This is a genomic window from Propionivibrio sp. (assembly GCF_047602565.1).
Classification (GTDB): Bacteria; Pseudomonadota; Gammaproteobacteria; order Burkholderiales; family Rhodocyclaceae; genus Propionivibrio.
Genome location: NZ_JASGGX010000001.1, coordinates 3,136,979 through 3,248,967 on the forward strand (window position 1 = coordinate 3,136,979; position 111,989 = coordinate 3,248,967).

109 protein-coding genes, 5 tRNA genes, 1 other RNA gene and 5 pseudogenes (2 of these 120 running past the window's edge) are annotated in these 111,989 nt (G+C 64.7%); 88 read left to right on the forward strand and 32 right to left on the reverse strand.

What is annotated here, in order from left to right; translation table 11 throughout:
* Both QM701_RS14785 and QM701_RS14790 read left to right on the forward strand, forming a co-directional pair.
* Positions 1–685 carry the 3' portion of an aspartate carbamoyltransferase catalytic subunit gene (locus QM701_RS14785; protein WP_415167800.1) on the forward strand. The gene continues 275 nt to the left of window position 1, outside the view, so 685 of the gene's 960 nt are visible here — the last part of the coding sequence; its start codon lies off the left edge, out of view; its stop codon occupies positions 683–685.
* A 4-nt stretch (positions 686–689) separates the two neighbouring features.
* Complete coding sequence (locus QM701_RS14790) at positions 690–1,946, forward strand: dihydroorotase (RefSeq protein ID WP_415167801.1); 1,257 nt, start codon at positions 690–692, stop codon at positions 1,944–1,946.
* A 21-nt stretch (positions 1,947–1,967) separates the two neighbouring features.
* Here the strand turns inward: QM701_RS14790 and QM701_RS14795 are convergent, their stop codons facing one another.
* Genes QM701_RS14795 through QM701_RS14810 form a run of 4 tightly spaced genes read right to left on the reverse strand, consistent with a single transcriptional unit; the run spans position 1,968 to position 4,311 of the window.
* Positions 1,968–2,264, reverse strand: a complete 297-nt coding sequence (locus QM701_RS14795; protein ID WP_415167802.1) for a DUF167 domain-containing protein — start codon at positions 2,262–2,264, stop codon at positions 1,968–1,970.
* 2 nt (positions 2,265–2,266) lie between these two features.
* On the reverse strand, positions 2,267–2,809 hold the full coding sequence (locus QM701_RS14800; RefSeq protein ID WP_415167803.1) for a YggT family protein: 543 nt from the start codon (positions 2,807–2,809) through the stop codon (positions 2,267–2,269).
* A 3-nt stretch (positions 2,810–2,812) separates the two neighbouring features.
* Positions 2,813–3,625 (reverse strand): pyrroline-5-carboxylate reductase, encoded by an 813-nt coding sequence (gene proC, locus QM701_RS14805; protein ID WP_415167804.1) that lies wholly within the window; start codon positions 3,623–3,625, stop codon positions 2,813–2,815.
* Complete coding sequence (locus QM701_RS14810) at positions 3,622–4,311, reverse strand: YggS family pyridoxal phosphate-dependent enzyme (RefSeq protein ID WP_415167805.1); 690 nt, start codon at positions 4,309–4,311, stop codon at positions 3,622–3,624. The genes proC and QM701_RS14810 overlap by 4 nt, the downstream gene beginning before the upstream one ends.
* Before the next feature lie 65 nt (positions 4,312–4,376).
* On the opposite strand from QM701_RS14810, the gene QM701_RS14815 reads away from it, so the two are divergent.
* The 7 genes and pseudogenes from QM701_RS14815 (at position 4,377) to QM701_RS14845 (ending at position 11,301) form a co-directional block, all read left to right on the forward strand.
* Positions 4,377–5,423, forward strand: a complete 1,047-nt coding sequence (locus QM701_RS14815) for a type IV pilus twitching motility protein PilT (RefSeq protein ID WP_415167806.1) — start codon at positions 4,377–4,379, stop codon at positions 5,421–5,423.
* Positions 5,424–5,442: 19 nt separating this feature from the next.
* Entirely contained in the window at positions 5,443–6,579 is a 1,137-nt protein-coding gene (locus QM701_RS14820) for a PilT/PilU family type 4a pilus ATPase (protein WP_415167807.1), read from the forward strand.
* A gap of 231 nt (positions 6,580–6,810) precedes the next feature.
* On the forward strand, positions 6,811–7,404 hold the full coding sequence (locus QM701_RS14825) for a 2-oxoacid:acceptor oxidoreductase family protein (RefSeq protein WP_415167808.1): 594 nt from the start codon (positions 6,811–6,813) through the stop codon (positions 7,402–7,404).
* Positions 7,397–7,603 (forward strand): annotated as a pseudogene (gene porA / locus QM701_RS14830) (pyruvate ferredoxin oxidoreductase); the annotation flags it as partial. The gene QM701_RS14825 and the pseudogene porA, both read left to right, overlap by 8 nt.
* Before the next feature lie 100 nt (positions 7,604–7,703).
* Positions 7,704–8,654, forward strand: a complete 951-nt coding sequence (locus tag QM701_RS14835) for a transketolase C-terminal domain-containing protein (RefSeq protein ID WP_415167809.1) — start codon at positions 7,704–7,706, stop codon at positions 8,652–8,654.
* Positions 8,655–8,664: 10 nt separating this feature from the next.
* Complete coding sequence (locus QM701_RS14840) at positions 8,665–9,678, forward strand: thiamine pyrophosphate-dependent enzyme (RefSeq protein WP_415167810.1); 1,014 nt, start codon at positions 8,665–8,667, stop codon at positions 9,676–9,678.
* Positions 9,679–9,690: 12 nt separating this feature from the next.
* The gene (locus QM701_RS14845) at positions 9,691–11,301 is read left to right on the forward strand and encodes an NAD(P)-binding protein (protein WP_415167811.1); all 1,611 of its coding nucleotides are present in this window, start codon (positions 9,691–9,693) and stop codon (positions 11,299–11,301) included.
* A 51-nt stretch (positions 11,302–11,352) separates the two neighbouring features.
* Here QM701_RS14845 and QM701_RS14850 read toward each other — a convergent pair whose 3' ends face one another.
* From QM701_RS14850 to QM701_RS14870, 5 genes are read right to left on the reverse strand one after another with little or no spacing between them, the layout of a single operon-like run.
* A complete protein-coding gene (locus QM701_RS14850) occupies positions 11,353–12,150 on the reverse strand; it encodes an ABC transporter permease (RefSeq protein ID WP_415167812.1) in 798 nt (265 codons plus the stop codon).
* Positions 12,151–12,152: 2 nt separating this feature from the next.
* Entirely contained in the window at positions 12,153–13,079 is a 927-nt protein-coding gene (locus QM701_RS14855) for an ATP-binding cassette domain-containing protein (protein ID WP_415167813.1), read from the reverse strand.
* Positions 13,067–13,705: an alpha/beta hydrolase gene (locus tag QM701_RS14860; protein ID WP_415167814.1), complete on the reverse strand. Its 639-nt coding sequence runs from the start codon at positions 13,703–13,705 to the stop codon at positions 13,067–13,069. The genes QM701_RS14855 and QM701_RS14860 overlap by 13 nt, the downstream gene beginning before the upstream one ends.
* A 4-nt stretch (positions 13,706–13,709) precedes the next feature.
* Complete coding sequence (locus QM701_RS14865) at positions 13,710–14,018, reverse strand: (2Fe-2S) ferredoxin domain-containing protein (RefSeq protein WP_415167815.1); 309 nt, start codon at positions 14,016–14,018, stop codon at positions 13,710–13,712.
* Positions 14,019–14,066: 48 nt separating this feature from the next.
* Complete coding sequence (locus QM701_RS14870; protein WP_415167816.1) at positions 14,067–15,161, reverse strand: VanZ family protein; 1,095 nt, start codon at positions 15,159–15,161, stop codon at positions 14,067–14,069.
* A gap of 351 nt (positions 15,162–15,512) precedes the next feature.
* Here QM701_RS14870 and QM701_RS14875 point away from each other — a divergent pair, with 351 nt between their 5' ends.
* Positions 15,513–16,214 carry a transglycosylase SLT domain-containing protein gene (locus tag QM701_RS14875; protein ID WP_415167817.1) on the forward strand — a complete coding sequence of 234 codons (702 nt, stop codon included), beginning with the start codon at positions 15,513–15,515 and terminating at the stop codon, positions 16,212–16,214.
* 89 nt (positions 16,215–16,303) lie between these two features.
* Here QM701_RS14875 and fusA (QM701_RS14880) read toward each other — a convergent pair whose 3' ends face one another.
* Positions 16,304–18,361, reverse strand: a complete 2,058-nt coding sequence (gene fusA, locus QM701_RS14880; RefSeq protein ID WP_415167818.1) for an elongation factor G — start codon at positions 18,359–18,361, stop codon at positions 16,304–16,306.
* A 248-nt stretch (positions 18,362–18,609) separates the two neighbouring features.
* On the opposite strand from fusA (QM701_RS14880), the gene QM701_RS14885 reads away from it, so the two are divergent.
* The 3 genes from QM701_RS14885 (at position 18,610) to QM701_RS14895 (ending at position 22,347) form a co-directional block, all read left to right on the forward strand.
* Positions 18,610–18,966 carry a thioredoxin family protein gene (locus tag QM701_RS14885; protein WP_415167819.1) on the forward strand — a complete coding sequence of 119 codons (357 nt, stop codon included), beginning with the start codon at positions 18,610–18,612 and terminating at the stop codon, positions 18,964–18,966.
* Positions 18,967–19,036: 70 nt separating this feature from the next.
* Positions 19,037–21,592, forward strand: a complete 2,556-nt coding sequence (locus QM701_RS14890) for an ATP-binding protein (protein WP_415169406.1) — start codon at positions 19,037–19,039, stop codon at positions 21,590–21,592.
* A 101-nt stretch (positions 21,593–21,693) separates the two neighbouring features.
* Positions 21,694–22,347: a response regulator transcription factor gene (locus tag QM701_RS14895; protein WP_415167820.1), complete on the forward strand. Its 654-nt coding sequence runs from the start codon at positions 21,694–21,696 to the stop codon at positions 22,345–22,347.
* A 6-nt stretch (positions 22,348–22,353) separates the two neighbouring features.
* Here the strand turns inward: QM701_RS14895 and QM701_RS14900 are convergent, their stop codons facing one another.
* Entirely contained in the window at positions 22,354–23,130 is a 777-nt protein-coding gene (locus QM701_RS14900) for a class I SAM-dependent methyltransferase (protein WP_415167821.1), read from the reverse strand.
* 180 nt (positions 23,131–23,310) lie between these two features.
* Here QM701_RS14900 and QM701_RS14905 point away from each other — a divergent pair.
* The 46 genes and pseudogenes from QM701_RS14905 (at position 23,311) to rplQ (ending at position 55,765) form a co-directional block, all read left to right on the forward strand.
* A tRNA-Tyr gene (locus QM701_RS14905) sits at positions 23,311–23,395 on the forward strand.
* Positions 23,396–23,446: 51 nt separating this feature from the next.
* Positions 23,447–23,520 (forward strand) — tRNA-Gly (locus QM701_RS14910).
* Between the two features lie 36 nt (positions 23,521–23,556).
* Positions 23,557–23,631: transfer RNA gene (locus QM701_RS14915), tRNA-Thr, on the forward strand.
* 56 nt (positions 23,632–23,687) lie between these two features.
* Complete coding sequence (gene tuf, locus QM701_RS14920; protein ID WP_415167822.1) at positions 23,688–24,878, forward strand: elongation factor Tu; 1,191 nt, start codon at positions 23,688–23,690, stop codon at positions 24,876–24,878.
* A gap of 51 nt (positions 24,879–24,929) precedes the next feature.
* Positions 24,930–25,005: transfer RNA gene (locus QM701_RS14925), tRNA-Trp, on the forward strand.
* 23 nt (positions 25,006–25,028) lie between these two features.
* Entirely contained in the window at positions 25,029–25,382 is a 354-nt protein-coding gene (gene secE, locus QM701_RS14930) for a preprotein translocase subunit SecE (RefSeq protein WP_415167823.1), read from the forward strand.
* A complete protein-coding gene (nusG, locus tag QM701_RS14935) occupies positions 25,379–25,912 on the forward strand; it encodes a transcription termination/antitermination protein NusG (RefSeq protein ID WP_415167824.1) in 534 nt (177 codons plus the stop codon). The genes secE and nusG overlap by 4 nt, the downstream gene beginning before the upstream one ends.
* Before the next feature lie 122 nt (positions 25,913–26,034).
* Complete coding sequence (gene rplK / locus QM701_RS14940; RefSeq protein ID WP_415167825.1) at positions 26,035–26,466, forward strand: 50S ribosomal protein L11; 432 nt, start codon at positions 26,035–26,037, stop codon at positions 26,464–26,466.
* A gap of 1 nt (position 26,467) precedes the next feature.
* A complete protein-coding gene (rplA, locus tag QM701_RS14945; protein WP_415167826.1) occupies positions 26,468–27,157 on the forward strand; it encodes a 50S ribosomal protein L1 in 690 nt (229 codons plus the stop codon).
* Positions 27,158–27,429: 272 nt separating this feature from the next.
* On the forward strand, positions 27,430–27,927 hold the full coding sequence (gene rplJ / locus QM701_RS14950; RefSeq protein ID WP_415167827.1) for a 50S ribosomal protein L10: 498 nt from the start codon (positions 27,430–27,432) through the stop codon (positions 27,925–27,927).
* A gap of 64 nt (positions 27,928–27,991) precedes the next feature.
* Positions 27,992–28,369: a 50S ribosomal protein L7/L12 gene (gene rplL / locus QM701_RS14955; RefSeq protein WP_415167828.1), complete on the forward strand. Its 378-nt coding sequence runs from the start codon at positions 27,992–27,994 to the stop codon at positions 28,367–28,369.
* 248 nt (positions 28,370–28,617) lie between these two features.
* Positions 28,618–32,902 (forward strand): annotated as a pseudogene (gene rpoB / locus QM701_RS14960) (DNA-directed RNA polymerase subunit beta).
* Positions 32,903–32,985: 83 nt separating this feature from the next.
* Positions 32,986–37,207: pseudogene (rpoC, locus tag QM701_RS14965) on the forward strand (DNA-directed RNA polymerase subunit beta').
* Positions 37,208–37,369: 162 nt separating this feature from the next.
* Complete coding sequence (gene rpsL, locus QM701_RS14970) at positions 37,370–37,747, forward strand: 30S ribosomal protein S12 (RefSeq protein WP_415167829.1); 378 nt, start codon at positions 37,370–37,372, stop codon at positions 37,745–37,747.
* 96 nt (positions 37,748–37,843) lie between these two features.
* Positions 37,844–38,314, forward strand: coding sequence for a 30S ribosomal protein S7 (gene rpsG / locus QM701_RS14975; protein WP_415167830.1), 471 nt, complete (start codon positions 37,844–37,846; stop codon positions 38,312–38,314).
* 66 nt (positions 38,315–38,380) lie between these two features.
* Positions 38,381–40,475: pseudogene (gene fusA, locus QM701_RS14980) on the forward strand (elongation factor G).
* A gap of 22 nt (positions 40,476–40,497) precedes the next feature.
* Positions 40,498–41,688 (forward strand): elongation factor Tu, encoded by a 1,191-nt coding sequence (gene tuf / locus QM701_RS14985; protein ID WP_415167822.1) that lies wholly within the window; start codon positions 40,498–40,500, stop codon positions 41,686–41,688.
* Positions 41,689–41,743: 55 nt separating this feature from the next.
* Positions 41,744–42,055: a 30S ribosomal protein S10 gene (rpsJ, locus tag QM701_RS14990; RefSeq protein ID WP_091940319.1), complete on the forward strand. Its 312-nt coding sequence runs from the start codon at positions 41,744–41,746 to the stop codon at positions 42,053–42,055.
* Positions 42,056–42,165: 110 nt separating this feature from the next.
* A complete protein-coding gene (rplC, locus tag QM701_RS14995; RefSeq protein ID WP_415167831.1) occupies positions 42,166–42,810 on the forward strand; it encodes a 50S ribosomal protein L3 in 645 nt (214 codons plus the stop codon).
* Positions 42,810–43,430: a 50S ribosomal protein L4 gene (gene rplD / locus QM701_RS15000; RefSeq protein WP_415167832.1), complete on the forward strand. Its 621-nt coding sequence runs from the start codon at positions 42,810–42,812 to the stop codon at positions 43,428–43,430. The genes rplC and rplD overlap by 1 nt, the downstream gene beginning before the upstream one ends.
* Positions 43,427–43,729, forward strand: a complete 303-nt coding sequence (gene rplW, locus QM701_RS15005) for a 50S ribosomal protein L23 (protein WP_415167833.1) — start codon at positions 43,427–43,429, stop codon at positions 43,727–43,729. Before rplD ends, rplW begins: the two co-directional genes overlap by 4 nt.
* Positions 43,729–44,556: a 50S ribosomal protein L2 gene (rplB, locus tag QM701_RS15010; RefSeq protein WP_415167834.1), complete on the forward strand. Its 828-nt coding sequence runs from the start codon at positions 43,729–43,731 to the stop codon at positions 44,554–44,556. The genes rplW and rplB overlap by 1 nt, the downstream gene beginning before the upstream one ends.
* 13 nt (positions 44,557–44,569) lie before the next feature.
* Entirely contained in the window at positions 44,570–44,845 is a 276-nt protein-coding gene (gene rpsS, locus QM701_RS15015) for a 30S ribosomal protein S19 (protein WP_415167835.1), read from the forward strand.
* A 10-nt stretch (positions 44,846–44,855) separates the two neighbouring features.
* On the forward strand, positions 44,856–45,185 hold the full coding sequence (gene rplV, locus QM701_RS15020; RefSeq protein ID WP_415167836.1) for a 50S ribosomal protein L22: 330 nt from the start codon (positions 44,856–44,858) through the stop codon (positions 45,183–45,185).
* A 9-nt stretch (positions 45,186–45,194) separates the two neighbouring features.
* On the forward strand, positions 45,195–46,058 hold the full coding sequence (rpsC, locus tag QM701_RS15025) for a 30S ribosomal protein S3 (protein ID WP_415167837.1): 864 nt from the start codon (positions 45,195–45,197) through the stop codon (positions 46,056–46,058).
* Complete coding sequence (rplP, locus tag QM701_RS15030; RefSeq protein WP_415167838.1) at positions 46,042–46,455, forward strand: 50S ribosomal protein L16; 414 nt, start codon at positions 46,042–46,044, stop codon at positions 46,453–46,455. Before rpsC ends, rplP begins: the two co-directional genes overlap by 17 nt.
* Before the next feature lie 6 nt (positions 46,456–46,461).
* Entirely contained in the window at positions 46,462–46,656 is a 195-nt protein-coding gene (rpmC, locus tag QM701_RS15035) for a 50S ribosomal protein L29 (RefSeq protein ID WP_415167839.1), read from the forward strand.
* Positions 46,653–46,916, forward strand: a complete 264-nt coding sequence (gene rpsQ / locus QM701_RS15040; RefSeq protein ID WP_415167840.1) for a 30S ribosomal protein S17 — start codon at positions 46,653–46,655, stop codon at positions 46,914–46,916. Before rpmC ends, rpsQ begins: the two co-directional genes overlap by 4 nt.
* A 128-nt stretch (positions 46,917–47,044) precedes the next feature.
* On the forward strand, positions 47,045–47,413 hold the full coding sequence (rplN, locus tag QM701_RS15045; RefSeq protein WP_415167841.1) for a 50S ribosomal protein L14: 369 nt from the start codon (positions 47,045–47,047) through the stop codon (positions 47,411–47,413).
* 9 nt (positions 47,414–47,422) lie between these two features.
* Positions 47,423–47,740, forward strand: a complete 318-nt coding sequence (gene rplX / locus QM701_RS15050; RefSeq protein WP_415167842.1) for a 50S ribosomal protein L24 — start codon at positions 47,423–47,425, stop codon at positions 47,738–47,740.
* Positions 47,741–47,749: 9 nt separating this feature from the next.
* The gene (gene rplE / locus QM701_RS15055; protein WP_415167843.1) at positions 47,750–48,289 is read left to right on the forward strand and encodes a 50S ribosomal protein L5; all 540 of its coding nucleotides are present in this window, start codon (positions 47,750–47,752) and stop codon (positions 48,287–48,289) included.
* 7 nt (positions 48,290–48,296) lie between these two features.
* Positions 48,297–48,602, forward strand: coding sequence for a 30S ribosomal protein S14 (gene rpsN / locus QM701_RS15060; RefSeq protein ID WP_415167844.1), 306 nt, complete (start codon positions 48,297–48,299; stop codon positions 48,600–48,602).
* A 15-nt stretch (positions 48,603–48,617) separates the two neighbouring features.
* Positions 48,618–49,013, forward strand: a complete 396-nt coding sequence (gene rpsH, locus QM701_RS15065; protein WP_415167845.1) for a 30S ribosomal protein S8 — start codon at positions 48,618–48,620, stop codon at positions 49,011–49,013.
* Positions 49,014–49,022: 9 nt separating this feature from the next.
* Positions 49,023–49,553 (forward strand): 50S ribosomal protein L6, encoded by a 531-nt coding sequence (rplF, locus tag QM701_RS15070; RefSeq protein WP_415167846.1) that lies wholly within the window; start codon positions 49,023–49,025, stop codon positions 49,551–49,553.
* A 12-nt stretch (positions 49,554–49,565) separates the two neighbouring features.
* On the forward strand, positions 49,566–49,919 hold the full coding sequence (gene rplR / locus QM701_RS15075; RefSeq protein ID WP_415169407.1) for a 50S ribosomal protein L18: 354 nt from the start codon (positions 49,566–49,568) through the stop codon (positions 49,917–49,919).
* Positions 49,920–49,950: 31 nt separating this feature from the next.
* On the forward strand, positions 49,951–50,475 hold the full coding sequence (gene rpsE, locus QM701_RS15080; protein WP_415167847.1) for a 30S ribosomal protein S5: 525 nt from the start codon (positions 49,951–49,953) through the stop codon (positions 50,473–50,475).
* A gap of 3 nt (positions 50,476–50,478) precedes the next feature.
* Positions 50,479–50,661: a 50S ribosomal protein L30 gene (gene rpmD, locus QM701_RS15085; RefSeq protein ID WP_415167848.1), complete on the forward strand. Its 183-nt coding sequence runs from the start codon at positions 50,479–50,481 to the stop codon at positions 50,659–50,661.
* 1 nt (position 50,662) lies between these two features.
* Positions 50,663–51,097, forward strand: coding sequence for a 50S ribosomal protein L15 (rplO, locus tag QM701_RS15090; protein ID WP_415167849.1), 435 nt, complete (start codon positions 50,663–50,665; stop codon positions 51,095–51,097).
* 86 nt (positions 51,098–51,183) lie between these two features.
* On the forward strand, positions 51,184–52,443 hold the full coding sequence (secY, locus tag QM701_RS15095) for a preprotein translocase subunit SecY (protein WP_415169408.1): 1,260 nt from the start codon (positions 51,184–51,186) through the stop codon (positions 52,441–52,443).
* Position 52,444: 1 nt separating this feature from the next.
* Entirely contained in the window at positions 52,445–52,663 is a 219-nt protein-coding gene (gene infA / locus QM701_RS15100; protein ID WP_415167850.1) for a translation initiation factor IF-1, read from the forward strand.
* 71 nt (positions 52,664–52,734) lie between these two features.
* Positions 52,735–52,848, forward strand: coding sequence for a 50S ribosomal protein L36 (gene rpmJ, locus QM701_RS15105; RefSeq protein WP_186409481.1), 114 nt, complete (start codon positions 52,735–52,737; stop codon positions 52,846–52,848).
* Positions 52,849–52,914: 66 nt separating this feature from the next.
* Positions 52,915–53,277, forward strand: a complete 363-nt coding sequence (gene rpsM, locus QM701_RS15110) for a 30S ribosomal protein S13 (protein WP_415167851.1) — start codon at positions 52,915–52,917, stop codon at positions 53,275–53,277.
* A 12-nt stretch (positions 53,278–53,289) separates the two neighbouring features.
* Positions 53,290–53,679, forward strand: coding sequence for a 30S ribosomal protein S11 (gene rpsK, locus QM701_RS15115; protein WP_415167852.1), 390 nt, complete (start codon positions 53,290–53,292; stop codon positions 53,677–53,679).
* Positions 53,680–53,691: 12 nt separating this feature from the next.
* Entirely contained in the window at positions 53,692–54,321 is a 630-nt protein-coding gene (rpsD, locus tag QM701_RS15120) for a 30S ribosomal protein S4 (protein ID WP_415167853.1), read from the forward strand.
* A gap of 41 nt (positions 54,322–54,362) precedes the next feature.
* Positions 54,363–55,337 (forward strand): DNA-directed RNA polymerase subunit alpha, encoded by a 975-nt coding sequence (locus QM701_RS15125; protein ID WP_415167854.1) that lies wholly within the window; start codon positions 54,363–54,365, stop codon positions 55,335–55,337.
* 29 nt (positions 55,338–55,366) lie between these two features.
* Positions 55,367–55,765: a 50S ribosomal protein L17 gene (rplQ, locus tag QM701_RS15130; protein ID WP_415167855.1), complete on the forward strand. Its 399-nt coding sequence runs from the start codon at positions 55,367–55,369 to the stop codon at positions 55,763–55,765.
* 107 nt (positions 55,766–55,872) lie between these two features.
* Here rplQ and QM701_RS15135 read toward each other — a convergent pair whose 3' ends face one another.
* Positions 55,873–57,717 (reverse strand): ABCB family ABC transporter ATP-binding protein/permease, encoded by a 1,845-nt coding sequence (locus QM701_RS15135; RefSeq protein WP_415167856.1) that lies wholly within the window; start codon positions 57,715–57,717, stop codon positions 55,873–55,875.
* Between the two features lie 145 nt (positions 57,718–57,862).
* On the opposite strand from QM701_RS15135, the gene QM701_RS15140 reads away from it, so the two are divergent.
* Together QM701_RS15140 and QM701_RS15145 are read left to right on the forward strand one after the other, a co-directional pair.
* Entirely contained in the window at positions 57,863–58,444 is a 582-nt protein-coding gene (locus QM701_RS15140) for a DUF2802 domain-containing protein (RefSeq protein WP_415167857.1), read from the forward strand.
* A 27-nt stretch (positions 58,445–58,471) separates the two neighbouring features.
* Positions 58,472–59,209 carry an SPOR domain-containing protein gene (locus QM701_RS15145; RefSeq protein WP_415167858.1) on the forward strand — a complete coding sequence of 246 codons (738 nt, stop codon included), beginning with the start codon at positions 58,472–58,474 and terminating at the stop codon, positions 59,207–59,209.
* Between the two features lie 4 nt (positions 59,210–59,213).
* Here the strand turns inward: QM701_RS15145 and QM701_RS15150 are convergent, their stop codons facing one another.
* Positions 59,214–59,567 (reverse strand): tetratricopeptide repeat protein, encoded by a 354-nt coding sequence (locus QM701_RS15150; RefSeq protein WP_415167859.1) that lies wholly within the window; start codon positions 59,565–59,567, stop codon positions 59,214–59,216.
* A gap of 48 nt (positions 59,568–59,615) precedes the next feature.
* Between QM701_RS15150 and QM701_RS15155 the strand changes: the two genes are divergently transcribed.
* From QM701_RS15155 to ubiA, 5 genes are all read left to right on the forward strand, one after another.
* The gene (locus QM701_RS15155; RefSeq protein WP_415167860.1) at positions 59,616–59,999 is read left to right on the forward strand and encodes a RidA family protein; all 384 of its coding nucleotides are present in this window, start codon (positions 59,616–59,618) and stop codon (positions 59,997–59,999) included.
* A gap of 9 nt (positions 60,000–60,008) precedes the next feature.
* A complete protein-coding gene (gene recG, locus QM701_RS15160) occupies positions 60,009–62,066 on the forward strand; it encodes an ATP-dependent DNA helicase RecG (RefSeq protein ID WP_415167861.1) in 2,058 nt (685 codons plus the stop codon).
* A gap of 359 nt (positions 62,067–62,425) precedes the next feature.
* Positions 62,426–63,079 (forward strand): hypothetical protein, encoded by a 654-nt coding sequence (locus tag QM701_RS15165; protein WP_415167862.1) that lies wholly within the window; start codon positions 62,426–62,428, stop codon positions 63,077–63,079.
* 32 nt (positions 63,080–63,111) lie between these two features.
* Positions 63,112–64,143, forward strand: a complete 1,032-nt coding sequence (locus tag QM701_RS15170) for a S1C family serine protease (RefSeq protein WP_415167863.1) — start codon at positions 63,112–63,114, stop codon at positions 64,141–64,143.
* A 101-nt stretch (positions 64,144–64,244) separates the two neighbouring features.
* On the forward strand, positions 64,245–65,132 hold the full coding sequence (ubiA, locus tag QM701_RS15175; RefSeq protein ID WP_415167864.1) for a 4-hydroxybenzoate octaprenyltransferase: 888 nt from the start codon (positions 64,245–64,247) through the stop codon (positions 65,130–65,132).
* A 60-nt stretch (positions 65,133–65,192) separates the two neighbouring features.
* Here ubiA and QM701_RS15180 read toward each other — a convergent pair whose 3' ends face one another.
* On the reverse strand, positions 65,193–65,687 hold the full coding sequence (locus QM701_RS15180; RefSeq protein WP_415167865.1) for a Dps family protein: 495 nt from the start codon (positions 65,685–65,687) through the stop codon (positions 65,193–65,195).
* A 175-nt stretch (positions 65,688–65,862) separates the two neighbouring features.
* On the opposite strand from QM701_RS15180, the gene ubiD reads away from it, so the two are divergent.
* Together ubiD and QM701_RS15190 are read left to right on the forward strand one after the other, a co-directional pair.
* The gene (gene ubiD, locus QM701_RS15185; RefSeq protein WP_415167866.1) at positions 65,863–67,341 is read left to right on the forward strand and encodes a 4-hydroxy-3-polyprenylbenzoate decarboxylase; all 1,479 of its coding nucleotides are present in this window, start codon (positions 65,863–65,865) and stop codon (positions 67,339–67,341) included.
* Between the two features lie 132 nt (positions 67,342–67,473).
* Positions 67,474–72,213, forward strand: coding sequence for an EAL domain-containing protein (locus tag QM701_RS15190; RefSeq protein WP_415167867.1), 4,740 nt, complete (start codon positions 67,474–67,476; stop codon positions 72,211–72,213).
* Here the strand turns inward: QM701_RS15190 and dacB are convergent, their stop codons facing one another.
* A complete protein-coding gene (gene dacB / locus QM701_RS15195; protein ID WP_415167868.1) occupies positions 72,214–73,665 on the reverse strand; it encodes a D-alanyl-D-alanine carboxypeptidase/D-alanyl-D-alanine-endopeptidase in 1,452 nt (483 codons plus the stop codon).
* Between the two features lie 71 nt (positions 73,666–73,736).
* On the opposite strand from dacB, the gene QM701_RS15200 reads away from it, so the two are divergent.
* A complete protein-coding gene (locus tag QM701_RS15200) occupies positions 73,737–74,309 on the forward strand; it encodes a PilZ domain-containing protein (RefSeq protein ID WP_415167869.1) in 573 nt (190 codons plus the stop codon).
* Positions 74,310–74,320: 11 nt separating this feature from the next.
* Here QM701_RS15200 and QM701_RS15205 read toward each other — a convergent pair whose 3' ends face one another.
* Entirely contained in the window at positions 74,321–74,596 is a 276-nt protein-coding gene (locus QM701_RS15205; RefSeq protein ID WP_415167870.1) for a hypothetical protein, read from the reverse strand.
* Between the two features lie 111 nt (positions 74,597–74,707).
* Here QM701_RS15205 and QM701_RS15210 point away from each other — a divergent pair, with 111 nt between their 5' ends.
* Both QM701_RS15210 and QM701_RS15215 read left to right on the forward strand, forming a co-directional pair.
* Positions 74,708–75,040, forward strand: coding sequence for a DUF134 domain-containing protein (locus QM701_RS15210; protein WP_415167871.1), 333 nt, complete (start codon positions 74,708–74,710; stop codon positions 75,038–75,040).
* Positions 75,041–75,057: 17 nt separating this feature from the next.
* Positions 75,058–75,876, forward strand: coding sequence for a NifB/NifX family molybdenum-iron cluster-binding protein (locus QM701_RS15215; protein ID WP_415167872.1), 819 nt, complete (start codon positions 75,058–75,060; stop codon positions 75,874–75,876).
* A gap of 25 nt (positions 75,877–75,901) precedes the next feature.
* Here QM701_RS15215 and ssrA read toward each other — a convergent pair.
* Positions 75,902–76,232: a transfer-messenger RNA gene (gene ssrA, locus QM701_RS15220) on the reverse strand.
* A 166-nt stretch (positions 76,233–76,398) separates the two neighbouring features.
* Between ssrA and groES the strand changes: the two genes are divergently transcribed.
* From groES to QM701_RS15235, 3 genes are all read left to right on the forward strand, one after another.
* Positions 76,399–76,689, forward strand: a complete 291-nt coding sequence (groES, locus tag QM701_RS15225) for a co-chaperone GroES (protein WP_415167873.1) — start codon at positions 76,399–76,401, stop codon at positions 76,687–76,689.
* A gap of 73 nt (positions 76,690–76,762) precedes the next feature.
* On the forward strand, positions 76,763–78,412 hold the full coding sequence (groL, locus tag QM701_RS15230; RefSeq protein ID WP_415167874.1) for a chaperonin GroEL: 1,650 nt from the start codon (positions 76,763–76,765) through the stop codon (positions 78,410–78,412).
* Between the two features lie 182 nt (positions 78,413–78,594).
* A tRNA-Phe gene (locus tag QM701_RS15235) sits at positions 78,595–78,670 on the forward strand.
* 45 nt (positions 78,671–78,715) lie between these two features.
* On the opposite strand, the gene QM701_RS15240 is transcribed toward QM701_RS15235, so the two are convergent.
* The 3 genes from QM701_RS15240 to QM701_RS15250 are packed head-to-tail and all read right to left on the reverse strand — an operon-like array spanning position 78,716 to position 82,191.
* Positions 78,716–80,140: an MFS transporter gene (locus QM701_RS15240; RefSeq protein ID WP_415167875.1), complete on the reverse strand. Its 1,425-nt coding sequence runs from the start codon at positions 80,138–80,140 to the stop codon at positions 78,716–78,718.
* A gap of 15 nt (positions 80,141–80,155) precedes the next feature.
* A complete protein-coding gene (locus QM701_RS15245; protein ID WP_415167876.1) occupies positions 80,156–81,295 on the reverse strand; it encodes an iron-containing alcohol dehydrogenase in 1,140 nt (379 codons plus the stop codon).
* Between the two features lie 17 nt (positions 81,296–81,312).
* Positions 81,313–82,191, reverse strand: coding sequence for an AEC family transporter (locus tag QM701_RS15250; RefSeq protein ID WP_415167877.1), 879 nt, complete (start codon positions 82,189–82,191; stop codon positions 81,313–81,315).
* A gap of 191 nt (positions 82,192–82,382) precedes the next feature.
* Between QM701_RS15250 and QM701_RS15255 the strand changes: the two genes are divergently transcribed.
* Complete coding sequence (locus QM701_RS15255; protein WP_415167878.1) at positions 82,383–83,453, forward strand: Gfo/Idh/MocA family protein; 1,071 nt, start codon at positions 82,383–82,385, stop codon at positions 83,451–83,453.
* Here the strand turns inward: QM701_RS15255 and pyrF are convergent.
* A complete protein-coding gene (gene pyrF / locus QM701_RS15260; RefSeq protein ID WP_415167879.1) occupies positions 83,437–84,252 on the reverse strand; it encodes an orotidine-5'-phosphate decarboxylase in 816 nt (271 codons plus the stop codon). The two genes, QM701_RS15255 and pyrF, sit on opposite strands and share 17 nt — an antisense overlap.
* A 159-nt stretch (positions 84,253–84,411) precedes the next feature.
* Between pyrF and QM701_RS15265 the strand changes: the two genes are divergently transcribed.
* The 8 genes from QM701_RS15265 to QM701_RS15300 all read left to right on the forward strand — a co-directional run bounded on the left by QM701_RS15265 (position 84,412) and on the right by QM701_RS15300 (position 94,962).
* Positions 84,412–88,821, forward strand: a complete 4,410-nt coding sequence (locus QM701_RS15265) for an MG2 domain-containing protein (RefSeq protein WP_415167880.1) — start codon at positions 84,412–84,414, stop codon at positions 88,819–88,821.
* Complete coding sequence (locus QM701_RS15270) at positions 88,731–89,525, forward strand: hypothetical protein (RefSeq protein ID WP_415167881.1); 795 nt, start codon at positions 88,731–88,733, stop codon at positions 89,523–89,525. The genes QM701_RS15265 and QM701_RS15270 overlap by 91 nt, the downstream gene beginning before the upstream one ends.
* Before the next feature lie 92 nt (positions 89,526–89,617).
* Positions 89,618–90,136 (forward strand): hypothetical protein, encoded by a 519-nt coding sequence (locus QM701_RS15275; RefSeq protein ID WP_415167882.1) that lies wholly within the window; start codon positions 89,618–89,620, stop codon positions 90,134–90,136.
* Complete coding sequence (locus tag QM701_RS15280; protein WP_415167883.1) at positions 90,129–90,797, forward strand: PspA/IM30 family protein; 669 nt, start codon at positions 90,129–90,131, stop codon at positions 90,795–90,797. Before QM701_RS15275 ends, QM701_RS15280 begins: the two co-directional genes overlap by 8 nt.
* 116 nt (positions 90,798–90,913) lie before the next feature.
* Positions 90,914–91,609, forward strand: coding sequence for an OB-fold-containig protein (locus QM701_RS15285; protein ID WP_415167884.1), 696 nt, complete (start codon positions 90,914–90,916; stop codon positions 91,607–91,609).
* A gap of 21 nt (positions 91,610–91,630) precedes the next feature.
* Positions 91,631–93,283, forward strand: a complete 1,653-nt coding sequence (locus QM701_RS15290) for a flotillin family protein (RefSeq protein WP_415167885.1) — start codon at positions 91,631–91,633, stop codon at positions 93,281–93,283.
* Positions 93,284–93,375: 92 nt separating this feature from the next.
* Entirely contained in the window at positions 93,376–93,615 is a 240-nt protein-coding gene (locus QM701_RS15295; RefSeq protein WP_415167886.1) for a hypothetical protein, read from the forward strand.
* Between the two features lie 102 nt (positions 93,616–93,717).
* Positions 93,718–94,962, forward strand: coding sequence for an anion transporter (locus QM701_RS15300; protein ID WP_415167887.1), 1,245 nt, complete (start codon positions 93,718–93,720; stop codon positions 94,960–94,962).
* A gap of 24 nt (positions 94,963–94,986) precedes the next feature.
* On the opposite strand, the gene QM701_RS15305 is transcribed toward QM701_RS15300, so the two are convergent.
* From QM701_RS15305 to QM701_RS15330, 6 genes are all read right to left on the reverse strand, one after another.
* A complete protein-coding gene (locus tag QM701_RS15305) occupies positions 94,987–95,364 on the reverse strand; it encodes a Rid family detoxifying hydrolase (RefSeq protein WP_415167888.1) in 378 nt (125 codons plus the stop codon).
* 80 nt (positions 95,365–95,444) lie between these two features.
* Entirely contained in the window at positions 95,445–96,734 is a 1,290-nt protein-coding gene (locus tag QM701_RS15310; protein WP_415167889.1) for an MFS transporter, read from the reverse strand.
* 21 nt (positions 96,735–96,755) lie between these two features.
* A complete protein-coding gene (locus QM701_RS15315) occupies positions 96,756–98,393 on the reverse strand; it encodes an N-acyl-D-amino-acid deacylase family protein (RefSeq protein ID WP_415167890.1) in 1,638 nt (545 codons plus the stop codon).
* Between the two features lie 35 nt (positions 98,394–98,428).
* Complete coding sequence (locus QM701_RS15320) at positions 98,429–99,610, reverse strand: YgeY family selenium metabolism-linked hydrolase (protein ID WP_415167891.1); 1,182 nt, start codon at positions 99,608–99,610, stop codon at positions 98,429–98,431.
* A gap of 40 nt (positions 99,611–99,650) precedes the next feature.
* Entirely contained in the window at positions 99,651–100,901 is a 1,251-nt protein-coding gene (gene dpaL / locus QM701_RS15325) for a diaminopropionate ammonia-lyase (RefSeq protein WP_415167892.1), read from the reverse strand.
* Positions 100,902–101,153 (reverse strand): hypothetical protein, encoded by a 252-nt coding sequence (locus QM701_RS15330; protein ID WP_415167893.1) that lies wholly within the window; start codon positions 101,151–101,153, stop codon positions 100,902–100,904. It lies immediately after the preceding gene.
* Positions 101,154–101,268: 115 nt separating this feature from the next.
* Between QM701_RS15330 and QM701_RS15335 the strand changes: the two genes are divergently transcribed.
* Positions 101,269–103,083, forward strand: coding sequence for a sigma-54 interaction domain-containing protein (locus QM701_RS15335; RefSeq protein ID WP_415167894.1), 1,815 nt, complete (start codon positions 101,269–101,271; stop codon positions 103,081–103,083).
* A 117-nt stretch (positions 103,084–103,200) separates the two neighbouring features.
* Here QM701_RS15335 and QM701_RS15340 read toward each other — a convergent pair whose 3' ends face one another.
* Positions 103,201–103,725, reverse strand: a complete 525-nt coding sequence (locus tag QM701_RS15340) for a methylglyoxal synthase (RefSeq protein WP_415167895.1) — start codon at positions 103,723–103,725, stop codon at positions 103,201–103,203.
* 167 nt (positions 103,726–103,892) lie between these two features.
* On the opposite strand from QM701_RS15340, the gene pbpC reads away from it, so the two are divergent.
* The 4 genes and pseudogenes from pbpC (at position 103,893) to QM701_RS15360 (ending at position 108,610) form a co-directional block, all read left to right on the forward strand.
* On the forward strand, positions 103,893–106,220 hold the full coding sequence (gene pbpC, locus QM701_RS15345; RefSeq protein ID WP_415167896.1) for a penicillin-binding protein 1C: 2,328 nt from the start codon (positions 103,893–103,895) through the stop codon (positions 106,218–106,220).
* Positions 106,221–106,363: 143 nt separating this feature from the next.
* Complete coding sequence (locus QM701_RS15350; RefSeq protein WP_415167897.1) at positions 106,364–106,561, forward strand: hypothetical protein; 198 nt, start codon at positions 106,364–106,366, stop codon at positions 106,559–106,561.
* Positions 106,549–107,542: pseudogene (locus QM701_RS15355) on the forward strand (virulence RhuM family protein). The gene QM701_RS15350 and the pseudogene QM701_RS15355 overlap by 13 nt, the downstream one beginning before the upstream one ends.
* A 129-nt stretch (positions 107,543–107,671) precedes the next feature.
* Positions 107,672–108,610 carry a DUF5655 domain-containing protein gene (locus tag QM701_RS15360; RefSeq protein ID WP_415167898.1) on the forward strand — a complete coding sequence of 313 codons (939 nt, stop codon included), beginning with the start codon at positions 107,672–107,674 and terminating at the stop codon, positions 108,608–108,610.
* Between the two features lie 113 nt (positions 108,611–108,723).
* Here QM701_RS15360 and QM701_RS15365 read toward each other — a convergent pair whose 3' ends face one another.
* From QM701_RS15365 to QM701_RS15380, 4 genes are all read right to left on the reverse strand, one after another.
* Positions 108,724–110,523 (reverse strand): glutamine--tRNA ligase/YqeY domain fusion protein, encoded by a 1,800-nt coding sequence (locus QM701_RS15365; protein ID WP_415167899.1) that lies wholly within the window; start codon positions 110,521–110,523, stop codon positions 108,724–108,726.
* 83 nt (positions 110,524–110,606) lie between these two features.
* The gene (locus QM701_RS15370; protein WP_415167900.1) at positions 110,607–110,924 is read right to left on the reverse strand and encodes an MliC family protein; all 318 of its coding nucleotides are present in this window, start codon (positions 110,922–110,924) and stop codon (positions 110,607–110,609) included.
* A 21-nt stretch (positions 110,925–110,945) separates the two neighbouring features.
* On the reverse strand, positions 110,946–111,617 hold the full coding sequence (locus tag QM701_RS15375; RefSeq protein WP_415167901.1) for an HAD family hydrolase: 672 nt from the start codon (positions 111,615–111,617) through the stop codon (positions 110,946–110,948).
* An 18-nt stretch (positions 111,618–111,635) separates the two neighbouring features.
* Positions 111,636–111,989, reverse strand: partial view of a DUF1648 domain-containing protein gene (locus QM701_RS15380; RefSeq protein ID WP_415167902.1) — the 3' portion only. It continues 144 nt past the right edge of the window; 354 of the gene's 498 nt are visible here — the last part of the coding sequence; its start codon lies beyond the right edge, outside the window — the gene reads right to left on this strand; its stop codon occupies positions 111,636–111,638.

Here is a 111,989-nt window from a genome sequence, read left to right on the forward strand (position 1 = left end):
CAAGGGGGAAACGCTGCTCGACACCATCGACAACCTGGTGTCGATGCACGCCGACATGTTCGTGGTGCGCCACGCTTCCTCCGGCGCGCCCTACCTGATCGCCGAGCACCTGCGCCGCACCGGCCGCGAGGACGTGCACGTGGTCAACGCCGGCGACGGGCGCCATGCGCATCCGACGCAGGGCCTGCTCGACATGTACACCATCCGCCATTTCAAGCAGGATTTTTCCGGGCTGACGGTGGCCATCGTGGGCGACATCCTGCATTCGCGCGTGGCCCGTTCCGATATCCACGCGCTGACCACGCTGGGCGCCGGCGAAATACGCGCGGTCGGGCCGCAGACGCTGCTGCCGTCGGCGATCGCGCGGATGGGCGTGCGCGTGTGCAACGATCTGCGCGAGGGCATCCGGGGCTGCGACGTGGTGATCATGCTGCGTCTGCAGAACGAGCGCATGAGCGGCGCCCTGCTGCCTTCGGCGGGCGAATATTTCAAATGCTACGGACTGACGCCCGAGGTGCTGGCGCTGGCCAGGCCGGACGCCATCGTGATGCATCCGGGGCCGATGAATCGCGGCGTCGAGATCGATTCCGTGGTGGCGGACGGTCCGCAGGCGGTCATCCTGTCGCAGGTGACCTTCGGCATCGCCGTACGCATGGCGGTCATGAGCATTTTGGCGGGGAACTGAAGCGATGCAGGCAGAGCACATTCATATCAGGAACGGCCGGCTGATCGACCCGAAGAACGGCATCGACCGGCAGGCCGACGTATTCGTCGCGGACGGCATGGTTTGCGCAGTCGGCCGGGCGCCGGCCGGCTTCGACGCCACGCGGGTGATCGACGCGACCGACCGCATCGTCTGTCCCGGGCTGGTCGACCTGTCGGCGCGCCTGCCGGCGCTCGACTCGGAACTGGTCGCCGCGGTGGCCGGCGGGATCACCGCGCTGGCGTGTCCGCCGGATACCCGGCCGCCGCTCGACGAACCCGAGCTGGTGGAACGGCTGGTCAGGCACAGCGAATCGATCGGGCTGGCCCGCGTCTTCCCGATCGGCGCGTTGACCCAGCAGCTGGCGGGCGAGAAGCTGGCCGAGATGGCCGGCCTGTCGCGCGCGGGCTGCATCGCCTTCTCGCAGGCCACCCGGCCGGTCTTCGATACGCAGGTGCTGCTGCGCGCCATGCAGTACGCCGCCACCTTCGGCTATGCCATCCGCCTCCAGCCCCAGGACCATTACCTGGCGCGCGACGGCGTGGCGCACGACGGCGAGGTCGCCTCCCGGCTCGGTCTGGCGGGCATTCCGGTGTGCGCCGAGACGGTCGCCATCTCGACCGCCCTGCACGTGGCCGCCGAGACCGGCGTGCGCCTGCACCTGTCCAAGCTCTCGTCGGCGGCCGGCGTCGCCCTGGTCCGCGAAGCGAAGCTGCGCGGCGTGAAGGTGAGCTGCGACGTGGCGATCCACCACCTGCACCTCTCCGAGGACGACATCGGTTATTTCGACAGCCTCGCCCGCTTCGACCCGCCGCTGCGCGCCGGCTCGGACCGCGCCGCCCTGCGCGCCGCGGTGGCCGAGGGCATTGCTACGGTGTGCTCCGACCACACGCCGGTCGGCGACGACGGCAAGCAGCTGCCGTTCGGCGAAGCCCTGCCCGGCGCCGTCGGCCTGGAACTGCTGCTGCCCCTGGTCCTGCGCTGGGCGCAGGAAGACCGGGTGCCGCTGGCCACGGCGCTGGCCCGCGTGACCTGCGATCCGGCTGCCATCCTGGGCATCGAGGCCGGCTCGCTCGAAGCCGGGCGGCGCGCCGACATCTGCGTCTTCGACCCGGCCGAGCCCTGGTGCGTCCGCGCCGAAACGCTGCGCAGCCGCGAGAAGAACACGCCCTTCCTGGGCCGGGACATGACCGGGCGGGTGTGCGCCACGCTGGTCGGCGGGCGCGTGGTGTTCGCGGCGTAGCGCCGGGAAGACGGACGGGGCTTAAGGCAGCAACCGCCGTTCCGCGTCGGGCGGCAGGGCGTTGACTTCCAGGATCTTGCGCCGGGAGGTCTGTCCGGCGGCGAGGCGGACCACGGCTTTCGGCAGGCCCAGCCGGTCGGCCACGAATTCGATCAGCGCGGCGTTGGCCTTGCCGTCGACCGGCGGCGCCGCCAGCCGTATCTTCAGCGCGTCGCCGTGCGGCCCGGCCACTTCCGTCCTGCGGGCGCCGGGCTGGACGTGCAGGACGAGCGTGCCGCCCGCGGCGCGGCGATGCAGCCAGACGGCCGGGACGGCCATCGTCAGACGAAGATCAGGATGATCTGCGCCAGCAGGATGGCGATCAGCGGCGTCAGGTCGATGCCGGAAATCGGCGGCACGATCCGCCGCAGCGGCCGCAGCACCGGCGCGGTCATCTGGCCGACCAGCCGGTTCAGCGGGGCGTGCGGGTTGAACCAGGAGAGCATCGCCTGCGCGACCAGCAGCACCACGTAGAGGTAGACGCTCAGGCGCACCAGCACGAACAGCGCGCCGCTGGCGATGCGCAGCGCCGTGGCCGGGCTGGCCAGCTCATGGAGCGAGGAGAGCCCGATCACCAGCGCCATCAGCACGGCCTGCAGCAGGTAGGCGGCGAGCAGGCTGGCCGTGTCGAAGCCGCGGACCGGCGGCACGATCCTGCGCAGCGGCAGCACCATCCAGTCGGTCAGGTGCAGGACGAAGCCGCCGATCGGGTTGTCGAACGGCGCCCGGCTCACCTGCATGAAGAAGCGCATCAGCGCCAGGGTGGCGAAGAAGGTGCAGAAGGCATTGGCGATGAGCAGGATCACCTGGACGAGCGCGGCCATCGCTCAGTCCTTGCCGAGCAGTTCGCCCAACTCGGCGCCCCGCGCCCGGGCGGCCTTGACGCCGGCGACGACGGCCTCCTTCAGGCCGCGCTCGGCCATCTCACGCAGCGCCGCCTCGGTGGTGCCGCCCTTCGAGGTGACGCGTTCGCGCAGCACGCTGGCCGGCTCCTCGGACATCGACGCCAGCTTGGCGGCGCCGAGCACCGTTTCGATCGACAGCTGGCGCACCTGCTTGGGCGAGAAGCCGAGCTCGACGGCGGCCTGCTGCAGCGCCTCGATGAACAGGAAGACGTAGGCCGGGCCGCTGCCGGAAATCGCCGTCAGGGCGTCGATCTGCGTTTCCTCGTTCACCCACACCGTGCTGCCCACGGCATGCATGATGCGCTCGGCGCCGAGCCGTTCCGCCTCGGAGACGCCGGGCAGCGCGTACAGCCCGGTCACCCCGGCGCTGATCAGCGCCGGCGTGTTGGGCATGGCGCGGATCAGCCGGTCGTGGCCGCCCAGCCAGCGCGCCAGATCCGACAGCCGCAGTCCGGCGGCGACGCTGATGACCAGCTGCTGCTTGAGAAAAGGCTGCAGCGAGAGGCACGCGGCGCGCATCTGCTGCGGCTTCACCGCGAGCACCACGGCGTCGCACTGGAGCGCCTCTGTGTCGGGCGCGGCGAAGCAGCGGATGCCGAAGACGCGCTCCAGGCGGGCGCGGTGCTCCGGGCCGAGTTCGATGGCGGCAATCGTGCTGGCCGGGAAACCGTTGTTCAGCAGGCCGCCGATCAGGGCGTTGGCCATGTTGCCGCCGCCGACGAATGTAATCTTCATGATCTGTTTCTTTCACCAAAAATGGCCGTTCCCACGCGGACCAGCGTGGCGCCCTCCGCGATGGCGGCCTCGATATCGTTCGACATGCCCATGGAAAGCGTATCCAGGGCCAGCCCTTCACGAACCAGTTGCTCGAACAGCTGGCGCAGGCGGCGGAACGGCTCGCGCTGGCCGGCGAAATCGGCGGCCGGAGCGGGAATCGCCATCAGGCCGCGCAAGGCGAGCCGCGGCAACTGCGCGATGCGTTGCGCCAGCGCCGGCGCCTCCTGCGGCGCGACGCCGCTTTTCGTATCCTCGCCGCTGATGTTGACCTGCAGGCACACCTGCAGCGGCGGCAGGGTTTCCGGCCGCTGCTGCGCAAGCCTTTCCGCGATCTTCAGCCGGTCGACCGAATGCACCCAGTCGAACGTTTCGGCCACCTGCCGCGTCTTGTTGCCCTGCAGCGGACCGATGAAATGCCATTCGAGGTCCGGCCGGGCGACTTCACGAATCTTGTCGATGCCCTCCTGCACGTAGTTTTCCCCGAACGCCCGCTGCCCCGCCATGGCCGCCTCGCGCACGCTGGACGCCGGCCAGGTTTTGCTGACCGCCAGCAGGCCGACCGTTTCCGGCGCGCGGCCGCATGCCCGCGCGGCAGTCTCGATGCGCGCGTGAACGGCTTGCAGGTTGGCGGAAATTGTTGTCATAATGAATTTCGTCCGGGGGTTGGGCAGTATAGCACTCCCCCAATTACCGCCAAGAATGGGTCAAGATGGATATCACAGAACTGCTTGCCTTCAGCGTCAAGAACAAAGCCTCGGACCTGCATCTTTCCTCCGGGCTGCCGCCGATGATCCGCGTGCACGGCGACGTCCGCCGCATCAACCTGCCGGCGATGGAGCACAAGGACGTGCACGCCATGGTGTACGACATCATGAACGACGCGCAGCGCAAGAACTACGAGGAAACGCTGGAGTGCGACTTCTCGTTCGAGATTCCCAACCTGGCGCGTTTCCGGGTCAATGCCTTCGTGCAGCACCGCGGCGCCGGCGCGGTGTTCCGGACCATCCCGTCCAAGGTGCTGACGCTCGAAGACCTCAACTGCCCGAGGATCTTCAAGGAAATCGCTGAATATCCGCGCGGCATCGTGCTGGTGACCGGTCCCACCGGCTCGGGCAAGTCGACGACGCTGGCGGCGATGATCAATCACGTCAATGAAAACGAGCATGCGCACATCCTGACCGTCGAGGACCCGATCGAATTCGTGCACGAGTCGAAAAAGTGCCTGATCAACCAGCGCGAAGTCGGCCCGCATACGCTGTCCTTCGCCAACGCCCTGCGCTCGGCGCTGCGCGAGGACCCGGACGTCATCCTGGTCGGCGAAATGCGCGACCTGGAAACGATCCGCTTGGCATTGACGGCGGCGGAAACCGGCCACCTGGTGTTCGGCACCCTGCATACCTCGAGCGCGGCGAAGACCATCGACCGCGTGGTGGACGTCTTCCCCGCGGCCGAGAAGGAAATGGTCCGCTCGATGCTTTCCGAATCGCTGCGCGCGGTCATCTCGCAGACGCTGCTGAAGACCAAGGACGGCATGGGCCGGGTGGCGGCGCACGAGATCATGATCGGCACGGCCGCGATCCGCAACCTCATCCGCGAGAACAAGGTGGCGCAGATGTATTCGGTGATCCAGACCAGCGCCCAGCTCGGCATGCAGACGCTCGACCAGAGCCTGCTCGAACTCGTTCGCCGCAACATCGTCTCGGCGGCCGAAGCCCGCGTGCGGGCGGCCAACAAGGATTCCTTCCCCGGCGCCTGAGCCTTAAAAAAGGAAAATCATGGAACGCGACCAGGCTTTGAAATTCATGCACGACCTGCTGCGCCTGATGACGCAGAAGAACGGCTCCGACCTGTTCATCACCGCCAATTTCCCGCCCGCGATCAAGGTTGACGGCCGGGTGATGCCGGTGTCGAATCAGGTGCTGACCGCGCAGCACACCGCGGAACTGGCGCGTTCGATCATGAACGACCGGCAGGCGGCCGAATTCGAGGCGACCAAGGAATGCAACTTCGCCATCTCGCCGTCGGGGATCGGCCGTTTCCGGGTCAACGCGCTGATCCAGCAGGGGCGCGTGGCCGTGGTGTGCCGCACGATCAACCTGGCCATCCCCACGCTCGACGAACTCGGGCTGCCGACCGTGCTCAAGGACATCGCCATGACCAAGCGCGGCCTGGTGATCTTCGTCGGCGGCACCGGCACCGGCAAGACCACCTCGCTGGCCGCGCTGGTCGACCAGCGCAACAGGAACAGCCACGGGCACATCATCACCGTCGAGGACCCGATCGAGTTCATCCATGAGCACAAGGGCTGCATCGTCACGCAGCGCGAGATCGGCGTCGATACCGATTCGTGGGAGGCGGCGCTCAAGAACACCCTGCGGCAGGCGCCCGACGTGATCCTGATGGGCGAGATCCGCGACCGCGAAACGATGGACTACGGGATCGCCTTCGCCGAGACCGGGCACCTGTGCCTGGCCACCCTGCACGCCAACAGCACCAACCAGGCGATCGACCGGGTCATCAACTTCTTCCCGGAAGAGCGCCGCCAGCAGCTGCTGATGGACCTTTCGCTGAACCTGCGCGCGCTGGTTTCCCAGCGGCTGTTGCCCAAGAAGGACGGCAAGGGGCGCGTGGCGGCGGTCGAGATCATGCTCAATTCGCCGCTGATTTCCGACCTGATCTTCAAGGGCGAGGTGCAGGAGATCAAGGAAGTCATGAAGCGCTCGCGCGAGCTCGGTATGCAGACCTTCGACCAGGCGTTGTTCGACCTCTACGAATCCGGCCGGATCACCTACGAGGACGCCCTGCGCAACGCCGACTCGATCAACGACCTGCGCCTGCAGATCAAGCTGCACAGCAAGGAATCGAAGGACCGCGACCTGAACTCGGGCATCGGCCACCTCGAAGTCATCTGACGCCTCCCGTTCCAACGCCTGATCGCCCCGCTCGTCGGGGCGATTTTTTTTTCGTCTGGCGTTTGCCCCGAATACCCAAGGAGTTTTGTCAGATTTTATTTAACGAAATATCGTTTCGCAATTCGGAATAACGGTTGTACAATTAGTTCCTAACCATCATGGTTTAGTTCCATTAACTCATTAAGTTTTTTGCAGGTGGGTAACTTCGAGAAACAACTGAGCGGAGAGCGTATGTTCGAAGTACGTATTCACGGCCGGGGAGGCCAAGGGGTGGTGACGGCGGCGGAAATGCTGTCGATCGCCGCGTTCCAGGAAGGGCATCACGCGCAGGCCTTTCCCAGTTTCGGTTCGGAACGGACGGGGGCGCCGGTGGTGGCCTTCTGCCGCATCGCGGACCGCGAAATCCGGCTGCGCGAGCCGATCATGAGTCCGGACGCCGTGATCATCCAGGACCCGACGCTGCTGCGCCAGATCGACGTGTTCGGCGGCCTGAAGGAAAACGGGTTCATCCTGATCAACACTAAGCACTCGTTCGAGGAATTGGGCATCGCCGAATTCGTCCGCGACTGGCCGGCCGATCGCCTGTGCGCGTTGCCGGCGACCGATCTCGGCCTCAAGCACGTCGGCCGCCCGGTGCCGAACGTGCCGCTGCTGGCCGGTTTTGCCGCGCTGTCCGGCAAGCTCAGGCTGGAATCGGTGTGCAAGGCGATCGAAGCCAAGTTTTCGGGCAAGGTCGCGCAAGGCAACGTCGCCGCGGCGACGGAGGCTTTCAACCTGGTCCTGGCGCATGCCGGGAAGGCCGACAAGGAGGTCGCCCATGCTTAAGCAAATCGAAGGCTCGCACGCCGTCGCCGAGGCGGTGGCGCTCTGCCGGCCGGAAGTGATCTGCGCCTACCCGATTTCCCCGCAGACCCACATCGTCGAAGGCATCGGCGAGATGGTCAAGGCGGGCGAGGTGCAGAACTGCGAATTCATCAACGTCGAATCCGAATTCGCCGCCATGAGCGTGGCGATCGGCGCCTCGGCAGCCGGCGCGCGGACCTACACGGCGACGGCCTCCCAAGGGCTGCTGTTCATGGTCGAGGCGGTTCTACAACGCCTCCGGCCTCGGCCTGCCGATCGTGATGACCGTGGCCAATCGGGCGCTCGGCGCGCCGATCAACATCTGGAACGACCATTCCGATTCGATCTCGCAGCGCGACAGCGGCTGGATTCAGCTGTTCGCCGAGAACAACCAGGAAGCGCTCGACCTGCACATCCAGGCGTTCAAGCTGGCCGAAGAGCTGAGCCTGCCGGTGATGGTGTGCATGGACGGCTTCATCCTGACGCACGCCTACGAGCGCGTGGACATGCCGACGCAGGAGCAGGTGGACGCCTTCCTGCCGCCCTACGAGCCGCGCCAGGTGCTCGATCCGGCCGATCCGGTGTCGATCGGCGCGATGGTCGGCCCGGAGGCCTTCACCGAAGTGCGCTACCTCGAACACGAGAAGCAGATGCGCGCGCTCGGGCTGATCCCCGAGATCGCCGAACAGTTCAAGGCCGGTTTCGGCCGCGATTCCGGCGGCCTGGTGCGGGGCTATTGCCTCGAAGATGCGGAGACCGTCGTCGTGGCCATGGGCTCCGTGCTCGGCACGATCAAGGACACCGTTGACGAGATGCGCGAGCAGGGCATCAAGATCGGCGTGCTCGGCGTCATTTCCTTCCGCCCGTTCCCGCTGGAGGCGGTGCGCGCCGCGCTGCAGGGCGCCAAGCGCGTGGTCGTCCTGGAGAAGACCTTCGCGGTCGGCATCGGCGGCATCCTGGCGACCGACGTGCGCACGGCGATGGACGGCGTCGAGATCAGTGACTACACGGTGGTGGCCGGCCTCGGCGGCCGCCCGATCACCAAGCAGTCCCTGCACGCCTACTTCGCCAAGGCGGTGCGCGACGACGTGCCGGCGCTGTCCTTCCTCGACCTCGACTGGAACATCGTCAACAAGCAGTTGGAGCGCGAACGCCAGAAGCGCCGGTCCGGGCCGGTGGCCGAGAACATCCTGCGCGACGTCGGCAGCAGCCATGTCGTCCAACACAGTTGAGGAGGCGAGCATGAGTTTCCAACCCGTCAAGTTTTACCAGACCGGCACCTTCACCGTCGGCAACCGCCTGCTCACACCCGACCAGCGCAGCGTGCAGGCCAACATGGAGCGCACCAACTCCCTGAATTCGGGGCACCGCGCCTGCCAGGGCTGCGGCGAGGCGCTCGGCGCGCGTTACGCGATCGACGCGGCGATGCATGCCACCAACAAGCAACTGGTCGCGGTCAACGCCACCGGCTGCCTGGAAGTCTTCTCGACGCCGTATCCCGAGACCTCCTGGCAGATTCCCTGGATTCACTCGCTGTTCGGCAATGCCGGCGCGGTGGCCACGGGCGTTTCCGCGGCGCTGAAAGTCAAGCGCCAGAAGGGCCTGGCCGGCGACGTGCGCGTGGTGGCGCAGGGCGGCGACGGCGGCACCACCGACATCGGCTTCGGCTGTCTGTCCGGGATGTTCGAGCGCAACGACGACGTGCTCTACATCTGCTACGACAACGGCGGCTACATGAACACGGGCATCCAGCGCAGCTCGGCGACGCCGCCGGCGGCGCGCACGGCGACGACCATGCCGGTCGGCCCGGAGCCGGGTAACCCGTTCGGCCAGGGCAAGTTCGTCCCGGCCATCGCCATGGCGCACGAGATCCCCTACGTGGCGACCGCCACGGTCGCCGACCTGCGCGACCTGGAATACAAGGTGCGCAAGGCGATGACCTTCCGCGGCGCGCGCTACATCCACATCCTGGTGCCGTGCCCGCTCGGCTGGGGCACGCCGTCGCACGACACCCTGCGCATGTCGCGGCTGGCCAAGGAAACCGGGCTGTTCCCGGTGTTCGAGGCGGAAAACGGCGAGCTCACCAACTCGACCAAGATCCGCCGGCTGCTGCCGGTCGAGGAGTACCTGCGGCCGCAGAAGCGCTTCGCCCACCTGTTCGGCAGGACGCCGGCGATCGACACCATTGCCCGTCTGCAAGCGATTGCCGACAAGAATGTCCGTAAATACGATCTGCTCGTGAAGGAGGCGAACTGATGAACAAGCCGTTTGCAATCACCCTCGACCCGGGTTCGTCGCTCGCCAACCGTACCGGCAGCTGGCGCACCGAGCGGCCGGTCTACGTCGAACCGCCTGCCGCCGTGCAACAACCAGTGCCCGGCCGGCGAGGACATCCAGGGCTGGCTGTTCCACGCCGAATCGGGCAACTACGAGAAGGCCTGGCAGCACCTGACCAGGGACAACCCTTTCCCGGCGATCATGGGGCGCGTCTGTTACCACACCTGCGAAGGCGCCTGCAACCGCGCCAACCTGGACGCGGCGGTCGGCATCAATTCGGTCGAGCGCTTCCTCGGCGACGAGGCGATCAAGCGCAAGTGGAAGCTGGTGCCGCCCACCGCCGAATCCGGCAAGCACGTGCTGATCGTCGGCGGCGGTCCGTCAGGCATGTCGGCGGCGTACCATCTGCGCCGCCTCGGCCACCAGGTGACCGTGTATGAGGCCGGCCCGCTGCTCGGCGGCATGATGCGCTTCGGCATTCCGAAGTACCGCCTGCCGCGCGACGTGCTCGATGCCGAGATGCAGCGCGTGGTCGAGCTGGGCGTCGAGGTCAAGCTCAACAGCAAGGTCGACAACATCCTCGAAACCATGCGGGCCGGCGGCTTCGACGCCGCCTTCCTGGCAGTCGGCGCGCACATCGGCAAGCGCACCAACATTCCGGCCGGGGCGGTTTCCAAGATCGTCGACGCGGTGTCCGTGCTGCACAGCATGGAAGGCGAGGAGAAGCCGATGCTCGGCCGCCGCGTGGTCGTTACGGCGGCGGCAACACCGCCATCGACGTGGCGCGCACGGCCAAGCGCATGGGCGCCGAGCCGATCATCGTCTGACCGCCGCACCCGCGACAAGATGCCGGCGCACGACTTCGAGGTCGAGGAGGCGCTGCAGGAAGGCGTGATGATCAAGTGGCTGTTGACCATCAAGCAGGCCGGCGACGCCTCGATCACCGTGGAGAAGATGGAGCTCGACGCCAACGGCTTCCCGCAGCCGACCGGCGAGGTCGAGACGCTGGAGGCCGATTCGGTGGTCCTGGCGCTCGGCCAGGACGTCGATCTGTCGCTGCTCGAAGGCGTTCCCGGACTGGAAGTCGCGGACGGCGTGGTCAAGGTTGACGCCAACATGATGACCGGCCATGCCGGCATCTTCGCCGGCGGCGACATGGTGCCGGCCGACCGCAACATCACCGTCGGCGTCGGCCACGGCAAGAAGGCGGCGCGCAACATCGACGCCTGGCTGCGCGGATCGGCCTACGTCGCGCCGCCCAAGCCGCAGATTGCCACCTTCGAACGGCTCAACACCTGGTACTACTCCGACGCGCCGAAGACCGTGCGGCCGATGCTCGACATCATCCGCCGGCAATCGACCTTCGAGGAAGTGCAGGGCGGGCTCGACGAGACCAACGCGCTGTTCGAGGCGCGCCGCTGCCTGTCCTGCGGCAACTGCTTCGAGTGCGACAACTGCTACGGCGTCTGCCCGGACAACGCGGTGATCAAGCTCGGGCCGGGCCAGGGCTTCCAGTTCAACTACGACTACTGCAAGGGCTGCGGCCTGTGCGTGTCGGAGTGCCCGTGCGGCGCGATCAACATGGAGCCGGAAAACAACTGACCGGCATCCTCGGTCCCAGACGGGGCGACGGCGCGAGCCGTCGCCCCGTCGTCATTTGAGCAGGCGCCGCCGGGTCAGCACCGTGGCGGCGTAGAAGGCGACGGCGGTGATGGCCAGCAGCGCGGCTACGTGCCCGGCGATGTTGGCGGGCGTCTCGCCCAGCAGCAGCGGGCGGACGAGCTGGACCGCGTGGGTCAGCGGCAGCCACGAGGCGACGGCGTGCAGGGCCGCGGGCAGCCGGTCGGCCGGGAAGAAGACGCCGGAGACCAGCGTCATCGGCGTGATGAACAGCGTGAAGTAGTACATGAAGAAGTCGTACGACGGCGCCAGCGAGCAGATGACCAGGCCCAGCGCGGCGAAGGCGAGGCCGGTCAGGAAGATCACCGGCACGGTCCACAGCGCGAGCGGCGACGAACTCAGCCCGAGCGCGCCGATGACCAGCAGGATGGCCAGCCCGGACAGCAGGCTCTTGCTGGCGGCCCAGACCAGCTCGCCGGTCAGCACGTGGTCGAGCGTCAGCGGCGTGTTGAGGATGGCGTCCCAGGTCTTCTGCACGTGCATGCGCGAAAAGCCCGAATAAAGCGCCTCGAACGTCGCCGCGTTCATCGTGCTGGCGACCACCGTGCCGGCGGCGAGGAAGGTGACGTAGCTCACGCCGCCGACCTCGGGCAGCAGGCCGCCGAGGCCGTAGCCCAGGCCGAGCATGTAGATCAGCGGATCGGCCAGGTTGCCGAGCACCGATGGCAGCGCCAGCTTGCGCCAGACCAGGAAGTTGCGCCGCCAGACGGGAATCCAGCTCAGTCCCGGCCGGGGCAGGAGGAAAAGTCGCGGTGAGGTGGTTGCGGGCATGTTCAGTCTCTCAGTTCGCGTCCGGTCAGCTTGATGAAGACGTCTTCCAGCGTGGCCGGGCGGTGCAGGTAGCGCAGGGCCGGCGCGTCGGCCAGCGCGGCGAGCAGCGGCGCGGGGTCGTGGCAGTAGAAGAAGGCCGTCTCGCCGGCGATCTCGACGCGCTCGCCCAGCGTTTTGCGCGCCTGCGCCCAGCGCGCGGCGGTGTCGCCGAAGACTTCCACCACCTGCGGCTCGATGTGCGTGGCGATCAGTTCGCGCGGGCCGCCCTCGGCGATCAGCCGGCCGCGGTCGAGCACCGCCAGCCGGTCGCAAAGACGTTCGGCCTCGTCCATGAAATGCGTGGTCAGGATCAGTGTCTTGCCGCGCGCGGTGAGCTGCTTGAGGCGCTCCCAGATCAAGTGGCGCGCCTGCGGGTCGAGGCCGGTGGTCGGCTCGTCGAGAAAGACCACGTCCGGATCGTTGACCAGCGCGCGCGCCAGCGTCAGGCGCCGCTTCATGCCGCCGGAAAGCGTCTGGATGCGCGCGTTCTCCTTGCCTTCGAGCCCGGCGAACTCCAGCAGCGCGGGGATGCGGCCGCGTATCGCGGCGTTGCCGAGCCCGAAATAGCGGCCATAGACCATCAGGTTCTCGCTGACCGTGAAGTCCGGGTCCAGGTTGTCGAACTGCGGCACGATGCCGGTTTTCTCCCGCGCCTGCTGCGCGCCGTCCGGCACCGTCGAACCGCACAGGCGGATGAGGCCCGCGTCGGGCGCGGTCAGCCCGAGGCAGCAGCGCAGGGTGGTGGTCTTGCCCGCGCCGTTCGGGCCGAGCAGGCCGAAGCAGGTGCCGCGCCCGACGCTGAAATCGATGCCGGCGACGACCTCATGGCCGTCGTAGGATTTGCGCAAGCCGGCAACGGTCAGCGCGTCGAGCGTGGTCAACATGTCCATGCGCATAGGATGATGTCGCGGATGATGTGCAGCCGCCGGTGAAAGAAATGATCCGCGCCGGGAATGACGACGACCGGCAGTTCGAGCGGTTCGGCCCAGGCCAGCACGTTGGCCAGCGGCACGGTCGTATCCGCCGAGCCGTGGATGACCAGCGTGTCCCTGGCGACCGCGCGCGTGGCGTACTGCCGGGCGCCCTCGACGTGGCCGGCGGCGATGCCGACCAGCACCAGCCGCTGCGCCGGCTGGCCGGATTCGGCCAGCGCGTCGGCGACGCGCGTCTGTACGTAGGCGCCGAACGAGAAGCCGGCCAGGACTATCGGCAATTCGCCGAAAATCCGCCGCGCCTCGTCGAGCACGATCAGCATGTCCTCGGTCTCGCCGCGGCCCTCGTCATGCTGCCCACCGCTCTCGCCGACGCCCCTGAAGTTCGGCCGCACGGCGGCGTAGCCCAGCCGGACGAAGGTGCTGGCCAGCGTATGCACGACCTTGTTCGTATTGCTGCCGCCGAACAGCGGATGCGGATGGCAGACGAGCGCGATGCCGCGCGGCTCGGCGGGCGATTCGATCCGGGTCTCGATGATTCCCGCCGGGCCGGCGAGGTGCAAAAGCTGCTCTGCAGGCTTCATGGATTCAGATCTTCAGGCGTTCGACGACGCGGCCGTTGATCAGATGCTCCTGGATGATCTCCTCGACGTCCTCGGTATCGACGTACTGATACCAGACCGCCTCCGGGTAAACGACCAGCACCGGCCCCTCGTCGCAGCGGTCCATGCAGCCCGCCTTGTTGATGCGCACCTTGCCCTTGCCCTTCAGTTTCAGCTCGGCGATCCGCTCCTTGGCGTAGGTCTGCGCGGCGACCGCGCCGTGGTTGTTGCAGCAGGTCTCTCCCTCGGGGCGCTGGTTGCAGCAGAAAAACACGTGATGTTTGTAATAGCTCATGTCGGTTCGTTCCGTGTGGTCAGATGATCGAAGGCTTGCGCCGCCCCGTTAAGGGCGCCGGCCAAGCAGGATGAGGTAGGAAAGCGCCAGAAAGGGCCAGAAGCTCGCGGCCAGGCGAGTGAGACCGTTGAAGTTCAGAAAATGTCCCTGCCGCCACGCGGCCAGCGCGGCGACCGAGTAAGGATTGAGCGGCGCCAGGTTGACCAGGACGGTGCCGGCCATCAGCGCCATGCCGGCCAGGGCGATGCGCAGCGTGGCCGGCAGCAGCAGCGCGAGCGCCAGCGCCGCGCCGCCCACCAGCAGTCCCAGGCCGGCGCCGGGCGTCAGCCAGGCCAGCGCGCTTTGCGGCCCGACCAGCACCGCCGCCGCCAGCGTCCTGATCAGCAGGGCGGCGGCGAAAAACCAGGCGAGCGCGCGTGGCGCCGGGCGCCTCCCGGCGAAGACCATGTTCATGATCAGGCCGGCGGCGAGGGTGTTGCACACGATGATGCCGGTTTCCAGGGCGAAGAATGAAGGCGCGTCATACCGGAGCGCCGGCGGAATGTCGAAGATGTGGCGCAGATCGCCGGCGCCGAACAGCAGCGTTTCCGGCGAAAGCTGGGTGAGCAGCCACAGTCCGGTCAGCACCACGCCGTACTCGGCATGCGGCATGGGCGCCAGGAGGCGCTGTTGCGCGCGCAGCACGCGGGCGAAGAAGCGTTGGCCGCAGCACAGCGAGACCATCGCTCCCAGGCCGGCGCCGAGGCTGTTGCACAGCAGGTTGACGTTGGACGGCACCCGGGAGGGAAGATAGGACTGGATGCTTTCGATCGTGAAGCTCAACGCCGCGCCGGATACGAAAGCCAGCAGCGCGGCGCACGGCCGGCACGGGCGGTCGCCGAAGCTCTGCGCCAGCAGGAAGCCGAACGGCACGTACGCGGCGACGTTGATCGACAGGTCGAACAGCGTCCAGTAGCGCGGCCAGGCGGCTTCCAGGAAGACGAACGGCGAAATGCCCGAGGCGCGCCATCCCGAGAACGGATGCAGGCTGGCATAGACGATCAGCGCCAGATACGCGGCCGCCAGGTAGCGCGGCAACAGCGGAAGCTGGGCGGAATCGCCGTCGACGTGCGACGGTGCCGTTTTGGGAGTGCCGGTATGCATCGCCTGAACGAGGTTGCGGATGCCTTGATTTTACCTTCCCGCGCGGGCGATGGCGGGGGCGAACCGGGAGGGCGGGGCGCCGGGTCCGTTTCCTGGCGGTTGACAAAACCCGGATCGATGACTACAGTCCGAACTCCTCCATGCCTCGGATGCATGGAGATGTATCGCGCTGGATGTACCGCGTTTTTGTCAACTCCATAACTGACACCCTGGTTCAGTTACTGTAGCAGTTCTGCCCTGCGGCATTTCACTCTTCCGCCGCGCAATAGGGCATTGCACCCGCCTATAACCGTTTGTCGCACGGCAAGTCCCGTCTCTGTTTGCGCGACGACAACAGTGAAAGGAGAGAGCATGTCTGTATCCGTTACGCTCCAGAAGTCGATGGCTCGCAGCTTGGATGCCGTCTCCAGTATTACGCAGCACGTCGCGATGATTGCCGGATTGTTGCTTCTCCTTGGCATCGTCGGATTCGTTTTCAAAGGATCGGCAAGTCCGGACTGGAAGAATTCCCTTCCGGTCATGGCCATCGTGGCGGAGCAGTCCGTCCCCGCGGCCACGGACTCCGAAGTGTCGGCGGATGCCGACGCGCCGTCGCTCAAGCCGCATCTCATGGGCGCGCTCGAGTACGTGAAACGCCGCTACCGGGTGTCGCCCGAAGCGGTATTGCCGGTGTTCGAAGTGGCCGAGCTGATCGGCCGCGAACGGCGTATCGATCCATTGTTGATCCTGGCGATCATTGGGGTCGAATCCGGGTTCAATCCCTTCGCCGAAAGCGCGATGGGCGCGCGCGGCCTGATGCAGGTCATCCCGCGCTTCCACATGGACAAGGTCCCGGAAGGCATGGGCAGCCGCCAGTTGTTCGACCCGGCCGTCAACATCCGGGTCGGCGTCCATGTGCTCGAAGAGGCGATCCGCCGGCGCGGCGGGCTCACCGCCGGGCTGCAGTCCTACGCGGGATCGTCCGATGCCGAGGGCAGCTACGCGAGCAAGGTGCTGGCCGAAAAGGCGCGCCTCGAAAAAGCCGCGCGCCGCAACGCGGAAACCAACGCCTGAACGGTTTTCCTTTTTCGGCCCGCTCGGCGGTTTCTTCCCGGGCAACGCCGGCCCGCCACGGAAGCGTTCCGTGACGGGACCCGAAGGCGTCAGTCGTCGTCCAGACCGACGGCCTTTTTCTGCGAGGCGAGCTGCTGCTGCGTGGCCGCCGGGACCGGGGCGTAGTGCGAGAAGGCGATGCTGTAGGAGCCTTGCCCGCCGGTGAGCGACTTCAGCCGGCCCTGGTAGTCGTCCAGCTCGGCCAGCGGCACTTTGCCGCTGATGGCCATCACGCCGGTGCCGCGCGGCTGCGTGCCGGTGAGCTGGCCGCGCTTGCTCGACAGGTCGCCGGAAAGATCGCCGACCGCCGCCTCGGGCGCCAGCACCTCGATGTTGACCACCGGTTCCAGGATGATCGGCGTGGCGGCCTGGATCGCCTGGATAGTGGCTTTCCGTCCGGCCGTGAAAAAGGCGATGTCCTTGCTGTTGACCGAGTGCGATTTCCCGTCATGGACGATGACCCGGATGTCGTGCACCGGGAAGCCGCCGACGACGCCGTCCTCCAGCGCCTGGCGCACGCCTTTTTCGACCGAGGCCATGAAGACGCCCGGAATGACGCCGCCCTTGACGATGTTGACGAATTCGAAGCCCGCGCCCCGTTCCAGCGGTTCGACGCGCAGCATGACCTCGCCGAACTGCCCGGCGCCGCCGCTCTGCTTCTTGTGCCGGCAATGGCCTTCGGCCTTCTTGGTGATCGTTTCGCGATAGGCGATCTGCGGCGGCTTGGTGTGCAACTCGATCTTGTATTGCTGGGACATGCGCGCCAGCTTGGCGCGCAGATGCATTTCGCCGAGCCCGCGGATGACGGTTTCGTTGGTCGTCGGATGGCGCTCGACCTTGAAGCACGGGTCTTCGATTTCCAGCTTGTGCAGCACGTCGAACAGGCGCTGCTCGTCGGCCTTGCGCTGCGTCTCGACGGCGAGCCCCTGCATCGGCTCGGGGAATTCGAGCGGTTTCAGGTGGATGCGGTCCTCGTCATGGGAGTCGTGCAGCACGCCATCGAACTCGATCTCGTCGATCTTGGCGATGGCGCCGATCTCGCCGGGAAACAGCGCGTTGACCTCGAGGTAGTCCTTGCCCTGCAGGCGATAGAGGTGCCCGACCTTGAAGGCGCGTTTGGCGTCGCCGACGAACAGCTGGGTTTCCTTGCGGATCGTTCCCTGGTGCACGCGGAAGATGCCGAGCTTGCCGACGAACGGGTCGCTGACGATCTTGAAGACATGGGCCAGGACGTGTTTTTCCGTGTCGGGGACCGCATCGAAAGGTGCGCTTGCCGGGTCGTCGAGTGACCCCTTGTAGAACGGCGGCGGGTTGCCTTCCGCCGGGTTCGGGGCCAGCTTGGCCAGCGTGTCGAGCAGTTGGGGGATGCCCGCGCCGGTTTTCGCCGAGACGAACAGGATGGGAATCAGGTGCCCGGCGCGCAGCGCCTTTTCGAAGGGCGCGTGCAATTCATCGAGGTTCGGGTCGGCGCCGTCGTCCAGGTACTTGGCCAGGAGGTCCTCGTCCTCCTCGACGATCTGGTCGATCAGCGCGCGATGCGCGGCGGCCACCGATTCGAAGTCGCTGTCGCCGTCGTCATGGCCGAGCACTTCCACGACGTCCTGGCTGTGGTGCGCGGGCAGGTCCAGCAGCATGCATTCGGGGCCGAAGCGTTCGCGGATCTCGCCGACCAGCTTGGGCAGGTCGATGTTCTCCGCGTCGATCTTGTTGACCACGATCATCCGGCACAGATTGCGCGCGGCGGCGAAACGCATCATGCGCTCCGTGGACAGTTCGATGCCCGTCTGCGCGTTGATCACCACCAGCGCCGTATCGACCGCGGCGAGCGCTCCGATGGCTTGTCCGGTGAAGTCGGGATAGCCGGGGGTGTCGATGAGGTGGATGCGCGCATCGAGCCAATTGAAACTGGCGATCGCGGAGTTCACCGAATGTCCCAGTTCCTTTTCCAGCGGATCGAAGTCGCAGACCGTGTTGCCCTTTTCCACCGACCCCTTGCTGCTGATCGCGCCGGCCGCGGCGAGCAACGTCTCGGCAAGAGTCGTCTTGCCGGCGGCGCCGTGGCCGACGAGCGCTACAGTACGAAGGTTGACCGTGTTGTTCTGACCCATGTTTTCCCCCAATGATCACGAAACGCTCGTCCCGGGGCGAAAATCCGGCAACGCCCCCCGTCGAGCTACCGATTACGCAAGAACCAACACTAAACACTGCGTTTTCATTCTACCCCTTATGTCCGGTTAGCCAAGCACCGGTGGCCAGAGGCGGCTTGCGCTAATATGTCGGTCGTTTGTGCTGATTGCTTGCCGCTATGTGTTCGTCCGATGCAGGAGGCGTGGGCCTTCATTTTGATGATTTCGCCGTGGTATGCCTTTGCGCCGAGTGGTGCGGGACCTGCCGGGAATACCGCGGCGAGTTCGAGCGGCTGGCCGATCGCTTCCCCGGCGTCAGATTTCTCTGGCGGGATATCGAGGACGACGCCGAGAGCCTGGGCGATCTGGAGGTCGAGAATTTCCCGACGATCCTGGTGCGCCGCCGGGAATGGGTGCTTTTTTTCGGCACGATGCTGCCGCAGGTCGGGCATCTGAGCAGGTTGATCGAGACGTTTCTGGAGCAGACGGTCGAGCAGAGCCGGAATTACGTCGCGTCCAACCCCGAGCGGAACGCCTGGCAGACGGACCCGGATCTGGCGGAGCTGGGGCGCGGCCCGCGCGATTGAGCGGAACGAACACCGGGTCTCGATGTTTCGGGGCGATGGCCCCGCACTTCGCAGGAGCGTTTGGTTGGCAATGGAAAGCCGGGCAAAAATCATAGGGCTGCGCAGCAGGGCGCCGGCGGTGGTGCTGGCCGCGGTGCTGTCGCTGATCTTTTTTCTCCTGTGCTATCTGTTGCTGTCGGGCTACCGGGATCAGATCCGCAAGGCCGAGGTCGGCACGCGCAACATCGCCACCTTGCTGCAGACCCAGCTTTACGAGACGCTGCGGCGCACCGATGCCGATCTTTCGGCGCTGGCCGCCGAGTTCCCCGAGGAGGCGCTCGATGCGGCGGCGGCGCCCCGTTTCCAGCAGGATATCGGCCGGCGCCTGTCCGGCCGGCTGATCAATGCCGAGCGCATGTACGGCCTCTACGTGGCCGATGCGGCGGGAACCATCCTGTATTCCTCGACGGGCATTCCCGCGTCCGGATTGAACGTGTCGGAGCGGGCCTATTTCGCGAAACTGCGCGCCGATCCAGACGCCGGCCTGGTTTTTTCCGACGTGCTCCGGAGCGGAGCGACGAACCGGGACGTGCTGGTCGTGGCGCGGGCGATCCGCAACGGCGGCGGCAGGTTTCTTGGTGCGGTGCTCAGTCCGCTCGACCTCGTGTCGCTCAAGAATCAGCTTGCGGCGCTGGACGTCGGGAAAAGCGGCTACGTGGCCATGCGCCGGCGCGACGATCACGCGCTGATCGCCCGCTGGCCGGACGCCGGCGCGGAGGCGGGCCGGCCAGGCTTCGGCCCGGACCATCCCTTCGTCAGGGCGCTGGCCGCGGGGAGCACCGAAGCCACGGTGGCGGATGGCGGCAGCGATGAACCGGAGTTGAAGAACCACATCGCCAGTTTCAAGGCGCTGCCGAACTACCCGTTCTATTTCGTCGTCGGGTTCGATCGCCGCGCGGTGCTGGCCGGCTGGTATGCGCAGGCCGCGCTGGTCGGCCTCTCGGTGCTCGTGGTGATCGCCATGCTCGGCGGGCTGCTGCGGCGCCTCGGGCGCATGCGCGAACGCGAAGTCGTCATTCTGTCGGATCTCGCCCAAAGCGAGTCGAAATTCAGCGAACTGGTGCAGATGCTTCCCGTCGGCGTTGCCCGTTTCGATCTGGCGGGGCAGTGCGTTTTCGTGAACGACCGGAACGAGCTGATTACCGGCAGGAGCCGCGATGCGCTGCTCGGGGACGACTGGGCGGGGATGATCCATCCGGACGATCGGCGGAAGATCGGCGCGTTGTGGCGCGGCAAGGCCGAGGATTCGGCCGTTCGCGTCGGCGAGTACCGGCTGGTCAGGCCCGGCGGCGAAATCGTGCACGTCATGGGCGAGGCCAAGGCCGAAAAAAACGCGGCCGGCGTCGTCGTCGGCCATATCGTCGCGCAGACCGACATTTCCTTGCTGAAGAAGGCGGAAAGCGAACTGATCCTCGCCAAGCAGCAGGCGGAGCAGGCGAACCAGGCGAAAACCCGCTTCCTGACGACGGCCAGCCACGACCTGAGGCAGCCGATCCAGGCCATCAACCTGTTCAAGGATGCCCTGTGCAGGACGGAGTTGGACGAGGAGCAAAAGACCATCGCGCGCTTCCTCTCGCTTTCGGTCGATGCCTTGAGCGGGCTGCTTTATTCGCTGCTGGACATCTCGAAACTGGACGCGGGGCTGGTGCGGCCGCAGATCAGGAAAGTCGAGGTGGAAAGCGTGTTCGAGGCCGTGGACGACGAATTCTCCTCGCTGGCGAAGCAGCGGAACCTGCGCTTCAAGTTCTTCTATCCGTTCAACGGGCCGGTGCTGGAGACCGATCCCGGCCTGCTGCTCAGCGTGCTGCGCAATCTCATCGACAACGCCTTCAAGTACACCCACGTCGGCGGCGTGCTGATCGGCTTCCGCCGGCGCGGCGCGCTGGGCGTCATCCAGGTCTGGGACACCGGCATCGGGATCGATGCCGTGTTCGGGGATCGGCTGTTCGACGAATGTTTCCAGATCGGCAATGCGGCGGGCGACCGCGCCAAGGGCCTGGGCATCGGCCTGTCGATCGCCCGGCGGACGGCCCGGCTGCTCGGCGGCGACGTCACCTATCGTTCGCGCCTCGGCCACGGTTCGGTGTTCGAAATCACCGTGCCGGTCTGCGCGCCGTCGAGCGGGGACGCGCCGTCCGACTTCGAGCTCGACGAACCGTCGTCCTCGGAGGTCGACTATGCCCGCTTCAAAGGCTGGGATGTGGTGGTCGTGGAAGACGACCCGGTCGTGGCCAAGTCGATCGAAATATCGCTGCAGGCGGTCGGCGTGTCCGTGGAGTGCTTCGCCAGCGCTGAGGACGCGCTGCAGGCGCCGTCGCTGCCCGACGCCGACTTCTACATATCGGATTTCGTTCTGCCGGGGATCAATGGGATCGAATTTCTCGATGCGATCCAGCAGCGCTCGGAAATCCCGATAAACGCCATTCTGATGACCGGAGAAATATCGTCGGCGCGCATGAAATCGGCCAATCGATCCGGCTGGCGGGTGGTCGTCAAGCCCGCCGGGCTGGTCAACCTGCTGTCCATCATGGCCGAGGAGGCGGGGCTCGCCGGTGCGGCCCGCCCCGCGCCGGCAGGCATCGGATGAACCGATTATTATTCGTGCGAAGACATGGTTTCGCTTATAGTAATGCCGTGCCGGCGGCAGACGCCCACAGCCTGGTTCCCAAGAAAAATGAACGTGCTCAGATGGCAAAACTGTTGGTCATTGAAGATCATGCGCTCGTCCGGGAAGGGCTCGTCCAGACGTTGAGACAGCTCGATGCGATGGAAGTCTCCGAAGTCGCCGACTTCCAGGGCGCGAATGTTTTGCTGGAGCGCGGCGAAATCTTCGACCTGGCGCTGCTCGATCTCGGCTTGCCGGGCGTGGACGGAGTAACGTGCCTGAAGTCCTTCCGACAGCGCTATCCGTCGATGCCCGTGGTGATCCTGTCGGCCTACGATGACGCGCATACCGTCAACCGGGCGATGCGCTGCGGCGCGGCCGGCTTCGTCTCCAAGGCGTCCTCCAGCGACCGCCTGCTCGCCGTCCTGCGCGAAGTGCTTTCCGGCAACGTACAGTCGCCGGATGCATCGCAAAAGAAGAAGGTCTTCGTCGCCTCCCCGCATCTGCCGATGGGAAAGGGCAAGACCGACCCGGCGGATTTCGGGCTGACCGACCGCCAGGTGGAAGTGCTCAGCCTGATGGTCAGGGGGAAGTCGAACCGGGACATCGCCGGCCTGCTTGGCCTGTCCGAAGGCACGGTCAAGATTCATCTATCGACGATTTTCAAGCGGCTCGGCGTCTCCAGCCGAACCCAGGCCATGATCGTCGTCGCGCGGCGGGGCATTCGCCTCGACTGAGCCGGCCTACAACCGGTAGCAATAGAGCCGCGTTTTCCGCGCATCATCGACGTCAATCTCGGCGGTAGCCTCGACGTCGGGAACCCGGAAGCTGTTGCTGATGAGCCAGGCGCCCGGACGCATTTCCCGCGTCGCCTTGAGCCACAGCCGGCGCATGGGTTCCGGCGAAAGAAAGGCATACGCGACGTCGTATTCGGCCAGCGGCACGTCCCACAGGCTGCCCAGGACCCAGCGGCAGTTCGGCAGCCGCGCCGTGCGCAAGCAGCCGATCGCCCAGGGAAGGTACGAGTTTTCGACGCCGGCGACCTGCGCGTCCTCGCGCAGCCGGGCGAGCGCGCAGGCCACGCCGCCCGTGCCCGCCCCGAGATCGACGATCTTGCGGGCAGGCGTGCCGGCGAGCCACCCGGTCAGCGCCCGCGCGGTCTCGGGGCTGGACAGATACAGCGGCACCCGGCTGGTCAGCGCGCCCCGATAGACCAGGAACATCAATACGAACGCCGCCAGATACCATCCCGGGGCGAGGCCGAGCGCGGAGAAAAGGACGACGGCGGGCGCGAACAGCGCGTGCATGAGCCGCCACCACCAGTATTGGCGGGTCAGGCAGGCGAGCAGGAAAGCCAGCGCCCCGATCAGCAGCGACGTCTCGAGCCAGGGCAGCGGTTGCTGGCGCATGAGGCAATAAGGCCAGGCCACGCTGAGCACGATGAAGGCCGCCGCGCCCTGCAGCGCCAGTTGCCGCAGATGGGGCGAATTCAATGGGGAAGCGGGCGAATCATCGTCCATGCTTGGCGCGGGTGGAAGTCGTGTGCGGGGGGCTTATTCTGCCCGATAAAGGCACGCATGCCGTGCGTGAAAACGGCAAAAAGCAGATGCCTCGGCATGATTTCTGCTATTATACCGGCCTGAGCGCAACGACTGGTTGACGCATGTTGTTCGTTATGCCAGAATTAGCGGTTCCGAGTTGGAGGGATACCCAAGCGGTCAACGGGATCAGACTGTAAATCTGACGGCTCTGCCTTCGAAGGTTCGAATCCTTCTCCCTCCACCAAGAAGTTGTTGCTGTAGCGGTCGTGATCTTCAACGCTGCGGGTGCGGTTTAGCGGGTGTAGCTCAATGGTAGAGCTGAAGCCTTCCAAGCTTAAGACGAGGGTTCGATTCCCTTCACCCGCTCCACGTTGCGGTACGACGGTTTTGAGTCGCAGGCACGATGCCCATGTAGCTCAGTGGTAGAGCACTCCCTTGGTAAGGGAGAGGCCGGCAGTTCAATCCTGCCCATGGGCACCACCGATTCGAGTAGTTGCATCACGGGATTTTTAACTTCTAACGTTTGAGGTACCGGCATGGCTAAGGCAAAATTTGAGCGTACGAAGCCGCACGTAAACGTCGGCACGATTGGTCACGTGGACCATGGGAAGACGACCCTGACGGCGGCGATCACGACGATCCTGTCGAAGAAGTTTGGGGGCGAGGCGAAGGCCTACGACCAGATTGACGCGGCGCCGGAAGAGAAGGCCCGGGGCATCACGATCAACACGGCGCACGTGGAGTACGAGACGGCGACGCGGCACTACGCGCACGTGGATTGCCCGGGACACGCCGACTACGTGAAGAACATGATTACGGGTGCGGCGCAGATGGACGGCGCGATCCTGGTGGTGTCGGCGGCGGACGGCCCGATGCCGCAGACGCGGGAACACATCCTGCTGGCGCGCCAGGTGGGTGTGCCGTACATCATCGTGTACATGAACAAGTGCGACATGGTGGATGACGCCGAACTGCTCGAGCTGGTCGAAATGGAAGTGCGCGAACTGCTGTCGAAGTACGAATTCCCGGGCGACGACATTCCGATCGTCAAGGGCTCGGCGCTGAAGGCGCTGAACGGCGACACGGACGAACTGGGCGAAGGCTCGATCCTGGCCTTGGCGGACGCGCTGGACAGCTACATTCCGACGCCGGAGCGGGCGGTGGACAAGCCGTTCCTGCTGCCGATCGAAGACGTGTTCTCGATCTCGGGGCGCGGCACCGTGGTGACCGGGCGTGTTGAGCGGGGCATCGTCAAGGTGGGCGAAGAAATCGAGATTGTCGGCATCAAGCCCACCGTCAAGACCACCTGTACGGGGGTTGAAATGTTCCGCAAGCTGCTCGACCAGGGGCAGGCGGGTGACAACGTCGGCGTGCTGCTGCGCGGCACCAAGCGCGAAGAAGTCGAACGCGGACAAGTGCTGGCCAGGCCGGGCTCGATCACCCCGCACACCCACTTCACGGGCGAAGTGTACGTTCTGTCGAAGGACGAAGGCGGGCGTCACACGCCGTTCTTCAACAACTACCGTCCGCAGTTCTATTTCCGGACGACGGACGTGACGGGCGCGATCACCCTGCCGGAAGGCACGGAGATGGTGATGCCTGGGGACAACGTGCAGATGACGGTGAAGCTGATCTGCCCGATCGCCATGGAAGAGGGGCTGCGTTTCGCCATCCGTGAAGGCGGCCGCACCGTCGGCGCCGGCGTCGTCGCCAAAATTATCGAGTAACACATTGACAGACGGCGTTCCCGGAGTCGGGGGCGCCGGAGTCTCTGCTGCAGGGGTATAGCTCAACTGGCAGAGCGTCGGTCTCCAAAACCGAAGGTTGGGGGTTCGATTCCCTCTGCCCCTGCCACCATCATATTTCTGGCTGACGAAATGGCCGATAAAATCAAATTTGCGCTGGCGTTGCTGTTGCTGGTCGCTGGAGTGGTCGGCTTCTATCTTCTCGCCGAACAGGCGATGATTCTGCGGGTGCTGGCGGTGATCGCCGGCGTGGGCCTCTGTGCCGCGGTCGCCTGGCAGACCGATCCGGGCCGCCAGTTCTTCGGCTTTGCCAAGGAGGCGACGGCCGAAGCGAAGAAGGTCGTCTGGCCGACCCAGAAGGAAACCTTGCAGACGACCGGCCTGGTGTTTGCTTTCGTCATCATCATGGCGGCCTTTCTCTGGCTCACGGACAAGGGCCTGGAGTGGGTGCTGTACGACCTGATTCTGGGATGGAGAAAGTCATGAGCAAGCGCTGGTATGTCGTGCATGCCTATTCGGGTTTCGAGAAGAGCGTGCAGCGCGCGCTCCAGGAACGTATCCAGCGTCATGGCATGCAGGATTCGTTCGGCCGCGTGCTGGTGCCGGTCGAGGAAGTCGTCGAACTGAAGCAGGGCCAGAAAAGCATTTCCGAGCGCAAGTTCTTCCCCGGCTATGTGCTGGTGGAAATGGAAATGAACGACGAGTCGTGGCACCTCGTCAAAAGTACCCCGAAAGTGACGGGGTTCGTCGGCGGCACCGCCAACAAGCCGACGCCGATTTCCGAGAAGGAAGTCGAGAAGATCATGCAGCAAATGCTCGACGGCGTGGAGAAGCCGCGCCCGAAAGTGTTGTTCGAGCCGGGCGAAGTCGTGCGGGTCAAGGAAGGTCCGTTCACCGATTTCCATGGGTCCGTCGAACACGTCAATTACGAAAAGAACCGGCTGCGCGTATCGGTCACGATTTTTGGCCGCGCGACGCCCGTCGAACTGGAGTTCGGCCAGGTCGAAAAGGCCTGACCGGGATGGATTGCGGCGGGCCGGTTTGCTCGGCTTGCCTGATGGAGCGGCTTCGGGCCGCATTTGTTGTTTGGGGAGCGTCGTGGACCGGCGCGTTCGTACCCGTTTAAAGGAGTAAAACCGTGGCAAAGAAAATTGTCGGCTTCATCAAGCTGCAAGTGCCGGCGGGCAAGGCCAATCCCTCGCCCCCGATCGGACCAGCGCTCGGCCAGCGCGGTCTCAACATCATGGAGTTCTGCAAGGCCTTCAACGCCCAGACGCAGAGCCTGGAACCCGGCCTGCCGATTCCCGTGGTGATCACCGCCTACGCGGACAAGAGCTTCACCTTCATCATGAAGACGCCGCCGGCGACCATCCTGATCAAGAAGGCGGCCGGCGTCCAGAAGGGCAGCCAGCGTCCCCACACGGACAAGGTGGGCAAGCTGACGCGCGCCCAGTGCGAGGCCATCGCCACGCAGAAGATGCCGGACCTGACGGCGGCGGACATGGATGCGGCCGTACGCACGATCGCCGGCAGCGCCCGTTCGATGGGCATCACCGTGGAGGGCCTCTGACATGGCAGCTTTGACCAAACGGCAGAAGGCGGCGCAGGGCAAGGTCGACCGCAACAAGAATTACCCGGTCGCGGAGGCGCTCAAGCTGACCAAGGAATTCGCCACGGCGAAATTCAATGAATCGATCGACGTGGCGGTCAGCCTCGGCATCGATGCGCGCAAGTCGGACCAGCTGGTACGCGGCTCGGTCGTGCTGCCCGCGGGTACCGGCAAGACCGTCCGTGTCGCCGTTTTCGCCCAGGGCGAGAAGGCCGAGGCGGCCAAGGCCGCCGGCGCGGACATCGTCGGCTTCGACGATCTGGCTGCCGAGATCAAGGGCGGCACCATCAATTTCGACGTGGTGATCGCCACGCCCGATTCGATGCGCGTGGTCGGCCAGCTGGGCCAGATCCTCGGTCCGCGCGGGCTGATGCCGAACCCGAAGGTCGGCACGGTGACCATGGACGTCGCCGGCGCGGTGAAGAACGCCAAGGCCGGCCAGGTGCAGTATCGGACGGACAAGGGTGGCATCGTGCATTCGACGATCGGCCGCGCGTCCTTTGAAGTCGAACAACTGGAGCAGAACCTCAAGGCGCTGATCGATGCCTTGACCAAGGCGAAGCCGGCCAGTTCGAAGGGGCAGTACCTGCGCAAGATCGCCGTCTCCAGCACCATGGGGCCGGGCGTGCGGGTGGATTCCGCCTCGTTGTGACAGTTAGCGGAGCCGCCGGCCAATGGCCTGAAGGCGGCTCCGGAAGTGCTTTGGGCTGCTGGGGCAGGTTGCCGGCAGATCGTCAAAGACCGCAGGTGCCGTGCAGTGCAGTTCGACCAGCGGCTTAAGTGATTTCAGCCTGCGCAGACGGTGAGCCCGAACAGGATTTTCGGCGATCGCCAGGCGACGCCGATGCTCTTGAGAAAGGTCGCCGTGGGTGCGGCATGCCTGAATGGGCGTGCCGTGTGATGGACGAGATGGAGAAAGGACCCATGGGTCTCAATCTTGATGACAAAAAAGCCGTAGTGGCCGAAGTTTCGGCGCGAGTGGCTGGTGCACAGACGATCGTCGTGGCCGAGTACAAGGGGATCGGCGTGGCTCAGCTCACCAAGCTCCGGGCTCAGGCGCGCAAGTCCGGCGTGTATCTGCGCGTGCTGAAGAATACGCTGGTGCGCCGTGCCGTTTCCGGCAGTCCGTTCGAAGGCCTGGCCGAGCACATGTCGGGCCCGTTGATTTATGGCATCTCCGAGGACCCGGTGGCCGCCGCGAAGGTATTGAACGACTTCGCGAAGACCAACGACAAAATGGTCCTGAAGGCGGGCTGCTACGCCGGCAAGGTGATGGACAAGGCGGGCGTGCAGTCGCTGGCGGCGATTCCGAGCCGCGAGGAACTGCTGGCCAAGCTGCTGGGCGTGATGAAGGCGCCGGTGAGCGGGTTTGCCGTTGCGCTGGGCGCGCTGGCCAAGCAGCGCGAAGAAGCCGCTGCCTGAGGCCGTCGCTGACGGTCGAGCTTATCCAATTCTGAAAATATTCCGACTCTAGGAGCAACCAATCATGGCGATTACCAAAGAAGACATCCTTGAAGCCGTTGGCAGCATGACGGTGATGGACCTGAACGACCTGGTCAAGGCGTTCGAAGAGAAGTTCGGCGTTTCCGCCGCGGCCATGGCCGTGGCCGGTCCGGCAGGCGGTGCCGCCGCCGCGGCGCCCGTCGAGGAGCAGACCGAGTTCACGGTCATGCTGCTGGGCGCCGGCGAGAAGAAGGTCGAAGTCATCAAGGTCGTTCGCGCGGCCACCGGCCTCGGTCTGAAGGAAGCCAAGGACCTCGTTGACGGCGCCCCGAAGCCCGTCAAGGAAGCGATTGCCAAGGCCGATGCCGAAGCCCTCAAGAAGCAGCTCGAGGATGCTGGTGCCAAGGTCGAGGTCAAGTAATCCTGCTTTTGCGCGCGGGCTGGCAGCTTTCGGGCTGCCAGCCTTTTGTGCTTTCCGGAAACCGTAGATTTTGCTCCGTCACATAGGCGACTTCATCGATCTGTAACACGTAGCGCATAAACGCAAATGCGCATGGCGGAGAATCGCGCTCTGCCGTTCGTTTTTTCGTTTGTCCGTTGCAATCGCTCCGGGTGGCCGGACCGGCGCGAAATTGCTAGAGGATTGTGCTTTCTGAGCTCGGAGCGACCATGACCTACTCCTATACCGAGAAAAAACGTATCCGCAAAAGCTTCGCCAAGCGCGCCAGCGTGCTTGACGTTCCGTTCTTGCTGGCGACGCAGCTGGAATCCTTCACCTCGTTCCTGCAGGCGGCGGTGCCTCCGGCGCAGCGCAAGAACCACGGGTTGCAGGCGGCGTTTACCTCGATTTTCCCGATCGTCAGCCACAGCGGCAATGCGCGCCTGGAGTTCGTCAGCTACGCGCTCGCCGAACCGGCGTTCGACGTCAAGGAATGCCAGCAGCGCGGCCTGACCTTCGCCTCGGCCCTGCGCGCCAAGGTGCGCCTGGTGATCCTCGACCGCGAGTCGCCGGATACCATCAAGGAAGTCAAGGAGCAGGAAGTTCTACATGGGCGAGATTCCGCTCATGACCACCACCGGTTCGTTCGTGATCAACGGGACGGAGCGCGTCATCGTGTCGCAGCTGCACCGTTCGCCGGGGGTGTTCTTCGAGCACGACCGCGGCAAGACGCACAGCTCGGGCAAGCTGCTGTTCTCGGCGCGCGTGATTCCCTATCGCGGTTCATGGCTGGACTTCGAGTTCGACCCGAAGGATATCCTGTTCTTCCGCGTCGACCGCCGGCGCAAGATGCCGGTCACGACGCTGCTCAAGGCCATCGGCCTGACGCCCGAGCAGATTCTCCGCGAGTTCTTCGATTTCGACACCTTTGAAATCAGCAAGAAGGGCATCGAGTTCCATCTCGTGCCCGAGCGCCTGCGCGGCGAGGTGGCGCGTTTCGACTTCACCGACGCCAGCGGCAAGGTGATCGTGGCCAAGGACAAGCGGATCACCGCCAAGCACATCCGCGAGCTCGACGCCGCCGGAGTCAGGAAGATCTCGGTGCTCGAAGACTTCGTCGTCGGCCGCATCGTGGCGCAGAACGTCGTGGACAAGAGCACCGGCGAGATCATCGCCAACGCCAACGACGAAATCACCGAGGCGCTGCTGGCCAAGCTGATCGAGGCCGGCATCGATACCTTGCAGACCCTGTACATCAACGACCTGGACCGCGGCGGCTTCATTTCCCAGACCCTGCGCACGGACGAGACCGCGTCCAAGCAGGCCGCGCGCGTCGCTATCTACCGGATGATGCGTCCGGGCGAGCCGCCGACCGAGGAGGCCGTCGAAATCCTGTTCAACGGGCTGTTCTACTCGGACGAGCGTTACGACCTGTCGGCCGTCGGCCGGATGAAGTTCAACCGCCGGGTGGCGCGCAAGGACGTGGTCGAGTACAAGGTCATGGTCAAGCACGTACCGGCCAAGCGCGACGCCATCGTGGGCACCATCGTCGAGGTCGCCGGCGGCACCCCGGAAGCGGTCGATCTGCTGTTGGGCGAGTTGACCTACGGCGTGCGCGCCGTCGCGGAGAACCTGACCGAAGCGGAAGCCGACGCGCTGCTGGAAAAGCTCAAGGGCCTCGGCGTCGTCGGCGAGGTGCGCGAACAGCTGACGCTCTCGCCCCGGGACATCGTCGAAGTCATCAAGATCCTCGTCGACCTGCGCAACGGCCGCGGCGACATCGACGACATCGACCACCTGGGCAACCGGCGCGTGCGTTCCGTCGGGGAGCTGGCCGAGAACCAGTTCCGCGCCGGGCTGGTGCGCGTCGAGCGTGCGGTCAAGGAGCGCCTGTCGCAGGCCGAGTCGGACAACCTGATGCCGCACGACCTGATCAACGCCAAGCCGATCAGCGCCGCGGTCAAGGAATTCTTCGGGTCGAGCCAGCTTTCGCAGTTCATGGACCAGACCAACCCGCTGTCGGAAATCACCCACAAGCGCCGCGTTTCCGCGCTCGGCCCGGGCGGCCTGACCCGCGAGCGCGCCGGCTTCGAGGTGCGCGACGTGCATCCGACGCACTACGGCCGTGTCTGCCCGATCGAAACGCCGGAAGGCCCGAACATCGGCCTGATCAACTCGCTGGCCCTCTATGCCCGCACCAACGAGTACGGCTTCCTGGAAACCGCCTACCGCAAGGTCGTCGACGGCAAGGTGACCGACCAGATCGAATACCTGTCGGCCATCGAGGAAGGCAACTACATCGTCGCCCAGGCCAACGCCGCGCTGGGCGCGGACGGCGAACTGCTCGACGAGCTGGTGACCTGCCGCGAAAAGGGCGAAACCATCCTGGCCGAGCCGCAGCGCGTGCATTACATGGACGTGGCGCCGGGCCAGATCGTGTCGGTGGCGGCCTCGCTGATCCCGTTCCTGGAGCACGACGACGCGAACCGCGCGCTGATGGGCGCCAACATGCAGCGCCAGGCCGTGCCCTGCCTGCGTCCGGAGAAGCCCGTGGTGGGCACCGGCATCGAGCGGACGGTCGCCGTCGACTCGGGCACCGCGGTGCAGGCGTTGCGCGGCGGCAAGGTCGACTACGTCGACGCCTCGCGCATCGTGGTCCGGGTCAACGATGAAGAGACGGTGCCGGGCGAAGTCGGCGTCGACATCTACAACCTGGTCAAGTACACCCGTTCGAACCAGAATACCAACATCAACCAGCGGCCGCTGGTCGGCGTCGGCGACATCATCGCCAAGGGCGACGTGGTGGCCGACGGCGCGTTGACCGACAAGGGCGAACTGGCGCTCGGCCAGAACATGCTGATCGCCTTCATGCCCTGGAACGGCTACAACTTCGAGGACTCGATCCTGATCTCCGAGCGGGTCGTGGCCGAGGACCGCTTCACCTCGATCCACATCGAGGAACTGACCGTCGTCGCGCGCGACACCAAGCTCGGGCCGGAGGAAATCACTCGCGACATCGCCTCGCTGGGCGAGGCGCAGCTGTCGCGGCTCGACGAGTCGGGCATCGTCTACATCGGCGCCGAGGTCGACGCCGGCGACGTGCTGGTCGGCAAGGTGACGCCGAAGGGCGAAACCCAACTCACCCCGGAGGAAAAGCTGCTGCGCGCGATTTTCGGCGAGAAGGCTTCCGACGTGAAGGACACCTCGCTGCGCGTGCCGTCGGGCATCGCCGGGACCGTCATCGACGTGCAGGTGTTTACCCGCGAAGGCATCGAGCGCGACAAGCGCGCCCAGTCGATCATCGACGACCACCTGCGCGGCTACAAGCTCGATCTGGCCGACCAGCTGCGCATCGTCGAGCGCGATGCCTTCGCCCGGGTCGAACGGCTGATCGTGGGCAAGAGCGCCAACGGCGGTCCGAAGCGCCTGGCCAAGGGCGCCGAGATCACCCGCGACTACCTCGACGGGATCGATCCGCACCACTGGTTCGACATCCGCATGGCCGACGAGGACGTGGCGCAACAGCTCGAATCCCTGCGCGAGGGCCTGGAGCAGACGCGCAAGGACTTCGACGTGGCCTTCGAGGAAAAGCGCAAGAAGCTGACGCAGGGCGACGAACTGCCGCCGGGCGTGCAGAAGATGGTCAAGGTGTACGTCGCGGTCAAGCGCCGCCTGCAGTCGGGCGACAAGATGGCCGGCCGCCACGGCAACAAGGGCGTCGTCTCGCGCATCGTCCCGGTCGAGGACATGCCGTACATGGCCGACGGCCGGCCGGTCGACATCGTGCTCAACCCGCTGGGCGTGCCGTCGCGGATGAACGTCGGCCAGGTGCTGGAAGTGCACCTCGGGCTGGCGGCCAAGGGCCTCGGCTTCAAGATCGGCGACATGCTGCGCCGCCAGGCCAGCGTCAAGGAACTGCGCGAATTCCTGGGCAAGGTCTACAACACCAACGGCCGGCCGGAAGACCTCGATGAACTCAGCGACCGGGAAATTGCCGAAATGTCGGGCAACCTGGAGGCGGGCGTGCCGTTCGCCACGCCGGTGTTCGACGGCGCCAAGGAAGAGGAGATCAAGGAGATGCTCCGCCTGGCGGGCATGCCCGAATCCGGCCAGATGACCCTGTTCGACGGCCGCACCGGCGAGTCCTTCGAGCGTCAGGTGACGGTGGGCTACATGCACATGCTGAAACTGCACCACCTGGTCGACGACAAGATGCACGCACGCTCGACCGGACCGTACTCGCTGGTGACGCAGCAGCCGCTGGGCGGCAAGGCGCAGTTCGGCGGACAGCGTTTCGGCGAAATGGAAGTGTGGGCGCTCGAAGCCTACGGCGCCTCCTACGTCCTGCAGGAAATGCTGACGGTCAAGTCCGACGACGTGAACGGCCGGACCAAGGTGTACGAAAACATCGTCAAGGGCGACCACAAGATCGACGCCGGCATGCCGGAGTCGTTCAACGTGCTGGTCAAGGAAATCCGCTCGCTGGCGATCGACATCGATCTCGAACGGTATTGAGCGCGAACGGTCATCGGTACAGTAGTCCCGGGCGACTGGCCGGGACTTGAGGAAATTGGGTTCTCCCCGAACGGAGCGTAAGAATGAAAGCATTGCTTGATTTGTTTAAACAGGTAACGCAGGAAGAGCAGTTCGATGCGATTACCATCGGCTTGGCCTCGCCGGACAAGATCCGTTCGTGGTCCTACGGCGAAGTCAAGAAGCCGGAAACAATCAACTACCGCACCTTCAAGCCGGAGCGCGACGGCCTGTTCTGCGCCAAGATCTTCGGGCCGATCAAGGATTACGAGTGCCTGTGCGGAAAGTACAAGCGCCTCAAGCACCGCGGCGTGATCTGCGAAAAGTGCGGCGTCGAGGTGACGCTCTCCAAGGTGCGCCGCGAGCGCATGGCGCACATCGAACTCGCCTCGCCGGTGGCGCATATCTGGTTCCTCAAGAGCCTGCCGAGCCGTCTCGGCATGGTCCTCGACATGACCCTGCGCGACATCGAGCGCGTGCTCTATTTCGAAGCCTTCGTCGTCTGCGATCCCGGCATGACGCCGCTGACCCGCGCGCAGCTGCTGACCGAGGACGACTACCTGGCCAAGGTCGAGGAGTACGGCGACGACTTCCAGGCGGCGATGGGCGCGGAAGGCATCCGCGAACTGCTGCGCTCGATCGATCTTAATTCCGAGGTCGACCTGCTGCGTTCGGAGCTGGAAACCACCTCGTCGGAAACCAAGAGCAAGAAATTCTCGAAGCGCCTGAAGATCCTCGAAGGCTTCCAGAAGTCGGGCATCAAGCCCGAGTGGATGATCCTCGAAGTGCTGCCGGTCCTGCCGCCGGACCTGCGTCCGCTGGTGCCGCTCGACGGCGGCCGGTTCGCCACCTCGGACCTGAACGACCTGTACCGCCGCGTGATCAACCGCAACAACCGCCTGAAGCGCCTGCTCGAACTCAAGGCGCCGGAAATCATCGTGCGCAACGAAAAGCGCATGCTGCAGGAAGCGGTCGAACTCGCTGCTCGACAACGGCCGGCGCGGCAAGGCCATGACCGGCGCCAACAAGCGCCCGCTCAAGTCGCTGGCCGACATGATCAAGGGCAAGGGCGGCCGTTTCCGCCAGAACCTGCTGGGCAAGCGCGTCAACTACTCCGGCCGCTCGGTCATCGTCGTCGGTCCGCAGCTCAAGCTGCACCAGTGCGGCCTGCCCAAGCTGATGGCGCTCGAACTGTTCAAGCCCTTCATCTTCAACCGCTTGGAAATCATGGGCCTGGCGACCACCATCAAGCAGGCCAAGAAGATGGTCGAAATGCAGGAGCCGGTGGTCTGGGACATTCTCGAGGAAGTCATCCGCGAGCACCCGATCATGCTCAACCGGGCGCCGACGCTGCACCGCCTCGGCATCCAGGCCTTCGAGCCGACGCTGATCGAAGGCAAGGCCATCCAACTGCATCCGCTGGTCTGCGCCGCCTTCAACGCCGACTTCGACGGCGACCAGATGGCCGTGCACGTGCCGCTGTCCCTGGAAGCGCAGATGGAAGCGCGCACCCTGATGCTGGCCTCGAACAACGTACTCTCCCCGGCCAACGGTGAGCCGATCATCGTGCCCTCGCAGGACATCGTGCTGGGCCTGTATTACGCCACGCGCGAGCGCATCAACGGCAAGGGCGAGGGGATGGCGTTCACCGACCTGGCCGAGATCAGCCGCGCCCTGCACGCCGGCGAGCTCGAACTGCACGCCAAGATCTCGGTGCGCATCCGTGAATACGTGAAGAACGGCGATGGCGGCTGGGACGAAAAGCTGACGCGCTACGAAACCACCGCCGGGCGCGCCCTGCTGTCGGAGATCCTGCCGAAGGGGCTGCCGTTCAGCGTGCTCGACAAGCCGCTCAAGAAGAAGGAGATTTCCAAGCTGATCAACGCCTCCTTCCGCCGTTGCGGGCTGAAGGAGACGGTGGTCTTCGCCGACAAGCTGATGCAGAACGGCTACCGGCTGGCGACGCGGGCCGGCATTTCCATCTGCTCGGACGACATGCTGGTGCCGGGGCAGAAGAGCGAAATCATCGCCGCCGCGGAAAAAGAGGTCAAAGAGATCGAGGGCCAATACACCAACGGCCTGGTGACCAACGGCGAGCGCTACAACAAGGTCGTCAACATCTGGGGCCGCACGGGCGACCAGGTGGCCAAGGTGATGATGGAGCAGCTCGGCCACGAGGAAGTCGTCAACCGCCACGGCAACAAGGTCAAGCAGGAGTCGTTCAACTCCATCTACATGATGGCCGACTCCGGCGCCCGCGGCTCGGCGGCCCAGATCCGCCAGCTGGCCGGCATGCGCGGCCTGATGGCGAAGCCGGACGGCTCGATCATCGAAACGCCGATCACCACCAACTTCCGCGAAGGCCTGAACGTTCTCCAGTACTTCATCTCCACCCACGGCGCGCGCAAGGGCCTGGCAGACACGGCGCTGAAGACCGCCAACTCGGGCTACCTGACCCGGCGCCTGGTCGACGTCACCCAGGACCTCGTCGTCACCGAGGAGGATTGCGGCACGTCGAACGGCGTGACCATGAAAGCGCTGATCGAGGGCGGTGAGGTGATCGAGCCGCTGCGCGAGCGCATCCTCGGCCGCGTCTGCGTGCACGACGTGATCCATCCCGAAACCGACGAGACGGTGATCGAAGCCGGTACCCTGATCAACGAAGACCTGTGCGATCTCATCGATCAGCTCGGCATCGACGAAGTGAAGGTGCGCACCCCGCTGACCTGCGATACCCGCTACGGTCTGTGCGCCAAGTGCTACGGCCGCGACCTCGGCCGCGGTTCCCTGGTCAACGTCGGCGAGGCCGTGGGCGTCATCGCGGCGCAGTCGATCGGCGAGCCGGGCACCCAGCTCACCATGCGTACCTTCCACGTCGGCGGCGCCGCCTCGCGCGCCGCCGTGGCCAGCCACGTCGAGACCAAGAGCGCCGGCATCGTGCGCTTCACCGCTTCGATGCGCTACGTGACCAGCGCCAAGGGCGAGAAGATCGTCATCACCCGTTCCGGCGAAGTCGTCATCACCGACGACAACGGCCGCGAGCGCGAAAAGCACAAGGTTCCCTACGGCTCGACGCTGCAGGTCACCGACGGCCAGCAGGTCAAGGCCGGCACCAAGCTGGCGACCTGGGACCCGCACACCCGCCCGATCATCGCCGAGTACTCCGGCAAGGTGAAGTTCGAGAACGTCGAGGAAGGCGTGACCGTCGCCAAGCAGATCGATGAAGTCACCGGCCTGTTGACGCTGGTCGTGATCGATCCGAAGCGCGGCGGCAAGGCGCAGACCAAGGGCCTGCGGCCGCAGGTCAGGCTGTTCGACGCCAACGGCGACGAAGTGCGCATGCACGGCAGCGACCATCCGGTGACCATCACCTTCCAGGTCGGCGCGATCATCACCGTGCTCGACGGGCAGGACATTTCGGTCGGCGACGTGCTCGCGCGTTTGCCGCAGGAATCGGCCAAAACCCGCGACATCACCGGCGGTCTGCCGCGCGTCGCCGAGCTGTTCGAGGCGCGCACCCCGAAGGATGCCGGCATGCTGGCCGAATTCACCGGCACGGTTTCCTTCGGCAAGGACACCAAGGGCAAGCAGCGCCTGGTGATCACCGACCTCGAAGGGATCGCCCACGAGTACCTGATTCCGAAGGACAAGCACGTGCTGGTGCACGACGGACAGGTGGTCAACAAGGGCGAGATGATCGTCGACGGCGCGCCCGACCCGCACGACATCCTGCGCCTGCAGGGCGTCGAGGCGCTGGCGGTTTACATCACGGACGAAGTCCAGGACGTGTACCGCCTGCAGGGCGTGAAGATCAACGACAAGCACATCGAGGTCATCGTCCGCCAGATGCTGCGCCGCGTTACCGTGCTCGATCCGGGCGACACCAAGTTCATTCGCGGCGAACAGGTCGAAAAAGCGCACCTGCTCGACGAGAACGACCGGGCCAACGCGGACGGCAAGCTGCCGGCGACCTACGAGCCGATCCTGCTCGGCATCACCAAGGCGTCGCTGTCCACCGACTCGTTCATCTCGGCGGCGTCGTTCCAGGAAACCACCCGCGTGTTGACCGAGGCGGCGATCATGGGCAAGCGCGACGAACTGCGCGGGCTCAAGGAGAACGTCATCGTCGGACGCCTGATTCCCGCGGGCACCGGCCTGGCGTACCACCGCATGCGCAAGGACAACACCGCGGGTGTCGATCTGGCGCCCGATCACGAGATCAGCGGCGAATCTCCCGCGGCCGTGGAAGCGTCCGCGGGCAATGGCGAAGGAGACGCCGCCGGTTGACTTGGACGTTGTTTGACCATAGAATCGCCGGTCTTTGTCAGCGTGCGCTAATCATTGCGCACGCTTGTTATAAAAAATTCGCCAAGGCGGCTGCAGGTGGCCTTGGTTTTTGTGCAGAGGCCGCCCCGAAGGCGGAAACTGCAGGAGTTTAGGGATAGAAATATGCCAACCATCAACCAGCTGGTCCGTAAGCCCCGTGAAGCGGTGCGCGCCAAGAGCAAGGTGCCCGCTCTGGAAAACTGCCCGCAGAAGCGCGGCGTCTGCACGCGCGTCTATACCACGACGCCGAAAAAACCGAACTCGGCCCTGCGCAAAGTGTGCAAGGTGCGCCTGACCAACAGCTTCGAGGTCATTTCGTACATCGGCGGCGAAGGCCACAACCTCCAGGAACACTCGGTGGTGCTGATTCGCGGCGGCCGGGTGAAGGACTTGCCGGGCGTCCGCTACCACACCGTGCGCGGTTCGCTCGATACGCAGGGCGTCAAGGACCGCAAGCAGGGTCGTTCGAAGTACGGCACGAAGCGCCCGAAGGCGGCTTGATCGCCGCTTGAGTAAGTGACTGCCTGATGGGCGGTCGAGTGGGACCGGCGCGGCCGGGTCCCTCAACTGAATCGTTATTTGAAAGGTTGTTCATCCATGCCACGTCGTCGCGAAGTTCCCAAGCGCGATATTCTGCCGGACCCCAAGTTCGGAAATATCGAAGTGTCCAAGTTCATCAACACCATCATGATGAGCGGCAAGAAATCCGTTGCCGAGCGCATCGTGTATGGCGCGTTCGATATCATCTCCGCCAAGGACGGCAAGGACCCGCTCGAGGTTTTCGGGCTGGCGATGAATAACGTCAAGCCGCTCGTCGAAGTGAAGAGCCGCCGCGTCGGCGGCGCCAACTACCAGGTTCCGGTCGAGGTTCGTCCGAGCCGCCGCATGGCGCTGGCCATGCGCTGGCTGCGCGAATCGGCGCGCAAGCGTTCGGAGAAGTCGATGGACCAGCGCCTGGCCGCGGAAATGCTCGACGCGGCGGAGAATCGCGGCGGCGCGGTCAAGAAGCGCGATGAAGTCCATCGCATGGCGGACGCCAACAAGGCGTTCGCGCACTTCCGGTTCTAGTGTTTTTCAATGGCCGGCGACGGATGTCGTCGCCGGTAAACGTTCTTTATCAATGAAGGCTTAAACGTGGCACGCAAAACTCCCATCGAGCGCTACCGCAATATCGGCATCAGCGCGCACATCGACGCCGGCAAGACCACCACGACCGAGCGTATCCTCTTCTACACCGGCGTCAATCACAAAATCGGTGAAGTCCATGACGGCGCTGCCACCATGGACTGGATGGAGCAGGAGCAGGAGCGCGGCATCACCATCACCTCGGCGGCGACGACCTGCTTCTGGAAGGGCATGGACATGCAATTCCAGGAGCACCGCTTCAACATCATCGATACCCCGGGACACGTTCAACTTCACCATCGAAGTCGAACGTTCGATGCGCGTGCTCGATGGCGCCTGCATGGTCTATTGCGCGGTCGGCGGCGTGCAGCCGCAGTCGGAAACCGTGTGGCGGCAGGCCAACAAGTATGGCGTGCCGCGTCTCGCCTTCGTGAACAAGATGGACCGTCAGGGCGCCGACTTCTTCAAGGTCGTCGACCAGATGCAGACGCGCCTGAAGGGCAACCCCGTGCCCATCGTCATTCCCATCGGCCGGGAAGAGCATTTCGCGGGCGTCGTTGACCTGATCAAGATGAAAGCCATCGTCTGGGACGAGGCTTCGCAGGGGATGAAGTTCGAGTACCGGGACATCCCGGCGGACCTGCAGCCCGTCGCCGACGAGTGGCGGGCCAAGATGCTCGAATCGGCGGCCGAGGCCAACGAAGAGCTGATGGACAAATACCTCGAGTCGGGTGACCTGAGCGAGGCGGACATCATCAAGGGACTGCGCGCGCGCACCATCGCCTGTGAAATCCAGCCGATGCTGTGCGGGACGGCCTTCAAGAACAAGGGCGTGCAGCGGATGCTGGACGCGGTCATCGAACTGCTGCCGTCGCCGGTCGATATCCCGGCGGTGGAGGGTGAAAACGAACGGGGCGGCGCCGAGACGCGCGAGGCTTCCGATTCCGCCAAGTTCTCCGCGCTCGCCTTCAAGCTGATGACCGACCCGTACGTCGGCCAGCTGACCTTCATCCGTGTGTACTCCGGCGTGCTGCAATCGGGCGACACCATCTACAACCCGGTCAAGGGCCGCAAGGAGCGGATCGGCCGTCTGCTGCAGATGCATGCCAACAACCGCGAGGAAATCAAGGAAGTTCTCGCGGGCGACATCGCCGCATGCGTCGGCCTGAAGGAAGTGACGACCGGGGAAACGCTGTGCGACCCCGCGTCGGTGATCACCCTCGAACGCATGGAATTCCCCGAGCCGGTCATCCACATCGCGGTCGAACCCAAGACCAAGAGCGACCAGGAAAAAATGGGCATCGCCCTGGGCCGTCTGGCGCAGGAAGACCCGTCGTTCCGCGTGCGCAGTGACGAGGAGTCCGGCCAGACCATCATTTCCGGCATGGGCGAACTGCACCTCGAAATCATCGTCGACCGCATGAAGCGCGAGTTCGGCGTGGACGCCAACGTGGGCGCGCCGCAGGTCGCCTATCGCGAGTGCATCAAGAAATCCGTCGAGCAGGAAGGCAAGTTCGTCAAGCAGTCCGGCGGCCGCGGCCAGTACGGCGACGTGTGGATCAGGCTCGAACCGAACGAGGCCGGCAAGGGCTACGAATTCGTTGACGCGATCAAGGGCGGCACGGTGCCGCGCGAATACATCCCGGCGGTGGACAAGGGCCTGCAGGATGCGATCAAGAGCGGCGTCCTGGCCGGCTTCCCGGTGGTTGACATCAAGTTCACCCTCTTCGACGGTTCGTATCACGACGTCGACTCCAACGAAAACGCCTTCCGCATGGCCGCGTCGATGGCGTTCAAGGAAGGGATGAAGAAGGCGTCGCCGACGCTGCTCGAGCCGATGATGTCGGTCGAGGTCGAGACCCCCGAAGAGTACATGGGCAACATCATGGGCGACCTGTCGGGCCGTCGCGGCATCGTTCTCGGCATGGAAGACCTGCCGGGCGGCATCAAGGCCATCAAGGCCGAAGTGCCGCTGGCCGAGATGTTCGGCTACTCCACCACCGTGCGCTCGTTGTCCCAGGGGCGGGCGACCTACTCGATGGAATTCAAGCACTATGTCGAGGCGCCGAAAAACGTCGCCGAGGCCGTTATCAACAAGAAGTGACACTGGTTTCGAGGATATCTAAATGGCTAAGGCAAAATTTGAGCGTACGAAGCCGCACGTAAACGTCGGCACGATTGGTCACGTGGACCATGGGAAGACGACCCTGACGGCGGCGATCACGACGATCCTGTCGAAGAAGTTTGGGGGCGAGGCGAAGGCCTACGACCAGATTGACGCGGCGCCGGAAGAGAAGGCCCGGGGCATCACGATCAACACGGCGCACGTGGAGTACGAGACGGCGACGCGGCACTACGCGCACGTGGATTGCCCGGGACACGCCGACTACGTGAAGAACATGATTACGGGTGCGGCGCAGATGGACGGCGCGATCCTGGTGGTGTCGGCGGCGGACGGCCCGATGCCGCAGACGCGGGAACACATCCTGCTGGCGCGCCAGGTGGGTGTGCCGTACATCATCGTGTACATGAACAAGTGCGACATGGTGGATGACGCCGAACTGCTCGAGCTGGTCGAAATGGAAGTGCGCGAACTGCTGTCGAAGTACGAATTCCCGGGCGACGACATTCCGATCGTCAAGGGCTCGGCGCTGAAGGCGCTGAACGGCGACACGGACGAACTGGGCGAAGGCTCGATCCTGGCCTTGGCGGACGCGCTGGACAGCTACATTCCGACGCCGGAGCGGGCGGTGGACAAGCCGTTCCTGCTGCCGATCGAAGACGTGTTCTCGATCTCGGGGCGCGGCACCGTGGTGACCGGGCGTGTTGAGCGGGGCATCGTCAAGGTGGGCGAAGAAATCGAGATTGTCGGCATCAAGCCCACCGTCAAGACCACCTGTACGGGGGTTGAAATGTTCCGCAAGCTGCTCGACCAGGGGCAGGCGGGTGACAACGTCGGCGTGCTGCTGCGCGGCACCAAGCGCGAAGAAGTCGAACGCGGACAAGTGCTGGCCAGGCCGGGCTCGATCACCCCGCACACCCACTTCACGGGCGAAGTGTACGTTCTGTCGAAGGACGAAGGCGGGCGTCACACGCCGTTCTTCAACAACTACCGTCCGCAGTTCTATTTCCGGACGACGGACGTGACGGGCGCGATCACCCTGCCGGAAGGCACGGAGATGGTGATGCCTGGGGACAACGTGCAGATGACGGTGAAGCTGATCTGCCCGATCGCCATGGAAGAGGGGCTGCGTTTCGCCATCCGTGAAGGCGGCCGCACCGTCGGCGCCGGCGTCGTCGCCAAAATTATCGAGTAATGACTGATTGCCGGGCGAGCACTGTCTCGCCCGGTTGCTCTTTGGAAACTACAAAATGCAAAACCAGAAAATCCGCATCCGGCTCAAAGCATTCGATTATCGCCTCATCGACCAGTCCGCCCTGGAAATCGTCGAAACGGCCAAACGCACCGGCGCCGTCGTGCGCGGGCCCGTGCCCCTGCCGACGCGCATCCAGCGTTTCGACGTGTTGCGTTCCCCGCACGTCAACAAGACCTCGCGCGATCAGTTCGAGATCCGCACCCATCTTCGCCTGATGGACATCATCGACCCGACGGACAAGACCGTCGATGCGCTGATGAAGCTGGATCTTCCGGCCGGCGTCGACGTGGAAATTAAGTTGCAGTAAGCGTTTCAAAACGGCTATAATCGCCGACTTTCACCGGGTGGCATCGGACGATGCCGCTCATTTTGTTTTGTGCTCGCCGGCCAATCGTAGCCGGCAAGAGGAGAATAACCATGAGTCTAGGCCTTGTCGGGCGCAAGGTCGGCATGACGCGCATTTTCACCGAGGATGGCTTGTCCGTGCCGGTGACTGTGCTCGACGTGTCGAACAACCGCGTCGCCCAGATCAAAACGCCTGAAAGCGACGGCTACACGGCCGTCCAGGTCTCTTTCGGCAAGCGCCGTGCTTCCCGCGTCAACAAAGCCATGGCGGGACATCTCGCCAAGGCGGGCGTCGAAGCCGGTGTGCTGCTCAAGGAATTTCCCGTTACCCCGGAGGATCTGTCCAGCCTGAAGGCGGGCGACCAGATCAGCGTCTCGATCTTCTCTGTCGGCCAGAAGGTCGACGTGACCGGACAGACGATCGGCAAGGGATTCGCGGGCGGCATCAAGCGTCATCACTTCAGCTCCCAGCGCGCTTCCCACGGCAACTCCGTTTCGCACAATGCGCCGGGGTCCATCGGGATGAACCAGGACCCGGGGCGCGTGTTCCCCGGCAAGCGCATGGCCGGCCATCTCGGCGACGTGAAGCGCACGCAGCAGAATCTCGAAGTCATTCGTGTTGACGTCGAGCGTCAGCTGTTGTTGGTCAAGGGCGCGGTCCCCGGCTCCAAGGGGTCGGATCTGGTCGTGCGCCCGGCTGTCAAGGCGGGGGCATAATGGAACTCAAGCTGATCAATGAGCAGGGCCAGGAGGCCAGTCGCCTGCAGGCGTCGGACGTGCTGTTCGGACGCGAATACAACGAGGCGCTGATCCATCAGGTGGTGGTGGCCTATCAGGCCAACGCGCGCAGCGGCAACCGCGCGCAGAAGGATCGCGGCCAAGTCTCGCACACGACGGCCAAGCCTTTCCGCCAGAAGGGCACCGGCCGCGCGCGCGCCGGTATGTCGTCCTCACCGCTGTGGCGTGGCGGCGGTCGTATCTTCCCGAATTCGCCCGATGAGAATTTCAGCCAGAAGCTGAACAAGAAAATGTACCGCGCGGGCATCGCCTCGATTCTGTCGCAGCTGGTGCGCGAGGATCGCCTCGCGGTGGTCGACAGCATCGCCGTCGATGCGCCGAAGACCAAGCTGTTCGCCCAGAAGATCAAGGGCATGGGCTACGACAACGTGCTGGTGATCACCGACAGCCTCGACGAGAACGTCTTCCTGGCTTCCCGGAATCTGCCGAACGTGCTGGTCCTCGAAGTCAACGAAACCGATCCCGTGTCCTTGATCCGCTTCCCCAAGGTGCTGATGACCAAGAACGCGGTCGCCAAGTTTGAGGAGATTCTGGGATGAATCAACAGCGTTTGATGCAAGTGTTGCTTGCGCCTCAGATTTCTGAGAAGGCGACCTATGTCGCGGACAAGAACGAGCAGGTGATTTTCCGGGTGGCGTCGGATGCGACCAAGCCGGAAGTGAAGGCTGCCGTGGAATTGCTGTTCAAGGTTTCCGTCGAGTCGGTGCAGATTGCCAACGTCAAAGGCAAGCAGAAGCGGGTCGGGCGCCATATGGGCAGCCGCAAGGGCTGGAAAAAGGCGTACGTATGTCTGAAGCCGGGGCAGGAAATCAATTTCGTTGATGGAGGAGCTGCGTAATGGCACTCGTCAAAGTCAAACCGACTTCGCCCGGTCGCCGTGCCGTCGTCAAGGTCGTCAATCCCGATTTGCACAAAGGCGCTCCTTACGCCAAGCTGCTCGAGTCCCAGGCCAAAAAGGCCGGGCGCAACAACAACGGTCATGTGACCACCCGCCATCAGGGCGGCGGCCACAAGCAGCATTACCGTCTGATCGACTTCAAGCGCAACAAGGACGGCGTGCCGGCCAAGGTCGAGCGGATCGAATACGATCCGAACCGCACCGCGAACATCGCGCTGCTGTGCTATGCCGACGGCGAGCGCCGCTACGTCATCGCGCCGAAAGGAATGAGTGTCGGTCAGCAGGTGCTCAGCGGCTCCGAGGCGCCGATCAAGTCGGGCAACACGCTGCCGATCCGCAACATCCCGGTCGGTACCACCATCCATTGCGTTGAAATGATCCCTGGCAAGGGGGCGCAGCTGGCGCGTTCGGCGGGAACGTCCGCGCAGCTGCTGGCGCGCGAGGGCGTCTATGCGCAGCTCCGCTTGCGCTCGGGTGAAATCCGCCGCGTCCATGTCGAATGCCGCGCCACCATCGGCGAGGTCGGCAACGAAGAGCACAGCCTGCGTTCCATTGGCAAGGCCGGGGCGAATCGCTGGCGCGGGATTCGTCCCACGGTGCGCGGCGTGGTCATGAACCCGGTCGACCACCCCCACGGCGGCGGCGAAGGCAGGACTGCGGCCGGTATGCATCCGGTCAGCCCATGGGGTGTCAAGACCAAGGGATACCGCACTCGCAGCAACAAGCGCACGACCTCCATGATTGTGCAGCGCCGTCATAAACGCTAAGGGATAGAGAACTATGGGACGTTCCATTAAAAAGGGCCCGTTTGTCGATGCCCATCTGCTCAAGAAGGTCGAGGTCGTGCGTGCGACGAGTGACAAGCGCCCGATCAAGACCTGGTCGCGTCGCTCCACGGTACTTCCGGATTTTGTCGGGCTGACTATCGCCGTGCATAACGGCAAACAGCACATTCCCGTGTATGTCACGGAAAACATGGTCGGCCACAAGCTGGGAGAATTCTCCCTGACCCGCACTTTCAAGGGTCACACCGCCGGCAAGAAGGCGAAGAAGTAAAGGAATGGATATGGAAACACGTGCTATTTTGCGCGGCGTGCGGCTCTCGGACCAAAAAGGTCGCTTGATCGCCGACCAGATCCGCGGCCTGCCGGTTGACAAGGCGCTCAACATCTTGACCTTCAGTCCAAAAAAAGGGGCGGGAATCGTCAAGAAGGTGCTTGAGTCGGCCATCGCCAATGCGGAACACAACGACGGCGCCGATATCGACGAGCTCAAGGTCAAGAGCATCTACGTGGAGAAGGGCATGGTGCTCAAGCGCTTCACCGCCCGGGCCAAGGGGCGCGGCAACAGGATCGTCAAGCCGACCTGCCATATTTTCTTGACCGTCGGAAATTAAGGAAAAACAATGGGACAGAAAATACATCCGACTGGTTTTCGCCTGGCAGTGACCCGTGACTGGTCGTCGCGGTGGTACGCGAACAGCAAGAATTTCTCCACGATGCTGAACGAGGACGTGCAGGTCCGCGACTATCTCAAGGAAAAGCTCAAGCACGCCTCCGTGGGCCGCGTCCTGATCGAGCGCCCCGCCAAGAACGCGCGGGTGACGGTATTCTCGGCGCGTCCCGGCGTGGTGATCGGCAAGAAAGGCGAGGAAATCGACCAGCTGCGTTCCGCGCTGCAAAGGATCATGCGGGTGCCGGTGCATGTCAGCATCGAAGAAATCCGCAAGCCCGAGCTCGACGCGCAGCTGATCGCCGATTCCATCACCCAGCAGCTTGAGAAGCGCATCATGTTCCGCCGCGCCATGAAGCGCGCGATGCAGAACGCCATGCGCCTCGGCGCGCAGGGCATCAAGATCATGAGCTCCGGGCGCCTGAACGGGGCCGAGATCGCGCGGCGCGAATGGTATCGCGAAGGTCGCGTGCCGTTGCATACCTTGCGTGCCGACATCGACTACGCGACCTCCGAGGCGCTGACCACCTACGGCATCATCGGCGTCAAGGTGTGGGTCTTCAAGGGTGAAGTGCTGAACCGGGACGAACAGCCCGAAGTGGCGTCGCCCGAGACGACGGGTGCGGAAGATCCGGCACGCAAGCCGCGGCGTGTAGCCCGGCCGGCCGGAGAAGGTGACAAGGTCAGGCGCGTTGCCGGCAACAAGCCCAAGGGTGAAGGACCCGCCGAGGGCGCGAGCGCCGAATCCCCAGCCGAAGCCAAGGCACCGGCGAAACGAGTAAGAAAGGCAGGAACGACTGATGCTGCAACCAACTAGAAGGAAATACCGTAAGGAGCAGAAAGGCCGGAACACCGGTCTGGCGACTCGCGGCACGAAGGTGAGTTTCGGAGAATTCGGCCTGAAGGCGACTGGACGGGGGCGTCTGACCGCGCGCCAGATCGAAGCTGCGCGGCGCGCGATGACGCGCCACATCAAGCGGGGCGGACGGATCTGGATTCGCATTTTCCCAGACAAGCCCATTTCGAAGAAGCCCGCGGAAGTGCGGATGGGCAACGGCAAGGGCAATCCGGAGTATTACGTCGCGGAAATCCAGCCCGGCAAGGTGCTGTATGAAATGGACGGCGTCGGCGAAGTCCTGGCGCGGGAAGCGTTTGCGCTCGCCGCGGCCAAGCTGCCGATCGCGACGACTTTTGTGACCCGCATCGTAGGGTGATCGAACATGAAAGCCAGTGAACTCAGAACGAAAAGTGTCGACGAGCTGAACAAGGAGCTGCTCGAGCTCCTGAAGGCCCAGTTCGGCCTGCGTATGCAGAAAGCCACGCAGCAATTGAGCAACCAGAGCCAGATCGGCAAGGTTCGTCGCGATATTGCTCGCGTGCGTACCCTCCTCCGTGAAAAGGCGGCACAGCAATGAGCGAAGAAAAAAGCAAGCGTACCCTGATCGGGCGTGTGGTCAGCGACAAGATGGACAAGACCGTCACGGTCCTGGTCGAACGTCGCGTCAAGCATCCCATTTACGACAAGATTATCGTGCGTTCCAAGAAGTACCACGCGCATAACGACGGCAATCAGGCCAAGGCGGGCGATCTGGTGGAAATCCAGGAGGCGCGTCCGATGTCGAAGACGAAGTCCTGGGCCGTGATCAAGCTGCTCGAAAAGGCTGTGGCCATCTGACGGCCTTGTAGTTTACGCCAAAGAGGGTATAATGCCCTCTTTTTCGCGCCCGGTTGTTTTCGCCGTGCGATTCTGCCCGTAACGGGTTCCAAGACTGACCGCGTTGGCGGGATAAGTTGGAGACTTAAATGATTCAGATGCAAACGGTTCTGGACGTGGCCGACAATACCGGCGCGCGTTCAGTGATGTGTATCAAGGTGCTTGGCGGCTCCAAGCGTCGTTACGCGAGCGTTGGCGACATCATCAAGGTAAGCATCAAGGACGCAGCCCCGCGCGGGCGCGTCAAGAAAGGTGATGTCTACAACGCCGTCGTCGTGAGGACGGCCAAGGGTGTGCGGCGTCCTGACGGTTCGCTGGTCAGATTCGACGGCAATGCGGCGGTGCTCCTGAACAACAAGCTGGAGCCGATCGGAACGCGCATTTTCGGGCCGGTGACGCGTGAGTTGCGTAGCGAGCGGTTCATGAAGATCGTTTCGCTCGCGCCGGAAGTTCTCTAAGAGGCGGTCATGGAAAAAATTCGCAAGGGCGATGAGGTGATCGTCATCGCCGGTAAGGACAAAGGCAAGCGCGGGGCGGTGGTTCGCCGCGTCGGGGCTGAGCATGTGGTGGTCGAAGGCATCAACCGCGTGAAGAAGCATGTCAAGCCGAATCCGGTGAAAGGTGTGGTAGGTGGCGTCGTGGACAAGGACATGCCGCTCCACGTGTCCAACGTTTCCCTGTACAACCCGGCGACCAAGAAGGCCGACCGGGTTGGCTTCAAGCTGCTTGAGGACGGCAAGAAAGTGCGCGTCTTCAAGTCGAATGGCGAAGTGGTCGGGGCATAAGGAACGGATATGGCACGTTTGCTGGATTACTACAAAAAGACCGTGGCGCCGGAGCTGGCCCAGAAGTTCGGGTACAAGTCGGTGATGGAGATTCCGCGTATCACCAAGATCACCCTGAACATGGGTGTCGGCGAGGCGGTGGCGGACAAGAAGGTGTTGGAAAACGCCGTGGCCGACATGACCAAGATCGCCGGCCAGAAGCCGGTGGTCACCAAGTCGCGCAAGTCGATTGCCGGCTTCAAGATTCGTACCGGTTACCCGATCGGGTGCATGGTCACCCTGCGCGGGCCGAGGATGTTCGAGTTCCTGGATCGGCTGGTGACGGTCGCCCTGCCGCGGGTACGTGACTTTCGCGGTATTTCCGGGAAAGGCTTCGATGGCCGTGGCAACTACAACATGGGCGTCAAGGAGCAGATCATTTTCCCCGAGATCGAGTACGACAAGATCGACGCGTTGCGTGGCATGAACATCAGTGTCACCACCACCGCCAAGACTGACGAAGAGGCGCGCGCGCTGCTTGCTGCCTTTAAATTCCCGTTCAAGAACTGAGGCTCAAATGGCGAAACTTGCATTGATCAACCGTGAAGAAAAGCGGCGCAAGATGGTCGAGAAATATGCTGCAAAGCGCGCTGAGCTGGTGGCGGTCATCGACGATGTCAACCGGTCGGAAGAAGAGCGTTTCGAGGCTCGGCAAAAGTTTCAGACGTTGCCGAGAAATGCCAGCCCGGTGCGGCTGCGCAACCGTTGCCAGTTGACCGGGCGTCCGCGTGGCGTTTTCCGCAAGTTCGGCCTGGGCCGCAGCAAATTGCGCGATTTCGTCATGCGTGGCGAAGTCCCTGGCATGACCAAGGCCAGCTGGTAAGCAGGAGAATACGATATGAGTATGAGCGATCCGATCAGCGATATGCTGACCCGCATCCGCAATGCGCAGTTGGCCAACAAGGCGACGGTGGTCATGCCGTCCTCCAAGGTCAAGGTAGCCATCGTCAAGGTGCTGAAGGACGAGGGGTTCGTCGAGGATTTTGCGGTGCGCGAGAACGACGGCAAGCCGTCTCTTGAAATCGGCCTGAAGTATTACGCCGGGCGTCCGGTCATCGAGAGAATCGACCGGGTGTCCTCGCCGGGTTTGCGCGTCTATCGCGGCGCGAACGAAATTCCGCGAGTGATGAATGGCCTTGGAGTGGCGATCGTGTCCACTCCGAAGGGTGTTATGACCGATCGCAAGGCGCGCGCCAGTAACGTGGGTGGCGAAGTGCTCTGCATCGTCGCGTAAGGGGAAGACATGTCCCGCGTAGCGAAAAATCCGATTGTGTTGCCGCAGGGCGTAGACGTTGTCCTCGGCAGCGATATCACCGTCAAGGGGCCGCTGGGTTCCATCAAGTTCGACGGGAATCCGTCGGTGCGTGTCGAGAAGGAAGGGCAGTCCCTGGTGTGCAAGGCCGTCAACGGCGCGGTCAACGCCAATGCCCTGTCGGGCACGGTGCGCGCCATTCTGGCCAACATGGTCACCGGCGTCAGCAAGGGCTTCGAGCGCAAGCTGAATCTGGTCGGCGTCGGCTACCGCGCCCAGGCGCAAGGCGATACCCTCAATCTGACGCTCGGCTTTTCCCATCCGGTGGCGCACAAGATGCCGGCGGGAATCAAGTGCGAAACGCCGACTCAGACCGAGATCCTGATCAAGGGTGTGGACAAGCAGCTGGTCGGGCAGGTCGCCGCCGAGGTTCGCGGATATCGTCCGCCGGAGCCGTACAAGGGCAAGGGCGTGCGTTATGCCGACGAGGTGATTGTTCTCAAGGAAACGAAGAAGAAATAAGGTGCATAAATGATTGACAAGAAACAGGCGCGGTTGCGCAGAGCCCGCAAAACCCGGGCCAAGATTGCCGAACTGAAGTCAGTGCGCTTGTCGGTGCATCGCACCAACTGCCACATCTACGCTCAAGTCATTTCGTCTTGCGGTTCGAAGGTGCTGGCGGCGGCTTCGTCCCTGGAAAAGGACGTGCGCAAGGATCTGGCCAACGGCGGCGACGTCGGAGCCGCGGCGCTGATCGGCAAGCTGATCGCCGAGCGCGCGCTCAAGGCCGGCATCGAGCAGGTGGCGTTCGACCGCGGCGGCTTCCAGTACCACGGGCGCATCAAGGCGCTGGCGGAAGCGGCGCGTGAAGCCGGTCTGAAGTTCTGATCGCTCCGGAAAAAGGATTGGAGTAAGAGTTATGGCAAAACCGCAAGGCAAGAAGAACCAGCAGGCCGAGAAGCCCGATGATGGTTTCCGCGAGAAGATGATTTCCATCAACCGCGTGACCAAGGTCGTCAAGGGCGGACGCATTCTGGGTTTCGCGGCGCTTACCGTCGTCGGTGACGGTGACGGCCGGGTCGGCATGGGCAAGGGCAAGTCGCGCGAAGTGCCCGTCGCCGTGCAGAAGGCGATGGAAGAGGCGCGTCGCAAGATGGTCAGGGTCAGCCTCAAGAACGGGACCTTGCACCACACCGTCGTCGGACGCCACGGCGCATCGAGCGTGATGATGCAGCCGGCGCCCGAGGGTACCGGCGTGATCGCCGGCGGTGCCATGCGCGCCGTGTTCGACGTGATGGGGGTGACCAACGTCGTGGCCAAGGCGCACGGGTCGACCAATCCTTACAACATCGTCCGCGCCACCATCAATGGTCTCGTGGCCATGAACACGCCCGCGGAAATCGCGGCCAAGCGTGGCAAGACGATCGAAGAGATCCTGGGGTAAGCAATGGCTGACAAGAAAGTTAAGGTTACGCTCGTCAAGAGCCTGATCGGCACGAAGCAGTCGCATCGCGCGACTGTTCGCGGGTTGGGATTGCGACGCCTGAACAGCACGGCCGAGTTGCAGGACACGCCGGCGGTGCGCGGAATGATCAACAAGGTGGCCTACCTTGTGAAGTGCGAGGGCTAAGATGAAACTCAACGCTATTCAGCCCGCCGAAGGGGCGAAGAAGGCACGGCGCCGCGTCGGGCGCGGTATCGGTTCCGGCCTCGGTAAGACTGCCGGGCGGGGGCACAAGGGGCAGAAGTCCCGCGCCGGCGGTTTCCACAAGGTGGGTTTCGAGGGCGGCCAGATGCCGCTGCAGCGCCGTTTGCCGAAGCGCGGCTTCGTCTCGCTGACCAACGCGCGCAATGTCGAGGTACGTCTGTCCGAAATCAACGATCTGCCGGTTGACGAGATCGATCTGCTGACGCTGATTCAGGCCAACCTGGTGTCGCCGCGTGTGCTGTCGGCCAAAGTGGTGCTTTCCGGGCAGATCAATCGCAAGGTCGTGCTCAAGGGCGTCGGCGCCACCAAGGGGGCCAAGGCGGCCATCGAGGCCGCCGGCGGCAGCGTCGGCAACTGATCAGAGAGTAATGGTGGCGTTTCTTGGCGACTAATTCCGGACAAGTTGGCAAAGGCGGGAAGTACGGCGATCTGAAGCGCCGGCTGATGTTCCTGCTCGGCGCGCTGATCGTGTACCGCATCGGTTCGCATATCCCGGTCCCCGGCATCGATCCGGCGGCGCTGGCGGAGTTCTTCAACCGCAATCAGGGCGGCATCCTGGGCATGTTCAACATGTTCTCGGGCGGCGCCCTGAAGCGCTTCACCATTTTCGCGCTGGGCATCATGCCCTACATCTCATCCTCCATCATCATGCAGCTGATGACGCACGCCAGCCCGCAGCTGGAAGCGCTGAAGAAGGAGGGCGAGGCCGGGCGGCGCAAGATCACGCAGTACACCCGCTACGGCACCGTGGTCCTGGCGGTCTTCCAGGGGATCGGCATCGCTATCGGCGTCGAGTCGCAGGGTCTGGTGCCCGAGCCGGGGCTCCTGTTCCGCTTCGTCACGGTGACCACGTTGCTGACCGGCACGATGTTCCTGATGTGGCTGGGTGAGCAGATCACCGAGCGCGGCCTGGGCAACGGCATTTCGATCATCATCTTTTCCGGGATCGCCGCCGGCCTGCCGAGCTCGATCGGCGGCTTGTTGGAACTGGTGCGCACCGGGGCGATGCATCCGCTTTCGGCGATCTTCATCACCCTGCTGGTGGCCGTGGTCACCGCCGGCGTCGTTTTCGTCGAGCGCGGACAACGCAAGATCCTGGTGAATTACGCCAAGCGGCAGATCGGCAACAAGATCTACGGCGGGCAGAGTTCGCATCTGCCGCTCAAACTGAACATGTCGGGCGTGATTCCGCCGATTTTCGCTTCGTCGATCATCCTGTTCCCGGCGACGATCGCGGGCTGGTTCGGGGCGGGCGATTCGATGCGCTGGCTCAAGGACGTCGCGGCGGTGCTGTCGCCGGGGCAGCCGATCTACGTGATGCTGTACGCCGCGGCCATCATCTTTTTCTGCTTCTTCTACACCGCGCTGGTCTTCAACTCGAAGGAGACGGCGGACAACCTGAAGAAGAGCGGCGCGTTCGTGCCGGGGATTCGTCCGGGAGAACAGACGGCGCGCTACATCGACAAGATACTCATGCGCCTGACCCTGATCGGCGCGGCGTATATCACGCTGGTTTGTCTGGTGCCGGAGTTCCTGATTCTCAAGTGGAACGTCCCGTTCTATTTCGGTGGCACGTCACTGCTGATCATCGTCGTCGTGACCATGGATTTCATGACCCAGGTACAGGCCTATGCGATGTCCCACCAGTACGAGGGGCTGCTGAAGAAGGCGAATTTCAAGGGGTCCGGATTTTCGGCGAAATAGGATGGCAAAGGAAGACTTGATTGAAATGCAGGGGGAGGTCATCGAGAACCTGCCCAATGCGACGTTCAGGGTGAAATTGGAAAACGGTCATATCGTGCATGGATTCATCTCGGGGAAAATGCGGATGCACTACATCCGGATTCTGCCGGGAGACAAGGTTACAGTCCAACTCACGCCGTATGACCTGAGCCGCGCGCGCATCGTTTTTCGCGCCAAATAAGAATCTCTACGCAGTGGATGAAATTGACAAAAGGCTGGCTGCGCCCGATGTCGAAAAATTAGGAGTGAAACATGAAAGTGCTGGCATCTGTTAAACGCATCTGCCGCAATTGCAAGATTATTCGGCGCCACGGCATCGTGCGCGTGATCTGTACTGATCCGCGTCACAAGCAGCGGCAGGGTTGATCCCGGTTTCCGACGAGAATCCGGTGATTACTGTTCATTTACGTTTCGCATAATTGGGGTGAATCGATGGCCCGCATCGCAGGGGTAAATATACCCAACCACCAGCATGCCGAGATCGCGCTGACCGCGATCTACGGCATTGGCCGCAGCCGCGCACAAAAGATTTGTGATGCTGCCGGAGTCGTACGTACGACCAAAGTGAAGGACCTGACGGAAGCCGAAATGGATCGTTTGCGCGACCATGTCGGCAAGTTCACCGTCGAAGGCGATCTTCGCCGTGAAGTGACCATGAGCATCAAGCGTCTGATGGATCTCGGCTGCTATCGCGGGTTGCGTCATCGCAAGGGACTGCCGGTACGCGGTCAACGCACGCGCACGAACGCCCGCACCCGCAAGGGACCGCGCAAGGCCATCGCCGGCAAGAAATAATAGGAACTGATCATGGCCAAGACCGCAACGAAAGTTCGCAAGAAAGTCAAGAAGAACGTCGCCGAGGGTGTCGCACACATCCACGCCTCGTTCAACAACACCATCATCACGATCACCGACCGGCAAGGCAACGCGCTGTCGTGGGCGACCTCCGGCGGCGCCGGTTTCAAGGGCTCGCGCAAGAGCACGCCGTTCGCCGCGCAGGTAGCCGCCGAGGCCGCCGGCAAGGCCGCCCAGGAGTGCGGGGTCAAGAACCTCGAGGTGCGCATCAAGGGGCCCGGCCCCGGCCGCGAATCGTCGGTTCGCGCGCTGAATGCGCTCGGGATGAAAATCACGTCGATCACCGACGTGACCCCGATTCCTCACAATGGCTGCCGTCCGCCCAAGAAGCGCCGGATTTAAGGAGATAAACAAGTGGCTCGTAATCTCGATCCGAAATGCCGTCAGTGCCGCCGGGAAGGCGAAAAGCTGTTTCTCAAGGGAGAGAAGTGCTTCTCCGACAAGTGCGCCATCGAACGGCGCTCGTATGCGCCGGGACAGCACGGACAGAAGTCCGGACAGCGCCTGTCCGACTACGGCGTGCATCTGCGCGAGAAGCAGAAGATCCGCCGCATCTACGGCGTGCTCGAAGGGCAGTTCCGCAAGGTTTACAAGGAGGCCGAGCGCCGCAAGGGCGTGACCGGCGAGAACCTGCTGCAGCTGCTCGAATCGCGTCTGGACACCGTCGCCTTCCGCATGGGCTTCGCGGCCTCGCGTTCCGAATCGCGCCAGGTGGTCCGCCACAACGGCGTCCTGGTCAACGGCCGGCGGGTGAACATTCCGTCCTATCAGGTCCGGCCGGGTGACGTGATCGAAGTCACCGAGAAGGTCAGGAACCAGCTGCGCATCAAGGCGGCGCTGGAAGCCGCCGAGTCGCGCGGTTTCCCGGAGTGGGTGGAAGTTAACGTCAAGGAAGCCAAGGGTACGTACAAGGCGCGTCCGGAGCGTAGCGAATTGCCGTCGTCGATCAACGAAAGCCTCGTGATCGAACTGTACTCGAAGTAATCGCGGCGCTCGCTTGACTGAAACCAGGCAAAGGACAAGACATGCATAGCAGTGGACTATTGAAACCGCGCATTATTGACGTACAGAGTTTGTCCCCGGTGCACGCGAAAGTGGTCATGGAACCGTTCGAGCGCGGCTACGGGCACACGCTGGGTAACGCCTTGCGGCGCATCCTGCTTTCTTCGATGCCGGGGTACGCTGCCACCGAAGTCAGCATCGACGGTGTTTTGCACGAGTACTCGACGATCGACGGCGTGCAGGAAGACGTCGTCAACATCCTCCTGAACCTGAAGGGCGTCGTTTTCAAGCTGCACAATCGCGAAGAGGCGGTTCTTCAGCTGAGCAAGGAAGGCGAGGGGGTGGTCCGCGCCGGCGATATCGTGGTCACGCACGACGTCGAGATCATCAACCCCGAGCACGTGATCGCGCACCTTTCGAGCGGCGGCAAGCTGTCGCTCGAACTCAAGGTCGAGCGCAACCGCGGCTATATCCCGGGCAACCTGCGCCAGATCGCCGACGGCGGCAAGAGCATCGGCAAGCTGGTGCTCGACGCTTCGTTCAGCCCGGTGCGCCGGGTCAGCTATTTCGTCGAAAGCGCGCGCGTCGAACAGCGCACCGACCTCGACAAGCTGATCATGGAGATCGAGACCAACGGCGTCATCGAACCCGAGGAGGCGATTCGCAACGCGGCACGCATTCTCATGGAGCAGCTGTCGGTGTTCGCCGATCTGGAAGGGACCGCGCTGCCGGTCGAGCATCAGAAGTCGGTTCAGGTCGATCCGCTGCTGCTGCGGCCCGTGGATGACCTGGAGTTGACGGTGCGTTCCGCCAACTGCCTCAAGGCGGAAAACATCTACTACATTGGCGATCTGATCCAGCGTACGGAAAACGAGTTGCTCAAAACGCCGAACCTGGGACGCAAGTCGCTTAACGAAATCAAGGAAGTGTTGGCCGCGCGCGGCTTGACACTGGGCATGAAGCTCGAGAATTGGCCGCCGGCCGGACTCGACAAGTAAGGCTCGGGAACGAAGAGGAAGGAATAGATATGCGTCACCGTTTGGGTCTTCGGAAACTGAACCGGACCAGTTCGCACCGGCTGGCTATGCTGCGCAACATGACCGTTTCGCTGCTCCGCCACGAGACGATCAAGACCACCCTGCCGAAAGCCAAGGAGCTGCGCCGGGTCGTCGAGCCGATCATCACCCTGGGTAAGAAGCCGAGCCTGGCCAATCGCCGTCTGGCGTTCGACCGTTTGCGCGATCGCGAGATCGTCGTCAAGCTGTTCGACGAGATCGGACCGCGTTACGCCTCCCGGAATGGCGGCTACCTGCGCATCCTGAAGTGCGGCTTCCGCGACGGCGACAACGCGCCGATGGCGTTCGTCGAACTGCTCGATCAGCCGGAAGTGGTGGAAACTGCGGCTGAAGAGGAAAAAGCCGCCTGACAGGCGCGCTTGCCGGCATGAAAAAAACCAGGCTTCGGCCTGGTTTTTTATTGCCGCATACGGTCGCGGAACCGTATCCGCGCTCGGTGCGCGGAAAGCGACACCGATTAGTCGAGGCTCTCGGCCAGGTTGTCAACGTCGCCGTACACGTCGTCCTCCTGTTGCTGCAACGCCCACATCTGGGCATAGCGCCCGGCCGCATCGATCAGCTCCGCATGCGTGCCGCGCTCGATGATCCGGCCGCCTTCCATGACCAGGATCTGGTCCGCGTTCATCACGGTGGACAGGCGATGCGCGATCACCAGCGTCGTGCGTCCGCGCGCCGCGTCGTCGATACTGGCCTGGATGGCCTTTTCCGTTTTCGAATCCAGCGCGGACGTGGCCTCGTCGAAGATCAGCAGCGGCGGGTCTTTGAGCAGGGCGCGGGCGATGGCGACCCGCTGCTTTTCGCCTCCCGACAACTTCAGGCCCCGCTCGCCGACGTGCGTGTCGTAGCCGTCCGGCAGGAAGGCGATGAACTCGCCGAGCTGGGCCGCCGCGGCGGCGGCCATGATCTCCTCGCGGGTCGCGTCGGGGCGGCCGTAGCGGATGTTGTGCAGGATCGTGTCGTTGAACAGCACGGTGTCCTGCGGCACGATGGCGATCGCGGCGCGCAGGCTGGCCTGCGTCAGGCGCCGCACGTCGTGCCCGTTGATCAGCACCGCGCCGCGCGTGGCGTCGTAGAAGCGATACAGCAGGCGGGCCAGGGTCGATTTCCCCGATCCCGATTCGCCCACGACGGCCACCGTTTTCCCCGCCGGAATGGTGAAGCCGACGTCGAAGAGGATCTGGCGCTTGGGGTCGTAGAAGAAGTCGACGGCGTCGAAGCGAACCTCGATCGCAGCCGCCGCCAGCACTCGCGCGTCGGGCGCGTCGGCGATTTCGCGGTGTTCGCCGAGCAGGCCGAACATGCGTTCGATGTCGGCCAGCGCCTGGCGGATTTCGCGATAGACCATGCCGAGGAAGTTGAGCGGCATGTAAAGCTGGATCAGGAAGGCGTTGACCAGGACCAGGTCGCCGATGCTCATCCGCCCGTCCGCCACGCCCGCCGCGGCGCGCCACATCATGGCCGTGACGCCGGTGGCGATGATGATCTGCTGGCCGAGGTTGAGCCAGGACAGCGATATCTGGCTTTTCGTGGCGGCGTCCTCCCATTGGCGCAGGTGCGCGTCGTAGCGCCGTGCCTCGTAGTCCTCGTTGTTGAAGTACTTGACGGTCTCGTAGTTGAGCAGGCTGTCGATGGCCTGGGCGTTGGCCGCCGAGTCGGTCTCGTTGACCCGGCGCCGGATGTCGATCCGCCAGTTGCTGATCGCAACGGTATAAACGATGTAGATGGCGAGCGACGCGGCGGTGATCGACACGAAGCCGCCGTCGTACTGGACGAACAGGATGCCGATCACCAGTCCGATCTCGACGAGCGTCGGCAGGATCGAGTACAGCGTGTAGGTGATCAGGCTCGACACCGAACGGCTGCCGCGCTCGATGTCGCGCGACAGGCCGCCGGTCTGCCGTTCGAGATGGAAACGCAGCGAGAGCGAATGCAGGTGGCGGAAGACCTCGAGCGAAATGCGCCGCACCGCTTCCTGCGTGACGCGCGCGAAAAGAATCTCGCGCAATTCGGTAAATAGCGAGTTGCCGAAGCGCAGCGCCCCGTACAACAGCAGCAACAGCACGGGCAGGCCGACGGCGGCGGTCTGCTTCGACAGGCCGTCGATCATTGCCTTGAAGACGATCGGCACGCTCACCGTGGCCAGCTTGGCCGCGACGAGGCAGACGAAGGAAAAAAGCACCCGCCAGCGATGTTCCAGAAGATAGGGCACAAGCTGCCGCAGCGTCTGCCAAGCATGGATGCGGGCCGATTCCGGAGCGGGTTCGACGGCGTAGGCGGATGGCGGGCGTGAGGAGCGGCGCATGAGGGGACGGGATGAGCGGGACCCTCGATTCTAACGTACCGGCGCGCCCCAGGCGGCCGAGGACGGCCATCTCCGGCACGCGCGCGGGCCGGTCTGGCATAATGCCGGTGCTGATGGCGCTCCGTTGGAACACGACAGGACATCGATGGACTCTGAGTTTCTGGCCTACCTGAGTTGGCGCGAAGTGCTGGTGGCGATCGTCGTGCTGCTGGTGCTTTACATCCTGTTCACCTTCCTGCGCATGAGCCGCCTGCGGAACGGCGCGCGGCGCGCGCAAGACATGTCGCCGGGCGCGATCCGGGATGCGCTGCAGTCCTACGCCGCGGTGCAGGACCCCGATGCGCCGGCGCCTCCGGCCGAGGCCGCCGGGCCAGCCGCCCCCGCCGAACCGCCGGCGCCCGCGCGCGAGCCGGCGTTCGCCTGGAACGAACCGCCGTCCGAAAACCCGGAGCGGCGCCGGATCGAAGTGCTGGAGCAGGATCTCGCGCAGCTGTGCCGGGAGATCGGCGGCCTGCGCGCCGAGGTGCAGGCCCTGCGCGAGGAGCAGCGGCAGGAAATAAGCAAGGTCCAGGTCGCGCAGAACGCATCGCCGTTCTACAGCGACGCGATGCAGCTGGCCACGCAGGGGCGCGACGCCGCGGACATTTCCGCGCTGTGCGGCATCTCGCGCGCGGAAGCCGATCTGGTCGTCGCCCTGGCGAGAAACAAGGGCCAGGCGCTCGATTGAGCGGCGGGCCGTCTTCAGGGAGATTGCATGACGTCGAACGAAAGCCCGGCCTCCGTGCCCATGGAGCCGGACGATTCCGCGCAGATCAAGCGCAAGCTGGCGTGGCGCATGGGCATTGCCGGCCTGATGATCGTCGCGCTGCTCGGCGGGCTAGCGCTCTTCGATCGCCTGGCCGCCGGCCCGGACGAAACGGAACCGGCGCCGCCGCGCTTCACCGAACCTGTGCCGGTGCCCAAGAAATCCGCGACGCAGGCGCTCGGCACGGTCGTGCCAGCGCCCGGCGAAGAAACGGAAAAACCGGGCGCGAGCGTGCCGGAATCGACCGAGGCCCCGACGGGCCGCTCGGCCGCGCTGCCTCCAGCACGGGAAGGCGCGGCGAATCCCGCTGCCGGCCACGTGAGGCAGGCCGCGCATGCCGCGCCGTCCGCCGGGCGAGGCGAGCAGCGGGGAGGTCAGGCGACGGCTGCCGGAACGCCAGCGACCACCCCGGAGGCGCCCGCAGCGAATGCGCCGGCCGGCTCCGCGCAGTCGGCGGTGGCGCCCAGGCCGCTGTCCGGCTACACGCTGCAGGCCGGCATCTTCGCCGATCCGCGCCGGGCGGAGGACATCCTCGCGCGGCTGGCGCAGGAAGGCATCCCGGCGACGCTGGAGACCCGGGTGCTGGTCGGCCCCTTCAGGAACCGCGGCGAGGCCGAATCAGCGCGCGCAACGATGAGGATGATGGGCATCGACGCCGCGCCGGCCCAGCGCAGCGGAAAGAAATGAACGTTCAGGAATCGCCGCGCGGGGCCGCCGGCGGCGCCATCCGTTTCGCCACGCGCTTGGCGAAGACCGCCATCTCCCTGGACGCCTGCACGTCGCCGCGGGCCGTGGCGACGGACACGCCCTGGCGGAACGCCTCCAGCGCGGCGGGTAGATCGCCGATGGCTTCCAGCGCCTTGCCCAACTGCTTCCAGGCGGCGGAATAGCGGGGGTCGAGTCCGACGGCTTCGCGGAAATGGCCGGCCGCCCTGGCCGGATCGCCCGCCTTGAGCCATTCGTTGCCCAGTGAGTAGCGGAGCAGCGCGCCGTCGCGCGGTCCGCCGAGCAGCTTCTCCAAATTGGCGATGGTCGGGGTTGTCATTTATCATTCCTCGCAGACTTTCCTTCACCAGCAAAGGACGTTTCAGCCATGAACAGAACGATCATACACAGTCCGCACGCGCCCGCCGCCATCGGCACCTACTCCCAGGCCGTGCGCGCCGGCGACACCGTTTACCTGTCCGGCCAGATCGGCCTCGATCCGGCGACCATGCTGCTGGTCGAGGGCATCGACGCGCAGATCGAGCGCGTCCTGGACAACCTGAAAGCCGTGGCCGAAGCCGCGGGCGGTTCGCTGGCCGACATCGTGAAGGTCAACGTCTTCATGACGGACCTGAGCCATTTCGCCAAGTTCAACGAGGTCATGTCGCGCTATTTCGCCCAGCCGTACCCGGCGCGCGCCGTGATCGGCGTGGCCGCGCTGCCGCGCGGCGCGCTGGTCGAGGCCGACGCGGTCATGGCCGTTTCGCGGTAACCCGCCGGAGTGTTGGCCGCCGCCGACGCGATCGAGGCGCCCCCGGCGCTCAAGGCCCGCCTGGACAAGCTCGGGCTGAAGCACAAGAGCGATCTGATGCTGCATCTGCCGCTGCGTTACGAAGACGAGACGCACGTGGCCACCGTCGCCGCGGCGGCGAGCATCGGCCCGGTGCAGCTGGAAGTGGCGGTGCAGGAGGTCTCGGTACAGTTCCGGCCGCGCCGCCAGCTGGTGGCGCGGGTGGCCGACGCCAGCGGGGAACTGACGCTGCGTTTCCTCAATTTCTACGGCAGCCAGACCCGCCAGCTCGAACGGGCGCGCGACGAACAATTGAAGCTGCGCGTTTTCGGGGAAATCCGCCACGGCTTCCTCGGCGCCGAGATGGTGCATCCCCGCTATCGCGTGGTGAAGGACGGCGAGCCTCTGCCCGACTCGCTGACGCCGGTCTACCCGACCACCGCCGGCGTCTCGCAAGCCGTCCTGCGCAAGCACATCGCCGCGGCGCTGGCCGGGGCCGACCTCGGCGAACTGCTGGACGAGGCCTGGTGCCATGAGCGCGGCTTCCCGCCGTTCGACGCGGCGGTCCGCCTGCTGCACGCGCCGCCGCCGGGCGTACCGGAAAGCGACCTGCAATCCCGCGACCATCCTGCGTGGCGGCGGATCAAGTTCGACGAGCTGCTGGCGCAGCAGCTGTCGCTGCGGCGGGCGTACCTGTCCCGCCGCCGGCGCGGCGCGCCCCGCATCGCGCCGCCGGGCGTCCTGTCCCGCCGGCTGCGCGAATCGCTGCCGTTTACCCTGACGGGCGCCCAGCGGCGCGTCGTCGCCGAGATCGCCGGCGACTTGGCCCAGCCCTATCCGATGCAGCGCCTGCTTCAAGGCGACGTCGGCAGCGGCAAGACCATCGTCGCCGCGCTGGCGGCGTGCCAGGCGATCGAGGCCGGCTACCAGGCGGCGTTCATGGCGCCCACCGAGATTCTCGCCGAGCAGCACTACCTCAAGCTGCGCGCCTGGCTGGAGCCGCTCGGCGTGGAAGTGGCGTGGCTGGCCGGCAGCCAGAAGAAGGCGGCCAAGCTCGCCGCGCAGCGGCAGGTGGCGAACACCGCGCAGCTGGTGGTCGGCACGCATGCGCTGATCCAGGAGCGGGTCGATTTCGCGCGCCTCGGGCTGGTCATCGTCGACGAACAGCATCGCTTCGGCGTGGCGCAGCGGCTGGAGCTGCGGCGCAAGGGCGAACGAGGCGCGGAGCCGCCGCACCAGCTGATGATGTCGGCCACGCCGATTCCGCGCACGCTGGCGATGAGCTATTACGCCGACCTCGACGTCTCGGTGCTCGACGAACTGCCGCCGGGCCGCTCGCCGGTGCGCACCCGGCTGGTCTCCGACGCGCGGCGGGACGAAGTGATCGCGCGCATCCGCGGCGCGGCGGACGCGGGACGGCAGGCCTACTGGGTGTGCCCGCTGATCGAGGAGTCGGAGAAGCTGCAGCTGCAGACCGCGCTCGATACCCACGCCGCGCTTTCGCAGGAGCTGGCCGGGCTGCGCGTCGGCCTGGTGCACGGCCGGCTCAAGGGCGAGGAGAAGGCGGCAACGATGGCGGCGTTCGCCGCCGGCGAGATCGACGTGCTGGTGGCGACGACGGTCATCGAGGTCGGCGTCGACGTGCCCAACGCCAGCCTGATGGTCATCGAGCACGCCGAGCGCTTCGGCCTGTCGCAGCTGCACCAGCTGCGCGGGCGCGTCGGGCGCGGCGAGGACGCCTCCGTCTGCGTGCTGCTGTACCAGACGCCGCTTTCGCCGACCGCGCGCGAACGCCTGAAGATCATCTTCGAACATACCGACGGCTTCGAGATCGCGCGCCAGGATTTGCGCCTGCGCGGTCCGGGCGAATTCGTCGGCAGCCGCCAATCCGGCGTTCCCCTGCTGCGCTACGCCGACCTGGAAGCGGACGCCGACCTGATCGAAGCGGCGCGCGAGATGGCCGAGCACCTGCTGCGCGAGGCGCCCGAGCGCGCCGAACGCCACCTCGCCCGCTGGCTCGGCAGCCGCGAGGAACTGCTCAAGGCATGACCCCGCTCCGCCTTCTGGCAAGCCGCCTTTGCAATTCCTTCGGCGCGTTCAAGAACGCGCCGAAGATTTCGGAAAGCCTTGGGGGGCTTATCTCTGTCGCGTATGCCCAACCACCGGTCAGGGTAGAAGCGTATCATCACCGCCGGGATGTTGATCTAGGCCGCTACTCAAAGCGGGGAGATGTTGTTGAGGTACGCACTGGCAAGGATATTTTGTCGATTCAGCGCTCAACGTCATAACTTGATCTAGCCCAAGAAGAAGACAATCAACATTAACAACGGCGTGAAAATTGCCGCGCTATACAGGGGGCCAAGGGAATCGGTGTGATCCGCTCGGTACCCTGGAAGGGAGGAGTTTTGTTGAAAATAACATTGGGTTTTCTGTTCCTGTGCCTTCTTTCCGGCTGCGCAACAGTGGTCAACGAAAGCCTGCAGCCGGTGCGGGTCGAAACGGCCACGGAAAGCGGCGAACTGGTGGCCGGAGCCGACTGTACGCTTACCAATGACTTCGGTGCCGTAACCGTCAAATCCGGAAAATCCGTCCCGGTTCACCGGTCAGGAACCGACATGGCTGTCGTGTGTCGGCATCAGAATAATCCGGAGGCGTTGGCCCGGGTTATCTCAAGAGCCAATGCCGGGCTTTATGGGAACATCCTCATAGGTGGTGGGATCGGGGCCATCATTGATCATTCGCAAGGTACGGCCTATACCTACCCTGGTTGGATACGTCTTGTGTTTGGCAGGAAACTGGTGCTGGACCGTGCGACCGAGATCGAAGGGCAGGCTGTTACGGACATGGGAGTCGTCGTCAGAAAAGCCGAAAACGCCAAGGTCCAAAACCGATCACAGGCAGGTGTTGTGGCTCTCGAAGAGTTGAAGGACTTGCTTCGTGACAGTGAAACCGAACTGGCCCAAGCTCCAACCAATCCGCACGAGCGAGAAGTGCCAAAAGCAAAACCCTCCGGCCTGGATGATTTTCGAGATCTTCTGGACAGAGGCGGTGAATCAAAGTAGTCGCCAAAAATATTGATGGGGAGGAGAGTTTAATGATTCGCAGCATTGTTTTTGTTGTGCTTCTATGGGTTTCCGGAAGTTTGCATGCACTTGAACCTGACAAACTGTATGAGAAGGTCTCGCCCAGTGTATGGGTTGTGCTTGTATATGACGGAGCAGGGGCAATGATAGGAAGTGCCAGTGCCGTGGTGATTGCTCCGGAAGAGCTGGTTACCAATTGCCATGTCTTAAGAAAGACTAAATCGATCAACGTCAAGCGGGATAACACGCTGCACAGTGCGCGTCTGGCGCATGCAGATGTTGAGCGTGACCTCTGCATCCTTCGGGCCCGGGGGCTTAATGCACCACCGGTGACGGTTGCTCCGCTTGATTCAGTCCGGGTCGGGCAAAGGGTATACGCCATTGGCGCCCCGCTTGGGTACGAACTGACTCTCAGTGATGGACTGGTTTCATCGCTCAATCGAGATGAGGGGCGTGAAATACGAGATATCCAAATCAGTGTCCCGATTTCTCCCGGTTCAAGCGGCGGGGGCTTGTTCGATCAGGATGGCCGGCTTATCGGTATTACCAGTCTGATCCAGAGAAATGCACAAAATCTGAATTTTGCCCATCCTGCTGAATGGATACGGGATGTTCCGATGCGCGCCCGGGTGGCTCTGGACAAGTTCAGGGCTGAAGAGCAGGCCAAAGCGGCCGCACCACGGCCGCAATATGGCGGGACTTCAGGCCCATCTCAGGGGCGTCAGATTGCCGGCGAAGAATTGCGAAACCATTTCGTCGGCTGGGGCCCCGTGATCGGAAGTAGCTCGACGATAGAGAAACTGAAAATCGATTTCAGACCGAATGGCAGCGTTTTCCTGAACGGAGTCAGCACCGGAGGAGGGTTCACCGGGACCTACTGGATTAAGGGTAATGAAGATCAAGTTTGTATGAGGACATCCACTGGGCACTTTATGGTTTACCGTGCGTTCTCTGATTGTTTCAGGCTGTTCGAATTAGCGGCTGGGAAATTCGTGCTGCGCTCCGTGACGGACGGTACGCATATCACGTACGACCGTTTGTGAGCGACAAGCTCAGATCGTACTTGCGCACGATCTGAACTGGGGCTGGTAAGCTGCCCGTATTCTGACAGTGCTGATGTTTTTTTCGTTTCTGTGACAAGGTCGTGACAAATATAGCTTTACTTCGCGAAAAGCTTGATAACTACGAGCGATTAATGCGGCTGGACAAGCCGATCGGCATCCTGCTGCTGCTCTGGCCGACGCTCTGGGCGCTCTGGCTGTCCGCGTGGGGGACGCCGAACTGGGCCGTGGTGTGGATCTTCGTGCTGGGCACGGTGCTGATGCGCTCGGCGGGATGCGTGATCAACGACGTGGCCGACCGCGAGTTCGATCCGCACGTCGAGCGCACGCGGAACCGGCCGCTGGCCACCGGAGCGGTGTCGGTGCGCGAGGCGCTGCTGCTCTTTTTCGGGCTGTCGGCCTGTGCCTTCTGCCTGATCCTGCCGCTGCGCAGCGGGTACGTCATCGCCTTGTCCGTGGCCGCCCTGTTCCTGGCCGCCAGCTACCCGCTCACCAAGCGCTTCTTCGCCGTGCCGCAGGCTTATCTAGGCGTGGCGTTCGGTTTCGGCATCCCGATGGCCTACGCCGCGCAGCTCGACACGATTCCCTTGACGGCCTGGGTGCTGCTGCTGGCCAACGTGTTCTGGGCGATGGCCTACGATACCGAGTACGCCATGGTCGATCGCGCCGACGACCTCAAGATCGGCATCAAGACGTCGGCGATCACCTTCGGCCGTTTCGACGTGGCCGCGGTGATGTTCTGCTACGCCATGACCTTCGCGCTGATCGCCTGGGTGGGCTACCAGATGCAGGCGCGCTGGCCGTTCTACGCCGGGCTGGGCGGCGCGGCGGCGCTGGCCGTCTACCACTACGTGCTGATCCGCGAGCGCGAGCCGGCCCGCTGCTTCAAGGCCTTCCTGCACAACAACTGGGTCGGCGCCAGCATCTTCGCCGGCATCGTCGCCGATTTCCTTCTGCGCGGCGCGCGCTGAAAACGCAACGCCCGCCGGGCGGCGGGCGTTGCTGTCACATCGCCGTGGCGTGATCTCCGCTCATTCCTCCAGCAGGCTGCGCAGCATCCACGCGGTTTTTTCGTGAATGTCGAGGCGCTGGGTGAGCAGGTCGGTGGTCGGCTGGTCGTTGGCTTCGGTGACCAGCGGCAGCAGGTCGCGCGCGGTGCGGGCGGTGGCTTCCTGGCCGGCGACGAGCAGGGCGACCATCTCCAGCGCCTTCGGCTTGCCCTTGACGGCGGCGATGGTGGTGAGCTTCTCGTAGTCCTCGTAGCTGCCGGGGGCGACCACGCCGAGCGCGCGGATGCGTTCGGCGATGGTGTCCAGCGCGTTCCACTGCTCGGTGTACTGGTCCATGAACATAGTGTGCAGCGTGTTGAACATCGGCCCGGTGACGTTCCAGTGGAAGTTGTGGGTCATCAGGTACAGCGTGAAACTGTCGGCCAGCAGCTTCGACAGCCCCTTGGCGATGGCGGTGCGGTCCTTCTCGGAAATGCCGATGTCGATCTTGCTCACGTCCATTTTTTTCCCTTTCATTTGTGAATCTCCTGAGTCGTTGCGGAAAGTCCGGTGTCCCTTGGATGGGAACCATGCCTGAAGTTTATAGGCTGGCGGAAATAAGTCCAATCAAAAGGGGCAATTCCATCAATAGAGAAGGGTTATGGGAAGCCTATAATCCGGAACGCCTTTACCTCCACCACCACGCACAGCCATGAACTATCACGATCTTCGCGACTTCATCGCGCAACTGGAAACCATGGGCGAACTCAAGCGCGTCCATGCCGAGATCGACCCCCGCCTGGAAATGACTGAGATCTGCGACCGCGTGCTGCGCGCCGGCGGCCCGGCCGTCCTGTTCGAGAAGCCCAGGGGCCACGCGATGCCGGTCCTCGGCAACCTGTTCGGCACGCCGCGCCGCGTGGCGCTGGGCATGGGGCAGGAATCGGTCGAGGCCCTGCGCGAGGTCGGCACGCTGCTCGCCTACCTCAAGGAGCCCGAACCGCCGAAGGGCCTCAAGGACGCCTGGGAGAAGCTGCCGGTGCTCCGGCAGGTGCTCAACATGTCGCCGAAAGTGGTGTCCTCGGCGCCGTGCCAGGAGATCGTCTGGGAAGGAAGCGACGTGGATCTCGCGCGGCTGCCGATCCAGCATTGCTGGCCGGGCGACGTGGCGCCGCTGATCACCTGGGGCCTGACGGTGACGCGCGGGCCGGCCAAGCCGCGGCAGAACCTGGGCATCTACCGCCAGCAGGTGATCGGGCCGAACAAGGTGATCATGCGCTGGCTGGCGCATCGCGGCGGCGCGCTCGACTTCCGCGACCACTGCCTGGCTCATCCCGGCCAGCCGTTTCCGGTGGCCGTGGTGCTCGGCTGCGACCCGGCGACGATCCTCGGCGCGGTGACGCCGGTGCCCGACAACCTTTCCGAATACCAGTTCGCCGGCCTGCTGCGGGGCCGGAAGACCGAACTGGTGAAATGCCTGGGGCCGGCGCAGGCCAAGGCCGACCTGCAGGTGCCGGCGTCGGCGGAGATCGTGCTCGAAGGCCACGTCGATCCGGGCGAAACGGCGCTGGAAGGGCCGTACGGCGATCACACCGGCTACTACAACGAACAGGCGACCTTTCCGGTGTTCACCATCGAGCGCATCGCCATGCGCCGCAATCCGATCTACCACAGCACCTACACCGGCAAGCCGCCCGACGAGCCCGCGATGCTGGCGGTGGCGCTCAACGAAGTCTTCGTGCCGCTGCTGCAGAAGCAATATCCCGAAATCGTCAACTTCTACCTGCCGCCGGAAGGCTGCTCGTACCGCCTGGCGGTGGTGAGCATCCGCAAGCAGTACCCGGGGCACGCCCGGCGGGTGATGTTCGGGATATGGAGCTTCCTGCGCCAGTTTATGTACACCAAGTTCATCATCGTGGTCGACGACGACGTCGACGTGCGCGACTGGAAGGAAGTGATCTGGGCGATGACCACGCGTGTCGACGCGGCGCGCGATACGCTGATCGCCGAGAACACGCCGATCGACTATCTCGATTTCGCCAGCCCGGTGGCCGGCCTCGGCAGCAAGATGGGCATCGACGCCACCGGCAAGTGGCCCGGAGAAACGATGCGGGAATGGGGACGTCCCATCGCCATGGACGCCGCGGTCAAGCGGAGAGTCGATTCCTTGTGGCATGATCTCGGGCTGTAGCGGACTTTCCAGGGTCGCTCGCCGCTGAATTGAGGTACACGTCCGCCCGCCGGCGATCGGCGGCCGGGCGTCGCACAGCCGCCTGGCGCGGCGCGTCAGGATCGGAGGGGTTTCGTTGGCGATTCCACGACCATGAATGAGCGAGTGAATCAGGGATCGGGCGGCCGCCTGTTTTCGCCGGGGAGCGTGGCGTTGCTTTACGCGGCGCTGGCCGTCGTCTGGATTCTCGCCTCCGGCGCGGTGCTGACGATGGGCGTCAGCGATCCGGTCCTGCAGCAGCGGATCGAGCTGGGCAAGGGTCTGCTGTTCGTGCTGGTGACCAGCGGCGTGCTCTACGCGATTCTCCGGCAATGGCAGAAAAAGGCTTCCCCCGCCGGGGACTTGGCGGCGGACGGGGCCATCGCCTGGCCTTGGCGAATCCTCGCCAGCGTGGTGCTGCTGGGTACCGTGCCGCTGGCCGGATTGATGGTGGTCAAGATCCAGCTGCCGCAGGTCGAGCGCGAGGCGTTTTCCAACCTGGCCGCGATCGCCGACCTGAAAGTGGTGCAGATCCGGCGCTGGCTGAAGGAACGCTACAACGACGGCGAGGTGATCATGGCCGTGGCCGCGCCGCGGCGCGGCCGCGGCCAACCGCTGGAAGAGGACGCGAGCGCCGATCTGGCGGCGCTGATCGTGGGCTTGCGCTACGACACGGCGGCCTGGGTCGACCCGGCCGGGAAACCCTGGATCGTCATCGGCGGCTATACCGCCCTGCCGGAAACGCTGGCCCTGCTGCCCCAGGCCTTGGCCGGCGGGCAGCCGCTGTTTTCCGACGTGATCAGCGACGCGGAGGGGCGGCCGCATTTCGATCTGGTCGTCCCCCTGTTCCAGAACGAGGGCGGCCGGCGCCGGCCGGCCGGCGCCGTGATCCTGCGCGACAGCCCCGAACGCTTTCTGTTTCCCTATCTGCGGCATTGGCCGACGGCCCACGTTTCCGGTGAAACCCTGCTGCTGCGCCGCGAGGGCGATTCCATCTCGTTCATCGACGCGCCGCAGCAGGACGAAAAGGGCGATGGCGCGCGGCGCCTGGTGCCGGGCGCGGATTCCCTGTTCTTCCACGCCGTCGGCGCCGGCGAGAACGGCTGGCAGGCGCAGGGGCTGGACGAGCGGGGCGTGCCGGCGCTGGCGGTGTTCCGGCCGATCGAGGGAACGCCCTGGACCGTGGCGGTGAAGCTCGACCGCGCCGAGGTGATGCGTCCCCTCTACGACCTGGCGTTCTGGGTGGGGCTGATCACCCTGCTGGCCATTTCCGTGGTCGGCGCGGTCATGGTCGTGTTCTGGCGGCAGCGCGCGCGCACCCACCAGCTCGAAATCCTGGCGCAGTCAACGCAGCTGATGCGCCAGTTCTACGACCTGCCGTTCATCGGCATCTCGATGTCGTCGCCGGCAACCGAACGCTGGCTGAGGTGCAACGATCGCTTCTGCGAAATCATGGGCTATGCGCGCGAAGAGCTCCTCGGCCTGTCCTGGCGTGACCTGACCCATCCCGACGACATGGCGGCCGGCGAAGCCGAGAACGAGCGCGTCCGGCGCGGCGAATCGGACGGCTTCACGCTGGACAAGCGTTTCCTCCGCCAGGACGGTTCGGCGGTGCATGTGAACCTCGAAGTGCGCTGCGTGCGGCGCCCGGACGGATCGCCCGAGTACCTGCTGTCCATGGTCCAGGACATCAGCGAGCGCAAGCGCGCCGAGGAGCGCATCCGCCGGCTGACGCAGCTCTATGCCGCGCTGAGCGAGTGCAACCAGTCGATCGTGCGTTCGCTCGACGAGGAGGAACTGTTTCCGCGCGTCTGCCGGGCCGCCGTCGAGTTCGGCGGCATGAAGATGGCGTGGATCGGCATGATCGACGGGAGCACGCAACGGGTGCGGCCGGTCGCCGCGTATGGCGAGGATACCTCCTGGCTGGAAAGCGCCGAAGTGTCGTGCGACGTGCAGAGTCCGTTCGGCGGGGGCTCGGCGGGAACGGCGGTGCGTGAGCAGCGGCCGGTGTGGATCGACGATTTCCTGAATTCGCCGGTGACCGCTCCGTGGCGTTCGATGGCCGAGAAAACCGGCTATCGCTCCTCGTGCGCGCTGCCGCTCAGGCGGGATGGCGAAATCGTCGGCGCGTTCATGCTCTATCGCGGCGAGCACGGCCCGTTCGACGACGAGCAGCGCAGGCTGCTGTGCGAGATGGCCGAGGACATCGGCTTCGCCTTGACCAATTTCTCGCGCGAGCGGGCGCGCCAGGAGGCGCAGCGTCGCCTCGATCGGCTGACCCACATGTACGCCGCCTTGAGCGAGTGCAATCAGGCCATCGTGCGCTGCTCCAGCGAGGAGGAGTTGTTCCCGCAGATCTGCCGCTTCGCCGTCCAGTACGGCGGCATGAGGATGGCCTGGATCGGCCGGGTGGACGAGGACGCGCGCTGCGTCGTGCCGGTGGCCAGCCATGGCCAGGGCACGGAGTATCTGCAGGGCGTGACGATCTCGATCGACGCGGCTTCGCCGCATGGGCTCGGCGCCATGGGCACGGCGATACGCGAGCGGCGGCTGTCCGTGGTGCAGGATTACCTGAACGATCCGCGCACCGCGCCGTGGCGCGACCGGGCGGTCCAGGCCGGCTGGCGGGGCGCCGCCGCCGTGCCCTTGCTGTGCGGCGGCAAAGTCGTCGGCAGCCTGGCGCTGCTGGCCGACGAAACCGAGGCGTTCGACGACGAGATCGGCAGGCTGTTGACCGAGATGGCCCTGGACATCAGCTTCGCCCTCGATCTGTTTGCCCGGGAGAGCGAGCGCGTACGCATGGAGGCGGCGCTGCGCGAGAGCGAGAGCCGTTTCCGCAATCTCTACGAGAAGGCGCCGCTCGCCTACCAGTCGCTGGATGCCGACGGCAACCTGCTCGAAGTGAACGAAGCCTGGCTGAAACTGTTCGGACGGACCGGGGCGGAGGTGATCGGCCGCTTCGTCGGCGAGTTCATGAGCGAGGCCTCGCTCGCCACCTTCCGCGAGGAATTCCCGCAGTTCCGCCGGCGCGGCCGCATCGACGGCCTGATGCTCGAATTCGTGAAAAAGGACGGCCGGCACTGCCTGATGATGGTCAATGGGCTGGTCTCGCGCGACAAGGACGGACGGTTCCTGCGCACGCACTGCATGATGACCGACCTGACCGAACGGATGCACGCCGAAGAGCAGCTGCGGCTGGCCGCCAAGGTCTTCGAGCAGGGCGGCGAGGGTGTCATGATCACCGACGACCTGGGGAACATCGTGATGGTCAACCGGGCCTTCGAGGCCATCACCGGGTATGCCCAGGAGGAGGTGATCGGCCGGAATCCGCGCTTCCTGTCGTCGGGCCGGCACGACCGCGAGTTCTACCGGACGCTGTGGAGCGTGATCAATACCGGCGGGTTCTGGCAGGGCGAAATCTGGAACCGGCGCAAGGACGGCGACGTTTATCCGCAGTACCTGTCGGTCAGCCGCGTGGTCGACGAGACCGGCCGTACCTCGCATTACATCGGCACCTTCAACGACATCTCCGAAAGCAAGGCCAGCCAGGAGCACATCCAGCGGCTCGCGCACTACGATTCCCTGACCGGCCTGCCCAATCGCATGCTGCTGGCGGACCGCGTCGGCCTGGCCCTGCACCGGATGGACCGCTGCGGCGAGCCGCTGGCGCTGATCTTCCTCGATCTCGACCGCTTCAAGAACGTCAACGACTCGCTCGGACACCGGATCGGCGACGAACTGCTGATCCAGGTCGCCAACCGGCTCAAGGAACTGCTGCGCGAGGAAGACACCGTATCGCGCCTGGGCGGCGACGAGTTCATCCTGGTGCTGCCGGGCGCCGACGCCAACGGCGCGGTGCACGTGGCCGGCAAGGTGCTCAAGGAGCTGTCGCTGCCGTACCGGATCGAACAATACGAACTGTCGGTCACGCCGTCGCTGGGCATCGCCATGTACCCGGCCGACGGGGAGACCTACGAGGCGCTCTCCAAGTGCGCCGATACCGCGATGTACCGGGCCAAGCGCAGCGGCCGCCAGACCTTCTGCTTCTTCACCCGCGAAATGCAGGAAAGCTCGGACCGCCTGCTGCGCGTCGAGAACGCCTTGCGCAAGGCGCTGGAGCGCGATCAGCTGTCGCTCGTCTTCCAGCCGCAGATCGCGCTGGACAGCGGCCGGGTGATCGGCGTCGAGGCGCTCCTGCGCTGGCGCCATCCGGAACTGGGCGACGTGCCGCCCGGCGATTTCATCCCGGTGGCGGAGGACAGCGGCATGATCCTGCCGATCGGCGAATGGGTGCTGCGCTCCGCGGTGAACCAGCTGCGCGACTGGCTCGACCGGGGCTTGCCCGCGATGGTGATGGCGGTCAACCTGTCGGCCATCCAGTTCCGGCAGGCCCGGTTGCCGGACCTGGTGTCCCAGGTTCTTGCCGAAGCCGAACTGCCGCCCGAACTGCTGGAACTTGAGCTGACCGAGGGCGCGGCCATGGAGAACCCGAAGGAAGCCGTCGAAATCCTGAACGCCCTGTATTCCCGCGGCGTGCGCGTGTCGATCGACGATTTCGGCACCGGTTATTCGTCGCTCAACTACCTGAAGCGCTTCAAGGTGTACCGGCTGAAGATCGACCAGTCCTTCGTGCGCGACATCGCGCGCGACCCGGAAGACGAGGCCATCGTCGAGGCCATCATCGGCCTGGCCCGGAGCCTGCGCCTGCAGACCATCGCCGAGGGCGTGGAAACGCCGGCGCAGGCCGCGTTCCTGCAAAGCCGGGGCTGCAACGAAGGCCAGGGCTTCCTGTACGGCCGGCCGATGCCGGCCGAGGCGTTCGAGCGTTTCGTGCGCGCCGCCGCGCGCGACTGATCATCCCTCCCTGGCGTCCCCGCGCTCGGTCAGCCACTGCAGCAGGGCGTCCATGGCCGGCTTGCCCAGGCGCGCGCGGGGATCGTTGATCAGGAATACGACGATCCAGCGCCTGCCGCCGTTGTCGAGCACGTAGCCGGCCAGCGTGCGCACGTTCTCCAGATAGCCGGTCTTCAGATGGGCGCGGCCGGTCGCCGCGCCGCCGGTCATGCGTTTGCGCAGCGTCCCGTCAACGCCGGCCAGCGGCAGCGAACTCATCAGCTCCGGCATCACCGGGCTCTGCCACGCGGCGAGCAGCAGGCGCGCCAGGCTTTCCGCGGAAACGCGCTCCTTGCGCGACAGGCCGGAGCCGTTGTCGAGCACCAGTTCCGGCAGGCCCAGCCCCTTGCCGGACAGCCAGGCGCGCACTGCGCGCTGCGCCCCGGCGGGCGTGGCCGGACGGGCGGGATCGAGCGTCAGGAACACTTGCCGGGCCATCACGTTGTTGCTGAACTTGTTGATCTCGCGGACGATCTCGCCGAGCGCCGGGGATTCGTGCGCGGCCAGCACGCGGGCGCCGGCCGGCGCCGGCCCGGCGCGGACGTGCCCGCGCAGCGTGCCGCCCAGTTCCCGCCAGAGCGCACGGAACAGCCGTTCGACCTGCGCGTCGGCGCTCCACGGCGACAGATTCAGCGACTTGTCCCCGCAACTGGCCGGGTAGGCGCCGCGCAGCACGACGACCTCGCCTTCCTGGTCGATCCGCAGCCGTTCGCGCCAGTCGCTGCACGCGCCGCTGCCCGGCGTCAACTGGTTGCGCACGAACTGATCGGCGCCCGGCGTCTCGGGCCAGACCTCGATGCGCGCGTTCTCCGCGTCCGGGTGCAGGGTGAAGCTCAGGCTTTTCAGGTTGACCAGCAGCGCGTCCGGACCGGCGTTGTACGGGCGCAGCGGCTCGTTGTCGAACTCCGCCGGATCGTGCGGCGGCAGCGCGAACGCGCCGCGGTCGAGCACCAGATCGCCGCCGATCTCGCTCACGCCCCGCGTGCGCAGCTGGCGCAGCAGCAGCCAGAACTGTTCCAGCGCCAGGCGCGGGTCGCCGCTGCCGCGCAGATACAGGTCGCCGTCCAGCCGTCCGTCGGCGGGCGGGCGGTCGGCCAGCGCCTCGGTCTTCCAGGTGTAGGCCGGTCCCAGGATTTCCAGGGCGGCGTAGGTGGTCAGCAGCTTCATGACCGAGGCCGGGTTCATCGGCTCGCGCGCGTTGTGGCTGAGCAGCGGCGGCTCCCCGCCCGTGCCGCGCACCAGCACGGCGACGTTCTGCGCCGGAATGCCCGCCTCCTTGAGCGCGCCGGCCACCGGCGCGGGCAACCCGCCGGCCAGCGCGGCCTGGGCGACGGCGAGGGCGCCGAGAAGAACGAAACGCGAAAAACCGGCCGCGATGCGCCGGGCCCGAAGGCGGATGCCAGTTGTTGTCATGCGTGGCGTTGGATGTATGATGGCAAGCCCCGCCATCATAGAGCAGCAATCCCGCAAGACAAGGCCAGATCATGAAGGAACAGCGTCGGCACCAGCGCGTCCGGTTCAATGTGCAGCCGCTCGTCCGCCTGGGGCAGGCGGGCAGCACCGGGCTCGGTCGGCTGGAAAACCTCTCGCTCGGCGGCTTGATGGTGCGTACCGAATTGCCGCTGCAGGTCGGCCAGGCCTTGGGTTGCGAGTTTTCCGTCTTCGGTTCCGTCCTGATCGACATTTCCGCGGTCGCCGTGAGCCGCGTGGGCGACCTCTATTGCGCCCGCTTCCAGCCCGGCCCGGTCAGCGAACAGCTGCTGAAGGACGAGATCGCCCGCGCCCTGGCCTGCGGCAAGGCCTCCGTCCTCAGCCTGAACGAGTTCCAGGGGCGGCGCGTGATGCGCGTGGCCGGCGGCTTGAACGGGTGCCTGCGCAACGACTTCATGCACGGCCTGATCAAGGTCGGCGTGGACGAGATCGACCTGTCGCAAGTGAACGACATCGATCTCGCCGGCGCCGAACTCTGCCGGATCGCCACGCAGACCTACCGCATCGGCGTCGTCCGCCCCGCCTGCGTCATCGACGACGAGATGGCGGCGATCGCCGGCTGGTAGACCGGGCAGTCCTAGAACAGGTTGGCTATCACCGCCCGGTCGCGCTCCTGCAGCCGGGTCAGCCCCTTGATCGCTTCCTGCGTGGCGCCGTGGATGCGGCCATGTTCGAGAAAACGCTCGATGGTGTCCGGCAGCGGATAGGGAGACTCGTGCCAGTTCTCCCGAAACGACGTTTCGTCCATCCGCTCGCACCCCAGTTTTCCGGCCTTCAATCGGACGAAGCTTACGTTCACTCCGTCGCGCCGGACGACGATTGCCGTTTCATGGTTCTTGTTGGTGACGATCATGGCCGCATCGTACCAGTTTCCGCAGGCAGCATAAGCGGATATTTATGGGCATATGCCAATAAATATGCTAGAGTGCGCGCTTTGCGATGAGACGCGGCGACGATAGGAACGATGGCGAGACCTCTCAAATGCCGGCGGGTCGACTGCGACGTGCCCGCCCGCTATTTCAAGCCCCAGGGCATCCCCTTGTGCGCGCTGGAGGAAATCGAGCTGGCGCTGGACGAGGTCGAGGCCATGCGCCTGACCGACGTTAACGGCCTCTACCAGGCCGAGGCCGCCGAGCGGATGGGCGTTTCCCGCCAGACGCTCGGCGCCATCGTCGCCCGCGCGCACGAGAAGGTTGCGCGGGCGATCCTGGAAGGCAAGGCGCTGCGCATCGAGGACAAGGCCGCCGCGGCGATGAATCCTCCCGAAATGCCCGCCGATTCCCAGGACACGCTTTGAAAGGACAATGAACAGTCATGAAGCTTTGCATCCCCGTACGCATTCCCAACGGCCTCGACTCGTGCGTCGAACCGCACCTGCCCAACGCCGAGCATCTGCTTTTTTTCGATACCGACACCCGTGACATCCGGCATGTCGCGCTGCGCGAACACCTGGACGGCCCGGCCGAGGTGCCGCAGTTCGATGCCGTCCTGTGCGGCAGCGTCGACAAGGCCACCAAGGACGCCCTGGTCGAAAAGGGCATCGTGGCGTTCGGCACCGACGCCGCCACGGCGGGCGAGGCGATCGCCGAATTCGAAATCGCCAATCCCGCCGCCGCGCCGGCGGGCGGCTGCGGCCACAGCGGCGGGCATGCCGCCGGGGGCTGCGGCGGCGGCGGTCACGGCTGCGACGGCAAGGGCGGTTGCGGTGGGAAAAAACATGGCGAAGAGCACGAACACAAGGAAGGCGGCTGCGGGTGCGGCGGTCACGACCGGCCTCAGGACGCTATTTCCCGGAAAATGCGGGCGGATGCGCTGCGGATCGCCGTCAGCAGCCAGAACCGCAGGACGATCACCGATCATGCGGGCCGTTGCCGCAAATTCTGGGTATACGAAATCCGCGGAAACAGGATCGACAACAAGACGCTGCGCGAACTGACGCTGGAGCAGACGCTGCATTCCTCGCAGCTGGGGGACGATCACCCGCTGGACGACGTGCATGTGATGATCACCGCCGGCATGAGCCCGTTCCTCTACCAGCGCCTGCAGCGCGGCGGCATCAAGCCCTTCGTAACCGAGGAAGCCGATCCGGACAAGGCCGTCCAGATGCTACTCGACAAAGTGGCGCACGCCTGACACGGCGCCCGTCGGACGCCGCAAATGACGACGGGGACCGAAGTCCCCGCCGGCTTTTCTTTGGTGACAAGGCTCAAGCAGCCTCGGCAGCGGCCTTAAGCGGCCATTGCAAAACGCTCATCGTTGGCGTTTATGGATTTGCGCGGATTACGTCCGTCGCCTCTCGGGTTGCCTGCGCACCTTCACCCGCCCTGTCGAAACCAATACACCCCCACCCGAACGCACTCCGGCCGAATACGCTTGGGTGGAGGTGGCGGGAGTCGAACCCGCGTCCAGAACGTCTCCAGTTTGCCGGAATTACAACCATGGCCCAAGTATGGGGCGGCCTCCCCTTTTTTTCAAGAGCGATGATTCCGGCCGAGGATTTTTATTTCCGTGCCCTTGAAAACTGAGGGGCACGCCCCTATTATTAGCACTCGACTTCTGTGAGTGCTAATAATTCGACGCGCCGGTACGCCGGCCGCCAGGTGGATTGTTGGCGGTTTGTTGAAAAACCCAGTGCTTTAACCAAGGAGAAAATGCATGAAAATCCGTCCTTTGCATGATCGCGTGATCGTCAAGCGCCTCGAAGAGGAGCGCAAGACCGCTTCCGGAATCGTCATCCCCGACAATGCCGCGGAAAAGCCCGATCAGGGTCAGGTGATCGCGGTCGGCCCCGGCAAGCGCGATGAAAACGGCAAGCATGTCGCAATGGACGTCAAGGCCGGTGACCGCATCCTGTTCGGCAAGTATGCCGGCCAGACCGTCAAGGTCGACGGCGAGGAACTGCTCGTCATGCGCGAGGAAGACATCATGGGTGTGGTCGAGGGCTGAGCGCACGCCGCCAGAAAAACCTCGAGTGTCTTAACCCAATCCATTCCAACATCGAATTCTCAGGAGTATTCCAATGGCAGCAAAAGACGTTAAATTCGGCGATTCCGCGCGCACCCGCATGGTCGAGGGCGTGAACATCCTGGCTGACGCGGTCAAGGTCACCCTCGGCCCGAAGGGCCGCAACGTGGTGCTCGAGCGTTCCTTCGGCGCGCCGACCGTGACCAAGGACGGTGTCTCGGTCGCCAAGGAAATCGAACTGAAGGACAAGTTCATGAACATGGGCGCGCAGATGGTCAAGGAAGTCGCTTCCAAGACCTCCGACATCGCCGGCGACGGAACGACCACCGCCACCGTGCTGGCCCAGTCGATCGTGCGCGAAGGAATGAAGTACGTGGCCGCCGGCATGAACCCGATGGATCTGAAGCGCGGCATCGACAAGGCCGTCGCCGCCACCGTCGATGCGCTGAAGACGCTGTCCAAGCCCTGCTCGACGAGCAAGGAAATCGCCCAGGTCGGCTCGATCTCGGCCAACTCCGACTCCTCGATCGGCGACATCATCGCCGAGGCCATGGAAAAGGTCGGCAAGGAAGGCGTCATCACCGTCGAGGACGGCAAGTCGCTGAACAATGAACTCGAAGTCGTCGAAGGCATGCAGTTCGACCGCGGCTACCTCTCGCCGTACTTCATCAACAACCCGGACAAGCAGATCGCCATCCTGGAAAATCCGTACGTCCTGCTGTTCGACAAGAAGATCTCGAACATCCGCGACCTCCTGCCGGTGCTCGAACAAGTCGCCAAGGCCAGCCGTCCGCTGCTGATCGTCGCTGAGGACGTCGAAGGCGAAGCGCTGGCGACCCTGGTGGTCAACAACATCCGCGGCATCCTGAAGACCTGCGCGGTCAAGGCCCCGGGCTTCGGCGACCGCCGCAAGGCCATGCTGGAAGACATCGCCGTCCTGACGGGCGGCCAAGTCATCGCCGAAGAAGTCGGCCTGACCCTCGAGAAGGCGACGCTGGCCGAGCTCGGCCAGGCCAAGCGCATCGAAGTCGGCAAGGAAAACACCACGATCATCGACGGCGCCGGCGCCGCCGCCAACATCGAAGCGCGCGTCAAGCAGATCCGTCTGCAGATCGAAGAGTCGACCTCCGACTACGACAAGGAAAAGCTGCAGGAACGTGTCGCCAAGCTGGCCGGCGGCGTCGCCCTGATCAAGGTCGGCGCGGCCACCGAAGTCGAAATGAAGGAGAAGAAGGCCCGCGTCGAAGACGCGCTGCACGCCACCCGTGCCGCCGTCGAGGAAGGCATCGTGGCCGGCGGTGGCGTCGCGTTGCTGCGCGCCCGTGCCGCCATCGGCGATCTGAAGGCCGACAACCACGACCAGGAAGCCGGCATCAAGATCGTCCTGCGCGCCATCGAGCAGCCGCTGCGTGAAATCGTCGCCAATGCCGGCGACGAGCCGTCCGTCGTGGTCAATGCCGTGGTCAACGGCAAGGGCAACTTCGGCTTCAATGCCTCGACCGGCGAGTACGGCGACATGGTCGAGATGGGCGTCCTCGATCCGACCAAGGTCACCCGCACCGCGCTGCAGAACGCCGCTTCGATCGCCGGCCTGATGCTCACGACCGACTGCATGGTCGCCGAGCTGGTCGAAGACAAGCCGGCCCCGGCCATGCCTGGCGGCATGGGTGGAATGGGCGGCATGGGCGGTATGGACATGATGTAATGCCCGGCGGCGGGAGCTGAAACTCTCGCCGATTCGCGCCTGTTTCAGGAGAGCCCCGCATGATGTTCCATGCGGGGCTTTTTCTATTCATTTTGTCTTCGCGCGGTCGCTTTGGATGGATCGCCGGAAGTTGCGAATTTTTGACGTAAACAGAACGGCTCGCTATAATGCGCAGCTTCTTTGGCCAGTTAGCTCAGTTGGTAGAGCAGCGGATTGAAAATCCGCGTGTCCGTGGTTCGATTCCGCGACTGGCCACCAGAGAATCTTGAGGGCTTGACCGAAAGGTCAGGCCCTCGTCGTTTTCTAGTCCAGCAAAGTGTCGTTCTTGCCGGCGTCCGGCCGCGACTCCGGTGCCGTGCGCAGGCGCATGGTGCTGAAAACGCCGGCGATCGCGGCGAAGCCGGCGGCCAGTCCCAGGGCGATGGTCGGGCCCTGTCCGTTGTGGGGGTCGGCGAGGCTGAAGATGATGGCGACGATGACGGCGCCGAGCGTCTGGCCGGTCAGGCGGGCGGTGCCGAGCATGCCGCTGGCGCCGCCGGAACGGTGCATCGGCGCCGAGGTGACGATGGTGTGGTTGTTCGGGGACTGGAAGAGGCCGAAGCCGATGCCGCAGACGACGAGGCGCCAGACGATGTCGGCGTCCGCCGGCGCGCCCGGCAGCAGGGCGACCAGCGCCAGCCCGAGCGACAGGACGCCGAGGCCGACGCCGCCGAGCGTTCCGTCGGGGATGCGGCCGATGGTGCGGCCGACCAGCGGCGCGATGGCGACGATCGCCAGCGGCCAGGCGGTGATCAGCGCGCCGGCCTGCAGGGGCGTGCGTCCGTAGGCATCGAGCAGGAGAAACGGCAGGGCGACGTAGGACAGCATCTGAGCGGTGAACGCCGTCACCGAGGTGCACATGGACAGCGCGAATACCGGGATGCGCATCAGGTCGACGGGAAACACCGGGAGCGGCTGCCGCGCCTGCCGCCGCAGGTAGAGGATGCCGACGGCGATGCCGAGGAGCAGCAGGCCGGCGCCCGAGATCGACGTTCCCGCCGCCAGCGACCCGCGCGCGCCGAGGGTGTCCACGCCCAGGAAAATCAGGGAGAACATCAGGGCGTTGAGCAGCACGTCGATCCACGACAGCCTCGTCTTGCCGTTGCCCTGCGGATTGCGCGGCAGCGAGCGGTATCCCAGGACGAGCACGACGATGCCCAGCGGCAGGTTGACGGCGAACAGCCACGGCCACGAGGCGACGGAGAGTATGCCCGCAGCGAACGAGGGGCCGGCGACCGAGGAGGCGGCGACGGCCATCGAGTTGATCGCCACGCCGCGCCCGAGCTGGTCCTTGGGATAGATCAGGCGGATCAGCGCCGCGCTGACCGACATGATGCCCGCCGCGCCCAGTCCCTGGATGGTGCGCGTCGCCGTCAGCGCGGAGAGCGAGGGGGCGAAGGCGCAGCCGAGCGAGGCCAGCGTGAACAGCAACAGCCCGCTCAGGTAGACGCGCCGGTATCCGATGAGGTCGCCCAGCGCGGCGCACGGCAGCAGGAACGCCAGGATGGCGATCTGGTAGGCGTTGATCACCCAGATGGCTTGCGCGGCGCTGGCCTGGAGATCGCGGGTGATCTGCGGCAGGGCGAGGTTCACGATGGTGCCGTCCAGCACCGACATGGCGGTGCCGAGGATGACCACCGTCATCGCGTAATAGCGCGCCGGCGTCGGGAGCCCGTCGCTGGAAAGCATCAGTCTCGGCGGGCGCTACAGCGCCTTGCCGGTGAACACGTCGCGCAGCAGCCCGCGCATGTCCGCAGCCGACACCGGCGTCGGGTTGAAGCGGGTCGCTCCCTTGAGCGAGTTTTCGACCAGGGTGTCGAATTCCGCCTCGAACGCGTCGGCCGGCACGCCGATCTTCGAGAAGGCGTCGGGGATGCCGATCGCCCGGTTGAGCGCGAGCACGGCCCTGGCCAGATCGTCCGTGCCGATGCGGCGGGCGAGGTAAGCGTAGCGCTCCCTGGCCCAGGCGTCGCGGCTGTTGAAGCGGATCACGTGCGGCAGCGCGACGGCGTTGAGCAGGCCGTGGCCGAGATCGAAGCGCCCGCCGAAGGCGTGCGCGATGCCGTGGTCCATGCCCGTGCCGATGTTGGAGAAGGCGCAGCCGGCCATGCATTGGAAATGGTGCACCTTCTCGCGCGAATCGATGTCGCCGTTGACCACCGACGCTTCGAGATGCGCGAAAAGCCCCTCGACCGCGCCGGCCGCCAGACTGCTGGAGAACTCCTCCACGCCCGGGTTGGTGAAGCACTCGATGGCGTGGGTGAGCGCGTCGATGCCCGTCTCGGCGGCGACGTGGCGCGGCATCGACAGCGTGATCTCGGCGTCGAGGATCGCCATGTCGGGAATCAGTGCCGGCGTCTTGCCGCCGATCTTGAGATTTTCCTCGGGGAAGGTGAGCACGGCGAACTGCGTCACCTCCGAGGCCGTGCCGGAGGTGCTGGGGATGCAGACCAGGCGGATGCCCGGCCGCTCCTGCGGCAGTCCGGCCTTGAACGCCGCCTCGATGCCGAGGCCGGGATGCGCGTAGAACAAAGCCATCAGCTTGGCGGCATCGAGCGCCGCGCCGCCGCCGACGCCGATCACCGTGTCGGGGCGGAATTCGCGCATCGCGGCGACGCCCCGGTAGACCACGGCCGGCCAGGGATTGGCCGGCACGCCGCCGTGCACGCAGCAGGTGGCGCCGGCCTCGGCCAGCAGGGCTTCGATCCTGCCGATCGTGCCGTTGGCGAACATCGATTTGCCGCCGGTGACGATGAACGCGCGTTTCGCGGGCAGGGAGCGCAGGCAGGCCAGCGAGCCGCGCCCGGTGACGATGGATTGGCCGTGGAAGCGAAGTTCTTTCATGGGAAGCGCCTTTCGGTTCAGAACGCGAGATACAGGGACAAGGGCACGAAGAAGATCGAGGCGATGTTGCCCACCACGACGATCGCGGACACCAGCCCCGGTTCCTGTTGGTAGCGGTCGGCGAAGATGTAGTTCATCACCGCCGGCGGCAGCGCCGCGTAGAGCAGCAGCACGCCCTGCAGCTGCGGCGACAGCGGCAGCAGACGCACCAGCGGCCAGGCGACGACCAGCCCGGAAAGCGGGCACAGCACGGCACCGACCAGCCCGATGCTCCAGCGCTCGACCTTGAAACTGGCGAAGCCGACGCCGACGGTGAACAGGCCGAGCGGGATGGCCGCGTCGCCGAGCAGCCGGGTGCTGGAGGCCAGCCACTCGGGCAGGGTAAAGCCGACCAGGCTGGACACCACGCCGCCGATCATCGCCCACAGCATCGGTCCGCGCAGGATGCCTTTCACGCTCACGTCGGGCGCGCAGATGCGGATGCCGAAGGTGAAATGCGCCAGGCTGAAGGTCATGAACAGCGCGACGGCGGCCGGCAGCATTTCCGGGCCGAAGGCCAGCAGCGTGAGCGGCAGGCCCATGTTGGCGACGTTGGTGAACATCATCGACGGGACGAAGGCGCGCGGATTGTAGTCGAGCAGCCGCGCGGCGCCCCAGGCGATCAGGCCGGAGCCGACGAGCACCAGTATGCCGCCGCCGATCAGCGGTAGGAAGCCGCGGATGTTGAAGTCCTTCGACGCCATCGCGGTGTAGATCAGCAGCGGATACAGGAGATCGGTGCTCAGCCGGTTGATCCAGGTCATGTCCGGCTTCTGCAGGCGGGCGTAGGCATAGCCCATGGCGGAGATGATCAGCACCGGGGTGATGATGCCGATGATGCGCAGCGCGAGTTCCATAAGAGGCGGGAAATCCGCGTGGTCAGGTGACCACGCCAAAAAATTATTGGAATTCGTTCGGGAACCCGGACAAGTCTACAGGATCGACGGCCTTTCCGGGCAGAAATCGCGTCTTGCCAAGGCGGCGGCGGGACACTACGATCGGCCCCTCGTCGGCCATTTCGGCCGCACAGCCAGCAGGAGCGCGCATCATGAAACCACTTTCGGGAACCCTCGGGTTCGGACTCGTCGGCACCGGCGTCATCGCCCACAACCACGCCCAGGCCATCCTTGCACTGGCCCGGCAGTACGATCTCCAACTGGTCGGGGTACTTGGCCGCAGTGCGGCGAAGGCGCGCGAGTTCGCCGACAAGTACGGCCTGCCGGTGGCCTCGGACGATCCGGAGTCCTTCTTCGCCCGCCCGGACATCCACGTGGCGTGCATCCTCACGCCCAGCGGCCTGCATCTGGAACCCACCTTGCAGGCGATCCGCGCCGGCAAGCACCTGCTCGTCGAAAAGCCGCTCGAAATCGACCTCGAACGCGCCGACACCCTGCTCGACGCGGCTGACGCCGCGGGCGTCGCCGTCGAATGCATCTTCCAGGCGCGCTTCACCGAAGGCGCGCAGGCGGTCAAGGCCGCGCTGGAGGCTGGCCGCTTCGGGCGGCTGTGCCTGTGCAGCGCCTACATCAAATGGCACCGTGCCGCGTCGTACTACAGCGGCTGGAAGGGCACGCTGGCGATCGACGGCGGCGGCGCGGTGATCAACCAGTCGATCCACGCCATCGACCTGCTGCAGTGGCTGGCCGGCATGCCGTCAGAAATCTTCGCCTGGAAGACGCGGCGGGTACATTCCGGCATCGAGGCCGAGGACACCGCCTGCGCCACGCTGCGCTTCCCCGACGGCGCCATGGGTTCGATCGAGGCGACGACCGCCGCGTGGCCCGGCTGGGAGCGGCGCATCGAGATCTGCGGCGAGTCCGGCTCGGTGGCGCTGGAGGACGAGCAGGTCGTGCGCTGGGACTTCCGCGACGCGCGGCCGGAGGACGCCGAAATCCTCGCCCGGGCGGCGCAGAACACGGCGCGCACCGGCGCCGGCGCGTCCAACATCATTGGCTTCGCGGGGCACCAGCGGCAGATCGAGCAGATGGTGATCGCCCTGCGCGGCGGCGCGCCGATGCCGATCGGCGGCCGCGCCGCGCGCAACGCGGTGGCGCTGGTGCGCGCGCTGTACGACTCGGCGGAGCGCGGCGCCCCGGTGCGGATCAGCGGTAACGGTTGATCAGGTCGCGCGAGGCTTGCGCGGCCTGGCGCGCCGCCAGCGCGAAGTCCTCGCCCTTGCCGGCGTAAAGGACGGCGCGCGAGTTGTTGATGATCAGCCCGGTTCCCGCGGCGGTGCGCCCGGCCTGCACCGTCGCCTCCACGTCGCCGCCCTGGGCGCCGATGCCGGGCACCAGCAGCGGCAGGTTCCCGACGATCTCGCGCACGCGCGCGATCTCGCCCGGGAAGGTGGCGCCGACCACCAGCGCGCATTGCCCGGTGGTGTTCCATTTCGTGGCCACGAGCTCGGCCACGTGCTCGTAGAGCTTCTTCCCGCCGCCCACGTCGAGGAACTGCAGGTCGCTGCCGCCGGGATTGGAGGTGCGGCAGAGCAGGATCACGCCCTTGTCCGAGTAGGCCAGGTAGGGCTCGACCGAATCCTTGCCCATGTACGGATTGGCGGTGATCGCGTCGGCGCCGTAGCGTTCGAAGATCTCCTTGGCGTACTGCTCGGCCGTGCTGCCGATGTCGCCGCGCTTGGCGTCCAGGATCACCGGAATGTCGGGATGGTTGGCGTGGATGTGCGCGATCAGCGCCTGCAACTGGTCCTCGGCGCCGTGCGCGGCGAAATAGGCGATCTGCGGCTTGAAGCAGCAGACGAGGTCGGCGGTGGCGTCGGCGATCGCCGTGCAGAATTCGAAGATGGCGTCCGGCCGGCCCTTGAGATGCGCCGGGAACTTGGCTGGATCGGGATCGAGCCCGACGCAGAGCAGGGAATCGTTCTTTTGCCAGGCGGCGGCAAGGGCTTGGGTGAAAGTCATCGCGGGTCCTCGGAGGTGGAAAGAAGGCGTGGGCGCCATTTTCTCACCGGGCGGCGGATCGCGCACCTGCGCCGCCGGATGTCCCGGGAATAATTCTCAGCTGGCGCTAATGACGCCAGGCATTTACAATCCCCGCTGCATTTTTGCCGGAGCGTTCCCATGTCATTCCTGAACAAGACTGCAGGCCGTGCCCTGGCCGCCGTCGCGCTGGCCGTCATCCTCGCCGCGGCGGTCTTCTTCGTCGTCCGCCAGGGTTCCTCGCCGGACGACCAGGGCCTCTCCGGCGCCGGCGTGCCCTTCGAGGCGGTCGACGGCGCGCACCGCGAACTCGACGGCTCGCCCGCGCTGGCGCTCTCGTTCAGCCTGCCGCTCGATGCACGGGACGACCATGGGAAATTCCTGCAGGTGCTCGAAATGCCGGCCAGCGGCGCGCAGCAGACGGCGCCGCGCCGCCATGACGACGAAGACGAGGACGCATCCTCCGGCGAGGCCGACGCCGCCAGCAGCCGCGCGCCCGAGGACACGGCGCTCGACGGCGGCAAGCCGGTGCCCGGCGCCTGGGTGGTCGGCGAGAACCCGCGCCTGCTCTTCTTCCCGCACATCAAGCCGCAGACCCGCTACGTCGTGCGCGTGCAGGCCGGGCTGCCGGCCAAGGGCGGCGCCCAGCTCGCCGCCGAGGCGCGCTTCTCGATCCGCACGGCGGCGGTGGCGCCGGCCTTCTACTTCGCCAGCCGCGGCATGGTGCTGCCGGCGGCGCAGAACGGCGGTTTGCCGGTGACCACGGTCAACGTGCCGGAAGTCGACATCCAGTTCCTCAAGGTCAAGCCCGAGCAGCTGCCGAAATTCCTCGAACGGGTCATCGCTGGCAAGGTCCGGCCGCCCAGCGCCGCGGACGATGAGCAGAGTGAAAGCGGCGAGGGCGACGACGGCTATTACGGCAATTCGCACCTCAAGGGCGTGGTCGGCGCGTGGGAGCTCGACCAGTTCAACAAGATGACCGAGAGCGTCTTCGTCGGCCGCTTCCTGACCGAGTCGAAAGCGAACCGGCGCAGCGTCACCTTCATTCCGGTCGAGACGGTGCCGGCGCTCAAGGCGCCGGGCATCTACGTGGCCGTGATGTCGCAGCCCAACCGCTTCCGCGGCGAGTACCAGACCACCTACTTCTACGTCAGCGACCTCGGCCTGCACGTGCGGCAATACGCCGGCAAGGGCGCCGACGCCTTCGTCAGCTCGCTGACCTCGGCCAAGGGCGTGTCCGGCGTCGAAGTCAACTGGATCGGCGCCGACGGCAAGGTGCTGCTGCGCGGCGAGACCGACCGCGACGGCCGCGCCGCGTTCGCCGAACGCCCGGCGGAGGCCAAGGTGGTGATGGCTCGCAAAGGCGAGCAGATGTCGCTGATCGCCCTCAAGGAACCGGCGCTCGACCTCGCCGAGTTCGATATCGGCGGGCTGACTTCCTCGCCGGTGCGCCTGTTCGCCTGGAGCGGACGCAACCTGTACCGGCCCGGCGAACGCTTCGACGTCTCGGTGCTGGCGCGCGACGCCGACGGCATGCCGGTATCGGCGCAGCCGATCCAGGCCGTGCTGCGCCGCCCCGACGGCAAGGCGCAATGGACGGCCACCTGGCAGGCGCAGGAGAAGTTCGCCGGCTACTACCGGCAGGCGATCGAACTGCCCGCCGACGCGGCGACCGGCTTCTGGAACCTCGAACTGCGCGCCGATCCGGCGGACAAGCGGGCGAGCACCGTCATGCGCCTGGGCGTCGAGGAGTTCCTGCCCGAACGCATGAAGCTCGACCTGTCCAGCGCGGCGGGCCGGCTCGATGCCGGATCGAAGGGCTGGGAAATCGACGTCGCCGGCGCCTACCTGTACGGCGCGCCGGCCGCCGGCAACCGCCTGCTCGGCGTGGTGAACACCGAACCCGACCGCAATCCGCTGGCCAAGGCCTTGCCCGGCTTCTTCTTCGGCGACGCCGACGAGGACGGCGTCCGCTCGCGCGTCGAGCTCGACGAGGAAACGCTCGGCGACGACGGCAAGACCCGCGTCGGCGTCGACCTGTCGCCGGTGCACAAGCGCCGCTCGCCCTTTACCGTGCGCGCCACGCTGAGCCTGCTGGAAAGCGGCGGCCGGCCGGTGGTGCGCAGCATCGAGCGCACCTGGTGGCCGGCGCCGGTGCTGGTCGGCCTGCGTCCGCTGTTCGTCGGTTCCTACGCGCGCGAGGGCGCGCCGGCCGAATTCGAGATCGTGCGCGCCGACGCGGCGGCCGGCCTCAAGGCGGGCCAGGCGCTGCCGGTGCGCCTGTTCCGCGAGAACCGCGCCTACTACTGGCGCTTCGACGACAACCGCGGCTGGCATTCGGGCTTCACCGAGACCGACGAACTGGTGCTGACCACGCAGGTCGCGGTGCCGGCCGGCGGCCGCGGCAAGTTCGCCGTGCCCGTGAAGTACGGCCGCTACCGCGTCGAGGTGCTCGATCCCGATACCGGGCTGACGGCGCGTTTCCGTTTCTATGCCGGCTGGTCCGCCAAGGACGACGAAACACAGGGCGTGCGCCCCGACCGCGTGGCCCTGAAGCTCGACAAGCCGGCCTACGCCGACGGCGACACGGCGAAGCTGACGATCACCCCGCCGCACGCCGGCGAGGCGCTGATTACGGTGGAAGGCGACAAGGTGCTGTGGCTGAAACGGCTGAGCGTCGGCGCCGACGGCACGACGATCGACATTCCGCTCGACAAGGCCTGGAAGCGCCACGACCTCTACGTCACGGCGATGGTGCTGCGTCCCGGCGGCGCGGCGGACAAGAACGGCCTCGGCGCCACCCCGGCGCGCGCGCTGGGCCTCGCCTACCTGCCGCTCGAACGCGGGGCGCGCAAGCTCGGCGTCGAACTGGAGGCGCCGCAGAAAATGGAGCCCGACCGGCCGCTCAAGGTCAAGGTCAAGGTTCCCGAGGCCAAGGGCGGGAACGCGATGGTCACGCTCTCGGCGGTCGATGCCGGCATCCTCAACATCACCCGCTTCGCCAGCCCCGACCCGCACGGCTTCTTCTTCGGCAAGCTGCGCTACGGACACGACCTGTACGACGTCTACGGCCGTCTGATCGAGAAGATGGCCGGGCAGAAGGGCAAGCTCAAGTGGGGCGGCGACGCCGCGCCGAAGCCGACCAAGAGCTTGCCGAAGAAGGTGCGCCTGGTCGACCTGTTCAGCGGCCCGGTGGCGCTCGACGCCAACGGCGAGGCCGAGATTTCCCTGCCGGTGCCGGATTTCAACGGCAGCCTGCGCCTGATGGCGGTGGCCGCCAGCGGCGAGCGCTTCGGCATGCAGGAGGCGGAAGTCACTGTCGCCGCGCCGCTCGTCGTCGAACTGGCGACGCCGCGCTTCCTGTCGATCGGCGATTCGGCGCTGCTCGCGCTCGACGTGCAGAACCTCGCCGGCGCGGAGCAGGAGGTGAAGATCAAAGTCACCAACGGCGACGGGCTGGTGATCAGGAACGGCGAGCAGAAGGTCACGCTCAAGGACCAGCAGAAGCGCATCCTGCGCGTCCCCCTGGAAGCCGGCACGGCGAGCGGCCCGACCGAAGTGCTGGTGAGCATCGACAGCCCGCGCCTGAAGCTCGACCGCACCTTCCCGCTGCAGGTGCAGGCGCCGACGCCGCGCCAGACGGTGTTGAAGCGCTACGTCGTCGCGCCCGGCGAAACGCTGGAAGTCAGGGACGCCGACCTTGCCGGCCTGCTCCGGCAGACGGCGCTGGCCACGCTGTCGGTCTCCGACAAGGCGCCGATCGACGTGCGCAGCGCCGTGCAGGGGCTCCTCACGTATCCGTACGGCTGCACCGAGCAGACCACCAGCACGGCCTATCCGCACGTGTTCATCGACGAGGCGGCGGCCCGGCAGTTCGGCCTCAAGCCCTACACGCAGGCGCAGCGGGCCGAGATGCTCGACAAGGCCATCGGCCGCCTGGCCGGCATGCAGGCGCCGAGCGGCGGCTTCAGCCTGTGGGGCAACGTCTCCGAATACCAGTACTGGCTCTCGGCCTACGTCGCCAACTTCCTGCTGGATGCGCGCGAGCAGGGCTTCACGGTGCCGGCCGAGATGGAGAAGAAGGCCGTTCAACTTCCTGCTGCGCGGCCTGCAGGAAGGCGTCGCCGGCCTGCCGCGCGGGCCGCTCGCCTACAACGAGAACGCCGTGTGGCACGACTGGCGCTATGCCGGTTCCGGCCGCTTCGGCGTGCTCGCCTACGGCGCCTACGTGCTGGCGCGCCAGGGCAAGGCGCCGCTGTCCACGCTGCGCCAGATGGCCGAGGCGAGCGAGCGGGCGCACTCCGGCCTGGGCCTGGTGCACCTCGGCCTCGCGCTCAAGCTGATGGGCGACGACGGGCGGGCGCAGACCACCATCGACGCCGGCCTCAAGAAGCCGCGCCTCAACGATGCCTGGTGGGGCGACTACGGCAGCGGCCTGCGCGACGCGGCGCTCGTTCTACGTGCTGCTGCAGAAACACGGGCTCAACCCCGACGGACGCGAGAACCTCGTCACCCAGGTCGCCGGGGAACTCGAACGGAAGCGCTACCTGAGCACGCAGGAAAAGCTCGCCGTCTTCCTGCTCGGCCGCAGCTTCGCCGGCCAGGAAGCCGGCGCATGGACGGCGGAACTCACGGGCCACGACGCGCCGATCGGCGGCAAGGGCACGCAGTTCGCGGCGCTCACACCCGGCGAACTGGCGGCCGGCGTGAAGCTCAGGAACACGCACGCGGAACGCCTGTTCGTCGAGCTCAACCTGAGCGGCAACCCGGCCCGGATGCCCGAAGCCCGGCGCGACGCCTTCAACCTGAAGCGCGAGTGGTACACCGCCGACGGCCGGCCGCTCGCGGTCGGCACGAACGGGCGCGCGCTGAAGGTTGGCGAATCGCTGATCGTGCGGGTGAACGTCAAGACGCGCGGACGCTACGCCAACGCGCTCGTGGTCGACTACGTGCCGGCGGGCGTCGAGATCGAGAACGCCAATCTCGCGCAGGGCGAGCAGAACACCCTGCAGATCGCCGGCGTTGACGTGCGCCAGGCGATGCTCGACACGCGCATCAAGCACCAGGAATTCCGCGACGACCGCTTCGTCGCCGCCGTGCGCGCCGAAGGCGAGATGAACCTGTTCTACCGCGTCCGCGTCGTCACGCCGGGCAGCTTCGTCGTGCCGCCGACCTACGCCGAGGACATGTACCAGCCGATGATCTACGGGCTGGCCGGGGGAGGGGAAACCGTCCTCGTGGAGGAGCGCCGCTAGACGAGCGAAAGTGTGTGAATGCATGTGTTTACATTTGAATACGATTGGACTACATTGTGTGCGTAGCGTAAGCAGTGATTAGGAGGCTTTCCATGGCACAGATGCAGACCGTATCGATTCGCCTGCCGGATGAGGACTTTCGCTGGCTGCTCTCCATGCAGGACGGGGTGGGCAAGACGGCCAGCGAGAGATTGAGGGCGCTGATCGCGCAAGTTCGTGAACAGGAGTCGGGGTTGTCCGATCCCGACGCCTGCATGGCGTGGATGCGGAATCTCGTGCTGCCGATGGCCAATCTCGTCGCGTCCTGGGAGCGCCAGCACAAGGCGCATTCCGACCTGATGAGCGCGGTGCTGGACATCGTCCCGCGGATCATGGCCGTGCTGGTTTCCGCCCGTTCTTCTTCCGCCGGGGACGAGGACGGAGACCTGCGGGAGATCGAGGCCGCGCTGGCGCAACACTGTTTCCGCCTGTTTACGACCGTGCTGCGCGCGATGGTCACCTCCGCTCCCGCCGTTTATGACAAGGAGGCTATCGAACGCTATCTGCCGGACATCGTGGAAATCACGGAAATCATCACCACCCGACGAGAAAAGGAGAGAAGCAATGGCTGACAGTATCGCTACGCGTGTTTCCCGCATCATTGCCGGCGGTGCGCACGCCTTGCTGGACCGCGCCGAGAACATGGCGCCGGAGGTCTCCATGGCGCAGTCCCTGCGGGAGATCGAACAGGTGGTCGGCGAGGTCCGCGGCGACCTCGGCAAGGTCGAAGCCGCCAAGCATCTGGTGCTGACCCAGATCGCCCGGCTGAATTCGGAGCATGAAAGCATGGCGGAAAAAATCGAAGCGGCGTTGTCCGGCGGCCGCGACGATCTGGCGAAAGCCGCCATCGGACGGCAGGCGGACATCGAGGATCTGTTGCCCGTACTGCAAAAGTCCCTCGACGAGCAGCACGAAAAGGCGAAGGAACTGGAAAGCTATATCGTCGCCCTGTCGGCCAAGAAACGCGAACTGGAACAACTGCTCGCCGATTTCCGGGAGAGCCAGCTCACGCAACGTCCGGCCGACGCCATCGGCGGAGAGCGCGATCGTCAATCGCGCGTGGAAAATGCCGCCGCCTCGTTCAACCGCGTGCTGGTCCGCCAGACCGGCGCCAACGGGCTGGTCGGAACGGTCGGAGGCGACGCCGCCAAGCTGAAGGAACTCGCGGAGTTGCAGCGCGAGCATCGGATCAGCGAACGGCTTGCGGCGATCAAGGCGGCGCGCGGCAATTAGCCCCGGCCAGCCGTTTTGGCGGGGGCACGGGATGAACTCCCCGGCCGGAGGTGCCACGGTGCCGCCATGCCGGAAACGGTGTTCGAGACCGGCATGGCGCGGCATCCGGATCGCCAATGTGGTTTCTTCGTTTGAGAGAGCTTCTGAAAGGCGGTAACAGAACGATGAGTCTATTTCTTGCCCCTCAATCCTGGCCGTTCCTGCTCGCGCTCATCCTGCTGATCGCCATTGCCGTCATCGAGGGGCTGGCGCTGCTTCTCGGTTTCAGCATTTCCGGCTGGCTCGACGATTTCATGCCCGATATGGACGTGCCGTCGGGAGACATGGCCGGGCACGTCTTCGACGCCTGGCTCGGCTGGCTGCATCTCGGCAAGGTACCGCTGCTGGTGGTGCTGTCCCTCCTGTTGACGACGTTCGCCATGGCCGGTTTCGTGATCAACGGCGTGGCGCATTCCATCCTGGGCGAATATCCCCCCGTCTTCGCATCGGTGCCGCTGGCGTTCCTCGGGGCGCTTCCCGTCGTGCGCGCGTCCGCTGCCGCCATTTCCCGCCTCGTGCCGCGCGACGAGACCTCGGCCGAGCCGCTTGCGAACCTGGTCGGAAAGATCGGCGTCGTCATCAACGGCACGGCGCGGGTGAACTATCCGGCGCAAGCCCGCGTGAAAAACGACCATGGGCAGACGCTCTACGTACACGTCGAACCGGATGGCGAGAACCAGCAGCTAGTCGCCGGAGAGTCGGTACTGCTGGTGAAACAGATTTCCGGTGCGCGTTTCCTGGCGATCGCCAATCCGCGTCCCGATTTGCTTTGACAATCAACCAAGGGAGTAAGAATGAATCTGATCGAAATGGGTGTGCTGGCAGGTATCGCGCTCGTCGGCCTTTTCGTCGTCGGCCTGGTTTTTTCGCGCCTCTACCGCCGCTCATCGAAGGAACTGTCGTTCGTGCGCACCGGCTTGGGCGGGCAGAAGGTGGTCATGGACGGCGGCGCCATCGTGCTGCCGGTGTTCCACGAATGCGTCGGCATCAACATGAATACCTTGAAGCTGGAGGTTTCGCGCGCCGGGGCGGACAGCCTGATCACGCTGGACCGCCTGCGCGTGGATGCGGTGGCGGCGTTCTTCGTGCGCGTCATCCCCAGCGTGGAGGGCGTGGCCAACGCCGCCCAGACGCTGGGCCAGCGCACCATGCACCCCGATTCCCTGAAGGATCTGGTGGAAGACAAATTCGTCGACGCGCTGCGTGCCGCCGCGGTTTCGATGAGCATGCACCAGCTGCTCGACAAGCGGGCCGACTTCATCCAGGCCGTGCAGAACGCGGTGTCCGAGGATTTGCTGAAGAACGGCCTGGAACTCGAATCGGTCAGCCTGACGCGCCTCGACCAGACGCCGATCAAGTTTTTCGACGCCCAGAACGCCTTCGATGCCGAGGGCCTGACCAAGCTCACCCAGCAGACGCAGCAGCGGACCAAGGAACGCAACGAGATCGAGCAGGACACCGCCGTCGCCATCGCGCAGAAGAACTTCGAAGCCACCCAGCTCAAGCTGACCATCGAGAAGGACCAGACGTTTGCCACCCTGCAGCAACAGCAGGAAGTGGCGACGCGCCAGGCGCAGCAGTCGGCCGAAATCGCGAGCATCACCGCGCAGCGCGAACGCGAGGCGCAACAGGCGAAGATCGATGCGGAACGGCTGATCCAGGAAGCCGAAGTGGAGAAAAGCCGCGCCATCCGGCAGCGCCAGATCGAAGCCGACCGGGAAGTCCAGGTAGCGAAGATCGACCAGGAAAAACGCACCACGCTCGCCGACCAGGACAAGCTGATTTCCATCGCGGAAAAATCCCAGGCGCAGTCGGAAGCCGAAAGACAGGCCAACGAAGCGCGCGCGCTGGCGGCGCGGGCCGAGGAGCAGGTGAAGACGGCGCGCGAAGTGGCCGTTGCCGAGCGTGAAAAACAGATTGCCCTGGTTGCGGCCGAGCAGGACGCGCAGCAGCAGGCGATCGGCATCACGGTCGCCGCGGAGGCGGAAAAAGAGGCTGCGGAAAATCAGGCGGCGGCGCTCAAGATCAGAGCCGAGGCCCAGCAGATACAGTACCAGGTCGAAGCCAACGGTATTGAAATGCGCAATGCCGCGCTGAATACGCTGGCCGCGGAGCAGATCGCCATGCAGGTCAAGATGAAACTGCTGGAGGCCCTGCCGGGAATCATCGAAGCCTCGGTGAAGCCGATGGAACGGATCGACAGCATCAAGGTCGTGCAGGTGGATGGACTGAATCGGGGCGCCGCCGGCGAGCCGGCGGCCCAGTCCGCGGCCGGGAACGGGAATCTCGCCGAACAGGCGGTCGCGGCGGCGTTGGCCTACCGCGCGCAGCAGCCGATCCTGGATGCCGTGCTCAGCGAAATCGGCATGAAAGGCGGCGATCTCAACGGCCTCGTGGATGCCGTACGCAGGGACATCGCATCGGAGCCGGGTGCAGCGCTGGCCTGATGGCAGCGGATGCGGTTGGTTAATAGCGTCAGGAACAGGCCGGCCGTATTTCCAAGTGCTCCGGCCTTGCGTTGCAACATGGAGAGCAAACGATGACGACGGTCGATGAAAAATCGCAGGAAGCAGCAAGTGCGAACGATCCTGGCGTGTCTGGAACCGGGCGAAGGAGGCAGACTCTACAGGATGTGTTAGCGCATGGCGAAGAACCGACGGAAGAGTTTCTGGAGGAGTTCGTGGCGTTAAGGGAGGCCCCGCCAGTCTCCGACGAGGACCTCGCGGAGCAGGCGCTGAATCATCCGGGAGCAGATGGTGACGCGCGTACGCCGGAATGAGTATGCTTCGGCAGAATGTCGTGGTTGGTTGCGGCCAGCCTTTCAACCCGCCCTTGCTGTCCGTTCCGCGATATATGCGATGCTGATTGGCCGTCTGTCTCCATGCTGCAGCTGTTTCTAGATTCCGCCGAAAGCTACACGGCGATCGCCGTCTTCGTCGCCACCTACCTGTTCATCGCCGTCGGCAAGCTGCCCGGCTACCACCTCGACCGTGCCGGGGCGGCGCTGCTCGGGGCGTGCCTGATGGTCTGGCTGGGCGTGCTGTCGCTGGACGACGCCTTTGCGGCCATCGACTTCGACACCATCGCGCTGTTGTTCGGGATGATGATCGTGGTGGCGAACCTGCGGCTGTCGGGCTTCTTCGAGCTGGTCAACGAGTGGGTCGTGGTGCGCGCCCGTTATCCGCTGGTCCTGCTCGGCGCGATCGTGCTGCTGGCCGGCGTGCTTTCGGCCTTCCTGGTCAACGACACGATCTGCCTGGTGATGACGCCGCTGGTGCTGGACGTCACGCTGCGCCTGAAACGCAACCCGGTGCCGTACCTGCTGGCCGTGGCGCTGGCGTCCAACGTCGGCAGCGTGGCGACGATCACCGGCAATCCGCAGAATATGATCGTCGGCAGCCTGTCGCGCATTCCTTACGCCCGCTTCGCCCTGGAGCTCGCGCCGGTGGCGGCGGCCGGCCTGCTGCTGACGGTGGCCATGATCGCGCTGATCTACCGGCGTGAATTCCTCCACCGCGAAGGGTTCGTGGTGAAGGTGTCGCGGCCGGTGCGCTACCTGCAGCCGGTGGTGATCAAGTCGCTGCTGGTGATGGGCGCGATGATCGTGCTGTTCTTCGCCGGCCAGCCGGTGGCCAAGGTCGCCATCCTCGGCGGCGCCTACATGCTGTTTACCCGGCGCATCAAGGCGCACAAGGTCTATCGCGAGATCGACTGGCCGTTGCTGGTGATGTTTTCCGGCTTGTTCGTCGTGGTTGCCGCTTTCGAGCGCGTGGCGGTGACGCCAGGGGTGATCGCGGCCGTGGCGCGGCAGCATCTGGACGACGTGGCGGTGCTGTCAACGGTGACCGCGGTGCTCTCGAACCTGGTGAGCAACGTGCCGGCGGTGCTGATGCTCAAGTCCTTCGTCGGCAACCTCGCTGATCCCCAGCGCGCCTGGCTGGCCGTGGCGATGGCCTCGACGCTGGCCGGCAACTTCACGCTGGTCGGTTCCGTCGCCAACCTGATCGTCGCCCAGCGCGCCCAAGGCGCCGGGGTGACCATCGGCTTCTGGACCTATTTCAAGGTCGGCGCGCCGCTGACCGTGCTGACCATCCTGTTCGGTGTCGCGTGGCTGGGCAATGCGTGATGATCGGGATTTTGTCTTGAGGTTTCAGACAACCATCACCGCATCGGCTTCGACCAGTCCGCCTTTAGGCAGCGCAACGACCTGGACGACGGCGCGGGCGGGGTACGGGGCCGAAAAATATTCACCCATGATTTGATTCAGTTCCACGTAGTTCGACAAATCCGTCATGAATATCCCGATCTTGACGATGTCGCCCAGACTGCCACCCGCCGCCTGACAGATGGCGCGCAGATTCTGAAACATCTGATGACACTGCTGCGTGAATCCTTCGGCCAGCGCCCCGCTTTGCGGGATCAGGCCGAGTTGTCCCGAAACATGGACGGCTTGTCCGGTTGCGACGGCTTGTGAATAGGCACCGATGGCGGCGGGCGCCTTTTCGGTGTGGATGATTTTTTTGCTCATGCGATGTCCTTTCTTGCGTTCCGGGAGGAAGAAACGGGCGGCCTTTTGTCCGGCCGCCCGAGGTGCGATGAATGCCGCGTTCAAACCTGGGCTCTGGTGTCGCTCTTCAAGGTCATCGTCACGGCAGCGGACGCGACCAGCGCGACGATCATGAAGATGAAGGCACTGTTGTAACTGCCGCCGCTGCTCTGGATGAGGAACCCCATGATCGGCGGGGAGACCACGCCCGCCATCTGTCCGCCGAAATTCACGATGCCCGAGGCGCGGCCCATGATCTTGGTGGGAATGTGGTCCATCAGGATGCCCCAGAACATCGCCATCGCAAAGAACATGAAGAACGAAGAAATGCACTGGAACATGACGGCGGAGTTTGCATCCTCCACCGAGTAAGTCATGTACAGGAACCCGGCGCTGATGACGGACGTGGCGACGTACAGCCATTTGCGCTGGCTCTTCAGCTTGTCGGAGAAATAGCCTCCCAGCAGCGTGCCGACCGTGCCGCACAGGAAGGGAATCGCCGCCATGACTCCGGTCTTGGCCAACGAAAACTCGCGGACCTTCATCAGATAGCTGGGCAGCCATGACGAAAAGCCCCAGAACGTGATGTCGAACAGGAACCAGATCGCCGCCATCTGCCACAGTACGGGCTGGGTAAGGATTTTCATGAACGGCGTCGGCGCTTCCTGGGAAGCCGTCAGGTTGGCGCCATCGGCGACCAGTTCGTCGATTTCCTGCTGCGACATGGCCGGGTGATCTTTTGGATTATCGCGGAAGTACCAGTACATGGTGACGGCGATCAGCAAGCCGGGAATGCCCAGGGCGATGAAGACCGTATGCCAGCCAAAGGCGCCGATGATGCCGGCGGCCACGATGACTGCGAGGGCCGGCCCCAGGGTATTGACGGAGGATTGAATGGCCGTGGCGCGTCCACGCTCCTTCGAGGGGAAGTAAGCGGAAATCGTTTTCCACGACGCGGCGGGGAAACAGCCCTCGCCCACCCCGAACAGGAAGCGGATCACCAGCATGAAGGGCAGCGTCAGCACAAAACCCGTCAAACTGGTGAAGATCGACCACCAGGTGATGGCGATGGACATGACTTTGCGCGGCCCGAATTTGTCGGCGAGCCAGCCACCGGGAATCTGGAACGCCGCATAGCCGATGAAGAAAGCACTGATGATCAAACCCTGTTCCGTCGTGTCGATATTGAGATCCTTGCCGATGAAGGGCAGGGAAACGCTCATGACCATGCGGTCGAGGAACGAAAACAACCAGCCCAGCCAGATCAACAGCAGGACGGAGTAGCGGACTTTCCAGGTTTTTCCTTGGCTGGCCGCCAGCGCGCCGGCCGTGACATCGTTGCTGCTATTCATGTTTGCCTCCCGTTATTTTGATCAATAGGGCTTTCTGAGAACGACGCCGCTGCGTGCATGGCTTTCGATGCCATTCACCAGCGCAAAGGCACCGTTGACCATGACCGCATCGATGCCCTCCGGATACTGATTCGGGTCGACGAACGTGCCCTTGTCGACGACCGCCTCCGGATCGATGACGACGATGTCGGCCGCGTATCCCGCCTTGAGCAGGCCGCGGTCCGGCAGCCCCATCACCGAGGCGGGTTTGCCGGTCATCTTGCGGATGGCCTCCTCCCAGCTCAGGCGTTTTTCTTCGCGTACGTATTTGCCGAGCACGCGCGGGAAGGCGCCGAACACGCGCGGGTGCGGTTTGCCTTTGCCCATCAGGCCATCGGTACAGACGTTCTGCTCGGGACGGCAGAGGAATTTGATGATGTGTTCCTCCGTGCCGTAGAAGTCGACCATGCCCACGGCGTTCTCTTCTTCATACAGGAGATCGAAGGTGGCGTTGTAAGGGTCCTTGCCGCGCATCTCGCCCAGTTGCACCAGGTTTTTGCCGACGGCGTCGAGGTTCTTGTCGGTCTTGACGCTGGTGACGAAAATCTGGTCCAGCCCGGCAAAGTCGATGAAGTTGTCCCATCCGGGGATGCCCGTCTCGATATCCTTGATCATCTTCTTGCGCAGTTCCGGATCGGCCAGGCGCTCCAGCAGCTTGTCGGTGCCGCCGGCGTGCACCCACGGCGGCAGAATCACGCCCAGCATGGTGCTGCCCGCGACATAAGGATACTGGTCGAAGGAAACGCGAATGCCGCTCTTCTGGGCGTCCTCCAGCATGCCCAGCATCTTGTCGATCAAGCCCCAGTTCTTTTTGCCGCAGACCTTCATGTGCGAGATGTGCAGCCATACGCCGGATTGCCGCGCAATGTCGATCAACTCCTGGGTCGAGGTGATGATATCGTCGGCTTCGCTGCGCTGATGGACGACGAAAATTCCCTCATGCCTGGCGGTCACCTTGCACAGCTCCACCATCTCGTACGTGTCGCCAAACGCGCAGGGCATATAGATCAGGCCGGTGGACAGGCCGTAGGCGCCGGCCTTGAGTTCCCTTTCGAGAATGGCGCACATGCGCGCCACTTCTTCCTCCGTCGCTTTCCTTCCATCGAGCCCCATGGCCTCCATGCGCACATTGCCGTGCGGCACGAGATAGGCCAGATTGGTGGCCGGCCGATGACTTGCGAGCAATTCGAGGTAGCCGGCGGTATCGCGATATTTCCAGTCGATTTTGTCCGTATCGCCATCCAGTCCGGCAATGTTCTTGCGCCAGGCGGGAATGTAGGCTTCCGGCAGCGGCGCCAGGGCGACGCCATCCTGTCCCAGCAATTCGGTCGTGATGCCCTGGCGGATCTTGGCGGATTGGGCCGGATCGACGATGGCGGCGAGGTCCGAATGGGTGTGCGTGTCGATAAAGCCCGGACAAACGATCTTGCCGGTGGCGTCGTAGACCTGCTCGCCGGAGCCGGCGCCGAATGTGCCGATATCGACGATGCGTCCTTCGTCGACCAGGACGTCGGCGATGAAACCCGGATTGCCCGTACCATCGATGACTTTGCCGTTCTTGATAATGGTCTTCACTTGCTTGCCTCCATGAATGAACTCCCCTGGTGATCCCACGCCCATGCGGCGGGGCGCGGCTGTTCCTGCATGACGGATTCCTATGGGCAAACGCTGCGCATGATTCCGTAATAGCCTGCCGCCGCGCCCGTCAATTGCCCGATTTCGATGTACTCGTCGATGGTGTGCGCCAGGTTCTCGCGCGAGGGGCCGAAGCCGATCGTGCTGATCCCCGCCTCGCCGGCGTAATGGCTGCCGTTGGTGCAGAACGAGTACTGCGTGATCGCCGGTTCCATGCCGGCACCGCGAACACCTGCCAGCGCCAGTTGCACGAACTCATCGTCCTGGTCGAATACCCAGCCGGGGAAGAAACGTTCACCTTCGATCACGGTGCCGGTGTAGCAGTCCTCGCGGCCTCTGGCATACGACACGCTTGCCTTGAAGTCCGCGTCATTCCGCTCCATGTGGCGGACCGCCTGTTCCAGGGGTTCCAGAACCGACTGGCGCGTTTCGCCCACCAGCAGCCTGCGGTCGTACGTCGCCCGGCAATAGTCGGGCACGACCGACGCGCCGGGATAGGGCGATGACTTTATGTCGGTGAGTTCCAGAATCCCTTTCCCGAGGACGGGGTGGCGCGTCGGTTCGATCTCGCGGATACGCTCGATCAGCCGCGACATTTTGTATACGGCATTGATGCCCGCATCCGGGTTGGCCGAATGCGCCGGTTTCCCGAAGGTCTCGACGACGATTTCCGCGCGGCCGCGCTGGCCGATCTTGAGATTCAGCTCCGAGGCCTCGCCTATCACCACATAGTCCGGGCGGTATTTCTCGCTGACCAGACGCGCGGCAACGCCTTCGAAACACTCTTCATGCACCACGCACGCGATGTAGATTTTTCCGGCGAAATCGCGGCGCCTGTCCTGGGCGAAAAAGCCGGCCGCCGTAATCATGGCCGAGACGGCGCCCTTCATGTCGCTCGTTCCGCGCCCGTAAATCCTGCCGTCCACGATGGCTCCGCCCAGCGGGTCCTGCGTCCATTTTTCCGCATCGAACGGCACCATATCGATATGGCCGTCAAAAACGATGGTCTTGCCGGGCCGGCTGCCGACGATTCCTCCGACGATGTTTCCATAATCGTCGACATGGATCTCGTCGAAGCCGTATCGCTTCATGATCTTTTCGATCGTGGCAACTACTTCGCCTTCCTGCCCCGAGTAGCTTCGATGGCGGATCAGGGCCTGGCAGTTTTCAATGAGTTCCTGGTCGCGTTCCTTGCCGAACATGTTCTTGCCTCCTGAATTCAAACGTAATAGGTGATGGTGGTCAGAATTTCCGATAACTGGCGAGTTCTCCGTCCCAGACGATATCCAGATAGCGTTGCGGATCGGTATCGCCCTCCGTGCTGACGACCAGCACGCGCGAATCCTCGCCGAGCCGAAGTCGCTCGCGCGTTTCTTTCATCGCGGGCGATTGCATCAGGATCGAGAGCAGTCCCGGAGTGACCGCGCCCGACTCGCCGGAAGTGATGCGCGTATCGCCCGGCAATGGATTGCCCAGCATGCGCATGCCGCGCGTGGCGACGTAGTCCGGGCACGAGGCAAAGGCATCGGCGTAGTCGCGCAGGATTTTCCATCCGATGACGTTGGCCTCGCCGCAGGCCAGGCCGGCCATGACCGTGGATAGTTCACCGCCGACGGCGAGCGCCTCTCCCCGCTGCGCCATCGCGGAGCGGAACAGGCAGTCGGCCGCCTTGGCCTCGGCCACGATGACTTTGGAGCGGAATGCGCCGTATGCTTCGACGACCATGCCTTGCACGGAACCCGCCAGCGAACCCACGCCGGCCTGGATGAAAATGTGGGTGGGCGGCACCTCGTGCAGCTGTTGTAAGGCCTCCAGCATGATCGTGCCGTAGCCCTGCATGATCCACAGCGGGATCTTTTCGTAGCCTTCCCAGGCGGTGTCCTGCACGACGAGCCAGCCGTGCTTCCTCGCCAGTTCGGCGGTCATGCGCACCGCTTCGTCGTAGTTCATGTCAACGATGGATGCCTCGGCGCCCTCGCCGCGAATGGCGTCGAGGCGCTGTGGCGATGACCCCTTCGGCATGTATACGACGGACTTCTGCCTGAGCTGCCGCGCGGTCCAGGCTACGCCGCGGCCATGGTTGCCGTCCGTCGTGGTGGCGAACGTCACTTCGCCGACGGCCCGCCGGACTTCGTCGCTGGTGATGGTGTCGAACGGCAGATGGCTGATGTCCTCGCCGAGCCGCTCGGCGATATGGCGTGCCATGGCATAGGCGCCGCCCAGAACCTTGAAGGCTTTCAGGCCGAAGCGCTGCGACTCGTCCTTCACGTAGAGATTCCTGATGCCGAGCTTGCGTGACAGATTGGGCAGACTGATCAGCGGCGTGGGCGCATAGCCCGGCATGGAACGGTGAAAATTCAGCGCCTTGCTCAATTCGGCGTGCGTGAACTGCGTCGTGGGTGTCGAAGGCTTATCGTAAAAACGGGCGTTGTTGATGAATAATTGCAAGTCTTCCGGCATTTTTGGCTCCTGATGCATGAGTGTCTGGTTCAACTATGAAATCTGTGACTCTGGCCGTTCATCCATGCGCAAACGTGATGCGCCATTGGCGTTCTCGACGGTCAACAAAAGCAGCGCCAATTTGGCAATGAACTCGCCGGCAGAGCGACACGCCAGACTTGCGACGTATTTGGCAAAATGTGTGCCATGCCCGGCAGCGTTCGTTAAAGCGATGTAAAAACAAACGGTTGAGAAAAACGGCCGAAGGGCGCGCAAGCCGTTCCGTTTCGCTCTCAGGTCGATCAAGGCCTTGTTTTGAGAATAATTTTGATAAATGATAATGTTGTGATAACTTTATATATAACAATTAGTTATGAACAGTTTGTCGGCGGCTTGTTGAGAAATTTGTCGCTGGTGAGAAATGCGGGCGAGCATTCGAAGGGGGAATGATGTGGCGTCGGTTTTAGCCAATATTCAACAGGACATTTGCAAATACGCGGATGCCATTAGCGGGATAACCGGGACCGACGTCGAAATCGTCGATGAGTTTTTGATCCGCGTTGCGGGCAGCGGCGAATATCGCCATTTGCTCAATGTGGATATTTCCGCGCAAGGCTATATCTACCGGCATACCATGTCGTCGAGCAAGACGATTCTGATCGAGAACCCGGGCCAGAGTCCCGTTTGCGCTCATTGCGAAAAACGTTTGTCATGCAGGGAACTGCTCGACCTGTCGGCGCCCATTTTTTTCGCCGGCCGGGTGATCGGCGTGATCGGCATCATCTGCTCGACGCCCGTGCAGCGCGAGGTGCTGCTGGGGCAGATCGAAAAATTCATCAGCTTCATCGAGCAGATTGCCGATCTGATTGCCGGCAAGGTCTATGAATACGTCGAGCGCCAGAGGGCGCAGGAAATGGCGCAGGCCTTCCGCAAGCTGATAGAGGTGATGGACCGGGGCGTGATCGCCGTCGATAAGAATGGCGTGATCTGGCATGCCAACCTGTCCGCCGCCAGGATGCTGGACTGCGAGCGGGGCGTGACGGGGAAAAAGATCTCCGTCGAGATGACGGGGGACGTGGTGTACGAGTCGGAAGAGGCTTTTTTATGCCTCGGCGAGAAACGCCTGCATGCCTTGTGCAAAACGATCAAGCTGTCGTCGCTGGAGGAGAGCGGCATTACCCTGGTCGTTTTCCAGGATGCGCGCGACTTCCTCATACAGAACGGCGATTTGCCCCTCGATGCGCCCGATCCGGTCCGCTTGATCGGGCGCTCGACGAAAATGCAGGCCTTGCGCACCGGCATCGACCGGATCGCCGCCAGCAACGCCAGCGTGCTGATCACGGGGGAAAGCGGTTCGGGCAAGGAGGTGGTGGCGTTCGCCATCCATCAGAACAGCGCGCGCAAGGATGCGCCTTTCGTCTCCATCAATTGCGCGGCGATCCCGGAGCCGTTGCTGGAAAGCGAGTTGTTCGGCTATGTCAAGGGCGCATTCAGCGGCGCCGATCCGAAGGGGCGCATCGGCAAATTCGAACTGGCGCAGGGCGGGTCGATCTTTCTCGACGAAATCGGCGACATGCCCGTGCACCTGCAGGCCAAACTGTTGCGCGTCCTGCAGGAGCGGGTGGTGACGCGCATCGGCTCGAATCAGGTCATCCCGGTCGATGTGCGGGTGATTGCGGCAACCAACAAGAACATCGCCGAGCTGGTGCGGCGCCAGTTGTTTCGCGAAGACCTGTTCTATCGGCTCAACGTGGTACCGCTGTCGCTGCCGCCATTGCGGGAGCGGCGCGAGGATATCGCTGAACTAGCGCAGTATTTTGCGGATGAGTTCTCGGAAATCTATGGCAGCTCCAGGCAGAAGATTCCCGACGACGTGGCCAACGTTCTGTATTTTCATGGATGGCCTGGCAATGTACGCGAGCTGCGCAATGTCGTAGAATACATGTTCGTCATGCGTGGCAGCGCACGAGGATTCAATACCAGCCATTTGCCCCCTGTGCTGATGAGCGAGGCGCCGCGAATAACGGGTGGCGGCGCGATGTCCCCTGAAACGAAAAGGAGCCGTGCGGGGCGGGCAGCGATCAGGAGTGATACGCCGGCTGAAGGGGAGGCCATACGGTTGGCGTTGGCACGTCACGGCTGGGGGCTGCCGGGGAAAAAACAGGCGGCGGCTTCGCTGGAAATGAGCATCGCCACGCTATACCGGAAAATCAAAAAATACGAAATCGAAGAATAGGTTCGTCGAGGTTCATGAAGCCGTGCTCGCAGTTAATACCTGCCCGCGTCGAGCGCGCCGGCCCGCAGGCGCCGGGCGCAGCTTCGCGCCGTGGCGATGGCGCCGGGCGGTCGGGGGCTAGACGGTTTCATCGGACAGATGCTCCTCCTCCCGCTCGACGGTTTTCGGCAGCAGATTGCGACTGCTGTTGGCGAAGCGATTCACGTGCCGTTCGAAGTCCGGAAGGATGCGCTCGTAGCCCTCGTTCATCAAGGGCGACGAGATCATGAAGTCGGCCGTGGCCCGGTTGCACGCCACCGGGATGTTCCAGACGACCGCCAGGCGCAGCAGCGCCTTGACGTCGGGATCGTGCGGCTGCGGCTCCAGCGGGTCCCAGAAGAACAGGATGAAGTCGATCTCGCCTTCGGCGATCTTGGCGCCAATCTGCTGGTCGCCGCCGAGCGGGCCGCTGCGCAGCTTCTCGATCTTGGTGTCGAGCGCGAGTTCGAGCAGCATGCCGGTGGTGCCGGTGGCGCACAGCTCGTGCTGCACCAGCAGGTCGCGGTTGTACCGGGCCCACTCCAGCAAGTCTTTCTTCTTGTTATCGTGGGCCACCAGCGCAATGCGCTTGCGCGCGGTGATGGGGATGGCGTTGGGTTTCATGACATTCCTTTCTTGACGCGTGGATGAAGACCCATCATCCGGAAAAACCCCACGCATGTGCTGTCCATTATTGTGACGCGGTGTAACGCCATGTATTTACGTAATATTTTCTTAATGTTCCGGTTTTTCGGGGTAGACGCGGCGTCATTGCGCGCGGGGAGCGCGGGGTGATCGTCCCCGGGAACGCGGGGCGCTTCGGCTTCGCCGCCCGGCTCCGCCTGTCGGCGGCGGCGCTGCTCGCCCTGTTGCTGCTCGCCGATCTCGTCTTCCCGCCGCCGCTGCCTGCTTCCGCGCCGCACGCGCAGGTCGTGCTGGCGCGCGACGGCACGCCGCTGCGCGCCTTCCCCGACCGCGCGCACATCTGGCGCCATCCGGTGCGGCTGGACGAAGTCTCGCCGCGCTACGTCGAGGCGGTGCTGGCGTACGAGGACCGCGCTTTCCATTGGCATCCCGGCGTCAATCCTTTCGCCCTGGCGCGTGCGGCGTGGCAATGGGCATGGCATGGGCGGATCGTCTCGGGCGGTTCGACGCTGACCATGCAGGTGGCGCGCCTGCTCGAACCGGCGCCGCGCACGCTGGCCGGCAAGCTGCGCCAGATCGCGCGCGCCATGCAGCTGGAGCTGCGTCTGTCCAAGCGCGAGATCCTCGAACTGTATCTGACGTATGCGCCGATGGGCGGCGTGCTCGAAGGCGTCGAGGCGGCCAGCCGGGCGTATTTCGGCAAGCCGTCGCGCTCGCTGTCGCATGCCGAGGCGGCGCTGCTGGCGGTGTTGCCGCAGGCGCCGTCGCTGCTGCGCCCGGACCGTTTTCCCGAGCGCGCGCTGGCCGCGCGCGACAAGGTGCTGGCCCGCCTGGAACCGGTGTGGGGCCGCGCGGCGGTCGCCGACGCGCGGCAGGAACCGGTGATCGCCCAGGCGGTGCGCGAGCCGCTGCTGGCGCCGCTGTTCGCGGAGCGCGCGCGGAAGCTCTTCCCGCAGCGGCAGCGCATCGATACGACGCTCGACGCCGGCGCGCAGGCCAGCGTCGAGCAGCTGATCGCCTCGCGTCTCGCGCTGGTGCCGCCGCGCGTCTCGCTGGCGGCGCTGGTGGTCGACAACGCAACGTTGGAAGTCCGGGCCTACGCCGGGTCGGCCGATTTTGCCGACGACGAGCGTTTCGCCCACGTGGACATGGTGCAGGGCAAGCGTTCGCCGGGCTCGACGCTCAAGCCCTTCCTCTACGGCCTGGCGCTCGACGAGGGGCTGATCCATTCGGAATCGCTGCTGGCCGACGTGCCGCAGTCTTTTTCCGGCTACCAGCCGGGCAACTTCCAGGCCAGTTTCAGCGGTCCGGTGAGCGTCAGCGAGGCCTTGCAGAAGTCGCTCAACGTGCCGGCCGTGGACGTGCTCGACCGGCTCGGCGCGGAGCGCTTCGTCGCGTCGCTGCGGCGGGGCGGGCTGAAGCTGGAGCTGCCGCGCGGCGCGACGCCCAACCTGTCGGTCATCCTGGGCGGCGTGTCGGTGAATCTCGAAGGGCTGGTCGGCGCCTACGCGGCGCTGGCGCGCGGCGGCCTGGCCGGCAAGCCGCGCTATACCGCCGACGCGCCGGTCGAGGAGGCGCGCATGCTCAGCGCGGGCGCCGCGTTCATCGTGCGCGACGTGCTCGAAGCGGGCGGTCCGGTGGCCCGGCTGGTCGACGGCGGCGTGGGCGCGCGCCGCGGCATCGCCTGGAAGACCGGCACCAGCTTCGGCTTCCGCGACGCCTGGGCGGTCGGGGTCAGCGACCGCTACACGGCCGGCGTGTGGGTCGGGCGGCCCGACGGCACGCCGAATCCGGGATTCTTCGGCGCCAACGTCGCGGCGCCGCTGCTCATCGACATCTTCGCGGCGGTCGACGACTCGCGCGCGCCGCAACGCACGCCGCCCGCGAGCGTGACGCAGGCCCGCATCTGCTGGCCGCTCGGCACTCGCGCCGAGGGTCTGCCACCGGCGCTGTGCCACCAGGAGCGCAGCGCGTGGCTGCTCAGCGGCACCGCGCCGCCGACTTTTCCCGACCGCCTGCGCGAGGGCGCAGCGCGCTACACGGATTTCCGCGACGCGGCGACCGGCCAGCGCGTGCGCGCGGTCTGTGCGCCGGGCGCCATGCAGGCCATGGAGATGGCCCGTTGGCCCGCGGCCCTGGAACCGTGGCTCGATGCGGCGACGCGCCGGCGGGCGCTGCCGCCGGCGTGGGCGCCCGCCTGCGCCCGCGCGCAGGCGCCCGAGGCGGGGTTGAAGATCGTCGGCATCGCCGACGGGGAAACGATCGGCCGCGCCGGCAACGGCGCGGTGCCGGTGCTGCGCCTGGAGGCGCGCGGCGGAACGGAGGATATGCTCTGGCTGGTCGACGGCCGGCAGGTTGGCCGCACGTCGGCGGGCCGCGCGCTGGCGCACGCCTTCGCCGAACCGGGGCGCCATGCGATCACGGTGCTCGACGAAGCCGGGCGCTACGACCGGGTGGAGATCAGCGTGCGATGAATTGCCGTATCCAGGGCCTCGCCAGGCCGGCCGTAATCCGGCAGAGAGCAGCCGTGGACAGGTCGTTGCACATTTTTTGGACTACCATCCCTTTTACAGGTGCAAAACCCCCGCGTTCAGTAGTTTCCCCAAAAAGAAGACCAATGAAAAACCTGGAATCTCTCCACCTGCCGGGCGACGCTGCCCAACTCGCGGCCAACCACAACAACGACATTGCCAGCTTGTCGTTCAGGGCGCGCCTGATCATCGAGAAGTTCAAGTTCGGCGAGGAAATCGAAAAACTCGATGAGGCCAACCGTCTGTACCAATTTGTCAGGGAAATCAGCGTATGGGCGAATTGATCCTCTACCGCACCGACGACGGCAAGGCGCAGGTCAAGCTGCGCGTGGAAGACGGCAGTGTCTGGCTCAGCCAGGCAGAAATCGCGGAATTGTTCTCCACCACGGTTCCCAACGCCAACATCCATATCCGCAATATTCTGAAGGAAGGCGAACTGGACGCCAATTCAGTTATTAAGGAATCTTTAATCACTGCCGCCGACGGCAAGCGTTATCGCACCAAGCTCTACCGCCTGGAAATGATCCTGGCGGTCGGCTACCGGGTTAAAAGTGTGCGCGGCACCCAGTTCCGCCAGTGGGCGACGGCCAGCCTCGCCGAATACCTCGTCAAGGGCTTCGTCATGGACGACGAGCGCCTCAAGAATCCCGGTGGCTTGGACTACTTCGACGAACTGCTCGCCCGCATCCGGGAAATTCGGGCCTCGGAAAAGCGCTTCTACCAGAAGGTGCGCGATCTCTTTGCGCTCTCCACCGATTACCGCTCCGACGATGCTGCCGCCCAGCAGTTCTTCGCCGAAGTACAGAACAAGCTGCTCTACGCCGTCACGCAACAGACCGCCGCCGAAATCGTCATCGCGCAGCGACGCCGATGCGCCGAACATGGGCCTTACCACCTGGAGCGGTAGCCGTGTGCGCCGGCAGGATGTGATCGTCGCCAAGAATTACCTAACCGCTGACGAGGTGGATACGCTTAACCGCCTTGTCGTCATTTTCCTCGAGCAGGCCGAACTGCGCGCCCGCGAGCGCAAGCAACTGACGCTCGACTACTGGCGGCAGAACGTCGACCGCCTGCTTGAATTCAACGAGCGCCCGGTGCTGACAGGTGTTGGCCGCCGCTCGGCGGAACAGGCCAGGAGCGTCGCGCAGGAACGCTTTGATCGCTTCGACGTTCTGCGGCGCAGCGCCGAGGCGCTGGCGGCGGACGAGGAGGATTTGCGGACGCTGGAGGCGGTGGAGAAGGAAGTGAAAAGACGAGGGAAATGAGGTATCCCAAGTACTCAAAATACAGTGGTGATCTTGTGCCCAATTGGTTAGGGCAATTGCCAGTACATTGGTCCAATCGCAGATTTCGGTTTGTTGCCGATTCTGCAAATTCTTTGGGGGAATGCGGGCGTGAGCGATATCAAGCTGTTTCGTTATGCCTCGGGCGGTGCGAGCGAACTGGCGGGTAAAGCGGCGGCGATCGAAAAGTCACTGCAAAGCCTGATTGAATCGCAGATGGAAGCCTTTCTCGGTGTTAGCTTTCTGGCGAGCGAGTACAACACGGGTAACAAGCATCGCGGGCGCATCGACTCGCTGGGTCTGGACGAGAACGGCTGCCCGGTGATCGTCGAGTACAAGCGCCACAGCAACGAGAACGTGATCAACCAGGGCTTGTTCTATCTCGACTGGCTGCTCGACCACAAAGCCGATTTCCGGCTGCTGGTGATGGAAAAGCTGGGCAAGAAAGATGCCGACAAGATCGAATGGAGCGGTACGCGGCTATTGTGCATCGCGGCCGACTTCACGCGCTACGACGAGCATGCGGTGGCGCAGATCAACCGCAACATCGAGTTGATTCGCTACAAGCTGTTTGGCGACGATCTACTGTTGTTTGAACTGGTCAACGGCGGCAGCGCGACCGTAACGGAGGCGGTTGAACAGGCGCTCGCAGTTAAACCGCCGAAAGCGCCGGCTGCCTCGACGCTGGCGATGAAGACACATGCCGACCAGATCGCGACAGCCTCTCCGGAATTGCTGGCGCTCTTCGAGCAAACACGCGGGTTCATTCTGGCGCAGGGCGATGACATCATCGAAAAGCCGTTGAAACTCTACGTGGCGTTCCGCCGGTTGAAGAACTTCGTATGCATGTCTCTCATCTCGAAACACGAACCGCATGTCTTCCTGACCTTGAAACTCGACCCCGAGACAGTCGCGCTGGAGCCGGGCTTCACGCGCGACGTGCGCAAGATCGGCCATTGGGGAACCGGCGATCTGGAAGTCGTGCTGCGTACGCCAGCGGATTTCGAGAAGGCGAGAGGACTGATCGAGCGGGCATATCAGGAGAATTGAAGCGCCGCTCGATCCTTCTTGGCATGCTCCGGACGGCCGCCCATATTCTTTCCGAAAAAAATCCCGGCCGTTGCCGGGATCTCTTGGAACACGAGGTTGGCTGATTCCGTGGCTTACTTTCCCGCCTTACCCCACGAATCCTTCAACGTCACTGTCCGGTTGAAGACCGGCGCGCCGTCCCGCGAATCGATGGGATCGGCGACGAAGTAGCCATGCCGCTCGAACTGGAAGCGTTCCTCCGGTTTGGCGTTCTTCAGCGCGGGTTCCAGCTGCGCGGTGATGATCCGGACGCTGTCCGGGTTCAGGTCGTCGAGGAAATCGCGGTCGCCCGAGCCGGGCGCCGGGTTGGCGAACAGGCGGTCATAGAGCCGCACCTCGGCCTGGCAGGCGTGGGCCGCCGACACCCAGTGCAGGTTGCCCTTGACCTTGTAGTTGTCGGCGCCGGGCGTGCCGCTCTTGGAATCGGGCAGGTATTCGCAGTGCACGGCGGTGACCTTGCCGTTCTCGTCCTTGTCGCAGCCGATGCATTTGACGACGAAACCGTAGCGCAGACGGGCCATGTTGCCGGGATAGAGGCGGTGGTAGCCCTTGGGCGGCGTTTCCATGAAGTCCTCGCGCTCGATCCACAGCTCGCGGCCGAAAGGCGTCGCGCGCTTGCCGAGTTCCGGCTTGAGCGGGTGGTTCGGGGCGAAGCACTCCTCGGTCTGGCCTGCCGGGTAGTTGTCGATGACCAGCTTCAGCGGGTCGAGCACGGCGACGCGGCGCTCGGCCGATGCGTTGAGCACCTCGCGCATGCAGTCCTCGAACAGCGTGTAGTCGATCAGCGAGTCGGCCTTGGACACGCCGATGCGCTCGGCGAACAGGTGGAAGCCCTCGGGCGTATAGCCGCGGCGGCGGGCGCCGACGATGGTCGGCATGCGCGGATCGTCCCAGCCGGCGACGTGCTTTTCCTCGACCAGCTGGATGAGCTTGCGCTTGGAGAGCACCACGTAGGTCAGGTTCAGGCGCGAGAACTCGATCTGCTGCGGCAGCGGGCGCTGCAGCAGGCCGCCTTCGGCCAGGCGCTCCAGCAGCCAGTCGTAGAACGGGCGCTGGTCCTCGAACTCCAGCGTGCAGATCGAATGCGTGATGTTTTCCAGCGCGTCCTCGATCGGGTGGGCGAAGGTGTACATCGGGTAGACGCACCAGCGGTTGCCGGTGTTGTGGTGCTCGGCGTGGCGGATGCGGTAGATCGCCGGGTCGCGCAGGTTGATGTTGGGCGAGGCCATGTCGATCCTGGCGCGCAGGATGTGCGCGCCGTCCGGGAACTCGCCGGCCTGCATGCGGCGGAACAGCAGCATGTTCTCTTCCGGGCTGCGCTTGCGGTAGGGCGAATCCTTGCCGGATTCGGTCAGCGTGCCGCGGTTGGCGCGCATCTCGTCGGCGCTCTGGCTGTCGACGTAGGCGTTGCCGGATTCGATCAGGTATTCGGCGCCGGCGACCATCCAGTCGAAATAGTCCGAGGCGTAGTAAAGGTTGTCCTCCTGTTCGTCCTGCCAGGAGAAGCCGAGCCAGCGCACGGCGTCGACGATCGAATCGACGTACTCCTTTTCTTCCTTTTCCGGATTGGTGTCGTCGAAGCGCAGGTGGCAGCGTCCGCCGTAGTCGCGCGCCAGGCCGAAATTCAGGCAGATCGACTTGGCGTGGCCGAAGTGCAAGTAGCCGTTCGGCTCCGGCGGAAAACGGGTGCGGATGCGCGCCGCGTCGAGCGGCCCGGCGATCTGCTGCGGCGCGAGGCCGGGCTTGCCGGACCAGCGACGCTGGGCGTACTTGCCGGCCGCCAGATCGGCGTCGATGATGTTGCGGATGAAGTTGGTGGCCGGCGCGGCGGCAGGGGCGGCGGTCTGCTTGCTGTTTTTGGGCGCGTTGCTCACGGCGGAATCCTTGGTCTTCGAAGCCTTCTATTCTAACCGCAGGGTATCGAACCCGCATCGGGTCTGGCCGATCCGGAGGTTTCCTACGGGGCTTCGCACCTGATCGGCGCCATGCGGCCGATCTCGACGATGATCTCCCGGCCTTTCCCTCTCACGGTGTTCGGGCCGTTGCTGTAGATGAAGCCGGAACCCGACGGCTGTTGCCGCAGTTCGACGCTCCTGCCGTGGCGGAGCAGCACCGCCAACTCGCGCGCGGGGAAAAAGCGCATTTCGACGTGTTCGCCGTTGTCGCAGTGGAAGCGGACACGGGTCATTTCGCTGTCAGCCTGCTTCTGCTGCCCGCCGGCGCAGGCGGCCAGTCCGGCCAGCGAAACCAGAAAGATGAGATTTCCTGTTCTCATGCGCTGCCTCCTTTGCCGGCATCAGCCGTTCAGCGCGGCGCCGAACCAGACGCCCACGTGCGGGATCGCCTCGTCCAGCGAGCGCAGCACGCCGATGCTGCGCCCGGCCAGATCGGCCGTGGGCTGCAGGAGGTCGGGAACCAGCACCAGGCCGGCGCCCGACGCCAGGACGGCTTGCGCTCCGTTGAGGCTGTCCTCGAAGGCGAGGCAGCGTGCCGCCGGCACGCCCAGCCGCGCGGCGGCCAGCCGGTAAACCGCCGGGTCGGGCTTGCCCGACGGAACCTCGTCGCCGCCCGCCGTCGCCTCGAAGTAGTGCAGGACGCCGGCCGCGCCCAGGCGCGCCTCGATCTCGTGTTTCGCCGAGGACGACGCCACGGCGCAGCGGATGCCCTGCCGCTGCAAGGCGTCCAGCAGCGCCTTGGCGCCCGCCTTGAGCGGAAAGCGTTCGGCCGGCGCCTTCCTTTCGAGGAAATTCACCACCTCCAGCCGCGCCGCGCGCGCGGATTCGAGCCCGCCGAAGGCCCGCGCCACGATGGCGTTGGACTGTGTCACATCCCGGCCCACGGTTTCCGCATACGTCGCCTCGGAAAATTCGACGCCCCAGTTTTTGGCGACGCCGATCCACGCCGCCATGATCACCCGTTCGGAATCGATCAGCAGGCCGTCCATGTCGAACAACGCGGCAACATGCATTTTTGCTGTCTCCAAGCGTCAGCGCCGGCGGAACCGGGCGAACAGCACCCAGAGCCACACCGCCAGCGCCAGAAAAAAGACGACCAGCCCGATCGCGATGCCGGCGGACGAAAGCTCCGGCGGCTGCAGCGCGTTGGCCCGGACGACCAGTCCATGGACGTGGCCCAGGAAGAGCGCCAGCGCGGCCGCGAACCATTTGCCGTGCCCGCCGATGAAGGCCAGCGTATCCGCGCGGCGCTCGGGAGCGAGCCAGTAGTCGCGATGGGGAAGGCGCAGGTTCATGCCGTCCCGCCCGGCGACCGCCAGCGGCAGGAAGGCGACGAGCGCGGGGACGCATGCCACCAGGACGAGCGCGAATCCGATGTACGCGCC

Coding starts and splice junctions, on each gene's coding strand:
- QM701_RS14790 (WP_415167801.1), top strand. CDS start 690: ATGCAGGCAGAGCACATTCATATCAGGAACGGCCGGCTGATCGACCCG.
- QM701_RS14795 (WP_415167802.1), bottom strand. CDS start 2,264: ATGGCCGTCCCGGCCGTCTGGCTGCATCGCCGCGCCGCGGGCGGCACG.
- QM701_RS14800 (WP_415167803.1), bottom strand. CDS start 2,809: ATGGCCGCGCTCGTCCAGGTGATCCTGCTCATCGCCAATGCCTTCTGC.
- proC (WP_415167804.1), bottom strand. CDS start 3,625: ATGAAGATTACATTCGTCGGCGGCGGCAACATGGCCAACGCCCTGATC.
- QM701_RS14810 (WP_415167805.1), bottom strand. CDS start 4,311: ATGACAACAATTTCCGCCAACCTGCAAGCCGTTCACGCGCGCATCGAG.
- QM701_RS14815 (WP_415167806.1), top strand. CDS start 4,377: ATGGATATCACAGAACTGCTTGCCTTCAGCGTCAAGAACAAAGCCTCG.
- QM701_RS14820 (WP_415167807.1), top strand. CDS start 5,443: ATGGAACGCGACCAGGCTTTGAAATTCATGCACGACCTGCTGCGCCTG.
- QM701_RS14825 (WP_415167808.1), top strand. CDS start 6,811: ATGTTCGAAGTACGTATTCACGGCCGGGGAGGCCAAGGGGTGGTGACG.
- QM701_RS14835 (WP_415167809.1), top strand. CDS start 7,704: ATGACCGTGGCCAATCGGGCGCTCGGCGCGCCGATCAACATCTGGAAC.
- QM701_RS14840 (WP_415167810.1), top strand. CDS start 8,665: ATGAGTTTCCAACCCGTCAAGTTTTACCAGACCGGCACCTTCACCGTC.
- QM701_RS14850 (WP_415167812.1), bottom strand. CDS start 12,150: ATGCCCGCAACCACCTCACCGCGACTTTTCCTCCTGCCCCGGCCGGGA.
- QM701_RS14855 (WP_415167813.1), bottom strand. CDS start 13,079: ATGGACATGTTGACCACGCTCGACGCGCTGACCGTTGCCGGCTTGCGC.
- QM701_RS14860 (WP_415167814.1), bottom strand. CDS start 13,705: ATGAAGCCTGCAGAGCAGCTTTTGCACCTCGCCGGCCCGGCGGGAATC.
- QM701_RS14865 (WP_415167815.1), bottom strand. CDS start 14,018: ATGAGCTATTACAAACATCACGTGTTTTTCTGCTGCAACCAGCGCCCC.
- QM701_RS14870 (WP_415167816.1), bottom strand. CDS start 15,161: ATGCATACCGGCACTCCCAAAACGGCACCGTCGCACGTCGACGGCGAT.
- QM701_RS14875 (WP_415167817.1), top strand. CDS start 15,513: ATGTCTGTATCCGTTACGCTCCAGAAGTCGATGGCTCGCAGCTTGGAT.
- fusA (WP_415167818.1), bottom strand. CDS start 18,361: ATGGGTCAGAACAACACGGTCAACCTTCGTACTGTAGCGCTCGTCGGC.
- QM701_RS14890 (WP_415169406.1), top strand. CDS start 19,037: ATGGAAAGCCGGGCAAAAATCATAGGGCTGCGCAGCAGGGCGCCGGCG.
- QM701_RS14895 (WP_415167820.1), top strand. CDS start 21,694: ATGGCAAAACTGTTGGTCATTGAAGATCATGCGCTCGTCCGGGAAGGG.
- QM701_RS14900 (WP_415167821.1), bottom strand. CDS start 23,130: ATGGACGATGATTCGCCCGCTTCCCCATTGAATTCGCCCCATCTGCGG.
- tuf (WP_415167822.1), top strand. CDS start 23,688: ATGGCTAAGGCAAAATTTGAGCGTACGAAGCCGCACGTAAACGTCGGC.
- secE (WP_415167823.1), top strand. CDS start 25,029: ATGGCCGATAAAATCAAATTTGCGCTGGCGTTGCTGTTGCTGGTCGCT.
- nusG (WP_415167824.1), top strand. CDS start 25,379: ATGAGCAAGCGCTGGTATGTCGTGCATGCCTATTCGGGTTTCGAGAAG.
- rplA (WP_415167826.1), top strand. CDS start 26,468: ATGGCAGCTTTGACCAAACGGCAGAAGGCGGCGCAGGGCAAGGTCGAC.
- rplJ (WP_415167827.1), top strand. CDS start 27,430: ATGGGTCTCAATCTTGATGACAAAAAAGCCGTAGTGGCCGAAGTTTCG.
- rplL (WP_415167828.1), top strand. CDS start 27,992: ATGGCGATTACCAAAGAAGACATCCTTGAAGCCGTTGGCAGCATGACG.
- rpsL (WP_415167829.1), top strand. CDS start 37,370: ATGCCAACCATCAACCAGCTGGTCCGTAAGCCCCGTGAAGCGGTGCGC.
- rpsG (WP_415167830.1), top strand. CDS start 37,844: ATGCCACGTCGTCGCGAAGTTCCCAAGCGCGATATTCTGCCGGACCCC.
- tuf (WP_415167822.1), top strand. CDS start 40,498: ATGGCTAAGGCAAAATTTGAGCGTACGAAGCCGCACGTAAACGTCGGC.
- rpsJ (WP_091940319.1), top strand. CDS start 41,744: ATGCAAAACCAGAAAATCCGCATCCGGCTCAAAGCATTCGATTATCGC.
- rplC (WP_415167831.1), top strand. CDS start 42,166: ATGAGTCTAGGCCTTGTCGGGCGCAAGGTCGGCATGACGCGCATTTTC.
- rplD (WP_415167832.1), top strand. CDS start 42,810: ATGGAACTCAAGCTGATCAATGAGCAGGGCCAGGAGGCCAGTCGCCTG.
- rplW (WP_415167833.1), top strand. CDS start 43,427: ATGAATCAACAGCGTTTGATGCAAGTGTTGCTTGCGCCTCAGATTTCT.
- rplB (WP_415167834.1), top strand. CDS start 43,729: ATGGCACTCGTCAAAGTCAAACCGACTTCGCCCGGTCGCCGTGCCGTC.
- rpsS (WP_415167835.1), top strand. CDS start 44,570: ATGGGACGTTCCATTAAAAAGGGCCCGTTTGTCGATGCCCATCTGCTC.
- rplV (WP_415167836.1), top strand. CDS start 44,856: ATGGAAACACGTGCTATTTTGCGCGGCGTGCGGCTCTCGGACCAAAAA.
- rpsC (WP_415167837.1), top strand. CDS start 45,195: ATGGGACAGAAAATACATCCGACTGGTTTTCGCCTGGCAGTGACCCGT.
- rplP (WP_415167838.1), top strand. CDS start 46,042: ATGCTGCAACCAACTAGAAGGAAATACCGTAAGGAGCAGAAAGGCCGG.
- rpmC (WP_415167839.1), top strand. CDS start 46,462: ATGAAAGCCAGTGAACTCAGAACGAAAAGTGTCGACGAGCTGAACAAG.
- rpsQ (WP_415167840.1), top strand. CDS start 46,653: ATGAGCGAAGAAAAAAGCAAGCGTACCCTGATCGGGCGTGTGGTCAGC.
- rplN (WP_415167841.1), top strand. CDS start 47,045: ATGATTCAGATGCAAACGGTTCTGGACGTGGCCGACAATACCGGCGCG.
- rplX (WP_415167842.1), top strand. CDS start 47,423: ATGGAAAAAATTCGCAAGGGCGATGAGGTGATCGTCATCGCCGGTAAG.
- rplE (WP_415167843.1), top strand. CDS start 47,750: ATGGCACGTTTGCTGGATTACTACAAAAAGACCGTGGCGCCGGAGCTG.
- rpsN (WP_415167844.1), top strand. CDS start 48,297: ATGGCGAAACTTGCATTGATCAACCGTGAAGAAAAGCGGCGCAAGATG.
- rpsH (WP_415167845.1), top strand. CDS start 48,618: ATGAGTATGAGCGATCCGATCAGCGATATGCTGACCCGCATCCGCAAT.
- rplF (WP_415167846.1), top strand. CDS start 49,023: ATGTCCCGCGTAGCGAAAAATCCGATTGTGTTGCCGCAGGGCGTAGAC.
- rpsE (WP_415167847.1), top strand. CDS start 49,951: ATGGCAAAACCGCAAGGCAAGAAGAACCAGCAGGCCGAGAAGCCCGAT.
- rpmD (WP_415167848.1), top strand. CDS start 50,479: ATGGCTGACAAGAAAGTTAAGGTTACGCTCGTCAAGAGCCTGATCGGC.
- rplO (WP_415167849.1), top strand. CDS start 50,663: ATGAAACTCAACGCTATTCAGCCCGCCGAAGGGGCGAAGAAGGCACGG.
- secY (WP_415169408.1), top strand. CDS start 51,184: ATGTTCCTGCTCGGCGCGCTGATCGTGTACCGCATCGGTTCGCATATC.
- infA (WP_415167850.1), top strand. CDS start 52,445: ATGGCAAAGGAAGACTTGATTGAAATGCAGGGGGAGGTCATCGAGAAC.
- rpmJ (WP_186409481.1), top strand. CDS start 52,735: ATGAAAGTGCTGGCATCTGTTAAACGCATCTGCCGCAATTGCAAGATT.
- rpsM (WP_415167851.1), top strand. CDS start 52,915: ATGGCCCGCATCGCAGGGGTAAATATACCCAACCACCAGCATGCCGAG.
- rpsK (WP_415167852.1), top strand. CDS start 53,290: ATGGCCAAGACCGCAACGAAAGTTCGCAAGAAAGTCAAGAAGAACGTC.
- QM701_RS15125 (WP_415167854.1), top strand. CDS start 54,363: ATGCATAGCAGTGGACTATTGAAACCGCGCATTATTGACGTACAGAGT.
- rplQ (WP_415167855.1), top strand. CDS start 55,367: ATGCGTCACCGTTTGGGTCTTCGGAAACTGAACCGGACCAGTTCGCAC.
- QM701_RS15135 (WP_415167856.1), bottom strand. CDS start 57,717: ATGCGCCGCTCCTCACGCCCGCCATCCGCCTACGCCGTCGAACCCGCT.
- QM701_RS15140 (WP_415167857.1), top strand. CDS start 57,863: ATGGACTCTGAGTTTCTGGCCTACCTGAGTTGGCGCGAAGTGCTGGTG.
- QM701_RS15145 (WP_415167858.1), top strand. CDS start 58,472: ATGACGTCGAACGAAAGCCCGGCCTCCGTGCCCATGGAGCCGGACGAT.
- QM701_RS15150 (WP_415167859.1), bottom strand. CDS start 59,567: ATGACAACCCCGACCATCGCCAATTTGGAGAAGCTGCTCGGCGGACCG.
- QM701_RS15155 (WP_415167860.1), top strand. CDS start 59,616: ATGAACAGAACGATCATACACAGTCCGCACGCGCCCGCCGCCATCGGC.
- QM701_RS15170 (WP_415167863.1), top strand. CDS start 63,112: ATGATTCGCAGCATTGTTTTTGTTGTGCTTCTATGGGTTTCCGGAAGT.
- QM701_RS15180 (WP_415167865.1), bottom strand. CDS start 65,687: ATGAAAGGGAAAAAAATGGACGTGAGCAAGATCGACATCGGCATTTCC.
- ubiD (WP_415167866.1), top strand. CDS start 65,863: ATGAACTATCACGATCTTCGCGACTTCATCGCGCAACTGGAAACCATG.
- QM701_RS15190 (WP_415167867.1), top strand. CDS start 67,474: ATGAATGAGCGAGTGAATCAGGGATCGGGCGGCCGCCTGTTTTCGCCG.
- dacB (WP_415167868.1), bottom strand. CDS start 73,665: ATGACAACAACTGGCATCCGCCTTCGGGCCCGGCGCATCGCGGCCGGT.
- QM701_RS15200 (WP_415167869.1), top strand. CDS start 73,737: ATGAAGGAACAGCGTCGGCACCAGCGCGTCCGGTTCAATGTGCAGCCG.
- QM701_RS15205 (WP_415167870.1), bottom strand. CDS start 74,596: ATGATCGTCACCAACAAGAACCATGAAACGGCAATCGTCGTCCGGCGC.
- QM701_RS15210 (WP_415167871.1), top strand. CDS start 74,708: ATGGCGAGACCTCTCAAATGCCGGCGGGTCGACTGCGACGTGCCCGCC.
- QM701_RS15215 (WP_415167872.1), top strand. CDS start 75,058: ATGAAGCTTTGCATCCCCGTACGCATTCCCAACGGCCTCGACTCGTGC.
- groES (WP_415167873.1), top strand. CDS start 76,399: ATGAAAATCCGTCCTTTGCATGATCGCGTGATCGTCAAGCGCCTCGAA.
- groL (WP_415167874.1), top strand. CDS start 76,763: ATGGCAGCAAAAGACGTTAAATTCGGCGATTCCGCGCGCACCCGCATG.
- QM701_RS15240 (WP_415167875.1), bottom strand. CDS start 80,140: ATGCTTTCCAGCGACGGGCTCCCGACGCCGGCGCGCTATTACGCGATG.
- QM701_RS15245 (WP_415167876.1), bottom strand. CDS start 81,295: ATGAAAGAACTTCGCTTCCACGGCCAATCCATCGTCACCGGGCGCGGC.
- QM701_RS15250 (WP_415167877.1), bottom strand. CDS start 82,191: ATGGAACTCGCGCTGCGCATCATCGGCATCATCACCCCGGTGCTGATC.
- QM701_RS15255 (WP_415167878.1), top strand. CDS start 82,383: ATGAAACCACTTTCGGGAACCCTCGGGTTCGGACTCGTCGGCACCGGC.
- pyrF (WP_415167879.1), bottom strand. CDS start 84,252: ATGACTTTCACCCAAGCCCTTGCCGCCGCCTGGCAAAAGAACGATTCC.
- QM701_RS15265 (WP_415167880.1), top strand. CDS start 84,412: ATGTCATTCCTGAACAAGACTGCAGGCCGTGCCCTGGCCGCCGTCGCG.
- QM701_RS15275 (WP_415167882.1), top strand. CDS start 89,618: ATGGCACAGATGCAGACCGTATCGATTCGCCTGCCGGATGAGGACTTT.
- QM701_RS15280 (WP_415167883.1), top strand. CDS start 90,129: ATGGCTGACAGTATCGCTACGCGTGTTTCCCGCATCATTGCCGGCGGT.
- QM701_RS15285 (WP_415167884.1), top strand. CDS start 90,914: ATGTGGTTTCTTCGTTTGAGAGAGCTTCTGAAAGGCGGTAACAGAACG.
- QM701_RS15290 (WP_415167885.1), top strand. CDS start 91,631: ATGAATCTGATCGAAATGGGTGTGCTGGCAGGTATCGCGCTCGTCGGC.
- QM701_RS15295 (WP_415167886.1), top strand. CDS start 93,376: ATGACGACGGTCGATGAAAAATCGCAGGAAGCAGCAAGTGCGAACGAT.
- QM701_RS15300 (WP_415167887.1), top strand. CDS start 93,718: ATGCTGCAGCTGTTTCTAGATTCCGCCGAAAGCTACACGGCGATCGCC.
- QM701_RS15305 (WP_415167888.1), bottom strand. CDS start 95,364: ATGAGCAAAAAAATCATCCACACCGAAAAGGCGCCCGCCGCCATCGGT.
- QM701_RS15310 (WP_415167889.1), bottom strand. CDS start 96,734: ATGAATAGCAGCAACGATGTCACGGCCGGCGCGCTGGCGGCCAGCCAA.
- QM701_RS15315 (WP_415167890.1), bottom strand. CDS start 98,393: ATGGGCGTGGGATCACCAGGGGAGTTCATTCATGGAGGCAAGCAAGTG.
- QM701_RS15320 (WP_415167891.1), bottom strand. CDS start 99,610: ATGTTCGGCAAGGAACGCGACCAGGAACTCATTGAAAACTGCCAGGCC.
- QM701_RS15335 (WP_415167894.1), top strand. CDS start 101,269: ATGCGGGCGAGCATTCGAAGGGGGAATGATGTGGCGTCGGTTTTAGCC.
- QM701_RS15340 (WP_415167895.1), bottom strand. CDS start 103,725: ATGAAACCCAACGCCATCCCCATCACCGCGCGCAAGCGCATTGCGCTG.
- QM701_RS15350 (WP_415167897.1), top strand. CDS start 106,364: ATGAAAAACCTGGAATCTCTCCACCTGCCGGGCGACGCTGCCCAACTC.
- QM701_RS15370 (WP_415167900.1), bottom strand. CDS start 110,924: ATGAGAACAGGAAATCTCATCTTTCTGGTTTCGCTGGCCGGACTGGCC.
- QM701_RS15375 (WP_415167901.1), bottom strand. CDS start 111,617: ATGCATGTTGCCGCGTTGTTCGACATGGACGGCCTGCTGATCGATTCC.